This window comes from Leptolyngbya sp. PL-A3 (assembly GCF_039962325.1).
Taxonomy (GTDB): Bacteria; Cyanobacteriota; Cyanobacteriia; order Elainellales; family Elainellaceae; genus Vacuolonema.
The window spans coordinates 1-115,343 of sequence record NZ_JAMPLB010000011.1; the positions used below are offsets into that span (position 1 = coordinate 1).

Consider the following 115,343-nt stretch of genomic DNA (forward strand, 5'->3'; position numbering starts at 1 on the left):
ATCACGCAGGGGATGTTTTTGGCGACGGGTCATAGCAGGGCACCCAAGGGTTCCCTACTATCTTGACAGCCGCCTATAAAAAATGGCGATATTCGAGTCAAATGACCCACTAGTAGGCTGCGGCCTAAGTTCACAACCTATGTTTTGTGTGGGGTGCTTCGCACCCCACACAAAACATAGGTGATGGATTTCCGCCTCAGCGTACTAGTACTCGGCGGATTAAGGTTGCACTGAGTTGAGATACTTATCACTAAGATTGCGTGTTGTAAATCACTTTTCGAGCAGATAGGCTGATCATGGCGATAATGGGTCTGGAATCTTTTTGCATCGGTTGCTCCCGTCAGTAGCCCTAGAAAGTGATGAACAGCCTTTTCAACCGGCGATGGTTTTTGCAAATGTCGGGCTCAGCTCTGGCAGCATCAGCGCTATCAGGATGCCGCCGCGGCTTTGCAGATATTCAAGCCAGTCCCACCACATCTCCCGCCTCTAGTTCCGGTACCCTGCACGTCTATACCTGGTCGGGCTACACCGATGACCAGCTTTTGCAAAATTTTGAACAAGCAACGGGAATCCGCGTTATTGCCGACATCTTCGATTCCAATGAAACCATGCTGGCCAAAATGCAGGCCGGAGGCGGCAACACTTATAGTGTGATCTACCCTTCGGACTATATGGTGCAGCAGATGGTCGAGTTGAATATGCTGAGCGAGCTGGATAGAAGCAAGCTCGAGCATATAAATACCCTGCAAACCAAATTTCAGAATCCTGTTTATGACTCCAAAAATCAGCACAGTATCCCAGCGATTTGGGGTACAACGGGGCTGGTGTACAACACCAAGCAGGTGCAGCCAAGCATTACAGATTGGGATGATCTTTGGGAACGCAAGAATGATTGGAAGCGCCGTTTAACTCTATTCAACGACGTGCGAGAGGTGATGGGAGCTACCTTACGCTCTATGGGAAAATCCTACAATACGACGGATCCTCTGCTAATTGAGGCAGCCTATAACCAGTTGGTGCAACTGAAACCTGCGATCGTTAATTTCACCACAGATGGATGGCGTGATCAGGTGATGACGGGAGATGTGCTGGTAGCAATGGCTTACTCGTCAGATGCGATCGCCCTAATGGAAGAAAACCCCGATATTGCCTACACCATTCCTGCTAGTGGGTCATCTCTATGGGTAGATACGATGGCCATTCCTCGCACGGCTCCCAATCCTGAAGCCGCATACGCCTGGATTAACTATGTTCTCAACCCCCAAAACCTGACTGGAATTGTTGAGCGGCTCAAGTTTGCGACTAGCAGTAAAGCTGCGACAGAGCTGTTGCCCGCAGAACTCCGCAATAACAAAAATCTCTATCCACCCCAGAATCTTCTGGAGAAGTGCGAAGGCATTGCCCCAGTTGATGATAAAACTGCCGAGTTGTATGACCGGTATTGGACCCGCCTAACCAGCGTTTAAGCCATTTGGCTCTCATCCGCAGGTTGAGATGAGAGCCAAATGATCTGTCACTTCCCCTGGAATTACAGAATTTCCCAATTGAGGTATCAATGCCAAGAAGCTATGCCGCTCGCGCAGCGGACGGCATAGCTTCTTGGCATTTTTTAGTACGCTCACTTACCCTACTACCTTGGAAAAGCTTTTTAGCTCACGAAACCCAAGATCTGGTGTAACACGATGAGCAGCACTAAACTCCACTATCAAGAACCGACAAGTTAAAGCCCTTGATTTTGTATACCCTTTGCACACAAAATCAAAGGCTTTAGACGAATTATTTGAACCGATAGAACTTGTAAAGAAGCGCACGATGTACGGACCTCTTTACAGAACAGACTTGCTAGCTAGAACCTACATGGCTCCTGATTGTTTATTAAACAGGACGAGAATAGTTTTCAGGATCAGCTGGATGTCATAGGATAGGCTCCAGTTTTCCTGGTATTTCAGATCCAGACGAACGATATCTTCAAAGTCTTTGATAGAAGAACGACCATTGACCTGCCATTCCCCCGTCATTCCCGGCTTTACATCAAGCCGCTGCCATTGCGGAATCTCGTAGCGCTCCACCTCATCCGGTGTGGGCGGGCGAGTACCAACCAGGCTCATATCGCCCTGTAAAACATTCCAGAATTGAGGAAGTTCGTCCAGGCTAGTTTTCCGTAGAAAGCGCCCTACCTTGGTGATACGAGGGTCATTTTTGCTCTTGAAGATAGCGCCACTGGCCTCATTTTCGACCATGTGCTTTTTGGCTTCAGCATCAACCACCATGGAGCGGAACTTCCACATCTTAAAGCGGCGGCCCATCCGAGAGCAGCGAACTTGCCCAAAGAAAATAGGGCCAGGGCTATCCAGCTTAATCGCCACTACGATTGGAACAAAGAAAACCCCAACGATCGCCAGCCCCACTAAAGACCCAACAATGTCAATCGCGCGCTTGGGCACAGACCGTACTGACGGATGGGTGATAAAAAGTTCTGGGCTACGGCTGCTAGCTACTTTACGCTTACGTTTCTCTACCCCGTTCGTCACTTCCACAAGCACTGGAAGCGATACAGTTGGGCTGGTACTGGTTTCAGAATAAAGTTCAACTATAGGTTGTGTTGATTGTGGGTCTAAGATTTCAGGGCTTGTAGCAGCAGTTTCGTTGGGTTCTTCAACACCCTGTTCAATCACAAACAATTTATCCAGGTCTGCCAAAGACAGCACCATAAGAACTTGTTCTGAGAGATTTTGAAGAACCAGTTCGATACGTTGCTTTTGAGCCAATTTTTTAGCCGCTACCAGTGCTCCAATCCCGCTACTATCCATAAATTTGGTATTGCGAAAGTCAAGCACTGCCCGCGATAGCTCAGGATGTTTCTGACAAATTTCCTGAAACCCTTGCTTAAAGTTCACAGCTTGAGCAACCGTGAAAATAGCTGGGATAACAAAGCGGCAGGACGTTGCCTCAAGGGTTGGTTGGATAACAGTGCTATCAGATTCAACCACAGTTATTACACTCATGCAGAAAGTATTGAGCAGGTACTCAGCGTTGCTTACAGCGGGCTATAACTCCTTCAATTAGGATCGTAATTAGCCCGACGTTGGATGTCATCGGCTCACACCCAATCTTGACGCTTCCTTGATGCAATCTTGAGCGGAATTCAAGGGCTCCTTACATATCCCTCATCTACTCTTTATATTGCTTAGCCGTACCTCTAGCATTCCCGTTACAGTTCTTAGAAGCTACATTTTTGATAGCCATCTATACTATCTTTACAGAAAAAATTGTGGATTCCTAATTTATTCATCCTCTTCGCTACATCTATAGATTTGAGCCGTAGCCTTTCTGATAGCCGAAGTTTGGCTGAAGCGCTTACTCTTCATCCTGGGTTTATCACACTGAATTTGGGCTTATATCAAATCCGGTCAAAGAACCCAGCAATTCTTTGTATAGAATCAGGCCCGAAAACCGCTTGCCGATGGCAAGCGGTTTTCGGGCCTGAGAGCCAAGATTGCGCGCCCGATGGGCGCGCAATCTTGGCTTTGAAGCTCATAATGAGAACTGCTGTAAAGAACTACTGCAGCCTGCGGTTCTTTAACCGGGGCTCCTATGACACCATGCTCGTCATTTTTCTTAAGCCCTTGATTTTGCGTGCGCGTTGCACACGCAAAATCAAGGGCTTAAGAAAAATGACGAAGGAATTGCTATAAAGAATTCTTGTTGGATCAGGTCAGTGAACTCACCTTAGCCAACAAAGATGTGCTGGGCGAAAAGCGGAATAGTGTACAGTGCTACTCCGCTTCCCAACCTAATTTTCCTACCCCAACGCTCCAGGAAATCAGGATCTAGACAAGCCCCTAGGGAGACAGGTAGGTGTAGCGACTGAGGGAATGTTCATAGTTCTGAAGCAGCCGCTGAGCGTCTTGTAAGGAAATTTTTCCTTCTTGAAGTGCCTGCTCCGTCTGACGACGAATATTCTCGATCAGATCCTCTACATCATATTGGACATAGCCCAACACCTCTTTGATGGTGTCGCCCTTCACTACATACTCAATCTGATAGCCCTTGGGTGTCAGCTTGATGTGAACCGCATTGGTATCCCCAAATAGGTTGTGCAGATTCCCCATAATCTCCTGGTAAGCTCCACTCAGGAACATGCCCAGGTAGTAGGGTTCATAGGAAGGACTGGATGGCTCTTGCCCATTGCCATTAGGGATAGGACGTAAAGGATGCAATTCCAGCACCGATTTCACATCCCGCAGATCGATAAACTGATCGATCTTGCCGTCACTGTCACAGGTAAGATCTGCCAGAGTACCGCGTTCCGTCGGCTCCTCATCAAGCCGGTGGATCGGCATGATGGGGAAAAGTTGATCGATCGCCCATGTATCCGGTGCTGACTGGAACACCGATAGGTTGATGTAATAGATGGAGGCCATGATCTTTTCCAGATCCTCCAGATCATCGGGCACGTAGGCTTGCTGGCGGGCGATTTCAAGAATTCGCGCGCAGCAGGCCCAGTAAAGCCGCTCAGCCTTAGCTCGATCGGTGAGACTGAGGTAGCCAAAGCCAAACATGCTGATGGCTTCTTCTTTGAACTGGGTCGCGTCGTGAAACGCCTCCTGGTAGTTCTCAGCGGAGATCGAGCGGTAGGTTTCGTAGAGGTTATGGATGATCAGATGGTCAGTCTCGGCTGGCAGCGTGGGAATCTCAGCCCTCACATCGCTGGTGCTTAGGACATCGAACACCAGCACCGACTGGTGAGCCGCAACAGCACGGCCACTTTCGCTAACCAGCGTTGGCACAGATATATTGCGTTCTTCACAGGCTTCCTTCACTTCAGCCACGATGTCGTTGGCGTAGTTCTGGATGCTGTAATTTTTGGAGGCATAGAAATTGGTTTTGGAGCCGTCGTAGTCGACCCCCAAACCACCGCCCACATCCAGATACTTCATGTTGGCGCCAAGGCGAACCAACTCTACATAGACTTGGCTGGCTTCTCGGATGGCATCTTTGACAACGGCGATCGCCGATACCTGAGACCCAATGTGGTAGTGCAGCAATTGCAGACAGTCGAGCATCCCAGCGGCTTTCAGCTTATCAATTGCCTCCAGGATCTCGGGGATGGTCAAGCCAAATTTAGCGCGATCGCCCGCCGAGCTGCCCCAGCGACCAATGCCCTTGGCATTTAGTTTGGCACGAACCCCAACCACTGGCTGGATCCCTAGTTTGCGGCTCTCCTCAATGACGAGATCCACCTCCTCTACCTGTTCCAGCACAATGATCGAATTCTGCCCCAGGCGGCGGGCCAGGATGGCGGTCTGAATATACTCGCGGTCTTTGTAGCCGTTACAAATGAGCAACGCACCGGGCGTTTTCAGGGTAGCCAGAGCAATCATCAGCTCAGGTTTTGAGCCGGCCTCCAGACCATATTGATGAGGTTCCCCAAATTTCACTAGATCCTCGATCAAGTGGCGTTGTTGGTTGCACTTAACAGGAAACACGCCACGATAGGTGCCGGGGTAGTTGTAGCGAGCGATCGCCTTCGCAAAAACCGAGTTGAGACGCTCCAGGCGATCTTCCAGAATATCGGAGAAACGGATCAGTAACGGTAGCCCAAGGTTCCGTTGTTTAAGGGCATTGACCAATTCATACAAATCTAACGAGCCACCGCGATCGCCCTGGGGAGACACTGTTACATGCCCTGCCGCATTAATCGAAAAGTAAGGGTCTCCCCATCCTTTAATACGGTACAGTTCTTCGCTGTCTTCAATCGTCCACGAACGCCGAGCCGAAAAGCGATGAGCCTGAAGGTGAGATGCCATCTTGGCTGACCCTCCAGGCTCTTCTACCTCCACGCCCAAAGCATTGCGCTGTCCTACCATCTAAGATCTCCTTTGCGGTTAACTACCAAGAATCAAATGTAACGTATTTTAATCGTGCCCCCGGCCCATCCTGTGGCAGGAATTCCGAATGTTTTTGGCATAGCTTGTCTTAGGACGTGAAACTGTAGGTTTGACGCCCTAAGGAAAAATCAACTGCCCATTACTTTACAAACGCCCCCATATTCCTCAGCATAGAGAAGGCTTTCGACGCGTTAGGAGTGAACAGTCGTGGAACGTTCTTTTATTGCGATTAAACCCGATGGGGTTCAGCGTGGTCTGGTAGGCGAAATCATTCGCCGATTCGAGCAAAAAGGCTTTACCCTGGTGGGTTTGAAGCTGTTGAATGTGAGTAAAGAACTGGCAGAAAGCCACTATGGGGTTCACAAGGAAAAGCCATTTTTCGCAGGCCTGGTGGAATTCATCACCTCTGGCCCTGTAGTGGCAATGGTGTGGGAAGGAGACGGTGTTATTGCCTCTGCCCGCAAACTCATTGGGGCAACCAATCCGCTCAATGCCGAGCCGGGTACTATCCGTGGTGACTTCGGTGCTAACATCGGGCGCAACATCATCCACGGATCGGATGCTCCAGAAACTGCTGCTCAGGAAATCGCACTGTGGTTTAAGCCTGAAGAATTGGCCGCCTGGACACCAACCCTGATGCCCTGGATTCACGAATAGAGAGCTAGTTAGCTCTTTGAAGGGGATGTTTGAAACGTAGATTTTTCTCGCCCGTGTGTAGAAAAACGACCTTAATCGGGGCTTTTCAAACATCCCCTGGAGCGGCTTTAAGGAAAGCCAGATTCTGGATAGAGGTCATCTTCTGGCTTCAGCCAACAGAACTACGAGTAATTCACTATAAGGTTTTGACAGGCCACCCATTTCGATTGGGGATACAGGGCAGGCGATGCCTGTCCTGTATCCCCAATCGAAATGGGTGTGGCCAAGTACTCACATTTCACCAGCAGAATCAGACCAACCTTTAGACTGGAGTTGTTTGTACACGCAGCCTTTTCGACACTTATCAGAGGTTGTCTAAATAGCTCATTCAGTAAGGCTTGATTCCCGATAGATTAGTCTTTCTAAGACTCCTGAAGTATCTCTTTCTTAAGCAAGGAATCCTGTCATTTTTTCCACGCAAGGGGGTTAAGGCCTCTACCGTGTAAGGACTTTTGGTGTGCACCATAAAGTGAATTGATATAAACCCAGGTCCTCGGCCTTAAGGAACTTTTTCTTGTCTAAAAACAGCCTTACGATAGCGATGGATTAAACAGCTACAACCATTTAATTTGCCGTTCCACTCCCCGATCGCCCTGGCAGGAACATATCGCCTCTTAGTCGTTTCCTCCTAACGTCCAGAGCACTTTTCAGAAACGACAATAGCCTTAGCAGACTTTCTTCAAGCGTACTGCGCTATTAACTCACCCTTCTTTCAAAGGACGATTTTCTGTGTCTTCATCGGCTCCCCCCGGTTCATCTTCCGGCATGTCCTCCCCGGCAAAACAGACCGATCCCCGTCAGCTCGCGTTGCTGGGGCTTCAGTCTGTACAACGGGGAGCCTATGCCGATGCCGTCGTCCATCAGCTGCTGGAAAGCTCACGCCTCAACGGCCTCGATCGCGCTCTATTGACCGAGTTACTCTATGGCTGCGTGCGGCGGCAACGAACGCTAGATGCCCTGGTACATCAATTTGTTCGTAAATCTCCGCCGCCTTTATTGACCTGGATTCTCCACCTGGGCCTATATCAACTCCGCTACCTGACCCAAATCCCTGCCGCTGCCGCTGTCCACAGCACGGTTGATTTGACCAAACGTAATGGATTTGTAGGACTCGGAGGATTAGTGAATGGTGTGCTGCGGAATTACTTGAGACAAGCTGAAAGTGGTCAGGATCCCCTCCAACTGCCCTCAGACCCAGTAGCCCGGTTGGGCGTTCTGCATAGTTTTCCTGATTGGATAGTGTCGGTATGGATTCAGCAATTTGGGGAAGCGGAAACAGCCGACCTCTGCACCTGGATGAATCAGGCTCCCCAAATTGACCTGCGGATCAATCCCCTTATCACGACGCTGGAACAAGTGCAAACAGCCTTTCAAGGTGTGGGAGCCGTGGCAGAGCCCGTGCCGCCTCTACCGCAGACTCTGCGGTTGCAAAGCCATGTGGGCAACCTCACCGCCCTACCCGGCTTCGCGGAGGGCTGGTGGCTGGTTCAGGACAGTAGCGCTCAACTGGTAAGCCACCTCCTGGAGCCACAACCGGGTGAAACCATCATCGATGCCTGTGCCGCACCGGGGGGAAAGACAACCCATTTGGCAGAATTGATGGGCGATCGCGGTCTCGTATGGGCGTGCGATCGCAACCCTAAACGCCTCCAAAAAATCCAGGAAAATGCAGCACGGCTCCATCTTCAGAGCATTCAAACCCAGGCGGTAGATGTGCGTGAACTGCAACCCGAACAACCTGTAGACCGCGTTCTGCTAGATGTCCCTTGTTCAGGCCTGGGTACTCTGCATCGCCATGCCGATGCCCGCTGGCGGCAAACCCCCACAACCGTTGCTGAATTGGCACAACTTCAGCAGGAAATCCTGGAACGGGCCGTAACCTGGGTTAAGCCTGGTGGCTATCTGGTGTACTCCACCTGTACTCTTCATCCAGACGAGAACGAGGGGATCATCCGGCCCTTCCTTGAGCAGCACCCCCACTGGCAGATTGATCCCCCTGGCACCCGTTCCCCAACTGCTAGCTTTGTAAACGCGGAAGGCTGGCTCAAGGTTTTACCCCACCAGCACCAGATGGATGGTTTTTTCATGGTGCGCCTGCGCCATTGTGGAATCCAGTAGTATTCAACCCCAGTTTGGGATAAGCTGAAGTGCTCATTTTGGCGTGCGCAAAGCGCACGCCAAAATGAGCGTTTTCGAGTGCCGCGCGTTGCGCGGCACTCGAAAACGCCCTTAACCCGAACTCAGGTTATTCAAGTTGATTCAGTACAGAAGGTGGTGGGTGGCGCTGAATACACTTACTACCTTCTGTGCTGAATCGACCGGCTATCAAAGAGAGAAACGCCCTTTGAAAGGGCGTTTCTCTCTTTGATAGCCAAATTTGCAAAACAAAGTCAGGATGATTGGTCACCGGAAGATGGGGTATCGGCATCTACTTTAGGCACGACATCTGGACGTTGCTTGTCCTCCCAACCTGGAGGACGCTTAGAGTTATACCAGGCAATAGAGCCAATGGTAACCGCAGCAATGAAGCCAACCACATAGACAGCCGTGAATATCCAGGGATACCCCCCTGTTACCGCCAGCGTTAACATGTGTGTCATGTTCAAATCCCTCATGTTGTTCACAAAAATTATCATATACGGCTACAGACATTTAAGTTAGGGAAGGTATTTCGTACCTTCCCTAACTTAGGAGATTTCCAGATAAGAACTTCCCCATTATTTGGAAAAAAGGCGCGGCTTCGCCGCGCCTTTTTTCCAAATAATGGGGATATTGTTTCTCAGAAATCTCCTTAAATATCTGTAGCCGTGCAGAACTTACGCAACCTTACAAAATGCGCGGCACGCGAAAACGTCCTCAACCCAAACTTATTGCTATCGCCCGGTTGGTTAGAGTCAAGGCTATAGGCTATGAAAATACCCATTTCCACGTGCGCTTAGCGTCCGTAGAAATGGGCACTTCAGGGTAGAACCCTCTGTACAATGCACGTTCGAGTGTGTACGACTTACTCTGCTGGGGGAGAATCAGGTTCCGCAGGCGCCTGAGGCTCAGGCTGAGGTGGCGGTGCTGGAGCTTCAGCCGCAGGTGGTGGTGGAGCCGGATCCTGACGGCGAGGTGGTGGTGCTGGGGGCTCTGGAGGAGGAGCTTCAGGCCGGGACCTCGGTTCAGTCCGTGGAGCTTCCTGGAGGCGCTCGAAACGTGAGGGAGATGAAGGCGAAGCACTAGGTCTGGAAGTGCGAGACTCCCGGGAGCGCCGTGGTTCAGATGGGGCTTCTTCAGACTGTCGTCGGCTACGGGTGCGAGTACGCCGTGGTTCGTCGTCACTGCGTGATGAGCGCTCATTACGCTCGTTAGTGTCTGCCGCTTTCCCCTGAACCAATCGTCGAGGCCGAATGCGCTCTGCCTTCACCGTCGCTTCGCGCCCCCTCAGACGAGGTAGTTCTGGGAATTGCTCTACTTCCATCCCTTCGACCACGTCACCCATAAAGTTGCGCCACACTCGGGCAGCGGTGGAACTCGCCCCCCGAGTCGGGGTGTTATTGTCGTTACCCAGCCAGACCCCCGTTACCATTTGAGGGATATAGCCAATAAACCAGAGGTCACGACGTAGCTCAGAGGTCCCTGTCTTGCCGGCGACGGGGCGATCGCGCAACCCTGCATTGGCCCCGGTACCATTCATCACCACTCCCCGTAGCATCCAGGTCATGATGTCAGCGGACGCCTGATCGACGGCCTGCTCCGCTGTGTATTTCGCTTCGTAAATCACCTCACCTTTACGGTTGATGACCCGCCTAATACCGTGGGGCTCTACATGCTTACCTCGGTTTGCCAAGGTGCCGTAAGCTCCGGTCAACTCCAACAAATTCACTTCTACACTGCCCAGGGCCAGGGAGTAAGCAGGAATCATCTTGGACTGAATGCCCATTTTCTGGGCCATTTGAATGACCGGATCAAAACCCACATCCAGCAACACCTTAACGGCGATAATGTTGACCGAGCGGATCAACGCCTCCCGCATGGTTTGGGTACCACTGAAATTTTCGCCGTAGTTCTTGGGTTCGTACCCATCGACCATCAGCTTGGCGTCAACGTAAGTTTTGTAGGGGGAAAACCCAGCAGCGATCGCCGTGGTGTACACAAAGGTTTTAAAGGTCGAACCAGGCTGCCGTTGGGCCTGCACCACCCGGTTAAACTGACTTTCACTAAAGTCATTGCCCCCCACCATGGCTTTGATCTCGCCGCTGCGAGGGTCAATCGCCACCATTGACGCCTGGCTAAAACGCTGACCTCGCCCGTAGCGGGCGATCGCCTCATTCACGGTCTCCTGAGCATGCTCCTGCCACTTCGGGTTAAGAGTGGTCTCAATCGTCAGACCGCCGACCTCAATTTCCTCTGGGTCTACCAGTTTGGACAATTGTTGTTGAACATACTGCGTGAAATAGGGGAAACGGCTATCAAGATTGCGTGGTGTTTGGGGCTCCAGCGCAAGGGGGCTATTCTGTGCCTCTTCCCGTTCCTGAGCCGTAATAAACCCAGCCTCTTCCATACGTGCCAGCACGATATTACGCCGTTGCAGGGCCGCATCTTTGTTCACCAGCGGTGAATATTCACTGGGAGCTGGGGCAAGCCCCACAATCATGGCAATTTCAGGTAGAGTCAACTCGTTCGGCGACTTACTGAAATACACCCAGGCTGCGTCCGATACTCCATAGGCTCCACCCCCCAGGTACACCAGGTTGATGTAGCGCTCTAAAATCTGATCCTTGGTCAGCGATTGCTCCATCTTGTGGGCCAGCAACGCTTCCCGAATTTTGCGCTCCAGGGTTTGGTCCTGGTCGAGGAAGACAATTCGCGTGAGCTGCTGCGTGATGGTACTGGCCCCTTCGACGACCTCACCAGCGGATAAGTTTGCCAAAATGGCTCGAACAATGGCCTTATAGTCGACCCCGCCATGCTCGTAGAAGTCGCGGTCTTCAGACGCCAGAAACGCTTCTGCCACCTCAGGGGGCATCGCATCGACCTTCAGAGTTGAGCGGGTGGCGGGTCCCAACTGCTGCAATATAGAGCCATCGGAACCTTTAATGGTGAGGGTGCCGTCTCGCACAAAGGAGAGAGCCTCTTTGGGTTCAGGAAGGGAAGCCTGAATTTCACGGATGGCGTAGAAAGACGCACCAGCTAAACCACCCGTCCCCAGCAGCAAACTCATCAATACCCAGGCTGACCAACGGCTATAGAGGGGAGGAGAAGAGGCCGAGGGAGTCGAGGGAGGGGGAGGTGTTCCGTTCCCCGAAGTACGAGGAAAGGCTTCAGGTGGAAGGGATTCGGGTTCTGCAATAGAGTCCCTTAAAGGCGACGAGTCCGTTGACGGATTCGAGGCTTGGGTCGGAAATAGGGAAGCTCCCAGGGAGGACGGGGGGTTAGAAACGATATCGGAGGACGATTTAGTTGGATAGGGCGGAATCCCATTGCTGGGTTCGGCATCTTTCCCCCGAACAAACGACTGAAGCTTATCGAAGAAACCTGTCACTGCAACTCCTCACCTGTATTACCCGGATGAATCAACCATCGAGCTCTGGTTATGCCCAGAAGCTATCCGAGAGCCCGGAACTGACCCTTGCCAAAACTAGCCCGCACCCAGGGCGATCGCACGCATCAACCACAAACTGCAAAGCGCTATACGGCGGTTATCTCAGCCTGCATTGATTCAACGAACACCATCATAAAGACAGTTGCTGCACCAAATTCAGATAAGAGTCTACCCTAATTTGGCATACTGAATCAGGGATGAGAAGAAATACAGTCTTTTGTGATCCCGCCTGAGTCAATCTAGATTAAAACCCAGATTGCTAAAGGTCGATGGGTCATGCAATAGCCGTTTAATTCCCATTAGTTTTCCATCAGCAAAGCGCCTTACTAGCGGGATAGGCAACGTGTTCTGCAAAGGCAAAAATTCCTTTGTAAAAACTTGGTATTCAGGCCATTGCTTCCTCCTTAGGGGGGATGAAAAGGTATTGATTTTATCCACACGTCTGTTTGCTGAACCGCACTATCAATTACGATGATTTCTTATCAGCAACGGGGTTCTTAACCGGTCAGGCTACAGTAACCGATTCGGCATTTTGTAGCGACATTCCCTGACTGTCAATTCAAGCACGGTCAATTCACGCACTGTCACAAGCATTTTATGGAGCCTCAAATTCTTTTGCGGGAAGCAGAGCAAGCTTTACTTCCCCACTTTGCTCAGATCGATCGCCAGACTCAGCGCAATCTGCGTCGGGTGCTCGAAGCATTTCGGAATCATCAGGTTGGCGTACACCATTTCTCTACGGTGAGCGGCTATGGCCATGGAGACCTGGGGCGGCAAATACTTGACCAGGTATTTGCCGAGGTCATGGGAGCAGAAGCCGCAGCGGTACGAGTGCAATTTGTCTCAGGCACCCATGCCATTACCTGCGCCCTATTTGGAGTTTTACGACCCGGTGATGAGCTGTTAGCTGTCGCTGGAGCCCCCTATGACACGATGGAGGAGGTCATTGGGCTACGAGGCCAAGGCCAGGGCTCTCTCCAGGATTTTGGCATTACCTATCGGCAGTTAGAGTTATTGCCCAATGGCAGCATCGATTGGGCAGCGCTGGCCACTGCCATTCGTCCGGAGACTCGGATGGTGCTGATTCAGCGCTCCTGTGGCTACTCGTGGCGGGCGAGCCTGGCGATCGCCGACATCGAGCGCATCATTAGCCTGGTCAAGCAACAAAACCCTAACACTGTTTGCTTTGTAGACAACTGCTATGGGGAATTTGTAGCAGATTGCGAACCAACGGCGGTTGGGGCAGACCTGATGGCAGGATCTCTAATCAAAAATCCTGGGGGCACCATTGTAACGGCGGGGGGCTATGTAGCGGGTCGGACTGATTTGGTAGAGCAGGCTTGTTGCCGCCTCACCTCACCCGGCATTGGCTCGGAAGGTGGAGCTACCTTTGACCAGAATCGTTTGTTGTTCCAGGGGCTCTTTCTGGCACCTCAAATGGTGGGAGAAGCGCTGAAGGGCAATCACCTGGTGGCCTGGGTGTTTGACAAGTTGGGGTACCCCGTTAATCCGCTCCCCGAAACGCCTCGACGGGACGTGATCCAGGCCATCAAGCTGGGCAGCCCTGAAAAAATCATTGCTTTCTGCAAAGCCATTCAATCCTGGTCGCCCATTGGCTCTTATCTCAGCCCAGTGCCTGCCGAGCAACCCGGTTACGAGAGTGAATTGGTGATGGCAGGAGGAACCTTCATCGACGGCAGCACCTCGGAGTTTTCAGCCGATGGTCCCTTGCGAGAACCCTACGTTGTGTTCTGTCAGGGCGGCACCCACTGGACTCATGTAGCGATCGCCATGGAATCCGCTTTAGAGGCGATCGCAACTCTCTAGTTGCAGGAGCAGCACAGCCTGTTGTACGACAAGACGCCCTCTTCGAGGGCGTCTTGTCGTACAACAGGCTAAGAACCCTTATCGGCGGGAATCCACGACAGAACTTTCCGTCGACCACCAGGCTTCCTCTATTTCATCGCGAAGCATTGAGACGGATGTCAGAGAAGTATCCTGAGGCTGCCTTAAGGACAGTGCATTGAGATACTGGCGGGCAATAACACGGGGGGTGAAATGACGTTTCAGATATTGCCGTCCCGCTCGGCCCATCTCAGCAGACCGTTCCGGATGGGCCAGCAGGTCACGAATAAAGTCTGCCAGGCCAGCACTATCGCCATGGCGGAAGGTACGACCGCAGCGGGCAGACTCCACCAAGTCGTTCAGATAAGAGTTGGCGTCGCAAATAACAACAATGGGTCGTGCCGAGGCCAAAGCGCTGTAAACCTTACTGGGAGCGACGAGCCCCTCCATACCTGCCTTAATGCTAACCAATGCCAGATCGCAAGCCGTCAAAGAATAGGGCAAGGTCTCACGATCCTGATAGGGCAAGAAAATACAGTTAGTCAACTCTTTCTTGCGAACCTCTTCAACACACAGGGGTTGTTGAGCCCCACCCCCAATGAATACAAATTGCACGGGGGTTTGTTGCAGTGCTTCTACAGCTTCCAAGATTGTGGAAACATCGTGGCAACGACCCAAATTTCCAGAGTATAAAACTGTGAATTTCTGGTGCAGGTCATGCTTTTGAGCAAACCAATTGTCAGTTTTTTGAATTGGCACAATCCAACTCGGTTCTGCCCAGTTATGAATCACGGAAATGCGATCGCCAATCTCAGGGCAATGTTTGAGAATTCGCTCCTTCATCGTAGGGCTTAGTACAATGACACGATGGGCTTTTCTCCAAATCTTTTGATTAAGCCAATTCCATAATCGCGCTAAAACATGATGTTGCGGAATGACGTGTAATTCGACAGCGATATCTGGATACAAATCATAAATCAAACAGACATAAGGAATCCCCGTTAATCGGTTGATAATGTATCCCAAAAAATTCAAGTATGGGGGGGCCGTTGTAAACAACAAAATATTGTATTTACAGGCATGCATTAAGAGATAAAGAGCTGCTCTGAAACAAAATAGAATGCTATTAATGGCCTTACCACGAATACGACTGGGCCACAGACGGGCAACGCGCGATCGCCTGACCGTTACCCCTTCCTGCCGTTCCTGGGCCGGTGCAGAATCTTTTTGAAAGGCATAACCGGGCTGACCTGTAAAAACGGTAACGTCTAACCCCAGTAACCCTAGATGGTATGAGAGTTCTTCAATGAGTTGTCCTGTTGCGGCAAAGTCAGGGGGGAAAAACTGGGTAACAATCAGTAGCTTTTGAGCGTCTTGAGTGTCAGAGTCAGTTTGAAAGTAGGGGTTTGGCATAACAATCACGAACGTTCCAACAGGTAAGGAATGACACAGTGTTGGAAGATGCAACCCACTCAATCAAATCACTAGAATTCAAGAATTCTGACATTGAATTCCTTAATTTCTATCCACTGAGAGGATGTTTGAGAAGTTCTGGCAAGGCTTAATTCTTCACAAAATAAGAAGATGAAGAATTAACTTTTAAACACCCTCTAAGAGGTAAGTAAATTAATAACGAGAAGTAACAGCCTTACAGTTCCCAATTAACTTTCAAATTGGCACTCAGTAAAAAGTGGGATGCTACCTCTTGACGATGTACTCCCCTGGATAGACAAATCCCTTCGCTATTGTTTTCAGTGAATTCTCTAGCGGTCCGGACATTTTAATCGGTGTTTAAACCGTTGTTTTTCTCCCACAATCTAAGGAGAAAAAAACGCTTTTAGACGCATCAAAATACTTTTAGTTCCTCAGAAAATCGCTTTTATACAAAATTCGATGATGAATTAGCCATTTATTTTTAAGTGAGATGTTTACATAACGGACATCTCACTTAAAAATAAATGGTTGTATACCAAGCAGAGCCGGTATTAGTTTCCCGAAAAACCTAAATAACCCCGAGGCGTAATCATCCACTGGTGATGAAAGCGGGTTGTCTGGTTGCCAATCAATACCGTAGACAGCATATCTACTGGATGCTGTAGCAAATCCGCCAGGGTTGTCAGAGTAATGATTTCTGTGGGACGGTAGGCCGATTGCACAATAGCGACTGGGGTTTCGGGTGAGCGATGAGCCAGAAAAATGGATTGTGCGATCGCCAGTTGTTCCACCCGGCTACGTGAACGTGGATTATAGAGCGCTGTCACAAAATCTGCCTGGGCTGCAGCCGCTAACCGTTTTTCAATTTGCGGCCAGGGGGTCAGCAGATCACTGAGGCTGATGGCACAAAAGTCGTGCATCAGGGGCGCACCCACTCGCGAGGCCGCCGCTTGTAGAGCAGTAATACCAGGAAATACTTGAACATCTGGCGTTTTTCCATCCCATCCCTGGGTCTGGAGTTGCTCCAGCACCAACCCGGCCATACCATAAATACCGCAGTCTCCCGAGGAGATGACAGCGACGGTCAGCCCCCACTGAGCTAACTCAATGGCGCGTTCTGCCCGTTGTCGCTCCTGGGTAATGGGTAGGGCTTCCACAATTTGCCCCGGCCGCAGTAGTGGCTGGATGAGATCCACATAGAGGCTGTAGCCAATGACAACATCAGCCTGGGCGATCGCTCCCTGAGCCGCTGGCGTAATCTGGCTGAGATGACCTGGGCCTGTGCCTACCAGCCATATTTGCCCCTGTCGCCCCGTGAACTCTCGATGGGATTGGGCGATCGCAACCGTTACCGCCCCCTTCTCTCCGGGCACCCGCACAATTTGCTTTGTCACTCGCAGCCGCAATGCTGCATCTTCCAGGGCCGGTGCAGATTCAGAGGCCAGAGGGTTGATATCGGCTTGATAACTAGCCCATATAGCGGCAGCTTCGGCTACGCTCGGCGTTTCGACCTCTGCTGCAACGACCTCGGACGGATTGGGTACAGGAACCTGACGCAAGGTTTCTGCGGAAAAGCACTGGAGGGAGAGCCGGCGATCGCGACAAATCTGAAGTAAGCCTTCTTCATCGGCTTTGAGATCCAGGGTGGCGATTCCGGCGATCGCCTCTGCTGCAAATCCGCCCACAGCAAGAGCTTGTTGAAGTGCAGTCTCTATCACCCCTACAGTCGTACCCCGTTCACAACCCATTCCCACCCATAAAACTCGTGGGTGCCAGGCAACCGTGGCAGCCGTCAGAACAGGGGGAGATGTAGCGCCAATATGCAGGCAAGGACTCCCATCCTGCGGATCTGGCTGGGAGGCTAGCAGGGAGAAGGGATGTGGCTCTGGTAGGTGACGATGCCAGAGATCAGTACCTGCGCTTTGATACACCCGGATGGATTGGCCCTGGGCGATCGCTGCACTCACCTCTGTCCAATCCCCTCTACCCCTGCTCCAACCAAAGGGCACTCCCAGAGTGTCAATGGCAGGTAACTCCAGCGCATTCGCTCCCCCGGTCAGGACAGGCGTAGCCTGGAGCAGTTGAGCAATTGCTACCGCAAGGCGGTCAGCACCACCCTGATGCCCACCGCACAGGCTGATTACATGACGCCCCGGGCCGTCTACAACCACCACAGCCGGATCTATCGCTTTATTCTGTAAAAGCGGAGCAATGAGACGAACGACAGCCCCGGTAGCTAGCCCAAAGACCAGAGCCCGGTGCGATCGCCACAATTCTGGCAATTGCTCTTTCAGAGAACCCGTATAGATTTTGCAGTGAGCAGAAACACCTACCTCATTAGCCAGTTCTTGAGGCAGATAAAGGGTGACCGCTCCAATTTCCCAAAGGGGTTGAAGTGTATGAATGGCCAGTGGGGTAAGGGCGATCGCCGCAGCGGGTTGAAAATCTTGCAGTATCAAGCGAGGTTTAACTCAAAAACAGCCTCAAACGTATTCTGGCCATTTAAACCTGGCCAGAATACGGAATATCGCGATAGTCAAAGCGTTCCTGGAGGAACAAGGTTAGATGGGGGTGAAGGGACTTGAACCCTTACGACTTCATCAGTCAACGGATTTTAAGTCCGCAGCGTCTACCATTCCGCCACACCCCCACGAGTTTGCACTCAGTGCGACATCCTATTCCATCATTTTTAGACCATCTGTGCAACTATTCGCCCAACCTTTTTTGAAAAGCGTTACTTTTTCCGTGCTCTCATCCCGTCGAGGAAACCCTGTGCTATAGCCTTACAGGCTGAGAACCAGGAAGATTATTTTTTGAAAAGCCACATCGAGCGCGGCTTTTCAAAAAAATAACCTGGCCCAACCAGAATGAAGGCTACACGTACCTCAGACATCGGCACAGCCTTCCTTACGCAGACATGCCCCCTGGCGATAGTGATAAAGGTAGACTCAAGGTGATTTCACCCTTGTTCACCCTATCGGTTGTGCCATGACTTCGATCCAGAACCAGACGGTCCTGATTACCGGGGCCAGCAGCGGCATTGGGTTGGCCTGTGCCCAGGTCTTTGCCCAGGCTGGGGCCCGCTTGATTCTTTCAGCACGACGCATTGAGCGACTCACTCAATTAGCGAAACAACTTAAGGATGAGTTTGGCTGTGAGGCCTATCCACTGGAGTTGGATGTGTGCGATCGCACCCAGGTCGAAGCTACCGTCGCCGCCCTCCCCGAAGATTGGAGTGCCATCGATATCCTTGTCAACAACGCGGGTCTAAGTCGGGGCCTTTCCAAACTCCACGAAGGCAGCATTCAAGACTGGGAGGAAATGATTGACACCAACGTCAAAGGATTACTTTACGTGACTCGTGCCATTCTCCCCGGTATGGTGCAACGGCAGCGAGGCCATGTCATCAACATCGGTTCCATCGCGGGACGTCAGACCTACCCCAACGGCAACGTATACTGTGCCACCAAGGCCGCCGTCAAAGCCCTTACCGAAGGTCTCAAACTTGACTTGCTCGGGACCCCTGTGCGAGTCAGTACCGTCGATCCGGGGATGGTAGAAACGGAGTTTAGCGATGTTCGTTTTCGAGGCGATCGCGATCGCGCCAAGCAGGTTTACCAGGGCGTCACCCCCCTAACAGGGATGGATATTGCCGACGTCGTGCTGTTCTGTGCGACTCGCCCTGCCCACGTCAACATTAACGAAGTCGTCGTCATGCCGGTCGATCAAGCGAGTACAACGATGGTGAGCCGCCGCTCCTGATGGTTTGGGGGTGGTGAGAGAATCTCGCCATCCTCAACTTCAGGGTGCTGCTAAGAGCGATGAAATTACCCCCCAGGATGTTGGTGTTTTGCCCGCTTCGCGGGCAAAACACCAACATCCTGGGTAAATTCTTATGCAGAAACGTCCTTAGCAAGAGAGCCTCACCCTGGGGCGATCGCCAATAACAAGCGGCTCAAAATTCGCCCATCTTCTAACCGATACAAGTTGAACTCACCCCCCAATTGGGTCATCAGAGCCTGACAGATGGAAAGGTGCAGACCCGGGGGTTGATCCAGGATGGAAGGGGCTAGCCAATCGAGAGGCCGTCCGCTGTGAAGTTCCTCCAATAGCAACGGCTCTACGGTGCCATTGTCAGTGATAGAGATCTCGAGCCAGCGGGTGTCTACAGGGCGACACCAAACGTCAAGGCGGCCTTGCATGGGCGATCGCAAGCAGGATAGGGTGAGCAGTTCCGCTAGCACCAACTCAATCTTTTGGATGTCGCCACTGATATTCACATTGGCTTCGTTGTGAACCTGGGACCAGAGCTGACGCTGATGAATCAGGTGTTCAACCCGTTCGAGCGATCGCTTCAGCAAACTTGCCAGAGGAATAGCACCCGGCTCCTGTCGCAGTTGCCACTGTTCGTTCTTGAGCAACGGTGTCATGGAGCTCAGTAGGTTGCCCAACTGCCGTAGCACCTGGTGGTAGCGCATGCTGGCGAGGGCATCTTTTTGGTGGCTCAGTTCATTCAGCCGTTTCACGTTTACGTTGAGCGCCCGGTACAGTTCCTCCAGGCGACGATGCTTGTACCAGTTAATGCGCTCCAAATTTTGACGCTGTTCGCTGAGGTTGGACGTCATCTGCAGATGACGACGTGACCAGGCCAATTGAGCACCAAGCGCCGACAATGCGTTGAGCTGGCGCTCCGGCCAGTAGCGATTCATATCATCAGCTACCACAATAATGCCGGTAGGCTCATGGTCAGGAGCCGTTCGCAAAGCCATCACTAAAATTTGGCCAATATCTGAGCCATTTAGCCATTGACGGGTTTCAACATCGATTTCATCAATGGTAATGGGCTGCACACCTTCCGATTGCAACGCCCATTGAACCAGGCGATCGGAGTAAATAGCAACGGATGCATCTACATTCAAGCCGTACTTAGCATTACCAATGATCGCTGCCGTAACTTTGCCCGTTTTATGGCGAGGCTGCCAGGTAATGAGAGCTGCCAGGGGAGCCATCATCACCTGAGAGATTTGTTGCATTGCAGCCCGCTCCAAAGCATCCAGCACAGGTGTCTGCTGTAGGGAAGTGATACCCCACTGGATCATCTGAGTTACTTTATGTTGCTGCTCGGTCTGGTGTTGTAACTGCCACTGGTGCAGGGTAATGCCTAACTGCTGGCTCACCACTCGCAACACCTCTCGCTCTGAACGGTTCCAGGTACGGGCGTTCTCCTGGCCCACCAGAATGAGGGCTTCGATAGGGCGACCGGGAGCTGTGCTGCATACAAGGAGAGACTGCATGCCCACATTCAGCAAAGGCGTGCGCCAGGCCATCAGCTTCAGGTCATCCTCCAGGTTTTCGATGCCCACGGCCTCCATACTGCGCTCCAGCATTTGCCAGTCCACTGGATTGAGGCTATTGAGCTGCGATGGCAGCGTGTGGCGAGTCGAAGGGAGATGCTGAAACTTGATGTCAAACATCTCCTGGTCCGGGTCGTAAAGCAGCAGCAGAAAATAGCTAGCCCGCAATCGTTGGCATACCACCTGAGCTGCTCGCTTCAGAGTGGCTTCCCAATCGGTATCGCTAAAAACGGCCTGAGCAATCTCAGCGGTTAGAGCCTGATCCGTTTTGGCTTGCTGAACGGTTTCCTCCATACCCTCCAGGGGTGCTGTCAGGGCAAGCAGTTGGGCTACCCCCTGGACGTAGGTTTTCTCTTCGTCAGACCAGATGCGGGGTTCATTTCCCTCAACCGCCAAAAAGCCGTATAGCTCGTTCTGCAACAGGATCGGAGCAGCCAGGAGCGATCGCGCCTGAATCTGCTTCATCAAGCGGCCTGTCATCTCGGCCTTCAGGGAACTATGGGCTTCTCCAATCGACACGATCTGGTCAGCGGCCATAGCCTGATAAAAACTGTTGACCTCTTGGGCCGTGAAGCCATTGGCCATGGCATCGTCCGTTTTCTCTTTACGGCTGCCCACCCGCCGCCAGAAGTAGCGCCGCTCCCGCTCAAACCAGTAGATATTGGTGCGATCCGGAGCCAGAAACTTATGGGTCTCGTCCACTACAGCAGAGAGCCTCGCCTCTAGATTGGGGAGTGATCGCAATTTCCCCAACAACGTCATCAGCGGCTCAACCGGACGCTTCACCGCCCGACGGCTTTCTTCCTCCTCCAACTGAAATAGGGCAGCCGCCAGGGTACCAAGCAGGATGGCTAACCGGGCTTTTTCATCGGCGTGGGGAGAAACGCCCCATAGAGTTGAACCCAGAAGAATGACGCCAAGACAGCGATCGCGGTGGCGCACCGGAAAAATAACCGTGCCTTGAATGCCTAATTTCTTGGCGATTTTGCGCCAATCGCCAGCACGGGGTTCTTCCCGCAGGTCAGGCACCCCCATGGGGCGCTGCTGGATCACCACCTGCTCCATCAGATCGCCCGGTGACAGCATCATCTGCTGCTTTAGAGCCGCGATCTCTCCAGCGGTCGTGCTTCCCCCTTTGCCCTGTAAACTGTGGCGCACCCGGTCATAGCGACCAATCCAAACCAGCGCATAGTCCAGCTCGGCCCGCAAATACTCCAGCACCAAATTCAGCAGATCCTCCTCTTTCTCTGCTTCCCGCAGAGATTGGAGGGTTTGCTTCAAAGCAGCCAGATGTTTTTCGTGGTTTGGCGGTTGTTTGGGAGACCCCATTAACTTACTCCTGCTTCCCCTGATGAGTGGCTGCCAGTAGCCAGTGGGTGAGGTCGAGCCGGGCTATAAAGCACTACCCCGTCAGCCGCAAAGGACAGGGGGAGGCAATCTCCTAGACCAAAGCGTTGCTTTCTATTGGGAGAGCGCAGTTGGGCAGCATCCTCCAGGATCGTGTCCATTAATGCTAGTCCGGATCGGGGTGAGTACAAAAGAAACGGTTGGGTGGCGCGATGCATCCTGGGGAAAGCATCCTCTGGTGTTGAAACGCGGGATGCGATAGTGGCTCATCTAGCCTCGCAGAATGACGAGGGGATGAGGCCTTAGACTGAATCAAGTAAATGAGTTGTTTCGAGCCTATCCGAAAATACAGCAGACTCCAACATAGACGGCATGAAGAACATAGTGTCTAGTCTTCCCGGAGACAATCGTATCCGAGCTATCCAATAGGATGCCCACAGGATAGGTCAGGTCTATCGATCTGGCACAATCAATTCACAGTGCCTATAGATCTCAACGTTTAGGCTTAGAGTACCCATAGAAACACCTGTTCATACATAATCGACAAGGTGCCATCAGGAGACAGGCAGTGGATTTTTATCAGCTCGGTATTCGGCCTTTTTTGTTCTCTGCCCTTAAGGCTGATCCAGAATATCTACATCACCAGGCTATGCGAGCCGTAACCTGGCTGCATGATACGGGCGATCGCCCCCCTGTCTCCTGGCTTCAGACCCGTCTTCAACACACCCTGGCGCCTGACTTCCCCGCTCTACACCAAACCCTGTGGGGAGTTCCCTTTTCTAACCCGGTAGGGTTGGCCGCAGGATTTGACAAAAATGGTGAGGCAGGGCGCACCTGGAGCTGTTTTGGCTTTGGCTTCGCAGAAATGGGCACCGTTACCTTCCATGCCCAGCCAGGCAACCCTCGGCCCCGCATGTTTCGCCTGATTGAAGACCAGGCAGCGCTCAACCGCATGGGGTTTAACAATGAAGGAGCCGCAGCTCTGGCTCAGCGGCTTAAAGTCGAAGCGGAAAACCACTTCGGACAGAAGCAAGCACCCTTTCCCTTAGGGATTAACCTGGGCAAGTCTAAAATTACGCCCCTGGAAGAAGCCGCAGAGGACTACCGCAGCAGTTTTCACTTGTTGAAAGCTCTGGGCGATTATTTTGTAGTGAATGTGTCATCTCCCAATACTCCTGGGCTACGGGCCTTGCAGGATGCCGACCAACTGGATCGGATCTTGGGGGCATTGCAACAGGAAAATACGGAGAACCGTCCTTTGCTGGTTAAGATCGCGCCGGATCTGGAATGGGGGGCGATCGCAGACATCCTCAGCCTGGTAGAAACCCATCGTCTGGCCGGAATTATTGCCACTAATACCACCATCTCCCGGGAAGGGCTGAAGACCCAGGTTTTAGAAGCCACAGGCCAACTTGTCACAGAAGAAGCTGGCGGGATCAGTGGGGCTCCTGTACGCCAACGCTCCACTGAGATCATTCGCTATATTTACGAAAAAACAGAGGGCCGCGTTCCTATCATTGGCGTAGGCGGCATCTTTACGGCTGAGGATGCCTGGGAGAAAATCACGGTTGGGGCCAGCCTGGTGCAGCTCTATACCGGATGGATTTACGAAGGCCCCTACATGCTCCGCCGAATCTTAGAAGGTTTGGTGCGCCGTTTAGAAGACCATAATCTGAGCAGCATTCAAGAGGCGATCGGCCTGAGTCATCGCCAGTGAAGCATACTCAGCTTTAGGGAGGACCGCGTTGCTACCTTCTCTACAGAGGTTTTAAGCAATGCTCAAAAATCTATCCCATAATGGGGAGCGGGCAAGGTGCCAAAGCATTTAGGATGTGGCGATGAAAGTTGAATTTCGCGAGTGTGACTTTTTCGATCTGTGGATCTGGTTGGAGTTCAACACAGCGTTGTCAGAACTGGAGCGGCAATACATCGAAGAGATCTTTAACTCCTGGTTCTTTCTGGGCAAGCTGGGTGGCTTCAACGCCGAAAATCTCCAGATACAAGATACCGGCCTGGAAATCAGCTACATGAACTACGACGAAAGCGTTGCGGACAACAGCATGATGGCCGTCATGCACAATATGGCTGAGGTGGAATATCAGGGTTACTGGGCCCGATGCTGGTTTGATTTGGGCACGAGTGATGCGATCGCCCTCGACATCCTGATCAACAGCCTCAAGCAATTCAGCAAAGACTATGTCCCCATCGAACGGGTGGTCATTGGTGGCGAAAACGAGGATTGGCGCATACCCCAGCGACGCTCAACCTTTACTGAGAACCCTGACAGCAATTAACCCACTTATAACAAGTAAGTTAAATGCTGATGATAAGAAGTGGTGCGGCGCTTTGCGTCGCACCACTTCTTATCATCAGCATTTAACCCGACATGATACTAGCAACGGGGGTTATGGTTCAAAGTTTTGAAGGGAGTATGGCGGTAAGGGCACTGCGTCCCTGGCCTCCATACCCCATCTCAATGGGAGGGCAGATCTAGATATCTACGCACATCTAGATAGACTTACTCGTGAAAATCCTCCAGCACTTGTAGAAGCTGTCGTTGTGCCGCATCAGGAATCAGGTCCGCCAGAGGGAGTTCTCGCTTGCCGCCCCCCAGGGATACGGTCATGCTTTGAAGCAGAGATTTGACGCGATCGCTTGAAGGCACGCCCTGAGACAGCATGGGATAAAGTTGCTCTGCCAGAATGGTATGCAGGTGGGCTTCGCGCAAGTAAAGATGCCACTTGGCGACATCAATATAAACATTGTCTCCAATCTCAGCGGCTAGTTTTTCAATGGTTTCAGATGAAGTGGAGTAAGGCATAAAGAAGATATTAAAACTCAGCTTTACGCCTAGAATACTGCGCGTTCAAGCAGATGACGTCTCTCGTTATGTCGAATTACAACGCTTTGCAAGCGCTTAAAATCTGGTTATTTTTGTGAGAGTCGCGCGGAGTGCGGCTCTCACAAAAATAACTGTGGCTGATTCAAGCGCAAAGCGCTGTAATACTCCCAGACATTGTTATGGGCATCGTTATGGGTATCAGGAGTAAGTAGAAGTACTGCTCCCACTCACTCCTGATGCCCATAACCAACTCGACACTAGCCATAACCTCAGTTCGGGATAAGCTGAAGTGCTCATTTTGGCGTGCGCTTTGCGCACGCCAAAATGAGCGTTTTCGAGTGCCGCGTAACGCGCGGCACTCGAAAACGCCCTTAACCCGACCTCAGGTTAGCCATAGGAGGAATCAAGACTTCCGGAAGTGGGCACAACTTCATGAATTAGATACTCTAGACTTAGGCTCTATGATGGTTTAGTGATGAGCCTTCCCGGAGATTGATGCCAGAATCGTCTTCCAACCCATCCACATCTCTCATAACAACCCAGCAATTGCAGCTCGAATCTGAACGGATGCAAGAGGTTGTGCTGTTGGTCGATAACATGCTGCGGCAGGAGGAGACTACCCTCGGCTTGATTGTGGATTGCATGTACGATATTGGTTCTGTCCGACTAATTGACAAAAAGCTCAATCCACCGTTCTTGCGGGGCGCAACGGTGCGGGTAGCCCGAGTTTCAAAACCCCTCTTCCGGATGCTGGCGCTTCGGTGGATTAAGAAAAATTGTCCAGAACTTCTCGCTAAATGGCTCTATTCCAAAGTTCTGTTTCAGGACGAACCCAAGCCAGTTCCCCAACCTGCACCTGAACCGGATCCCAATACTCAACCAGCCCTTGACCATTCCAATCCTGCTGGGGCGATCGCCCCGCCCGTCGCGTCTCCCCCGCCTCTACCCGATGCGGTTGAAGCCGTTACTATTCCAGGGGAAGGGTCTCCTATTGCCCCACCTATCGACCATCAGGGCTTAGAGGCTGGGGACATCCCTACTATTGCCCCACCTATCGACAGTCCAGCGGCGGAAGCTATCAGCATCCCCGCTATTGCCGGATCTATCAACCATCAGGTGCAGGAAACCGGGGATATGTCCGCTGCGTCCCTCCCCAGCGACAGACAGGATTTGACGGAGAGCCTCCCTGCTATTTCCCCACCGGGCCGCCAGGCTCTTATGTCTGTGGAACCCACACCTCCTCTTCCACTACCGGCTATTACGCTGGAAGAGTACAATCGGGCGATCGCTCAAATAAAATTCCGCGACACTGAAATCGCTAAACTGCGCACCCGTTCCTACATCCTCGCGGGATTGCTCGTAGCCGCTTCAGTCGCTCTCGGTGGTACGCTGTTTCGGCCTGGATATGGCCCTGAAATGGGTGCTCCTAACGTGGAACCTGTACAGTCACGAGGCACTGCGACCCCTTAGATCGGGTACTGCCGCCAATCGCAATACAAAAATTGCAGGTTGTTTTATTTGTGATCCTTAGGATGAAGGAGCGGTTGGCTGAGCCAGCCGCTCCTTCAAAGATTAGGCTTTCACCTGAGCAACAACGGTCCGATGCCGGGGGCTATTGCGAGTAATAGTAGGTTCTGTAAAGCCAGCTTCCGCAAACGCTTTGGATAGATCCAACGCAAAGTAATCATCCAGATACGGTTCGGTGCTCTTCAGCAAGGTCAGAATATAGGGCGGCAACTTCGCATAAATCTCTGAGTGCGGATTCATGTCCATAATGGCCAGGGTGCCACCGGGCCGCAGCAGCCGACGGGCTTCCTGTAGGATGGCACGGGCTGCTGACTGGGGCAACTCATGGAACACGAGATGGGCCGATACGAGATCAAAACTGGCATCAGGTAAACCTGTCGCTTCTGCCGCCGCATGAAGCCAGGTAACAGGTGCATGCCCCTCAGTCGTACGTTGGCGAGAGCGGTAGTTGGCGATCGCCAAAAAGTATGGCGACAAATCCAAGCCTGTTACCCGCGCCCCCGGAAACTCGTCTTGTAGGGCAAAACTGCTCATCCCCACACTGCAACCTATATCCAAAATATCCTGGGGAACGGTGGTGATCTGCTGTTTCAGCACGTCGTGATAACTCTGACGCAAGCGCGGATCGCCCTGAGCTCCCGCATCCTCCCAGATGCGAGCGTGGACGGCATGGGCTGCTACTTCAACCTCCATCGCCGGTTCCCACCCCATATTGCCCTCTTCGTAGGCATGGAAGGACGTGAGGTAATAGTCGGGGTAAACCAACTTGGGGTTCGTAACCTGAGCCAGTTCTGACTCCCAGGCAGAAGAAAACTCGGCTTTTTCGTCGCGCGATCGCAGCCGAGCAACCTCATCCCGCCAATACACACCGATACTTTCAGCTCGCTGAATCATCATCTCGCGAGCCCGATTTTTAGCCAAATTAGCCAGAGGTTTGATCGCCAACAGACCATTGACCAGGCGCGTTGCCAGTCGAGATGAAAGGCTATTAGCAGATTTATCGAGGGGAGGGGTAGAAACGGTCATAGATTCAAAAAACAGTTATGAAAGCAGCGTCTAGAAACCGTTCAAAGAGCTTCTGCCGTTCAGATTAACGTATTTCCGGAGGCCAGATCTATCCCTGAACGTCGGACTGATAGAGCGCATGCGCGCAGAAACAGATGGTATTTCTTGAAAAGCTGTGCTCCGTGCAGCTTCTCAAAAAATACCTGTGAAACTCAGAAATCTCATCGAGCGGTAGCCATGCTCCGGAAGTACAGTGACCGCTCGATAGACAGGATTAGCTTTTAGCTCGGCCTAGCAAATACCTGAGTCCAGTAGGTATTGGGGTTGACGCTACCAGTATCGTTGGCCAGGAAGTAATACCCCAAACCGATCTCGGTGACATTGGGATCAAGCATATTAGCCCGATGCCCATCGCTACCAATCCATCCCTGGACCACGTCTTGTGGCGTGCGTTGTCCAGCAGCTATATTTTCAGCCACCGCCGACCATTGATAACCTGTTGCACTCACACGATCCTCTGGTTCTGAACCGTCTAACCCTACATGGTTAAAAAAGTCTTGCAGCGCCATTTTTTGGCTGTGCCCCTGGGCGGCAGAACCCAGACGAGCATTGTAGGTCAGTGCTGGTAAGCCATTCTGTTGGCGAAACTGATTCGTCAAATTCAGCACTTCGCTCAAAAAAGTACTCATAGCACGGGTGGTCAGACGATAGCTGGAATCACCGTTGGACCGTACTACCCGCAGAAAGTAGGTACCTGCTGACACAACCACTGGGAAATTTGTAGCCGTGTTGTTGAGCGATCGCGCCTGCCGCACGATTTCCCCAGCATCTAGACGACCATTGCCATTGCCGTCTCGGATGACCTGCACTAAAGCCCCTGCCCCGGATGCCCGGAGGCCAACCGTTAAGCGGCTTCGGCTATTAAAGCTCATCCGGTAATAATCGTTGGTATCTGTTGAGCCGACCCACTCATTCACAGCGGTGGCGGTTTGCCCAACCGTTAGACGGCGTGACTGCGCCATCGTGTTGCCAACGGTGTCGATTGCCATAGCGGTTCCTCCGGTGAAAGAGTATTACGCCTCCAGTAAAGGAAAGGCGATCGCCCCCTGTCACCCCAACGATTACCGAGGTAATCGCTGATTCTCTAATGCCTTAAATCAATTTCCTGAAAATCACCGAAGGCATTCGAGTCAACCACACACTGATCCGAAAAACTTCGCACATCTGAGAGCCTTTTTATTAAAGCAGCAACCATACATTTACATAGGAATTTAAGCCATCAAGATTTTGTACACGTATTTTCTTGGATAATCCACAACCCGAACTGAAGTGAAAAACCTGAGTTCGGGTTATGGGCGTTTTCGAGTACCGCGCGTTGCGCAGCACTCGAAAACGGGCACGTCAGATTATCCCGAACTGAGGTTAAAACATCTTGAGTTGCGAAACATCTTTACGGAAGTACTTCGCGGCCTAATAGGCCAGATTAACCCCGAAGCCCAGTGGCACAAGCTATCATCTGTATCCTGTGCAAGCCCTGCTGATCAAGTAACAGCTCCATACAGCGCTGCTGAAATGTCTATCCCGGCCTGTTGTTGCTGCCAAACCCAGAATTGATCTCCATAGGAAAAATGCCACCACTCATGGGGATGGGAGCAGAAACCCGCCTCAACCATCACCTTGCACAACCATTGGCGATATTGATGATACTGGGCCCCTTGAGCATCGTATTCCGGGCTATTTGGATCTGCCACGCCTGCAAAGTGATCTGGATAAGAACGCGGTGACATCTCGTCAATGGGGGAGCCCATATCTATTTCAGTGCCATTCTCGTCCGCTAGAGTGACGTCGATCGCAGCCCCGGTACTATGAGGCGGTGGTGTCGCTGGGTTCAGACTAGGAACTGCCCAAAATTGATGTACTTGCTCCCAGAACGCCTGCTGCTGAGCTTCGGTGAGGGTATCCGGGGTGAGGTTCTGGGAGCGGAGTAAGTCTGCAAACGTGTAATCCACCATGTACTGCTGAACAGCAATGGGGCGGTAGGCATCAAAAATAAGAATGCGCCATCCCGGCTTCATTCCTTGCAGCATCTCCTGTGCCTGCAACAGTCGTGTGAGCACGCCTTGGCGTAAGGAATAGGGCGATCGCTCCCCATAGGGTGCCCCCACAGCTGCATAGGGATGCTTGTCCGGTATGACAAAGCGATCAGGGAGAATGGGCACCAGGGGTTCGCCACATTCAGTAATAGGAATCGATTGATAAGGTTTCATAGAAATTCAGGCAAGCGAGCAGAAGTAGAGGTAACCGGGAGGAAAAGACTAAAACAGGAATGGGTGAGGCGTTTACCACCACATCTTCTACAAAACCGTTTCAAACACCTCAATCAACCGATCTACTTCTTCCAGAGTGTTGTAATGCACCATGCTGACCCGCACCACGCCATTCTGGGCCGTAAATCCCAAATCATCCATGAGGCGGCGAGCATAAAAATCGCCGTAGCGAATGCCAATGTGATGGGGATCGACTTGAGAAGGAATAGTGCTGCTGTCTACGCCATCCACCACAAAGGAAATCGTGGGAACGCGCAGTTCACGGTTAGCGGTAGGATGGCCGATGATACGAACATGCGGCTTTTGAGCCAGATAGCTGAGGAGGCGATCGCCCAACACCTCTTCATACTGAGCAATTCGCTCAAACGCCTGCACCATCTGCGTGCGCAAATCAGAAGCTGCTTTATCGCCTTCGTGGTGCTGGGCCACAGCACTCAGGTAATCGCAAAGGCCAAGCATACTGTAGCTCAGCTCAAAATTCACATTTCCTGGTTGAAACTTGTAGGGCGTCTGTTCACCATCAATAAAGAAATGGTTGATGCCGGGCATCTTCACCAGGTGTTCTCGCTTGCCATACATCACGGCATAGTGAGGCCCATAGACTTTGTAAAAGCTAAAGACGTAGAAATCTACATCAAGCGCCTGTACATCCACTAGGCGGTGAGGGGCATAGGCCACACCATCAACGCAAATTAGCGCTCCGTGGGCATGAACCAGGTCAGCGATCGCCCGCACTGGATTCAGCGTTCCCAAAATATTCGATGCATGAGTAACCGCGACCAGACGGGTACGAGGCGTCATTAAGGCTTCTAGATCCGCCAGGTCAAATTGCAGCGTATCCGGGCGAATCTTCCAAACGTTAATTTTGACACCCCGTTTCTGTAAATCCAACCAACAACCAATATTGGCTTCATGGTCGCAGTTGGTGACAACCACCTCATCCCCCGGCTCAAAGGTATGCCCTAAGCTCAGGGAAAGAATTCGCAGCAACAAGCTAGTGGAACTACCCATCACCACTTCGCTGGGATGGGTAGCATTTACCAGGGTCGCGATCCCCTGAGCGGCCTTAGCAACCCGTTCCGTTGCTTGTTGCGAGACAGCATAGGAGGCACCCAACTGCACATTCGAAGTCAGCAGGTATTCACTTAAGCGATCGACGACTCCCTGCAAAGTTTGGGAACCACCGGCGTTGTCAAAGAATATCCAATCCCCTGCCAAAGATGGGAAGTGGGAACGAACAAAATCCAGTTGTAGAGGGGCAGTCATGACTTGATGTCGGCACGGCAAGGTCAATCTAGCATGTCTGCTAAAACAATTGGATTAGCACTACAGCACCCGCTCCACATCAACCCAATGGACTCGCACAAAATGGACAGGTTGGCCCCAGCGATCGCTCTCGGCCACAATTTCATCCACCATCAAATTGAAGGGAATAGCCGTGGTCACAAACTGCTGAGCTAGCTTTCCGGCATCTGGAGCAAGGCTGGAAGCCGCGATCGCCGCCATGCCAAACCCCAGAACCTGACCAATTGGGTCTTTGGGCAGGAACAGGTTGATGCCAGCTCCCAATCCCAGGGTTAGCAGCATTGTCACAGAAAGATTTGTCCCACATCGGGGATGAACAGCCAGTTGCCAATCTCCACTCACCAGACGCTGTTGTGCCCGTAGCACTGCCTGCCGGAGTTCAGCCACATCGACGGGGCCATAGAGATGGAAACCGCGATCGCCTGACATACCACTTACCTGCTCAACCCGCCGTTTCGATTGAGGCGTCTGAGCCATTTCTTCAAGCATCCAGACTGTAGCGTGCTCTAGCGCATGAACCTGACGTACTATCAGTAATTCTTTCAATCCAGGTAGAAAACCGAATTGCTGTAGAGTTTCGGTATCTTGAGCCGCATGGGGAACAAAAGCAGGATACGGGATAGACGGTTGAAACAAGCGTTCAGAAGCAGCAGTCATAAGTGCCCATCCTGGGGACAAAAGAGATGTCCTCTCAATCTAAAAGAAACAGCCAAACAGTGTTTCTCGTTGACACAAAGCTTCAACTCTTCTAATCTGTCAATTTCTTTGTGGAGTCTTCGACCTAATATCCAGTCTGGTTGAATTCGCACAAATCAACTTTGTGAGATGAGCATTTTGCAACAGAATAGCCGTCGAGTACGAGTATTTCATTACAGCAGCTCTGAGTTTCAAGCCTGGTAGCTCGAGTCCTACGGGTGCAGGCTCCCAGGCATGAAGTTCCGAAACAGCCCACCTTTGGTGGGTTGTTTCGGAACTTCATGCCAAAAAAGAAGTGCTGATTTCACTACACCGATTTGACAGATCGGTAGCCGATTACAGCGCTTTGCGCTTGAATCAGCCACGGTTGTTTTTGTGAGAGCCGCGCTCCGCGCGGCTCTCACAAAAACAACTAAGTTTTAAGCGCTTGAAAAGCGCTGTAATAAAAAAAGCAGGCAGAGACAGCTCCACCCGCTTCTTTTACAAATCAACAATTTGAGGATGTGTTTTAAGGCTACCTGGAAGGTTTTTCTCGTACGTAAAGCGCACTCAAAACAACCTTTAAAGCAAGCCCTAGTTGATAGGTACTGAAGGCAATGGTAGTGAAGCGGTTGTATTTGCACCAGCTGCAGGCGCCGCACCGCCTCCTACAGCAGTTCGAACCTCTACACCAACCTGCTCCAATACAACAATGGGTTCTGTCCCCATCTCAATCCGTTTCACCAGAACCTCGCCATTAGAAAGGCGTTGGCCTACCCGTACATAGCGGCTGGTCGGCTCGTTGGGAGCTTGCACAATAGCGTGGGGAACATTCCCAACCTGCACAACCCCAAGCACCTGTACAGCCCGAGCCAACGTCGGCTGAGGGGGTGGCGGTGGCAAGTTAGGGGCGGCTCGTAACGAACCCGAACCTGAGCTTGAGCCCGCAGAGTTGCGACCCGATGATCCATTGCTGCCAACCAGATCAGGGATAGGAGCCAACTGGCGACGGTCTAAGGAACGAGATCCAGGCTGAGCAGCACGTCCTGGAGTTGGAGTTCCTCCTGAAGCCCTCTGAGGCGCTTGGCGAGTTAGAGGGGCAGGCGCATTATTGCTACTCAGAGGAGCAGGCGCACTATTGCCGCCCCCACTCCTACCGCCACCTCCAGGTTGCTCAATAGGCTGCACCCGAGCTTGTACCGTCACCGAGCGGAAGGGGTCGGCTCGGTTTGATTGAATCTGCTGTAACCGTTGGTTAGGGTTGGTCGATTCAATCAATTCTGAGGGTAGGGTACCAGGTGGCGGTGGCACGGGGATCGACTGCCCGTTAGCAGCAGCAGGGCTTGCCCCTCCGGGTGGCGGCGGCGTTGTTTGGCCCGCGGCTGGTGAGGCAGGCACATTAGCCGGTGCAATTGCGACATCTGGCGATGGGCTTTGGGCAACAGGCTCAGAGTCTCCTCCACAAGACGTTGTCCCAAACGTCAGTAAAGCTAGTAAGGTAATCCATGTAATTCGGCGCATAGCCCCTCTCCCACAAGAGTTGTTGAAAAAACGCAACACTCACCAAGAATCGGTCGTCTCTTAAAGATAATTCAGATTCTTGATTTCAATCCTAGCTCTGGACTCGGTTGATCAACGACTTGTTTCAGTTTTTGTCATGGCAATTCTCAAAAATCTTTAAACCTGCCCTCTACTGCTGCCCCACCGGCAGGGAGAAAGGAAATGTGGCCACGGGTTCACCATCACTCACAGTGCCTTCAAAGGTGCGCGTTGTACCTTGCACCAGTACTCGTAACGAGAATGAGATTGGCTCGGTCGAGGATTCACACCGGGTAAATAGGTTAACTGCCACCGTGTATTGCCCTTGAGGAGCTCCACCGGTCGGCCAGAAAATATTTTCAATCGGGCTCCCGTTTTGTTCACCACATCCAGCATTGGCATCTACGTCTAGTTGGCCACCCGACCCAATAGATGGATTGTAGTACGCTACAACGTCACCAGCCGGATCTGTCACAGCAAGGTCTAAATCATCCACCGTTGTCCAGCGCAACGTAACCTGAATATCGCCCGTCCCCAGGGGCTGCCCTGATGGTCCTGTCTCAGTCGACGCCGCAGTAACAGGGGGAGCAAACGGCGTGGCCGTAGGACAAAACTCCCCAAGGTCAATGAGACGTCCAGACTGATTGATCATGAAGCACCCTTGACGCTCTTGGGCGATCGCGGGTGCAATGCGATCGGATGCAAGGGGCAAAAGAACAGTTGCGGAGACAAGAGCAAGGCGAATGAATTTCCACATATAACAGGTTACCTGTGCGTTCAAGGTGCTTCGGCGGATGGGGAAGGCTGTGCGCCATCCTCTACATGAGTCTTCAGTCACTCAAACCGCTACTGCTTTAGTGTGCCCAGAAGAGGAAAGTGGACAAGCAGGAGAGAAGTTTTCTTGGAGCAATAAAGTGGTAGAAGAAGGCAGATTAAAAGATCGAGCCCATTAATCCCTGGAATGCAGGAATTTTAGCTAATTTTCCAGGATAATCTGGCTTTTTTTAACGCTGATGGGTTGGACTGAGCAGGGTGTTTTGGAGCGGTTTTTACCTCAAAACCCCCTCTTTGTCATACTGTTTTCATATAAAGCCGCGTCCAACCAAAGATAGTTAGCTTCTGTTGCTAGAGACTCGCGCAATCTACATGCCTAAGGGTACCTGGAACCAGTTCAGTACCGTGAAAGCCAACCCATTCGAGAACGATCACACCTACACACCCATAGCGTCGCAAGCAATATTTTCAGCAGAAAAATGATTCATTCAAGAGACATCAGTCTAAAATTTGAGAAATTCGAAGAATCTTATCCGTTTTTTGAATGATCAAGACGCTCCTATAATCGCCTTCCATTAGATTTTCTACTTATGTTTTGTGTTTATCGTGCGTGATCAGAAGTTGAGGAGTTTGAACAGCATGAAATGTCTTCGCCTGAGCGACATCAGATTCGATTCCTTGGGAGCGATCGCCCTGGGTGCCCTGGCCGCCTGCATCAGTTGGAATATCGCGACCCCTACGGCCCAAGCTCAGGCCGCCTATGGTAGCTACATTGGAATTGGGGGGTCTATCGGCCTGACCGGTGGGAACGAAAATGAAGACAGTTCATCGGGTGGCGTTGTTGCTGTTCGCTATCGCTTCCTGGAAGTCCCTATTTCAGTACGGGGGCAATTATTGATCAGTGACGGCACGACATTTGTGCCGACAGTTTCCTATGACATTCCTATTACCTGGGATATCGATGGCTATCTTGGAGCCGGAGTAGCCCTGCCGTTTAGCGGTGATGACGATTACTCACCTGTTGGCAACCAAACAGCCTTCGTTCTTCAACCGGGTGTAGATTGGACCCTTCCGGACAGCGACCTGGTTGTCTTTGGCAATGCCATCATTGCTTTCGATGCTTACGAAGAGTCAGGAGACACAGCTGCTTCCGTCCAGGCAGGCGTTGGTTTGCAATTCTAGCCCTTCAAAGGGGCAGGAATAGACGCTCTATCCTGTATGGAGAAGAGTATGCCTATCCCCTCGTATATAGAATGCGTAGCTTAGCTCTGCAAATGGTAAGCTACGCACTGTTTTAGTTCTGGGATTGCAAATGGTTTCGTGATGTAATCATTGCCCCCGCACCCCAAAGCCTTCATGCGAGCTCCATGTTGCGTTGAAGCCGTCACAAAAATAACTGGTGTGTTGCGCGTTTCAGGTTGCTTCTTAAGGTGTTGGCACACAACATACCCATTCAGCCCTGGCATACAAATATCCAGCAGAATCAAATCTGGAGAAGCCAGCTGAGCGATTTTCAAACCCGAAGCGCCATCTATTGCTTCATAGATGTCGTACTTCTCACGCCGCAGAATTTCAGCCAGGAGCTTACGGCTAATGGCTGTATCATCTACGATTAAAATTTTTGCATTTACTCTCTGCTCTTGCCCCTGATTCATGACCTCGTCCGTAGAGATGGCAAAGAGCGACGATTAACCCTACCCCATATGCTGAGATTCACTCTCAAACGATTGGGTAACAGCTTCAGGAATACAGCTTTCCCAGCAAGAAAATATACTTGTAAGCGTAAAAGTAGCAGACTCTAAATTAAATCTGTACCTGCTAGGCCATCTCCTTATATCCCTTAGCTTGGCAAAAAACTCTATCGAGAATTTACCGAACTCGGGCATCGGTCTTTTCTCGCTTTCCATGGAGTTCCACAGTGCGATCGCCGAAAGTATAGTCTCATACCCCTTCACAAGGGCATCAACCAGGCTTGCGCCGGGTTTCCCCCATATCCATCAAGCAAAAAAAGGAGCCTTCCGAAAAAGGCTCCTACTTATGCAAAGCACACAACTCAAGCTTGTGAGAATTAGCGGATGTATTCTTTCAGAACACTATTCCGGTTCGGATGACGGAGTTTCCGAAGTGCCTTCGCCTCGATTTGGCGAATACGCTCACGGGTTACATTGAAGATTTGACCAATCTCTTCGAGCGTTTTCATACGGCCATCATCCAGGCCGTAGCGCAGGCGCAGCACGTCACGCTCGCGAGGGCTCAAAGTGCTGAGTACGGTTTCTAAATCTTCCCGCAACAGATTCTTCGATACCTGATCTTCAGGGGTTTCACCATCGGATTCGATGAAGTCGCCCAAACGAGAATCTTCTTCTTTACCAATTGGGGTTTCAAGGGAGATGGGAAGTTGAGCCGATTTAGCAATGAATCGCAGCTTTTCGATGGTCATTTCCATACGAGTGGCGATTTCTTCCTCGGTCGGCTTCCGGCCCATTTCCTGAGACAGCAGTTTGGTCGTCTTCTTGATGCGGGAAATGGTCTCGTAAAGGTGAACCGGAAGGCGAATGGTACGAGACTGGTCAGCGATCGCCCGAGTAATAGCCTGACGAATCCACCAGGTAGCGTAAGTTGAAAACTTGTACCCTTTCTCGTGGTCAAACTTTTCGGCGGCGCGAATCAGGCCCAGACTCCCCTCCTGAATCAAATCCTGGAAAGACAAGCCACGGTTCATGTACTTCTTCGCGATGGATACCACCAGTCGCAAGTTAGACTGAACCATCTTGTCTTTTGCACGGCGACCTACAAACAAGCGACGACGGAAGGCCGGCAGCGCCATATCAACAGCCTCTGCCCACTCGGTGTCGTTTGGCTCCCGGTCGAGCTTGCCCATCAGTTTTTCGCGTACCCGCTCTAATTCCAGCAGGTCAGCAATTTTCCGAGCCAGTTCAATTTCTTCATCGGCTCGCAGAAGGCGAATTCGTCCAATCTCCTGGAGATAGAGGCGGATGGAATCTTCGGTGTAATGCTTTTTCTTGGTCTGCGCCCGCCGCCGTGAGGTACGACCTTTTACCGGCTTATCGTCGTCGTCTGCATCCGCTTGGAAGTCAAAACCATCGTCCCGATCCTCATCTGCATCCGCGAGGTCAAAATCTGCCTCTACAGGGTCAAGGGTCTCGAGTACGTCGTTTGCCTGGGTCATGCCGTGCTCCTCATGCTCCTTCAAATAACAGTGCAAGATTCAGCAATTCGTGGAATTACAGAATCTTTGGGGTGAATTTAGAGAACCAAGCCAGCCATTGTGATCCACAGCCCAGTGGGCATGGGACATCCGGTGCAGACGGGTGGCCTCGGAGACAAAAGTCTCCATTTAGGAAGGGGTCAGGTTTATGGGTTGTGTATGAAAATGTTCTCAGTTAAGTCTGAGATCAATCCTGATTGTAGCTTTTCCCTTTTGAATTGCATCTTCATTGCCCCAGCTGACTGACTGTTAAGAAATGAAAAAGCAATTGGGTATTTACAACCAGATCAATACTGTAGCCATACTTTTTCAAAATCGCCAATTGGTTTGCGAGAAATCCTTAAATCTTTTTCCTGAAATCAGGTAATGTCGCCGCTGAGATGCTTTAGGTGAGAAACTCAACCAGGCTGACCTGTGTTTGTTAGGGATTTCTTGTCCTTGGCTATCTATAAGGTAGCTGCTCTCCGGAATTATGGGGGGTCGATGGATGGCTGATACTCTATCCGCCATTATGCGGAACTTAACATTTTGTTTATAAATTTCCGTTACCTTGACCCTACCTTAAAGCTCTAGAACTCCCAGCAACACTGTATTTTCTGCTTACTCAGGATGAAGTATGGATGGCGCATGATGGGTGTTACCCATCATGCGCCATCCATGTCTCCGTAAATGGAGTAAAAAACCCCAAATACAGCTGGGGTGAGGCGCTTTGCACTAGCCAGCAAAGCATATTTATCTTTTCTACTTATCTAAGAGAATGTTGATATAACTCTTGGCTATCTAAAGTGAAGCTTTGCCCTTTCTTCCCAAGCTTCATGAAGAAGGCGATCGCTAACTTATCGGCAGAATTTGAATGGATTCTCCGGCTTTCACAGAAACTTGCCCTGCAGGAAGTACCGCCAAAGCATTCGTCTGAGCCAGGTTGATTAAATTCCCTGAACTATGACTACCTCCTGCTGGGATAAAGGTATAGCCAACCTCCGTTATTGTCAGGCGGCCCCATAAATAAGCTTCTCGTCTGCTGTCTCCATTGAGTTCTTGCTGCGATCGCCCCCACACAAAGCTAGGCCGGTACCCTTCAGCCTGTCCAGCCATTTTTGCTAAAGCTGGTCGCACAAATCGCCAGAAGGTTACCAGAGCCGATACAGGATTGCCAGGAAGCCCAAAGTATAAAGAAGCGGCTCGATCTTCCTCGAAGGTGGCGACAGTCAACGGTTTACCCGGTCGGATTGCTACCTGACGGATGTGAAGGGTACCACCCAGTTCTTGCAAAATTTGTTCGACATAGTCGTAGTCCCCCACGGAGACCCCCCCCGAGGAAATGACGACATCAGCCTGCATACAAGCATTTTTAATCGCCTGACGCAAAGCTTCGGGGTCGTCAGCCACAATGCCAAGAGGCAGGGGGATGGCTCCAGCTTGAGCGATCGCCGCGGCTAATGCATATTGATTAGAATCCACAATTTGCCCGGGCTGAAGAGGTTGGTTCGGCAGAACTAGTTCATCTCCAGTGGAGAGTATCGCGACTCGCAATCGCCGATAAACCGATAGCTGAGGGCATTGAGCAGCTGCCAGTACGGCAATTTCGGGTGGATTTAGCACCGTTCCTGGAGACAGCAACAGCTCACCTGCCCGATGAAACTCTGCTTTGTGGCGGACAAATTGCTGCGGTTTGGGGGCCGACAAGATATGAACATCATCCCCTTCTCGCCGGGTAACTTCTTGCATGACAACCGTATCAGCCCCAGCAGGCATCATCGCTCCGGTCAAAATGCGCGCCGCCTCACCCGGTTGAACCATTCTCTGGGGAGCCACTCCAGCAGGGATCTCCTCGACAACACGGAGAATTGCAGGCTGCTCAGAGCCACAGTCGGCAACATCAGCAAAACGTACAGCATACCCATCCATCGCTGAGTTATCCCAGTGGGGAAAGTCAAGGGGGCTGAGGATTGGTTGGCTGAGAATTCGTCCCAGCCCCTGAAGAAGATCTATCGATTCAGAATCTTGGGTCGCAGTGAGGGGACGAACGAGCTGCAGAATCAGGTCTTCAGCTTCAACAACAGGGAGCATAGGCAGGCCAGGAGATCAGCATTAACGTCTCAAATGCCTTCTTATAGTCGAACCAATTGAGTTAGGAAACAAGGGAGGAGCGTTCTCCTCAACATCAAGGTTGGTGACTCGGGTCTGTTTTCGGGATAGACGACCCATGTTCTAATTATCTGCAAACAAATCCTACTGGGCGATCGCTATATCATGGAAGCAGGCGATCGCCCGTAGCCTTACCCTTCAGCGCTACATTTTGGAGCCCGGCTATGACCCGACTTCCTCCTACCCAACGCCCTGTTCCGGTACCCCTATGGCGCCGGGGCGCAGCCCTGGGTATTGATGCCCTGGGAGTTGGCTTAATCAGCAGCTTTATGGGCGTGGGATGGGCTCAGCTATTCGTCTTTGGAGTGGGTTGGCTGGGGATGCGGGTGGTACTGGTATCACGTAACCGAGGCCAGAGCCTGGGACGATGGGCGATGGATATGCGGATTCTGGATGGTGGTCGAGGAGGAACTCCGACGCTGCAAGATCTGACAAAACGGGAGCTAGGATTGGGGATCGTCACATTCTGGGCCTTCTGGGGCATAACACACCTGAGCCCGACAACCGCTTGGGCCCTGCTATTACTGATTCCTCTAGGAGGTGATGCCATCTTTGCGCTGAATGGTTCCGAGTGGGGTTTAACACTCCATGACCGCTTCGCCCGCACTTTTATTGTTGAAAGCCGGCGCGGCTACTCTTTAGATATGAAAGTCCAAAAATTAGTTGCCGATCTGCGCAGTCGTATGAAAAAATAATAGTTTGTGTTTAATCTCAAGATGAGCCTTTAATTATGGCAGCCAAGGGCGTCCGTATCATCATTACGCTGGAATGCACCGAGTGTCGCACAAACCCCGATAAGCGATCGCCTGGGGTTTCGCGTTACACCACCACCAAGAACCGCCGGAATACTACCAACCGGCTGGAGTTAAACAAATTCTGCACCCACTGCAACAAGCACACGGTCCACAAGGAGATCAAGTAAATCTCCTGGTGAATCAATGTCCTGAGACGCCTTGTCGTCAAAGGGCCATTTTGTCCGTATTGATTCTTGAAGTCCTGACCGTACAGAGAAAAGCATCATGAGCTATTACCGTCGTCGAGTTTCCCCGATTAAGCCTTCTGAGCCCATCGATTACAAGGATGTGGATCTGCTGAAGAAGTTCATTACTGAGCGTGGCAAGATCCTTCCCCGCCGTATCACTGGGCTAACTGCTAAGCAGCAGCGTGATTTGACCCAATCCATCAAGCGGGCACGCCTTCTTGCGTTGCTACCCTTCGTCAACCGCGAAGGATAATTCAACACAGACGAATTCATCAGACCCAGATACCATAGAGAAATGTGTTGGCTGGGTCTGATTTTTTTGTTGCATTCCACTGGGGATCGCTACAAAGAACTTAGAAATTTCCATGCTCTTATCCCCTCAAGCAAGAGGCTGTAAAGGGATCAGTACGCATCAAATTGACAACTTACCTGAAAGAATTGGGATGGAGAAAGGGACGCTGGTTGAATTCCGAGTCAATGGCGATCGCCGCCTCGCGGTTATTGATCGGCCTGAAGGCAAGCGCGATTGGATTGCCATTGACCAGCGGGGCCAGGCTCACAAGCTTCATCCCCGAGAGATGACCTATACCGTTACGGGCAAGGGTTATGAACCTAAAGATATTCCAGGGTTCCTTGCCGAAATTGAGCCCTACTTAGACCCCTCGAGCCTGGAAGTAGCTTGGGAGCTCTTAGTAGAGGACGGTGAGGCAACAGACGCTACTGGAATGGCACTGTTGCTGTTTTCTGACCAAAGTGCGCCTCTATGTTATGCGGCGCATTGTCTGCTGTCAGACGACAAGTTGTTTTTTAAGCAGAAGGGCGATCGCTACGAACCCCGCCCGGTAACTCAGGTTGAAGAACTACGGCACCAAATAGCGGTGCAACAGCAGAAGCAGCACGAATGGCAAAGCTTCCTGGAACGGACTCAAGCTGCTCTGGCTGGGGAGTCTGTGGAATGGCAGAATAGCGATCGGTCGCGTTTGGAAACTCTGGAAAAATATGCCACCCTGGGAGAAGCAGCCAATAACCGAGCCGCGGCCATTGAAGTATTGACAGCTCTGGGACGAGGCGATACGGCACCAGCAGCCTTCCAGCTGCTGGTAGACCTGAAACTGTGGAAGCCTCATGAGAACCTCTTCCTCCGACGCAGCCAGATACCCACTCAATTTCCTAGCCGGGTTCTCGATACCGCTCAGAGCTACCTCACCATGCCTCCCCCTGATTCCTATCCCAATCGTCTGGATTTGACCCACCTGAAGGTCTATACCATTGACGATGCCAGCACCCGCGAAATCGATGACGGGCTTAGCCTGGAGTATCTGGAAGACGGTAAGCAACGGATTTGGATCCACATTGCTGACCCAACTCGATGGCTTACCCCTGGGGATGTACTGGATCAAGAAGCCCGCCGCCGCTGTACGACGCTGTACTTGCCGACGGGTATGATTTCGATGTTCCCCAGTGAGCTGGCGACAGGCCCCATGAGCCTGATTCAGGGAGAAGTTTGTTGCTCCCTTAGCTTTGCGGTGGTGCTGGAAGAAACGGGAGCTATCCACAGCTATGAAATCTATCCCACTCTGGTCAAGCCGACCTATCGCCTGACCTACGACGATGTGGATGAGATGATTGAGCTGGGTGTTATGGCTGAGCAGGAGTTACTGGGGCTGGATCAATGGGCACGAAAGCGGTATGAGTTTCGCCAAACTCAAGGGGCGATTACGATCCGGATGCCAGAGTCGTCCATTAAAGTTCTAGAAGACGAAGTTACGATTGATGTTCTGGAGGATTCTTCGGCCCGCCAACTGGTGGCAGAAATGATGATTCTGACCGGAGAAGTAGCAGGTCGCTACGGGCAGGAAAACCAGATCCCCTTACCGTTCCGAGGGCAACCTCAGCCAGAACTACCACCAGAGGAAGAGCTACTAGCACTGCCTTCTGGTCCTGTACGGGATTCTGCCATTCGCCGCTGCATGCCTCGTAGTGAAATGGGAATCACCCCCATTCGTCATGCCAGTTTGGGGTTGGATACCTATACTCAGGTAACGTCTCCCATTCGGCGTTATACAGATTTGCTGGCCCACTTCCAGATCAAGGCACATCTGCAGGGCAACAGCCTCCCCTTCTCCGAAGAGGAACTGAAAGAGACTCTCCAGTCGGTTAGCGCGGTGACCTACGAAGCAACAATGGTCGAGCGCCAGAGCAATCGGTATTGGGGCTTGGAATACCTGCGCCGCCATCAAGAGGAGATATGGCAATCGCTGATGCTCCGTTGGCTGCGGGAACACGAAGGGCTAGGGCTAATTTTGCTGGAGGACTTGGGGCTGGAATTAGCCATGCGGTTTGACCGAGCGATTTATCCAGGCGATCGCCTGGAAGTCAAAGTCAGCTACGTTGATCCTCGGCAGGATATCATTCACTTGACCGAAGTGCGGTCAGCCGTTACTCAAGGCGCTTAATCGCACAAAGGCTTTCCAAGCAAAAGGGATGGTGAGTCAGACTCACCATCCCTTTTGCTTGGAAAACCACACTCAAGCTATATCGTGACGTGCAACCGCGTTAAGTACAAAAACAGGGGTATAGGGCGCTTCACGGCCTACACCACTGTATTGAATCAACGGGCAAAGCGCTATAGAGACTGCCGATGAAGTGCCAGGAATGCTTCCTGAGCAGCAGCCTGTTCAGCCATTTTCTTCGACGAGCCAGTGCCACGTCCTCGGCATTGACCCGCAATCCACACTTCCGCAATGAAACGTTCAGCCTGAGTAGCTGAGTGAAAAACTTCAGTAATGTGGTAGTCCGGTAGGACTTGAAAATCTCGCTGGGTAAGTTCCTGGAGTGCCCCCTTGTAATTCATCAGAGCTGGATCGTTTTGAATGACTGAAACCATTTTTTGGAGATGAGGATCCAGCCAGATTGAAATTAGGCTTAACTTTGGCTCTGCTAAGTATAAAACCCCTAAAACAGCCTCTAACGCTTGAGCAATGCGGCTATCTCGTCCACTAACATCACCGAGAATGGCATTTCCCAGGAGCAGGTAGCGATCCAGGCCATAACGACCGCCAATCTGAGCAAGCATGCGATCGCTCACCAACACATCCCGCAAGACCGACATCTCTCCCTCGGTCGCAGTCGGCAGATGGTCATATAGAAAGCGGGAGACTGTGAGCTTCAGGGCTGCATCTCCCAAAAACTCTAAGCGTTCGTAATTACGGGCAGGATCAGCACTGGGGTGAGTCAGTGCTTGATCCAGCAAAAGCCAGTCAATTTTGGGTTGGGCGGTAAAGCCCAATTTGCGAATGAACTGTTGAAGTTGTGCTTCTCGATAGGGCGAACTGAACGCCATACCCCTTTATTCATCCTCAGCCATGATTTTTAGGCGAATGGTTCGGCAAAAACTACTGCCTGGTTCGCCCAATTGTATCTCCAGGGTATCGCCAGTCAGCGGTTCCAGGTAGGCAAGGAGCGATCGTAATTGAGGGGTACTGGAGCCACTGTCTAAATAAACCCGTTCGGAAAGGCTGTTGATTCGCTTCCAGGTGGTGAATAAGCGAGCGATCATCTGCTCCAACTGCGATGCCTGACTTACAAGATCGGCCGTCGCACTCAAGCAGCCAACCCGCAGCGCTTCCTCCAGGGCTTGCTCCAGGTCCATTCCCTCCCGATTGAGGGCTTGTACCTCCGTGGCAGCATTGATGTATTTCGCCAGGAATTTCGCCTCAGCGGTGGCTTGCTTAATAGTATCTACATCGGGATTTTCGGCAACCTCTCCCTTAAGTTGCTCCTGGTGGCTTTCGGGCAGCTTTTCGAGTTCTCGTACCAGAGGAGCCAGATAGCGGGTAGGAATGGTGTTGTTAGCGGCTTTCTCGCGAACCTCCTCGGGCAGCAGCTCAGAAGTCATGGCAGTCCACTCATCCGCTAGCTGGCGGACTTCGCGGCGGGTGATGCGATCGCCCTTTTGAGCCGCATCCCCGATCATTTTTTGCACCTCCGGGGCTGCCTGAGCCGTCTCGACAAAAGCCCGTTTGGTGAACTGATTCACGTCCTCCGGTTCCAGCACGCCTTCTGACAGCAACAAATCGGCACTTCCTGCCAGATCCATCAAGTTGTACGCGTGGCTCTTGCTAATTTCTCGTTCTTGCAGCCACTTGAGAAATCCTTGACCATTGCCTTCACCGCCCCGCTTTTCGCGATCGCGCACGGCCCGCAAAATTCGCCCGCGCCAGATGTCAGTTTGCAAGTCGAAGCGATCGCACACTTGCCAGGCCGTTTCGATCAACCGTTCAAACTCGGCTTGAGAAATATCTTCGTCTTCGGGGTCGGGCAACTGAAACGTTAAATCGACCAGTGTTCCGCTATTCATCACATCGGTGGTGAACCGCGTCGCTTCTACCATGCCACTAACCCAAGGAAACAGCCGAACTATTATCCCACGACCAGTAGAGCTGTTTATTTCTGTGTAGGAGGTTGGTTCTTTCCTGATCGGCAGCTATCAACCCACAGATGGGGTGAGTAGGAGACCCAGGAGAAACTTGAAAACGAGGCCCACTAGAATCGCAAACCCCACAACAATCCCGATGACGACTAACGTCATAAGGATAATAAACCAGCGATCGGCAGGGCGAGCACCTGTCGGATTCGCCAGATGTTTTTCTAGCAAAGCAACGTTACGGCTATTGGCTTTCCAGCCAAAATCAAACAAATCTCCAACAAAGGGAATCACACCGAGCACACTATCTGTTAATAAATTTGTGACCATCCGGATGAGAGTTTCACGGGGCAGCCGTAACTGTAATGCCTCCAGGACGATGTAAGCAGACAGAACGGCTCCAATGGTGTCACCACCACCGGGGATCAATCCGAGAAAAGGATCGAGACCAACCCGATAACGGGTACCAGGGACAGGAAGGGCATTGTCAAGCAGGTGGCTGATCGTACGAACCCGTTGAAGCGTCGAAGCGGATTTTGCTTCTCTAAGGTCGTGGTTGTCGCTCATGGCGGGAAATTGTCCTCAGTTTAATGACAGGTCGGTAACTCGTGACCTGAACTTGATAACATCTTTTAAGGTTTGTTAAACGCGGTTTATGGAAAACGTTCGGATCGACACGCTGCCAGATGACCTGTTTCTGGTGTCTTATCCTAAATCAGGAAACACCTGGCTCCGATACCTCTTTGGGCATTACCTCTCTGGTGAGGAAACTCCTAATATTTCCGAGATCATTCCAGACATTTATAAAAATCCGGCTGAACTGGCGGCATTGAAGGCCCCCCGATACATTAAAAGTCACGAACCCTACCGCCCAGAGTACCCCCGCGTCATCTATATTGTGCGAGACGGTCGGGATGTAGCCGTTTCCTACTACTTTCATATGCAGAGCCGGAAACGCATCCCCGACGGGATGTCTTTTAGAGACTACGTCAAAGCGTTTAATGCTGATCAGCTAGATCCGTTCTCTACGTGGAGCGACCATGTTCATTCCTGGCTGGACAACGCTCCCGAAAAATTCTTGCTGTTACGCTACGAAGATATGAAGGCAGATACGCAGACACAATTTCTGCGCTGTTTAGAATTTGCAGGGCTTCCTATCGATATGGAGCGGGTGAATTTCACGATCGAAGCCTGTGATTTTCAAAATTTGAAGAAGCGGGAGGAGGCCTGGTACAAGCAACAGGGAAAAACACCTTTACATCCCTTCTTCCGCAAAGGTACTTCTGGGCAGTGGCAAGACCGCTTTACCGATGAGATGCTAGAGACTTTTCTGGCTCGCCACGGTTCTGCTCTGGAGCGAATGGGTTACATTGAAGCGGCTCCTGCTCTTGAGAAGACCTATGAGCCCATGCGGCGGAATTTGGAGAAGGCGATCGGTCAACAGGACGGCAAATATCTGGCTCTCAAGCAAGAACTTGCACAGGAACTCGCTCAGGTACGTCAACAACTGGATCAGGCCCACAAAACGATCGCGGAGATGGAAGCCAGCAAGTTCTGGTCTATGCGTCAGGCATGGGTTCAATTAAAACATCGTCTGAGTAGCACGGCTGAGTAAAGCTACCGCAGAGGAAACACGCTTTATCAAAGCCATTTACGAGATTTCTCGGTTTGGTGAGGTACGAGAGATGATGTGGAACAAACTTCCACAACCATCTCTCGTACCTCACCAGATTGGGAAAGGCTATAAGCAATGCATACAGCAGAAAAAAGCACCCGATTGGGTGCTTTTTACAACTTAGATGAGATATTCGAGAGATACAAAATTACATGAGACCCAGTTGGGACAGAATGCCTTGCCCGGTAAGCAATTCGGTGGCAATTCCAATTACAAAGCCAAGCATAGCCAGACGACCGTTCCAGGTTTCAGCGAACTGAGTGAAACCAAACTTTGTTCCTTGATTTTCCATGGCTCAATAACCTCAGTACTTAGGTATCGGTTCTGTAATAGAACTTAACATAACTTTGGAGAAGGTGACAATGCCTTGGGCCTATACATCAGGGCTTACTCACATCCTGTACCTTACTGTCCTAAAAGCAGAACTCTGGGATTGCTTCCGCTTTGTACTGGCACTGCCGAGTTCTAGCTTTTAGGGCAAGATATGAAGTTAATGACCAGGATTGATGGATATGCAAGATAAGCAGGGGTTAGAAGCTGACCAGAGTCATCCATTGTTGTGCGATCGCATTGCTCAACACATCGCTGCACAGCCCCAAGGAAGAATTCCCTTTACAGAGTTTATGAATCTGGCCCTCTATGACCCAGAGTACGGATACTACGCTACCAACCGGGTCAACATTGGCAAAGAAGGAGATTTCTATACCGCTCCTCACCTAGGGTCCGACTTTGGTGAGTTGTTAGCCGAACAGTTTGCCGAGATGTGGCGGTTACTCGGTTTCCCCCAACCCTTCACCCTGGTAGAAATGGGAGCCGGACAAGGATTACTGGTGCGGGATGTGTTGCGGTATCTGCACCGCCACCATGATGCCTGCTTCGATGCGCTGGAGTACATTGTGGTGGAGGCTTCTCCTGCCCTGCGTCAACTCCAACAGCAACAAATGAGCAATCTGTTAGAGTTTGACCGCCTGCACTGGCGTACTTGGGATGAAATTCCACTTGACTCAGTCGTAGGATGTTTCTTCTCCAACGAGCTGGTCGATGCGTTTCCGGTGCATCGGATCATCCTGAAAGACGGAGCGTTGCAGGAAATTTTTGTCGTGAAGTCGGAGAAAGCTGAGGAGGGTGTTTTTGGAGAGGCGATCGCCCCCCTCTCCACCCCCGAGGTAGAAACTTATCTTCAGCTGAGTGGCATCTCCTTAACAACGCCCCCCTACCCCGATGGCTACAGCACTGAAGTTAACTTAGCTTCACTAGATTGGCTTACAACTGTAGCTCAAAGGCTGCGGCAAGGCTATGTGCTCACTATTGACTATGGGTATCCGGCTCAGCGTTTCTACCTTCCCAGCCGTCGTGCAGGAACACTTCAGTGCTATTTTCAGCATCACCACCACGACAATCCCTTCATCCACGTTGGTAGCCAGGATATTACAGCCCACGTCAACTTCACAGCTTTGGAAAAGCAAGGAGAGAAGTGTGGGCTAGAATCTCTTGGGTTTACACAACAGGGGCTATTTTTGATGGCATTAGGCATGGGCGATCGCATTGCCGAGTTATCCAACCGCAGTTTTAGTGAATCGTTTACCCTATCTGACCTTCTGGCACGGCGAGAAGCACTCCACGGATTAATTGACCCAATGGGATTGGGGAACTTCGGAGTTCTCTTACAAGGCAAAGGGCTGCAGGAGGAACAGCGAAAACTGCGCGGATTCCAAATCCCTTAAATGCATTCGCAGACTTGCACTTATTGCTGGTGTTACGTTAGTTAGGGCAGTCTGTTTTTGAAAAGCTTTGCGGAGCGCGGCTTTTCAAAAACAGACTGCCCGGTTCTGAGCGCTGTATCAATTCATAGAAAACGCGTTTCATGCGCAAGGCTATCGCCAGGTGCCCTATTGCAAATTTCGATTACACTCCTCGTTACGGGCTGTACGTAGAGCACCCAGAAGGCTAGATGAGAATACACAGCGTCTGGAGGTGCGATCGCCTCGCCGCAGCGTCATCCGGCCCATCTGGCCACTCACTCCACCTTGCGCAGTAAAGCGGATCTGGTAAGTTCCAGCGGTTTGCAAAAGGGTCGTCATTGCAGCATCGATTTGGGCACCGGAACTGAGAGTTTCCCAGGGGATTTGGGTCGGTTCTGCATTGACGGGGTGAGCTGCTGCTTGGATGCCCTGAGGAGTATCTCGAAAGCTGGCTTGCCACGCTGCATGGTTAGTTTTGGCTTGTACCTGAGCAGCTCGCATTGTCTGAAATACACCATCTTGAGCATGATTTAGGGTCTGCCCCGTCATCAACCCCAACCACGAGGGAACAAGTATAGAAACTAGCAGAGTCATTACTGCCAGCGTTACAAGTAGCTCTACTTGAGAGAAACCATAGGAATTGAAATTCGCACAGAAAAACTTCCGAGACCGGCGATATCGTCGCTCTAATTGTAGGGTCATGATGCAGCCTGAAAAATAAATTAAGCACCAAAGAGGGGTATATCAAGGCAGTATGTCTGGCCGTGAAACTCATATGTCACGGCCAAACATAGTGTCAGGAGCAGCATTATTGATGCGTTTTGCCTGCTTTTAGCACTATGCCGTTTTCTAAACCTTTTCGGAATAAGTATGACTACGAGATTTTATTGTTGAGGGCGAAAGCTCAACTTTGAAACCCCGTAATTTTGCCCCTCCCTCTTGTTATTCCTCAGGATCACAAATAAGCAACCTGTCATTCTTTTTATGGGAGTGGCGGCGAAGCCACCACTCCCATAAAAAGAATGACAGGTATTGTCTAAACGCGTAGCGCGATAGAAGCTGAGAACATGCAAGACGCAATAAAAAAGGCACCCTAATGGAGTGCCTTTTTCTTAAAGAGAACCTTTTGTCCAGAGATGACTATGACTTAGGGTTCAAAGATGCGTTGGTCTGTGGATGCATGAATCAGCTGCTTGCTGCGTGGCTGCGATCATAGGTTGCCCAGAAACTGGGGTGAACCTTGCCTTGAATATGGTTCCAGTACTTCGCCGTTTCGCTACCATCTAGCCCAATGCTAGTAGCCAGACGGGACAGCATAACTTGCTGACGTTGCTTGACCTGACGGTGGTGGTTCATCATCAGTGAGCGGGCGCGATCGCCAGAAACAGCTGCAACAGGAGCAGGATCAGCTTCCACCACAGAGCTTGCTACAGATTCTGCGCTAGGTTGAGCAATGGTCGGTAGAGCTGCGTTGTAAGTATTGCCACGATACTGAAGAGTAGCATCTGCTGCTTCTACTTTAGCTTGAGCAACAACAGGCAAATTCGTGTCGTAAGCGTTGCCACGATATCGCAGAGTAGCATCTGCTGGATTGCTGTTATTCAGATTAACGACAGGAGAATTGGCTTCGTACTTGATACCACGATAATTGAGTTGCATAACGTCCGCCTCGCTTCAGTCTTGAAGAGTAGTTTGGAGGCGCGTTCCTTCGGGGCTTCCCTACTTCCGTCTCTTCTGCCAAGTTGTTTGGCAAAGAGATGAACGATTTATTTCTGTATCTATTGTTACAGTTTTGCCTCTTTTTTGTCAAGGGGTAATTTTAAAACTCAGTAGTTCTCGCTTTGGACTAACTTCAGTGCGGGATAAGCAAAAATGGGCCTTTTGAGTGCCATGCATTGCGCACAGCACTCGAAAACGCCCTTAACCTGAATCCAGTTTAGGCTTTACCTGAGGAGTGCAGCCTCCCCAATCTAGATTTCCAAATGCGAACTGTTGCTCAAAAACCGTGCTCAGCCAAAGAAAAGTCTTGCTGGTTCTCCCAACGGTGGCCTTGATGAATGAGTAGAGTGAGGCGATCGCTCGTAAACTCAAAGTTCGCTTCCCGTTTCTGTAAATCCATCCAGGCTTCCTCGAACGTGTGTGGGTTCAAGTTGCGAGAAGCCAAAGTCATGTGGGGCGAATAACCACGTCGCTTGTTCTTGAGATCAACAATCCCTAACGTGTCTTCCAGATGTTGCATGAGCGAGGCCTGAAGCTGAAGCAATTCAGGCGTTTTGAGCACCTTAATGTAAAGCACACGGGGAGAAAATGCGCCAAACCCAGACAGGCTGATAGGAACTGGGGATTGAGTCTGCACAAACGCTCGGAGGCTGCTCTCTAAAGCTGGAAGGGCGTTCACGGGCCACTCGAAGGGCGGTTGTAGCGTAATGTGGGGGGGAGCTTTGGCCGTGCGGGTTTGATAGCGACTACCGAGTTCCTGAATAATGGTCGTTGCAAAGGTATCGATCTCCGCAGGAGGCAGGAATGCGATAAAAAATCGGGGATTTGGGTTGTGGCTTGTGGTCATGAAGTCCTGTGATGGGCATCGATACGATTGAAGCAAGCAACGCACTGTCTTGTTAGAAGCACAAACCTGACGGCTCTTTCCATGAAGCTTACTGAAGAGCGATCGACGACAGCAAAACTTCTGGCTAAGGTATCCTTAGAGGATGTTTGAGAAGCCAGCCCTGAAAAGGGTTGATTTGGTTGTCTGCTGGTGCAGAGAAATGAATCTTTCAACACCCTCTTAGCCATCCGATAATACCCATTCCACGAAAGAACGCAACCAATGCCCTGGTTTGTCAAGATTGAAAAAGGCCTCGTCGATAAACCCACTTTTGACCAGTATGTGCCAGCCCATCTGGACTTTGTAAAAGATCTGATTGCCTCGGGGCATCAAGCCAAGACTGGGTACTGGCAGGAACGGGGCGGCGGTATGTTATTGTTCTGGGCGAATTCTCTCGAAGAAGCGAAGGATATTGTGGCACGTGATCCCCTGATTTGTAATGGCTGCGTCACCTACGAACTGCATGAGTGGCACGTTGTAGTGGAGTAAGCCATACTCACAAAGCCAGCACACCGCAAGGCTTTTCCGACTTCCCCAATCCCAGGGAACTGTTAGTAAGGTAACGAAGAACTACGATGGCAGATAACGGAGACGGCATCAAAATCGTGGCGGACAACCGACAGGCCCGCTACCTCTACGAAATTTTGGAAACCTACGAGGCTGGCATTGAGCTGCGGGGAACGGAGGTGAAGTCTGTGCGACAGGGCAAAGCCAACTTGAAGGATGGCTTTGCATCGGTTCGTGATGAAGAGGTGTGGCTCTACAACGTTCACATTTCGCCCCATGACACCGCCAGCCAGGTGTTCAATCATGATCCTCGCCGTACTCGGAAGCTCCTGCTTCATAAGGATGAAATTCGCCGCTTAATTGGCAAGGTGGAGCAAAAGGGACTGACGTTGATTCCGCTGCGGCTGTATATGAAGAAGGGGCGAGTGAAAGTAGCGATCGCCCTAGCCCGAGGCAAGAAGACCTACGACAAGCGCGAAGATCTGAAGAAGAAACAGGATAAGCGCGAAATGGAACGGGCAATGAAGTCACAATAGCTTTTCATGAAATGAATGTGGGGCAAAGCTCCACATTCATCTCTCATACCTCATCAGATCGGAAAGGGGTTGCCATAGCCTTCATAAAAGAGAGGGGCGACGTCATACGTCGCCCCTCTCTTTTATGAAGGCACTTATGAGCCTATTACTGGCTTTTGAAAATGCCCCGTTGTTGAAGCTGTTGGATAAAAAACTCCTCCAAACTTGGGCGAGCCAAACTCATTGAGATTAATTGAGCTTTCATCAGCCGCAGACTAGAGAAAAAGTCTTGAGGTTGGCCTTTGAGGTGCCCCTGCCAAAAACCATCCTTAAATTCCAAATCGGGCATCCACTGTCGCAGCACCTCAGGATTGGCATTTTGAACTCTTACTCGGTACAGATCCGTGGTGCCCAGCAGCTCATGGATTGAACCGAGGCAAATGAGTTCTCCTTGAGCCAGAATACCGACGCGATCGCAAATTGCCTCGACATCGGACAGCACATGGCTATTAAAAAAAATCGTCTTACCCTGGGTCTTCAGGGATTGAATAATTTCTCGAATCTGGAAGCGACCTAAAGGATCCAACCCTGACATCGGTTCGTCCAAAAACACCACATCCGGATCATTAATTAAGGCCTGGGCAACCCCAATGCGCTGCAACATCCCCTTAGAGTATTGCCGAAGCTGTTTCTTTTGAGCGGCAGAACGAGCTAAGCCGACCAGATCAAGCAGTTCAGGGATGCGTTGACGTTGTACAGCAGATGGCAACTGAAACAGACCAGCCGCGTACTCCAGTAATTCCCAACCCGTGAGGTAGTCATAGAAGTAAGGGTTTTCTGGTAAGTAGCCGACCCGGTGCTTGACTGTGCGATCGCCCAGCGGTCTGCCCAGCAGCATGCCGTTACCGCTAGAGGGCCGCACAATACCCAGCAGGATCTTCAGGAGGGTCGTCTTTCCTGCCCCATTCTGCCCCAGCAGCCCAAAGGTTTCCCCTTCATAAATGTCCAGGGAGCAGTTGTTAAGGGTCTGGTTCTTTTGATTGAACCAGAAGCCAGAACGGTAAACCTTGCGGAGTTCACGGGTGTGAATCACCACCGACTGCCCAGGTAAAAGAGGAGTCATTGACGCTTGGGTTTCAGTATCCATGCCAATCAAAATGGAGCGAACACACTTTACTTGTTCCCGATCTTGCCAATTTTTATGTCACTCTAGATCAAGATTCCCATCTAAAAGCCAATTATGAACCGTTCGAAATGGGTTGCGATTGTCACCGGGGCGATCGCCTTACTCCTCAGCTTTGGCTATCTGCTGCTGGTACAACTGCTCGACTTCCGGGGCGAAATGCTTCCGGCCCCGATTGATCTATCGCTTTTACAGAATCTTTTCATAGTCTAGGGCTAATTTCAGCCGAGTTTTCTGACAATTGTCTGGGCAGTCTTGCTGAGGTCCTGAATTCTGTGCGCTTTATGCTGCAGAATTCAGGACCTCAGTATGTAGAAGGGTGAATTTTGCCGGTGCGATGCACCGGCAAAATTCCAGCAATTCTCAGTATGGGCATCAAAGCCAAGAGTTCACGCCCGTAGGGCGTGAACTCTTGGCTTTGATGCCCGAAACCGCGCGCCTTTGGCGCGCGATTTTCGGGTCTGATTTCAAAATGAGAATTGCTGGCAAAATTCACCCTTCTACAAAAACTAGCGCCTTATTGTTTAAGATGAAAACCGTTCTGTTGGTATTCTTTCCCTCTTGCTGAGTTCGCAACATCCTACCCCTCAACCCTTGACAATTCTAGGAGCCGGAGCCTGGGGTTCTGTCCTTTATGAGCTAGCCAGACGGGCCGGAAACTCGCCTAAACTCTGGTCGCGACGGGGTTCCCTACCTATGGAAATGGCTCTGGAAGATGCAGGCGTTATCCTGTCAGCAGTCTCTATCAAAGGAGTTCCGCAGGTAGCGAAACAGATACAGACACTGGGTCTGGACCGAGAAGTCATTCTCGTAACGGCCACAAAAGGACTGGATGCGGAAACCACTTGTGCCGCGTCACAAATTTGGCAGGAGCATTTTCCCGATAACCCGGTTGTGGTGTTTTCTGGACCAAACCTTTCAAAGGAAATCTACCAGGGGCTTCCAGCAGCCACGGTCGTCTCCAGCCAAAATCCAGAAGCCGCACAAACGGTACAAAAAATGTTTGCGTCGGATCGCTTTCGGGTCTACACCAATCAGGACCCAGTTGGGACAGAGTTGGGGGGAACGCTGAAGAATGTGATTGCGATCGCCGTTGGGGTCTGTGATGGCCTGCAACTGGGCACGAATGCAAAATCTGCTCTGATCACCCGTGCTCTGGCCGAGATCATTCGCATTGGGACTTACCTGGGTGGTGAGGTCGAAACCTTCTTTGGCCTTTCAGGGTTGGGAGATTTACTGGCAACCTGCAACAGCCCCCTCAGCCGCAATTATCAAGTGGGCTTTCGGATGGCGCAGGGAGCGACATTAGAGCAAGCTCTTGCGGCCATTGGCGAAACCGCCGAAGGAGTTAATACGGCCAATGTTCTGTTTGCCATTGCCAATCGAGAGGGGATTTCTATGCCCATCTCTCATCAGGTCTATCTGCTACTGAATCAGCAGATTACGCCCCAGCAGGCGGTAGAAGCCTTAATGGAACGTGACCTGAAACCCGAGGCTTAGTAAAACTGAGTGCAGATTTGTCTATGGTAGGGAGAAGTGGATGTGAAGTGCCCACTTCCTCCTACCATAGACAAACTGAGCCCCATGGAATTGAAGGAATTGTGATGGCTATTTCTAAAACAGAAGCCCGCCAGTTACTGGAACGGATGATTTTCGAGAGCGATCGCCCTCAGGATTGGGTGCAGGATGTTTGGGGCCTCAGCCCCACCCTTGGAGAAACTGCCGCTCGCCTGATCGATATTTTCGATGCCCTGTTCGACTGCTGCCCTGACGAGAATTTGGAAAATTTAGTACACAATCTCTATGAGCAGTATTTGGACAGCCCATCTGTGCATGACAACAACTGACCGTGAATCAAGAGAGCCCACGATTGTAAGTGCGGTTGTACCTACAATCGTGGGCTTCTTTTAAATTGGCATGCGGCATTTACCTTAGGGTATAGGTGAGCGGCGATTTACTGTAATTTAACCTGAGTTTGGGTTAAGGGCTTTTTCGAGGGGCGCGCAAAGCGCGCCCCTCGAAAAAGCCCATTTTGTAGTGCGCTTCACGCACTACAAAATGGGCTTTTGAGCTTATCCCGAATTGAGGTTAATTTAATATCTTTGTAAAAATGTGTGCGATCGCCTACGAAAAAGGTGGAAGCTACGCTCCCACCTTTTCGCTGAATTACCGTTAGACTGCAAACTTTTCAGTGATACGGTTCATCGCCTCTTCGACGTTGGCTCGGCTGTTGAAGGCAGAAATTCGGAAGTAGCCTTCTCCTGCAGCACCAAAACCTGCTCCTGGGGTGCCGACCACGTTGCAGGTATGAAGTAACTTATCAAAGAAGTCCCAGCTGCCCAAACCGTGGGGGGTCTTCAACCAGATGTAGGGAGCGTTGACGCCACCATACACAGAGAACCCGGCTGCTGTCAGCTTTTCACGGATGATGCGGGCATTTTCCATGTAGAAGCCGATTAGCGTGTTGACCTGCCGTTGGCCGGCTTCCGAGTAGACCGCTTCGGCACCACGCTGAACAATGTAGGATACACCATTGAACTTGGTAGATTGGCGGCGGTTCCACAGAGCCCAAAGCTGCACATCAGAGCCATCTGAGGCCTTCGCCATTAGGGATTTAGGTACTACGGTGAGGGCACAACGGGTTCCAGTAAACCCAGCATTCTTCGAGAAGGAACGAAACTCAATCGCGCATTCCCGTGCCCCTTCAATCTCATAGATAGAGTGAGGGATGGTGGGATCAGAAATGAAAGCTTCGTAAGCTGCATCAAAGAAAATGATGGAGCCATGGGTACGGGCATACTCGACCCAGGCTTGCAGATGTTCACGGGTTGCTACCGCTCCGGTTGGGTTGTTCGGGAAGCAGAGGTAGATTAAATCAACCTTTTGCTGAGGAATTTCAGCTGTAAAGTTGTTATCTGCTGAGATAGGTAGGTAAACCAGACCGCCATACTCACCTTTATCATTGGCTGGGCCCGTGTGCCCTGCCATGACGTTGGTATCCACATAAACGGGATAGACGGGATCCGTTACAGCAATGGTGTTGTTGTCACCAAAAATATCGAGGATGTTGCCCGTGTCACACTTCGAGCCATCGGAGATGAAGATTTCGGAGGCATCGATGTCGCAACCCCGAGCTTGGAAGTCGTGGGCAGCAATTTTTTCACGCAGCCAAAGGTATCCCTGCTCGGGACCATAGCCTTTGAACTGGGCGCGATCCCCCATCTCTTCGACCGCTTGAATCATCGCATCGCGGCAAGCCTGGGGCAGCGGCTCAGTCACGTCACCAATGCCCAGGCGAATAATACTGGCATTCGGGTTCGCTTCGGAAAATGCATTGACGCGTCGGCCAATTTCGGGGAACAGGTAGCCTGCCTTCAGTTTGAGGTAGTTATCGTTGATGGTTGCCATGGATGGATGTTTCGAACGCCAATACATTAGTGTATAGCGAAGGGATGGTCACAATTCCAATCTAAAGGTAGTTGTGGTCGGAGGAGCGCTGTGAATCCCTCCAGCCACAATCTATTGATCGGCATGATTAGCCATCAGATCAGAAAGGCCATATTACTTACTCTGCGGTCAATACAGCCTTTTTGGCCTAATGTTTTGTAGATTTGAAACATAACCAGAATGATCAGGGGATAATAGAACAAAAGAGGGATTGAAAAATGCACCGGCTCTGCTACTTATAGCCACGGTCCTTCGCTCAGACTCTCTGATTGACGAATTTTTAGCGAGTATCTATGACGATTGCAACCGATTCATTGATAGCGGTAGGCGTCTCTGCGGATGCAGTCGCCGTTGCCCTTTGTAGCGGGCTTCTCATCAAACATCTCAAGCTCAATAAAGCTCTGAAAATCGCGCTCTTTTTCGGTGGATTTCAGGCACTGATGACTCTGCTGGGTTGGTTCATATCGCTGGGTGTCCAGTCACTGGTCGAGAATATCGATCACTGGATTGTCTTTGCGTTGTTAAGTGGCATCGGCGGCAAGATGATTTATGAGGCGATCAATGAAGAGGACGGTTGCGAGCGGTTTGATCCGACTAATAATCACACATTGATGGTACTGGCCTTTGCTACAAGCATTGATGCTCTGGCTGTGGGCATTAGCTTTGGGGCATTGCAAACTGACATCTCAAAATCTACCAGCATCATCGGATGCATTACGTTTCTGCTATCCCTGGTTGCGGTTTTTATTGGGCATCGATTCGGTAATTTTCTAGGTCGTAGGATCGAAATTGTTGGGGGTTTAGTCCTGATTGGAATTGGTGCCAAAATTCTTTTCGAGCACCTAACGACCCAGGGGATTTAGATTACTCAAAAAATATTGGAAAGAGATACAAAGTACAACTATGGGCCTGCAAGCCGGCCCGACATTAGAGTTTCATCTTGGCTAAAACCGTCCCTAAATACACACAAGGAAGCGCTAATATTGCACTCCCCAACCAATAGGCTAGCCCTATCCAAAGGCGGGATTGTAGAAATAGAGAAAGAGACTCTAAACCATAGGTCGAAAAAGTCGTGTAAGACCCAAGAAATCCAGTAATTAGTAATAACTTGAGCTCTGGTGCAAGAGATGGAATGCGATCGCCCAACCAAACACTTAAAAAACCAATTCCTACACATCCAGTCAGGTTAATCAAGAACGTACCGTAGGGAAACGGCGCATCCAGCAGAGATTTGAACAATAGAGTGAAGTAGTAGCGGCTCAGAGCACCCGCGATCGCCCCCAAGCTAATAGCGATCGCGGCTCGAATCCCTGTTTCTCCCATGGTTGTGCACCAGTTAATTATCTTTAATCTCAGATTGTGCCCTATAGCGTTGCGTGATTAGAAGCAGGACAGTTTACTTTTGAAAAGTCGTGATCCACACGACTTTTCAAAAGTAAACTGTCCGGATCAAATGCCAATATCCTCAAGACTTACACATTCACGTTAGGAGATTTCCAGTAATGAAATTACCCCCAGAATGTTGGTGCTTTGCCCGCTTCGCGGGCAAAGCACCAACATTCTGGGTAAATTCTTATGCATAAACCTCCTTATGTGTAGTTGCAGAGTACACACAACATGAATGCGTAAGTCCTAATTCTAAAAACCAAAACTCCTATTCCGTTGTTACCAGGTAACGACAAAATAAGAGTTTTGGCTTTTAGAGCATTGGAGCTGCGTTAGAAATCGACACCACGCTTTAGATCAACACCTTTCTCTGCATAGTGTTTGTGGCAGAAGACCTCAGAGTGAATACTGGCTAGGTCAAAGTAGGCTGGGGTGTTTTTGCAGCGGCCTGTGATAATAATTTCGGTGTCACGGGGTTTGCGTAGGAGCGCCTGTACGATGGGCTCCTGGGGTAGCAGTTCTAGATCAACCGTCGGGTTGAGCTCGTCCAGCATAATGGTTTTGTAGAGGCCAGAGGCGATCGCAGCTCGCGCAATTTCCCAGCCCCGCTCGGCTTCTACGTAATCCAGCTCTTGCTGCTGGCCGCGCCAGACAATAGCATCTCGACCACAGCGCAAATGATCGACCAGATTGGGATAGCTTTGTTGCAGAGCGGAGATTGCAGCGTCCTCGGTGTACCCGCTTCCTCCCTTCAGCCATTGCATAATCAGCACCCGGTGCGACTTGTCCTGGCTAATCCCCTTACCAATAGCCTGGAGTGCTTTCCCCAAGGCACTGGTAGACTTACCCTTGCCGGCCCCTGTGTAAATTTCAATTCCCTCAATACCGTTTTTGGCAGCGGTCGGATGGAAGTGAGGTTTCATCTCAGAGTGCAGATCCGCGATTTCCAGTAAAGCGGCTGGGGCACCCCGACCGGTTGCAATCACTTCCAGTTCTGGCGACTTATTCTTGAGGGTCTTAACGACTTCATCAACCGGCAGCAACCCCAGATCGAGGACGGGGTTAATTTCATCGAGCACTACAACGGAGTAAAGGTCAGAGGCGATCGCCCCTTTCGCTACATCCCAACCTCGCTGGGCCTCCAGGCGATCGAATCGAGTAATATCATCGGGGCCAAAAAACTCGCCGCGCCCGGTGCGTACCTGATCGATGAGGTGGGGAAACCCCTGCTGAAGCGCTTCAATGGCGGCATCTTCGTCATAAGTACGGCCAGGTCCTTTGAGAAACCTCAACAGGAGAACCCGTGTCTGACTGGAGCTCTTAATCCCAAGACCAATGGAACGCAAAACGACACCCAGAGCCGCCTGAGACTTCCCCTTCCCGGCCCCATCATAAACATGGATCTGCCCTTCTAAACGCTCCGACATATTCTGTGCGGTGCGAATGCCGATGCCGTTTCTGGTCATGGTTCTAAGATGATTCATGAGGCATTGATCCTATCAAAGGCGACGGTGGGTTGAGAGTATTTTTGAAAGGTCCTGGGGAGGCCCAATTCAATGACCCTGATGCATGAGCAAGTAACGCCTGCCCGCTCATTATGCCGCCAAGAGGATAAGGGGTCAACACCATTAGTGGGGTTATCTGTGGAGATTCACTCTATAAATGCACCACAAATAGTAGCTAGGCTCACTTCTTGAGCTGGAGGCTAAGAAACAATCCCTGGTTGGCTAGAGCCCTTACGGTAGCGCTTTTCCATAGAATGCCCCTACCCAAGTGGCTCTAGTACTGCACCATGAACATCCAACTTATATCTGGTGATGTTGAAGTGCTTCGTATCCTACACCACCCAAATATAGGCAAACTTAAGCCCCTGAATACTAGCCTGCAAATTCTTTCACTGGATTTGAGATAAGTTGGAAGTCAGAACGGAATTTGGGGAGCTATGGTTTTTCCGGTTTTGGCCCTGCGGATGATCGCCTTTCAGTTCATGTTCTTGCTGCTGGCGATCGCCATCGAAGGGGTTGTACTGAAGCGGGAGTTGGCGATGATTCCCCGTAAGGCCATGTTGTATGCCACCATTCTAAATTTGACCACGACGGTGGTCGGTTGGTTTATCTTTTTTGCCGTGGAGGCGGTGCTACCCCAATTTTTGCGGAACGAGCTAATCGAGTTTATTTTGTTTAATCGATGGACGCGGGAAACTGCTTTCTGGGGCATTCTGGTAGGATTTTTGACCTTTTTTGCCAGTTTTGTCATGAAAACCTTTGGCTTTACGCAATTGGAGCAGTTGTTACTCACCCAGCAGGAGTGGGAAGCGCAACTGCAAAAACGAATGAGTGAACGCCGCTTGGGAAGACGGTTTCGACGTGGAAGCGGGGGCTGGGTCGACAGCAACAACCAGGCTCGGGCAATGCTCACCGCTAATGCCTGTAGCTACTCCGCTATAACCGTTATTTTGTTTACCCGGTATCTCCTGTTGAATCCTCAATTCTCCGGTTTTGGTTATTTCCGGTGAACCACCTGTGAAAGAACTTCGCGCAGCCTTTGAAGCCCTTTGGAAACAGCTCAAACCACCCCAGGCCTACTCCTGGCAAACGCTCATCTGGCTGAGCGTATTTGCCTGGCTGTTGTCTATCCTCACCGTGACCGAAGTCGTCGAGGAAATTCTGTCATGGTTGGGCTGGTTGTTCCTCACCATTGGAGTAGGGTGGGCCTCCTGGGGAATCAAACTGAACTTTTTTGGTTGGATGTTTCGGCCTGGCCCCTGGTTTACGGGGGCATTGGCCTGTACCCTACTATTTTGGCGGGAGGGCGCAGACCCGTTTCCCCTGGCTGTAACGCTCTGGCCTGTCGTGTCAGCGGCGATCGCCATCGTCCCCCGATTTTTCCCCCGGCTCACCTTCACGCTGCCTGACCCAATTACCCGGCAGGATATGTTGGTGCTGCTGCTGGTGAGTCTGGTTATGAGCTGCTGGTTTCGTTTTCACTTCCTGGTGCAAGATTGGCTGACGGCCTACCCCAGCCTGCTAGCGGATGACTTCAGCAATAGTGGATTTGTCGTATCCATATCCGATGAGTTACCAGCGGAGGACGAACAGGGTACCCTTCTTCTGGGAACCGTTGCCACTTCCGTGGAGCAACAACTGGATGGCCGCCCCTGGCGCGATGCCGAGCGCTGGCTGTTTGAGCGAGATCAACGTATTGTTGACTTGCAACAACAGGCGCTTAACAGACTACAAGCCGCAGGCGAAGGTCAATTCTGGAACTTTCAGGCTCTGGTGCCTCCGCAAACCCGGCCCGATGAGTACACCTTATTACTGCGAGCACGGTGGTTAGGCCCAAGTTCCCGATTGGGGGGATATTACCTTGAAAAGACTTGTTGGGTACGGCAAGTCAACAATCCTGTCCTGCTTCAACCAGGAGGGAGTGGCTCCGAACCTGTGACGGAAGTACAGTGTGCGCCTGGAGTCAGTGAGAAGAAGTGGTTAGTGCCCGAAACGACAGCAACAGGAGGTTTGGGGTGAGTTTGGGTCGTGTATTGGTCATTGCTACCAATGTGTTCCGGGAAGTGATTCGCGATCGCATTCTGTATCTGATTGGGGTGTATGCGATCGCCCTTTTCGCCATTGGTCGCCTACTGCCAGATGTGGCAGCCAGCGCTGAAAGTAAGATTTTGTTGGATGTAGGCCTGGGAGCTATCAGCCTGCTGGGGCTGATCATTGCCACCTTTATTGGCACAGGTTTGGTGAACAAGGAGATCGACAAGCGCACTGTTTATGTGTTGATTGCCAAGCCCGTCAGCCGACTGGAATTTATCGTTGGTAAGCATATTGGGTTATCGGCAGTACTGGCCGTTCTGGTGGCAGCAATGACTGCAATTTACCTGCTGGTACTCACGGTTTACCAAACACCCTTTCCCTTGAGCAGCATTCTAGTTACAGCCGTTTTCCAGTTTTTGGAACTGTCGCTGATTACAGCAGTCGCTATTCTATTTGGGGTTTTTACCAGTCCTCTACTGGCGACGCTCCTGACCTTCGGGGTGTATCTCATGGGCCAGTCCAGCCGTGATTTGCTGAAGCTGGGTGCTCTTAGCGAAAACCCTGGCTTTCAGCGCACGACCGAAATTTTTTATTTGCTCCTACCTGACCTGGCCCGTCTCAATCTAAAAAATCAGGCTGTATATGGTTTAGAGTTAATACCCGAACCCCTGCAACTGCTGAGCAGTGCATTTTATGCCGTGGTTTACATTGGGTTGGTATTAACGATCGCCACTTTGATCTTCTCGCGTCGCCAATTCTAAATTGATCGCTACAACCATTGGAGTGACGAGAGAGTGGGGATGAAACGCCTACTCTCTCGTCACTTTTTTACACCCATTAGCGTAGCGATCGCCGTGCCGTGCCGCTGACCCAATCCACGACAAAGGTCAGCACCACAAAGCATCCCAGGGTCACTATCACACTACGGTAATCAAAACTGGTGAGCTGTTCTGTCAATAGGCGACCCAGACCACCCGCTCCTACGAGCCCGACAATCACAGTTTCTCGCATACACACTTCCCAGCGGTAGAGGGTGTAGGCTAAAAACCGGGTAAACGTCAGTGGCAATACGCCATAGAGAAACACCAGTGGCCCCGGAGCACCTAACGACTTTAGTGCTATCAGAGGTCGCTGGTCCAGGTTTTCATTGACCTCCGCCATCAAGCGACCCAAAATTCCAAGATTGTGGATGCTGAGGGCGATCGCCCCTGGCAACATGCCCGGAAACAAGACAAAAAGCGCGACCAGTGCCCAAATCGGTGCAGGGATGGCCCGAGCAATCAGCAGAAGGGAACGGGTCAGCAAGAGCGATACCCAGGCGAGAATGCGGCCACCCCGACTTTGCCCGACTGTCGCCAGCAAGCCTCCGGGCAGAAAGAAGTTATAGGCCGCAGGAAATGAGAGGAGAATGCCACCAAAACCTGCCAGGGCGATCGCCAAAATCGACATGGCCAGGGTCTGCAATGATAGGCCAAGCAGTTGCTGCCACTGCTCCACCTCAAACCGTGGAGGCAGGGCTGATTGCCCAATGTCCACTAACAGCTCAAAAGTACGAGCAGACCAGAGCTTGCTAAAGTCTGCCTGGACGAAGTTGAAGCAAAACGGAATCAGCAGCACAATGGCGACACCCGCCAATAGCAAAATCGGATCAAGTTTCACGCGTTGATCGGACTCTGAATGCAGCGAAAAAGCTGCGGGCGTAATTTGAGCCGCAGCTTGGGATTCAGCACGATGGGATAACTTGCGAAAATTCAAATCGAGGCGACTGGGCGACCCCAGGCGGCGACGTACCCAGGCGCTGCTCAAATCTACCAATCCGTTCAGCAGGAAGAGGGCATAAAACAGCGTCCACAATTGGTTGTACCGAAGTGATTGCAGGCTGAGCAGGATTTCATATCCCAGGCCCCCAGCCCCAATAATCCCAAGCACTGCCGCCGAACGAATAGAACACTCAAAGCGGTAGAAGGTATAGGAAAGGAGATTCAGCCCCGCTTGTGGAATCAGGCTGTAGGTAAAAGCGGTCAGTGGGGCAACACCGCTACTGAGCAAAGCCAGCAAGGGTTGGCGCGGTGTTTCGTCAAGAATTTCGGAGAATACTTTGGCGACGATCGCTCCGTAGGGAATTGCGATCGCCAAGATCGCCACCAGCGGGTCGAGCCCAAAAATATTGATGAAGAACAATCCCCAAATCAGCTCATGAATAGCGCGGGGAATGGCGAGTAGAAAGCGGATACCGGCCCGGACACGCCCCCCACGTTGAGGAAACACCGTTTTCCACCAGACTTCCGAGACCCATACACCACCTATCAACCCCAGAGCGATGCTGAAAACAGTACCGCAGACTGCATAGGCCAGTGTGATGATCGCCGCATTCAAGGCTAATGCCAGGAATTCTGGGCTGAAGTCAGGTTGCAGACTGGCTGCCAAAAACTGCCCCAGTTGCGGCAGCCCACCGGGATTGAGGATGTCTTGACGAAACAGGCCAGTGGGGTAAAGGGAGAAGGCGATCGCCCCCAATGCTACCAACCCCCAGGCAATACGAGGGTTCGCCAATGCAGGCCACCATGACCTGACAGCAGAAGGGTGGGCCATACTACCTCAAACGATACAGGTCTTCGAGCAAGGCAGAGGAGACGTTGCTCGAAGGCACGTCAAATTGCACAGTGCCATGACGAAGACCAATAATGCGATCGCAATACCGCTGCGCCAACTCCACCGAGTGCAGGCTCACCACCAGGGTCTTGTTCGCCTCCACCAGTTTGCAGAGCAGATCCATCACCTCACGGCTCAACTCACGGTCAAGGCTTGCAACAGGCTCATCCGCCAAAATCGCCTGTGGATTTTGTACCAATACTCGTGCCAGGGCAACCCGCTGCTGTTGCCCCCCAGAGAGGCGATCGGTGCGAGCATAGAGTTTCTCAGGAATACCCACTCGTTCCAGGGCATCCGCTGCGGTCTTTACCTCCAAGGGATACACCAATGACACCAGAGCCTTGAACAGGGGCCAACGTCCCAAGTGGCCTGCGTTGACATTGTGGATCACCGCCAAATTATCCACCAGGTGAAACTGTTGATAAACCGTTCCAATTTGCCGTTGTACTTGACGCAGTTGTCGAGCAGACAAGCCACTCAAGTTCCGCCCCAGCGCCCAAACCTCTCCCTCCGTTGGCCGAAGGGTGCCATTCAGCAGGCGAATCAGTGTACTCTTCCCGGCCCCACTGGAGCCGACGAGGGCAACACGCTCCCCTTCATAAATTTGCAGGGTGACGTCATGCAGGGCCGAGAAGCGATCGAAACGCTGGCTCACCTGCCGAAGTTCGAACAGGGGTTGGACAAAAGACATTGGGGTTACTGAATCTTGCCAATCTGCCGCCCGATTTCCTCGATCTGGCTGTAATTGGAGTTCTGGGTTGAGATGAACTTACCTGCCCCAAACAGCTCCAAAATTTCTTTCTGTTCAGGCACGTTGGGGTCAAGTTTCAGCAGGGCTGCTTGTAAGCGCTCGATGAAATCATCACCGTAACGCTTCTCAACTTCGGGGTTCACAACCCAATGGTAGTCATAGTAAGCAGGGGTGCGCCAAATGACCTGTACTTTGTCCACATCAACCTCACCGGCTGCAAGTCGGCTCTTCCAAACCTGCTCGTTCATCACACCGGCATCGTAGGTACCCGCTTCCACCAGCTTCAGAGTCGCATCGTGGGATTGGGAGAACCCGGCCGCACCTTTGAAATCTTCCAGTTTGACGTTGGCCTGCTCCAGGAAGTACTGCGGCATCAAGCGGCCCGAAGTGGAAGACTCGCTACCAAAGGTAAAACTGCGCCCTTTCAGGGATTGCAGCCCATTGACATCGTTGATGGGAGCAATGCCACTGTTTTTATTTGCAATGAAAACACTGTGGAAATCGGCATCAATGTCCCGCTGGGCGATCGCCTCGGCTCCAGGCACTTGCAGTCGGGCCTGCACCCCTGTCAGCCCACCAAACCAAACCAGATCCAAATCTTCCACCTTAAAAGCCGTGACAGCCGCCGCGTAGTCGGTAACAGGCTTGTACTCAACAGGCACCCCTAATTCAGACTCCAGGTACTTCGCCAACTCACCATACAACCGCTGTAGTTTTTCGGGATCCTGGTCAGGAATGGCCCCCACTTCCAGAGGTTGGCTTGCTTCAGTTTGGGAACCGGTATTCTGACCAGCATCCTGGGTAGGTGCACAAGCGGCAATGGGCAGTAGTAGCGCTAATGCAGCGGATAGCAGAATTTTTTTCATTTCCCAACTCAATTTTTACGACGTAGGTGCCAGGAAATATTACCCCAGCGGCGATCGCCCTTGCTATCAAGCAGCTAATTTTCGCCATTTCCCTGGATCAACAGAAAGGGAAGCTTCTTAGAGAAGCTCCCCTCTTCAAAATCGCCTGATCAAAGAAGCGCCAGGTGCAAAGCCCATCCCACTGCTACTGGTCGTTCATGATCTGGGGCACGCGGAAGTACTCGCCATCCCGCTCTGGCGCACTATCAAGGATAGTTTCGCGATCGCTATAGGGCTTGAGCTGATCTTGACGAACAACATTAGCCACATCGATCGCCCGAGTCGTTGGCTCCACCTGACTCGTATCTAACTCACTCAACTGCTCAAAATATTCCAGAATGCTACTGAGCTGAGTACTAAACTGAGCTTCCTCCTCAGGAGTCAAAGCCAGTCGGGCAAGGTTAGCAACTTTGTGGACTTGTTCGCGATCGAGGGACATACGTAATGAGTAATAGGTAACAGGTAATGGGGATAAGACCGGAAGGACAAGGCAGAGGGCAAACAGAGCGAGATGAACGGCTCAAGCAATGAGAAGGCTCGGGTGTTCGCTCCTTCTGTCCTCCGCCTTACTCCTGTCATTGCCTTTAAAAGAAAATATCTGCCTTAGACCGCCCAGTTGTCTTCAGCCAGTTCTGAGCTTCGATGTAGTTGTTGGGAGCGAGGCGAATAGCGCGTTGCCAGTACTCCGCCGCTCTGTCGAAGTAGGCATCAGCATCGTCGTTGTTTCCAGCTTCCTGAGCTTGTTCGCCAAGGTAGTGATAGATGACCGCGACATTATTAAGGGCTTGGGGCATGCGAGGATTGAGTTCCAACGCTTCGTGATAGCGCTCAAGGGCTTTGTCGTGTTCGCCATTGCTGGCGTGGATGAGGCCCATGTTATAGATGATGAAGCTGCGATCGTACTCGTCTTCTTCCAGGGTCAGAGCTTCTTCGTAGTTGGCCATGGCTTCGGCGTATTCACCCTCAGCCTGAGCAGACATGCCATCTCGATAGTAAGCAAAGGCTTGCTTAGCAGTTCTTTTCGTCGGCATGGCCTTGAGGATGATGTCGGCCATGACCGTAAAGGATTTATCGATGAAGTTGTCGTTGCGTTGCGATCGCGGCATAGCTTAACCCGGTTTACCATCCAAGAATTTTATAGGCCCATACTAGCGAATGAAGCCGTTAGCTAACCAACGTCAGCCCATAGCGAGAGCCAATATACAGCCTATGGATACTTTAACGTGAATTGGGTTTTGTACTGGGCTACTCCTACTGAGATCTTGCAACTGTGATTTACCTCACACAGAACTTCAATCTGGATCAGGAGGGATGATGGACGGCCATCACCTCTACGTCGCCCGTGAGATCACGGGTTTATGAGGAATTGCATCACCAGAGAAGGCGGGGAGAGGGGAGATACTTAATAGCATCAAGAGAATTAACCCTGAGGGCTCAACAAATTATGACCAGAACATTACGTTCGTCTCAGGCATCTACGGGTTCCCAGTTCGTGAAGACCCTCCAACCAAATGTAGTAGTGTTCCCAGATGGTTCCGTGGTGTGGGAAGAACCCGAAGCGGTGGAGCCCTTACCCCTGCCCTATGCTGGATACGAATTACCGCCCCTCAAAGCTCACCAGCTATCAGGCATTCAACCCCAGACAAGCGCAAGGGAAACAGCATTGGAAATGAACACCCGCACCCGCTGGTTCATCGTTGGGGGAGCGATCGCCCTTCTCACCGCTGGCCTTGGAGTAACCCTCAACCACCTGGCGACCCTATCGACAGCAAACGCTGACGATTCCAATCACTCACCTTTGGGGCCGATTGAGATGCAATGGTACTCGACCAGCCCTACCCCGGCAGTGCTTCCCGGCCTGTAATCTTACTCCCAAGTAGCGATCAGGGTGTGTTTTTGGAGCGATCGATTTCTGTCCAGATCGGGGATCTCTATCAAATCCCCAAAAACTTTAACAGAGCCAAGTTGTCGAATTCCTGAAAAAATTCCTAGAGTGAAGGTAGCTCTACACTTAGGAATAGAACAAATGGTGCCCAACCGCGACATTATGCGGGCGGTGGAACAGCTTCATTATCGCGTCACCGCAGGCGACGTGGCCGCCCAGGCAGGAATGGATTTGCAACTGGCCGAGCAGGGATTGCTGACCCTGGCCTCCGAAGTCGGCGGGCATATGCAGGTGTCCGAAACCGGAGAGCTGGCCTATGTGTTTCCCCGAGGAATGCAGGGAATTCTGCAGGGCAAGTATTTTCGCCTGCGGCTGCAAAAGTGGTGGAGCCAAATTTGGCGGGTTTTGTTTTACCTGATCCGTGTCTCCTTTGGGGTGGTACTGATTGCCTCCCTGGTGCTGATTGTGCTGACGCTGATTATTATTGCGATCGCCCTCTCAGCCGCCAGTTCTCAAAATCGGGACAATGACCGAGGAGGGGGAGGGGGTTTCGGCCCAGTTTTCTTACCGCGTCTATGGATTGGCCCAGATTGGTTCTATCTATTCTCCCCCGGCTATGGACGGCGCAGTTACGAACGCCGTCAATTTAGAGGCCGAGATGGCCAGATGAGCTTTCTGGAATCCATCTTCTCGTTCCTGTTTGGGGACGGAAACCCCAATACCAACTTAGAGGAACGACGCTGGCAGGCGATCGCCACTACCATTCGCAATAACGGGGGCTCCGTCGTAGCCGAGCAAATTTCTCCGTATTTAGATAACCTCGGCAATGGCTCCAGCCGTGACCTGGAAGACTACATGTTACCGGTGCTAAGCCGCTTCAACGGCCGTCCTGAGGTAAGCCCAGAAGGAGATTTAATCTACCGCTTCCCAGAATTACAGGTCATGGCCGAGGAGCACCAGGCCACTCCAGTTCCCGCCTATTTGAAAGAAACTCCCTGGCAGTTTAGTGCAGCCAGTTCTACTCAAAAGATGTGGGCCATTAGCCTGGGGGGCATTAATTTAGTGGCGGCTTTAGCCCTGTGGCGGGCTTTGCAAGATAGAGAAGTCGTTAGCATTCTTGCCCAAATTATGGCTGAAGCAGGGTTTGCTGGCAGCGTCGTTAGCTTTACTACGGGGATCTTTGGCTTTTTGCTGGCCTATGGCGTTGCATTTTTGGGAATTCCTTTAGCTCGCTACTTCTGGATTCAGTGGCGCAACAAGCGCATTGAGGCCCGGAATGAGGAGCGGCAGGAGCGGGCGATCGCCCTCAATGAAGCCGATAATACCGTGCAACGCAAACTCACCTATGCCAGCGAGTTTGCCACTCGCACCATCGTTAGTGCCCGCGACCTGGCCTACACGACCGAAGAGGATCTCACCGAACAGGAGTTGGCCCAAAAAGACAAAATTGATGAGGATTGGCGACGACGATTGGAGAGCCATTAGATTGGGCACTGAGCTCATGACATCGTGGGTTGAAAGTGCGAGCGAGAATTGAAGGGCTTTCAACGTCAGGTGAGCATCATGTTGAACTGGCTGCTGATTTCGTAATTTGAATTGCACGAGAGAATTAGGAGTCGTGTTTGACTCCTCCACCTGTTTTCGCATATCGGAAGGGGGCGATCGCTCCACCACTTCCAACTTTTTTCTACCTCAATGACGGCCCACATCTACCCCCTTCCTCCCGATCTGGTGCAACGTATGGCCGCCGGAGAAGTCATCGACTCTCTGGCTGCTGTGGTACGCGAACTGGCAGAAAATGCCCTGGATGCCGGAGCCACTCGCATTACCATTGCCCTGTGGCCGGAGCAATGGCGGCTTCAGCTCGCCGATAACGGCAACGGCATGTTCCTCGAAGACTTGCAGCAAGCTGCCCTATCTCACCGCACCAGCAAATTAGCGCAAGACTGCGATCTCTGGGACATCCATAGCCTGGGCTTTCGTGGCGAAGCACTGCACAGCATCGCCCAACTCGCAGACTTACAAATTGGCAGCCGCGCCGCTGACTCGCCCGACGGATGGTGGGTTACTTATGACCATCAGGGCGATGTTGTAGAAACCGAAGTGGCCGCGATCGCTCCCGGTACCATTGTCCGTGTTGGCAACCTCTTCGCCGACTGGCTCCCCCGTCGCCAGAGCCTCCCCAGCCCCGCGCAACAACTCCGCACCATTCAGCTCACCCTGCACTACCTGGCCCTCTGTCACCCGACCGTCACCTGGCAGGTTTACCAGGGCGATCGCAGTTGGTTCTCCCTCTGGGGCACCCCTACTCCCCGCCAACTCATCCCTCAACTTCTCCCCACCCTCACTCCCCAAGACCTCCACGAAATCCGCTACGCTCCACCCACCCATCCACGCACTGCCTCTTCTAACCCTCGGCCCATCAGCCCCCCTTCCACTTCCATCCACCTCACCCTCGGCCTCCCCGATCGCTGCCACCGCCACAGGCCCGACTGGGTTAAGGTCGCGATCAATGGCCGTATGGTTCGCATTCCAGAGCTTGAGCAAACCATTCTGGCTGCATTTCGCCGCACTCTACCGCGCGATCGCCATCCCGTTTGCTTTGCCCATCTTCATCTACCCCCCGATCAAATTGATTGGAACCGTCACCCCGCCAAGGCCGAGATTTACATCAAGGCCCTGGATGAATGGCGATCGCACCTGCACAACGCCATCCAGCAAGCCCTTAGCGAAAGCACCGCTGAGCTAAAGGAAACGTTTTACACCGGGCGCATTAGTCAACTGGTGCATGCATCTGAAGAATCCGGTAGCTACCCCAGTCGTCAAGTTATGCCGCCGGTTGAAGGGGAAGATACGGTTCCAGCATCGGAGTTGCGGGCGATCGCCCAGTTGCATCAGATGTATATCGTTGCAGAGCACCCCACTGGCATCTGGCTGGTGGAGCAGCATATCGCCCATGAACGCGTGCTGTATGAGCGGTTGTGCGATCGCTGGAATCTCATGCCACTCGATCCCCCCCTCATCCTGGGTCAACTGAATCCATCACAGATTGCCCAACTTCAACGCCTTGGACTGGATGTGGATACCTTTGGCGAGGATCTGTGGGCCGTGCGTCAAATTCCAGAACCACTGCATCAGCGGAAGGACTGCGCCGACGCCATCCTGGAACTGAGTTTAGGAGGCGATCTGGATACGGCCTTGGTCGCAACCGCCTGCCGCACTGCTATTCGCAACGGGGCTCCCCTCACCCTTCCCGAAATGCAAACTCTGCTCAATCAGTGGCAAGCTACCCAAAATCCCCGTACTTGTCCGCACGGCCGCCCGATCGCCCTTCAACTTCAAGAATCCAGCCTTTCCCGCTTCTTCCGCCGCCACTGGGTGATTGGCAAAAGCCACGGTATTTAAGGCAGGAGGCAGAAGGTAGTTATCTAGCTACTCGCGGTTCCTGGATTTTCGCTGCATCCATAACTTCTGCCCTCTGCCCTCTACCGCCCCCAAGCCAATTCCCAAAACGCCCATAACTGGCATCCCTTAGTGTGGATTTTATCAATTGGCGGTAAAGTAATGAAAAATTCCATGCAGAGGGTAGGCTTTCATGCGAGTTCTCCTGGTGTATCCGCTTTTCCCGACCAGCTTCTGGTCTTTTGAACGAGCGCTGTCCCTGGTGGATCGGAAGGCACTGCTTCCTCCTCTGGGGCTGGTTACAGTAGCAGCACTCTTACCTCAAGATTGGGAATTTCGGCTGGTGGATCGCAATGTGCGAGACATCACCGAGGCTGAATGGGAGTGGGCTGACTTGGTCATGCTCTCTGCCATGATTGTGCAACGCGAGGATTTTGCTGCCCAGATTAAAGAAGCCAAACGGCGTGGAAAACCCGTTGCCGTAGGTGGCCCCTACCCCACCTCCATGCCCGAAGAGGCCGCAGCAACAGGAGCCGACTTCTTAATTCTGGATGAAGGCGAAATCACCCTACCCATGTTTGTAGAAGCATGGGAGCGAGGAGATACCAGCGGGACCTTCCGTACAGACGGGAAACCCGATGTGACGGCAACCCCAATTCCTCGCTTCGATCTCCTGGAAATGGATGCCTACGACAATATGTCGGTGCAGTTCTCGCGGGGATGCCCGTTTCAGTGCGAATTCTGCGACATTATTGTGCTGTATGGCCGCAAATCCCGTACCAAAACACCAGAGCAATTCCTGGCCGAACTTCAGCGGCTCTACGAGTTGGGCTGGCGGCGCAGCATTTTCCTGGTGGATGATAACTTTATCGGCAACAAGCGTAATGTAAAGCTGCTGTTGCGAGCACTTAAGGATTGGATGCAGGAGCACGAGTATCCCTTCTACTTGAACACAGAAGCCTCGGTAGACTTGGCCCAAGACGAAGAGATGCTGGAGTTAATGCAGGAATGCAACTTTAATGCCGTCTTTCTGGGCATTGAAACCCCCGACTCAGACAGTCTCTCTCTCACTCGAAAATTCCAGAACACCCGTGACCCCCTCTCGGAATCGGTTCAGAAAATCATGAGCTACGGTCTGCGAGTGACAGCCGGGTTCATTATTGGGTTTGATGGCGAGAAGCCTGGGGCGGGCGATCGCATCATCCAATTTGTTACAAACACATCTATTGCGATGGCCATGTTCAGCATGCTTCAGGCGTTGCCCAACACCGCTCTATGGGAACGGCTACAGAAGGAGGGACGGCTGTTAAAGGAAGGGGCCAACATTAACCAGACGACCCTGATGAACTTCGTGCCAACCCGGTCGATTGAGGCGATCGCTCGCGAATACATGCAAGCATTTTGGGTACTTTACGACCCACAAAACTATTTAGATCGGGTCTACAATCAGTTTCTTCTGATGGGTGAACCCAAGCATAAAACAGCATTGCGTACCCCCAGTTGGGCAGCTATTCGGGCTCTATTGACTATCTGCTGGCGACAAGGTATTCAGCGTAAAACCCGCTGGACTTTCTGGCGCTACCTGTTTCACATCATGCAGACCAAACCACGTCTGTGGCAACATTACTTATCAATCTGTGCTTTAGGCGAGCATTTCATTGCCTACCGTCAAGTTGTCTGCGATGAAATTGAAACCCAACTCCGCGATCATGTAGAAAGCCGCGAAACAGTTGCAGCTTAACTTTTATCGACCTAAATGTACACTACACTACTGCATTACAGAGCCAGTGTAGCGCTAAGCGCTACACTGGCTTTTCTTAACATTTAGGATACGACTTTATAGCGCTGTGCGGGTTGATTAAGTACGGTGGTGTGGGGCACTTCGTGCCCCACACCACCGTTGCTGTACTTAACGCACTTGCACATTGCTATAAGCTTGTAGAACTTCTACATGAATCGTTTTTTAAGAACATGAATCATTTGCGGCAAAACCTGGCAACAATTCATGCAGGAAGCCTGAGGGATAGAGTGCGATGGAAAGGCGATACAGTACGCCTGTGCCATACCCCATCTGCAAATTTGAAGCATCATTATTGCCTAATAAAACTTTATTTTTCCTAATACTTTAGGTCTCACACAAGTCCACCAGGTTTGGTGCATTGTTTTACATAGTGCGGTGTACAGAGCCCGCCACGCCACATACGCTGCGTCAGCCCTGTACTTATATCGTGCCTCGGAAGTCAAAAATCTTGGTTTTCGCTACTTCACAGCAAAAACCAAGATTTTTGGGTTTCTACTTTTTATGAAATACGGATGTAAGTATGGGTATACCTGCGTCTTTTCGCCCTATGGAAAAGGTAGTTAACAGACACATAGGCTCTTTCCGACAATTAGAAGATGTCTCCTAAAAATACGCCTAAAGATAGATAGAAGATCTATCCAGAGCATGGTGCTAGACACTCTAGATATTGAATTTCGGCCGTTTGGGACATCCTTAAAGCTTCGATGAATGCTGGAAAGAAAGGTTAACTTCTAATTAAGTATCGATTAATTTAAAGGCAGAGAACCTTAAAGAGGAATTAATCCAATTTAAGGCAGGGTTAGTACTAACCATCCTGACGACTCGTAAGCTTACTTCCCATCAGCTGGTAGACCCACCAGAAACGGTTGTCAAAGTAGCGAGGCGTTTATATGAGTTGACTTTCATTCACTGTTTTTGAGAGCTAAAAAAAATGGTCAGTTTCATTCCTTCCAAGCAATTAACTAATCCACAGACTGTCTTACCTGAGCAGCTCGTGGAAGCCTTGGCCCATGAAACCCCCTTAGCCTTTCAAAATGTTGAGCCCTTTCGCCGAAAATCTGCTTTGGCTGATGGCTCTCAAAAGTTCCTCCTCCGAAATCAGGAAGGTAAACCTGTTGCTGTTGCCCACTGGGCTTCGCCCTATGCTCCTCATTCCGTACGGGAGGCGATCGCGCGTGTCAATTCCGCAAAACAGGCCGTCGGAGCATCCCTGGCTCCCCACATTCTTGGTCCCGTCGGGCATGGCAACGTACAAGGTTCTAGTTTCGGAGTTTTTCAGTATCAATATCCGCTCTCAGAGAATAAGTTTTTCTGGCCAGTACAGCGAGCTCAAATCACGCCTCATCTGTTGCAATTCCTTCAGGAAGTTGCCCGTGTAACTCAGGTACCTGTTCCAACCTCTGAAATTGAAACCAAATTTGCAGCGCCATTACAGCACCTGAGCTTAATGGAAGAAGTGCCAGGAGAAATCCGTACGGCAGCGGCACAAGCCTTGTGCCGTCTAGAACGGGGTCTATGGGCTCCCCGGTATGTACTAATGCATGGGGATTTTTGGAAAGGAAATGTGTTGTTGACCCAAAAACAACCTCCAGAACCCAAGTTTGTTCTAATCGATTGGGCTGGTTCAAAGGTGCAAGGCTACGCTATCTTCGACCTGATTCGCATGGCTGCATCCTTTAAAGTAAAACCCAAACGCTTGGGCGAAAATGTAGCAGCTCACTGTCAGATCTTAGGTTGTGACATTCGTGATGCTAAGTCCTATCTGCTTGCAGCCGGAGGTCATTTTGCTCTCAACTTGGGATGCTTTCCTTTAGAAAGATTTGTCTGCATGATGCAAGCATCTGTAAAAGACTTGGATAAAGCGCTCGCAGCTACAGAAGTAAACTAGACTTCCTGCGTAAATTGTTGCGCGGCTTCGCTGGGCAACAATTTACGCCCTCAAAAACTAATTTATGCAGGAGATCTACTAGGTATAGTGAACTTGCGTAAATCCTATTGCGCTGGAATTAGATATTCTACCTCTAGACACCAAACTTGCTGTAATAGCTTGAGGCAAGCGAATAGTCACTCAACCAGGTATAGTCTTCCGGAGAATCCGATAACCACCGTTCAAGTAACTCACCTGCTTTAACTGGAATTTGAAGCTCTTTCCAAGCTGTGGCTGAGTTAAACGACAGCTTCTGGTAAAGCAGTGGATCTGAAAGAGTCTGCTTAATCTTTGCAGCTAAATCATCCGAATTACCGGATGAGAAAATGGTGGCGTTAACACCATGAATCAAACGGCTTTGGAACATAGGATGATCAGAAGCAACAATTGGAGTACGGGAACATAGCCCTTCATAAATGGTCATCGGTAACCCTTCAGGATAATCATGACGGCTAGGGACCAAAACTAGATCGGCTTGCCGCATCAGATTCAGTACCTCCTTGTTAGGAACTGTCCCCAAAAAATTCACCCATTCCTCGATTTCTAGTTCTTTAATCCGATCTTTGAATTGCTCAGTACCACAGCCACTTCCTACAAGTTGAAGCGATACCGGTAGTCCAGACAATCTCAGTTTTTTTAGTGCGTTCAGAACATCTCCTACTCCTTTAGCTTCAGAGATTTGCCCAACAAAGATAAGTGTGTAGGGATTCCTATGATCAGGTAATTCTTTTGGAGAGAAGTCTTCTGGAGTCGTCTGATGAGGCCAGTCCCAAGGGATGACTTTTTGGGGATTGACGCCTATTTGCTTCAACATAATCGAAGAATTCAGGCCATGGTTTCCTACCCACTCAACCCAACGATTATTTAACAGACGAGCTAAACGGAAATTTCGAATGCGATCGCGAAACCCATTCATTGTGAAAGAGTCTGCCAGCACAGCCATTGTTTTAACCTGATTTTTAATCGCCCACTTCAACAACCATCGGTCAGGCAGACAAACAACTAAATGTGTTGGATTTTGTTGCTCAATTAGAGTCTTCAACAGAGCTCGATCAAACTTATTTTCAGGCTTTAATCCAGCTCCGATCGCTCGTACACCGTTGTCTAATAACTCGCTATAGGGCTCATCAGTCATATAACAAAGATGAGCAATTGATTCTACACGACGGCTTAGCTCAGCAAATGTATCGACGGAGTAACGTTGGGCATAATAAGTCTCTTCACCACCCAAAGCGAACCGTTCTACCGCTTCGCGATAATCCCCTGCGTAAGAAATTTTAAGGAGACGAATTTTAGAGTTAGGCATTAGTGATAGACCCTATAGAGGAGAGTTCATAATTGAAAGAATTCGAACACCCTGACGTAGCTACATCTCCAAGTAAGGAGTTTACCCACGAAGTAACCTATTCAATAAGGGCAATCCTATATTTGATAGAAATAGGGCTCAGTCTAAAATTTCAATGCTTAAAAAGCCCCGACGAAGGGAATATCAGAACATTCTTCCTAAACATATTAAAAAGCTACAATAGCAGACAGATTACTTATTTCCAGGTCTCAATTAACACCTCAACTCCTTACAGAAGGGATATACCTTCCGTCTGAGTCATTTTTTCCTGTTTACTATTTAAAGAATTGCATTTTCAGCCCATTATATAGCGCTGTGAACGTTGATTCAGTACGGTGACAAGGAGCGCCCTGTGCATCGCTCGCTCTGTTTCCGTGCCTAACGCACTATATCGCAGCCAAATTATATCGAGTCTCGTTGAACAACCGTAACATGGAGTGGCACAGCATAAAGTGCCACTCCATGTTATAAATGGCTTACCCATTAGTGTTATGGATGGCCGTTTCAGTTGCCACTTATACCACTAATACAGCACTTTCCAAACTGGTGAGATACGAGAAATGGATGCGGGACAAAGTCCTACATCCATTTCTCGTATCTCACCAGTTTGGGAGACATCTAACCTTGCTACGGTTGTTCAGCCGCGTGTCTTGTCCCCAACGGAGCACTGTATATCTAAATAGCCCTTCCCATTTGAAGGGAGGGCTATTTAGATGGAAGGCAGTTTTAAGCTGTCATCAAAATAGAGGCAGCGGCAGCAACGCCAGCTCCTTTCTCAAACTGCTCGTAACCAAGCTCTAACAGGGTTGCTTCCAGGGCGCTAACAGCCGTGAGAATGTCGCGATCGCACACAAAACCCAAATGCCCTACCCGGAAAATCTGTCCCTTCAAGTGGTCCTGACCACCGGCCAGTAGAATGGCATAGCGCTTTTTCATGATGCTGCGAATTTGCTCAGCATCAACCCCAGCAGGAGCTACAGCAGTGATCGCCGGACTGGCCGCTGTATCCGCTGCAAAGAGAGGCAGCCCGATAGCACGCATAGCCGCACGGGTAGCATCCTTCTGGCGATGGTGACGAGCAAAGATATTCTCCAGGCCCTCTTTCTGCATCATGTCTAGAGCCACCTTCAGGCCATAGAACAGGTTCACCGGAGGAGTAAAAGGAGTCGTATTCTTGAGCTGATTTTTGTGGTACTTGCCCAGATCCAGGTAGAACTTCGGCAGAGTAGCTGTTTTGTAGGCTTCCCATGCTTTGTCACTCACCGCAACAAAGCCTAAGCCAGGAGGCAGCATATAGCCCTTTTGAGAACCCGAAGCAACAACATCCAAGCCCCACTCATCCATCGGAACACTGGTAGCACCCAGGCTGGTGACAGAGTCCACCATCATGAGTGCACCATGAGCTTTGACATAGCCGCTGATGGTTTGCAGGTCGTTCAATACTCCAGTAGACGTTTCGCTGTGAGTAACAACAACCGCTTTAATCTGCTTGTCGGTATCCGCTTCCAGACGGGTGCGGAATTCCTCAGGATTCAGAGGTTTGCCCCATTCAGCAGTCACTTGCTCTGCGGCCAGACCGTAGGCTTGGGCAACTTTGGCCCAGCGATCGCCAAACTTCCCGTTGTTACCAACGAGAATGCGATCGCCTGCGCTCAGAAAGTTGATGATTCCAGCTTCCATCGCGCCAGTACCACTGGAAGCCAACACCAAAACCTCGTTCTGAGTCTGGTGCAGCCACTTGAGTTGGTCACGCACCTCCGCTATTAGCGCTTCAAAATCTTTGCTGCGATGGCCGATGGGGTGCTTTGCCATGGCCAGTAGCACGGGTTCCGGTACCGGAGTGGGACCGGGAATCATCAGCATCAACTTACTATCCATTCGCTTTATCCTGCCTTCCGTCAAATGAGGGGTGTGTAAGCTTCGTCCGTGGGATTTTGTAGCGCTTGCAACACATCCTCCAGAATGCCATAAGAGGGGAGGCATTGCCGAAGGATGACGAACCGAAAGTCATCGGATCACAAAAATCAAATACAACCGAAATCGAACGAATGTGGGGAACTAGCCTGGTGGGCCAGTTCCCCACACTCGTCTGACCCGAGTTTCCTTTCATGATGAGTATGTTTTTTCCAGCGCAAAACCATCGGTTTCACACTCAAGAACATACCCTTTATTGGGTGTGGAGTGCGTACAAAACAGAATCGTTTTATTCTTTGATGAAGATCCCCTGACAAAAGGCATCACAATGAGATTTCCACGCATTTAGATTAGGGCGGATTACTTTGACAAGCCGTGTCCCGAGTGAATAGGCTCAGATCTTGCACTAAGGAGGTTTCTGCATAAGAATTTACCCAGGATGTTGGTGTTTTGCCCGCGAAGCGGCCAAAACACCAACATCCTGGGGGGTAATTTCATTGCTGGAAATCTCCTAAAACCCAGAAGGGAAATTTTTCTGCCACTTAGTCATAAAAAATCACCCTTCTCAGTTTTGGTTTTGAAGCCGTACAGGATGTGAGTAGGGCTATGAATATAGCGTCACTCTACCTTTGGAGGAGTACGGTAACTGCGGCGACGCAACAAAAAATCAGGCAACTCTAGTGCATTCAGCCGGGGCATGGGATAGGTCGTAAGGGCTTGGGAACCGTCTTCCCCGGGAAGCGCTGCAAACTCCACTACAGCTAACAACTCAGAGAACAGGGCACTCAAAGTTGGGGTATCCCGATCATTGGCTAAAAATTGCAGTTGCAATTCTTCGAGCAATTCTTGTAGGCGCAGAATTTGATGCTGGCTGGTCAGGTATTGGTCTTTCCAATGCTGAATGGTTGCTTCGTATTCCCCGATCTGACGAGCCTGGTAAAAGACCTGTTCCTGCAACTCGGCAGTCTGGCGTTCCAGGGAAGCTACCCGATGTTGATGGCGATCGCTCTCCCGTTCCACCTCCCGATGTCGCTGTTGCGACAAAGCCAGTTGTCGTAGTTGACGAGCCAGTTCAATTTCCAGTTCTTCGACTTTAATTTGGGCGCGGGCTAAGTCTTGCCCGAGGGTAGCGATCGCCCGATTCTGACGCATTAACGCTCGCTGCGAATTGGTACGGTTCGGACGCTCAGGCTGGATACTGTAAGCTTCCTTGAGCTGCCCCTGCAAGTCGACGATTACCGCCTCGTGCTGGTCAAAGGCAACAGAAAGTTCTTGAATCCGTTCATGAGCCAGCAGCAGTTGCTCCTGTAATCGATGGGCCAGTTCCCGGCTTTGCTCCGCCTGCTGCTGCACATCGGCCAGTCGACGGGGAAGATCATCAGGCTCAGTGGCCGTAATCCCCAAGATCCGGTCTTCCCGCAAACGTCGAGTACTGGCCTGAGCTTCACTCAGAGGTGGAATGGGGGAGGAGGGCGATGGTAAAGCCGTATGGGGTGAGGAGATGTCACGAGCAGCAGCCAGGTGACTCTCAATAAGACATTGCTGTTGTTGAACACGAAGCCGAAGGCGGGCGATCGCCTGCTGTTGCACACAGGCAAACTTTTCGGTGGCGGCTAACTGGGCCTCCAAAAATGTCTGCTCCTCCAGCTTCAGGCGCATCTCGCTAATGGAGGCCAAAGCTTGGTCCAAGGCTTGTTCTAATTCCTGGATCCGGGTGGTGCGATCGCGTTGTTGCCGCCGAGCCAGCTGCACTTCCCGCAAAAGCGCACGATACTCTGCCGCATCTACCGTCAGTTCCGAAGTACTGACACGATGGGTTTCCTCAGCTAAACCAGGGATGATCGCTGAAGTTAGAGGGGATGAATCGGGTTGCACCGCCAAGGTCTCCCGTATTTCAACTTTTACTCAGTCTATCGGATGTCTCTGATGGATGCTAAGCCCTAGAATCGAAGCTTCCCGGAGGAAATTCGCGGGAAATGGTTTTAATCTCCCTATTATGGATGCTGAAGCCAAAATTTAGATTACGTAAGGCTTACTCAAATTTGCTGTATCGAATGCATTCTTGTTGAGTGTGCCATGTTTCATACGGTTTGCTCAACAATATGGCGTCAGGCGTATTTGAGAAATTGCCTTTTTCATCGGAAATTACTGTATAGATTTTGAGATGTAATGAACGCAGCGCATCTTTCAAATCTATTTCAGAAATTATGCTAAGAACGCTTTATATCGTGAATGCTTCTGGGCCTCGCTTAAACCTTGAGAGGGGCCAGAGACCCCTCCTAAAGCGCTTGATAAAACCTTAAGCGGAGTGAGGCATATCTGTTGGGGCAGCAGGCAAACCACTCTCGTTTATAGACCAGCGGAAATCAATCGGAATGTGGGCCTGCTGACACGATTGTTCTAGGTACTTCTGTTGGCTGAGGGCCTTACGTAGCGTCACAATGAGTTCGTGTAACTGATCTTGTTGCCGGGGATGCTGGCGCACGGCCTGGCTCGTCTGACGTTCGAGTAATTGAAGCAACAACTCGTAATGGATGTGGGACGGAAGAGGGATGGGTTCCATTAAACCAGGTGACAACGGTATAGGGGGACGCAAGTGGGGGCCATTGACCAAGACAAACCCCAAAAAAGCATGTCCGACAATAGCCCCTTCTATTATTGTTCAGGAAGCTATGAAAAGCGTAGCGATCGCCGCACCTGGATCGGCCTGCTTCACCAAAGATTCACCAATCAACACGGCAGTGGCCCCAGCCTGTTGTACCCGCTGAAGATCAGCAGGGCTATGGAGTCCTGATTCGCTGACCGCGAGGATCTGGCGATCGCGTAACGTCTCCCCATACTGGTCCAGCAGGTCTTCAGTCGTTTTCAAGTCCACCGAAAAGTCTTCCAGATTGCGGTTGTTGATCCCCAATAGAGCAACCCCATCGAGGTGCAATACCCGCTCCAGTTCGGCAGCGGTATGCACCTCGATTAAGGCAGTCATACCCAGAGCTGCAGTGATTTTGAGGAAATATTGCAGGTCTTTGTCTGACAAAATAGCGGCAATCAACAGCACGGCATCTGCGCCATGCACCCGAGCCCGGTAGAGCTGGTAAGGATAGATGATGAAATCTTTACAGAGCAGGGGCACATCTGTGGCCTGACGGATTTGCAGCAAGTAATCCATGCTGCCCTGGAAAAACTCGCTGTCCGTTAGCACAGAGATACAGCTCGCACCACCAGCCTGGTAAGACTGGGCGATCGCCACCGGATCAAAGTTTTCACAGATGATCCCTTTGCTTGGGGAAGCTTTTTTCACCTCAGCAATCAAGGCGGGCTGAGTTTTACCTGCCTTCAGGGCAGCGGCAAAATCTCTTACCGGGGGAGCACTCGCCAGTTGCCCCTGAAGCTGTTGTAGAGGTTGGCGCTCCCGCAGTTGATCGACTTCCGCTTCCTTGTGCCAAACAATCTTCTCTAGAATGTGGCGCGGCTCAGCATCGGGCACTTTCACCTGATATCGCAACGTTTCTACCGCGACAGCGGGATTAGGAGGACGACGACGAATTTCCATAGATCGGGGATAAAGGGTGGATGAATAAGGGTGTAGCAAGGTAGATGCGTAAGGGAGTAGCTGGACAGAAGGGGAGAGAGGTAAGAATGCCAACGGTTGGTCGGCACTCATCCACTGCCCCACTCATTTATCCATCTACTCCCCCACCTACTCTGCTACTTAATGCACACCGGCTGCTTTCTTGAAGGCCTCATCCAGCACTTCAGAGAGAGTGGGATGGGTATGAACCATAAAGGATAGGTCGTGAACAGAGCGGCGTTGAGCGATCGCATTCGCCGCTTCCTGAATCAGATCCGAAGCGTGCAGGCCCAGGATATGAACCCCTAACACTTCCCCCGTATCCTCCCGGAAGATCACCTTCGCCAAACCTTCCGTCTCCCCTTCCGCCAGAGCCTTGGAGTTACCCTTGAAGTAAGAGCGGGAGCTGGCTACGGTAAAGCCTTCCTGCTTGCCCACCTCTTGAGCGGCGGGCTCCGTCATCCCTACAAAGCTCACCTCGGGATGGGTAAAGGCGGCAGCCGGGATGCTGCGATAATCAACTTCGCGCGATCGCCCACAGATGTTTTCTACAGCCACAATTCCCTGAGCCGATGCGGCATGGGCCAGCATCATCTTGCCGGTAGCATCCCCAATGGCCCACAGATGCGGCACGGGTTCTCCAGCAGCCAGCACGGCCATCTGGTCATTCACAGGAATGAAGCCACGGCGATCCAGTTCTGCACCGACCGTCTCCAAGCCCAAGTCTTTTGTGGCAGGAATGCGCCCAGTCGCGACTAAGCAGGCATCCACCTCAATAACGTCCACCACTTCCTTCGTCTTGGCATCGGCCAGCTCAATCCGTACGGGAGAACCCGGGATAACCTTCTTGGCCAACACACCCACACGAGTTTCCATATCTCGTGGTGCGATCAGAACCCGCTGGGCAATCTTGGCGATGTCAGGGTCAAATCCGGGCATCAGTTGGTCGAGAGCCTCGATCATCGTGACTTCGGATCCTAAAGCGGTGTAGACATCAGCAAACTCCAGGCCGATGTAGCCACTACCAATGACAGCCACCCAGTTGGGCACCCAGTCTAGCCGTACAGCATCATCGCTGGTAAATACAGTCCGTCCATCCAACTCAATACCCGGGGGCACAAAGGGAACAGACCCCGGAGACAGCATGATGTCTCTACCCGTAATAACCTTCTCACCCTCAGGAGTGGTAATGCTGACCTTTTGGGGAGCCGCCAGTTTCGCCCGCCCCTGAATCGTATCGACCCCCAGGCGTTTCAGACTATTGGTTAGGTCAGAACGAATTTTGCTCACCAAATTGAGAGCGTGGTTCGCGATCGCCTCCCGGTCATAGGACAAGTTCTGAAGCTGAATTCCCATCGCTTTCAGATGATGGGCATCCCGCAGTTCTCGTACGCGCCCGGAGGCAGCCAGTAGTGCCTTCGAGGGGATACAACCCCGATTCACACAGGTACCACCCATGTCACCTGCTTCAATGATGGCGGTCTTCAGCCCACAGCTAACCGCGTGGAGAGCGGCCCCATGGCCTCCCACTCCGGCCCCGATAATGATCAGATCGTAATCAAATCCTTCACTCACTTCCCCGCTCCCTCGACGTGTCGTTCACTCAAACAGTCAAAATTTCAGTCTAGTTACAATTTTCGGTGTTGAGGGGCTTTCAGACAACTGCACTGTTGAATTGCCGGTAGCCGATGGCATCCTACAGCACTTTTCAAGGGCTTAAAATCTGGTTGTTTTTACGAGAGCCGCGCTCCACACAGCTCTCACAAAAACAACCATGGCTGATTCAAGCGCAAAGCGCTATGAGTGGAGCAGGGTTACCTTGCCGAAGTAGCAGATTCCCCTCCTCATTTTTTTTAGAATAGTAAATCTTCCATACAAAAAGGCCCGAGAAAATTAATTACCGTCCCGATAGCGGCGACGGCAACCACTCAAAATGCCTGAATTTTGCGTAGAAACACTGGGATTGATCTGGCCAATTTGGCCGCCTATCACCTCTTACAGATGGGCTTTTGAAGAGGAGTTATTAAACTGTTAAAAAATCTCCGGGGTTTTGCCCTGTTTGATTAGAGAATAAGTTCCCTTTAATAAGGAATAGGAAGCGATCGGAAGATTTCTTTTTCTCTGGAATCAGTTGTTTCAAGAACGTTTCCCTTTTTAGGTTTTAGGTTCTATCCCCTCAGGCAAACCCAGGAGTTGCAGTTATGAAGCAAGCCCCAAGAGAGATACGGCGGGAAGCAGCACGCGCCTTTATGGAGTCGCTAAATGCCCTGGAAAACCGTCTGAGTAGTGAGCCCGGGGAAAGTACTCGTCCAGCTTCGACCAAGCCTGTTCAGCCAACATCATCTCCTCAGGTAAATGACATCCCAATCCTTGCAAAAGAGTTTGAGGAAGCTGTCGCTGATATTGAACAAAACAGCCAAAGCTGAGAGTCTTCTAAGCGTTTCACTTGAGGGAAACTTGGCCATTCGACCAGCACCTGAAGCCCAGGGAGTAAGACTATTTTTTAGTACCCATACGTACTAAAAAATATCACTTCCGCTACTTCTAGGATGAGAGATTCATAATTTTTGGAGTGGGGTTAAGTGTGGCAGATGACACTTATCACACCTAACATCACTCCAAAAATCCTGCTCCACCAGGATGTTGTGAGATGAAAAGCTGGTAGTCAGCCCTTAGATCCCGATAAACCTAGTAGGCTACGGCCTAAGTTCGTTGCCTATTTTTTGTGGTGGGGTGCGAAGCACCCCACCACAAAAAATAGGTTATACCCTTCTGACCCAGCCTACTAGTGAGACTTCAGCGATCGCTGACGCTGTGCTTCATATACGAGAAGGGCAGCGGCGATCGCCACATTCAGTGACTCTACCCCTGCTGCCAGAGGTATTTTGACCCCAACATCGGCCAGGGCGACTACGTCTGCTGACAATCCTGCCCCTTCATTGCCCAGCAGAAACAGAGAAGGTCGTGTCAGATCCACGTCCCAGTAAGTTGCGGTAGCTGTGGGTAGCGTTGCGATTACCTGCATCCCCAACGCTTGACATTGCCGCAATTGCCCTGGCAAATCCGCCGTTACAGCCATCGGCAGGCGGAACCACTGCCCTGCTGTGGATCGCAGCACCTTTGGGTTTTCCAGATCGACGCTGTCCTGGGTCAGCCACAGACTATCAACACCAGCCGCCGCAGCCGTACGAATGATGGTGCCCAGGTTTCCAGGGTCTTGCAAAGTTTCCAGGGCAAGCCCCAGGGTTGGGGCCGGTGGAATGGATTGGGGAGCCTGACGGGGCGCTGTGGCAACAATCCCATCGGGACTAACGGTCGTAGCGATCGCCTCCAGCACAGCCTCACTCACCAGTTCAAGGCGCTGAGCCTGGTGTTCCAGATAGGCCCAGAGGTCGGGATGGCGATCGCGCCACTCTGGGGTGCAGCATACCGTCTCTACAGAAAACCCTGCCGCCCGTGCTTCCTCCAACAGGTGTGTCCCCTCCAGCAAAAACAAACCCGTTTCCCGACGGGCTTTACTGCGATGCAGTTTCCGCATCTGCTTAACTAAGGGGTTTTGCAGGCTGGTTAACATGATCGATTGACAAAAGCGCAAGTCTACGCGACAGCAACACTAAAATTACTTTATCTAGAGAAAAGCTCAGACCAGGCGAGTTGATAATTCTGCTCTCGAAGCAATATCTCAGGTCAAGCACAAGCCTTACAACAATTTCAGCTAGCTAGAACAGTAAATATTAAGAAATTTGATATTTCTTTCAAAACTACCCAAAATGATAAGAGATTTCTCTACTTCGGCTTGTCGCAAAGTTCCGACTAGTACCCAGGCTGGAGAGAAACCTGCCAAAAAGAAATCCCCTAGACCATCAACTCGAAAGTTAAAGCCGGGGATTCTTTAAGGCAATGATTTATGCGGAACCCGGGACTTGAACCCGGAAGTCTTTGCAGACACTAGAACCTGAATCTAGCGCGTCTACCAATTCCGCCAGTTCCGCATGTGTTTTGCAGCACCGTTTGGCTTTGCATCACGATTTACCATTGTGCGGCATGAGCCCCTGCCTGTCAACAGGCAGTCGAAAGTTTTTTTTCCAGAATCGCCTGAGTCGCGCTAACCTGGCCTTGCAAGAGGCACAACTAAGCCTGGACAACCCAGGGGTTTCCGGTAGAATCAAAACCGTCGTGGGCGATAGCAGACGGCGTCATCCGGGATTACTTAGCCCTAGAGCCTGTTTACGCGAGTTTTGGAGGACAAACCTATCATTCGGCCTAACACTTCACTCAACCATTCTTCATCTGCCGAGGGTGCGGATGTCCTGCGAATCTGGGGGCAGCACCCCCTCTCCGGCGAAGTTCGTATTAGTGGTGCCAAAAACTCTGCGCTGGTTGTGATGGCCGGGGCTGTGCTGTGTCCTCAAGACTGTCGAATTCGCAATGTTCCGAATCTGATGGATGTAGCCCGGATGGGCGAGATTCTGGAATCTCTTGGAGTCAAGGTCAAGCGAACTGGCGACACTTTAGATATCGACGCCCGTCACATTGGTCAATCAAAAGCGCCTTATGAGCTGGTCAGCCAGCTGCGGGCCAGTTTCTTCGTGATTGGTCCATTGCTGGCGCGGCTCGGGGTTGCCCGAGTCCCCCTGCCAGGCGGCTGTGCAATCGGGGCACGGCCTGTGGACTTGCATGTGCGCGGCTTACAAAGCATGGGTGCCGAAATCCAGATCGATCAGGGCACGGTTTACGCCTGCATACCCGGATCTGGTGCCCGGCTGAAAGGAGCACGAATCTACATGGATTACCCCAGTGTAGGTGCTACAGAAACGCTGATGATGGCGGCTACCCTGGCTGATGGGGAAACTATCCTCGAAAATGCTGCCCAGGAACCTGAAGTCGTCGACCTGGCAAACTTCTGCCGAGCCATGGGGGCAAAAATTCGGGGTGCTGGCACCAACACCATCGTCATCTCAGGCGTCCCTAACCTACATTCGGTTGATTACTCCATCATTCCCGACCGGATTGAAGCCGGGACGTTTTTGGTTGCCGGTGCGATTACGCGATCGCCCATTACCATTACCCCCGTAGTACCCGACCATATTGCAGCGGTTGTCGCCAAACTACAGGCGATTGGTACCGAAGTCGTTGCCGAAGCTCCTAACCGCCTGCGGCTGGTGCCCGGAAATGAGCGTCGAGCTACGGATATCGAAACCCTACCCTATCCGGGTTTTCCGACCGATATGCAGGCCCAATTTACGGCACTCCTCGCGGTAAGCGAAGGCAACAGCGTGATCACCGAGACCGTATTTGAGAACCGTCTGCGTCATGTGGCAGAACTCAATCGTATGGGAGCTGACATTCGGGTGAAGGGCAGCAATGCCATCATCCGGGGTGTACCCTTCCTGACGGGTGTACCTGTGGATGCGAGTGACCTGCGAGCTTCCGCAGCCCTCGTCATTGCAGGCTTAGCAGCGCAGGGAATGACCACCATTCGCGGTCTGCACCATCTTGACCGGGGCTATGACAATCTGGAGGAAAAACTCCGCCGACTAGGAGCTAGAGTCCAACGGGTGCGGGATGATGTTCCGGTAGAAGAAGTGGTTTCCAACGCCTAGTTGCGCTATTCAGACTAGAAGTAGTGCGGTGCAAAGTACCGCACTGCTTTGTCATAGATCTACCCAGTTTGCGAATTATCCAAGGGGGGATAGGGCGCGATCGCCTCAAATGCAGGACAGTAGCCTTCAGGACTGACGCGGAAGCCATGGAGCGGTGATGCCTGGTTCCAACAGCGTTGGCCTCGGCAGTATTGGCAATTTTGGCAACACTCTGTGTCTGTGGGAAGCAGGCGATCGCGGTTGCGGTTCAGAACTTCTCGCTGGAGGACAGTGCGAATGACTAGTTCTTCGCCTTGCCAACGGGCTTCAACAACCCCTGTATCAGCGAACTGGGCCCAACGCGGATCAGCCATCAGGGTTTCGGGAAGCTGGATTTGTACACCGGTTTCCGTTTCCAGAAGTTCACCCTGGTAGTGGTTATCTGGCGGGGCCGGTTGGATAAAGGTTTCACCAACCGGCAGGTCTACGAGCGTGCCGACCGAAGGCGTATGGAGTTGGTAACGGTTTTGTAGTTCTTCTAGACTGGTGAGATCGGCCAGATACGTCGGCGGGCCATGGAAGAAGACAACGTGCTGAGGCCGCAGATTGTGAATGAGCTGGGTTGTGCTGGGGCCATCGCAGTGTTCGCTAAGCAGGTAGGTCTCCAGAGTAAGCTGACCACTCTGGAGAGCGGTTGGAAGGGAAGGCGATCGCGCCGTCCCAGTGGAGAGGATAGACTGAGTCGGGTCGAACTCTCCGGGCTGATGTGATAGCAGGAGCAACCAGGGAAAGGCACTCGCTTCCAGGTATGGTTCTAAAGCAGCCTCACGATGGCTTAAGACAATGCAGGGTTTCGACGATGAGAGGGCCTTGGACAAATTGGTATTGGGGAGTAGGCGACGTACGTGAGGCCGCACACGCTCGTCCCAAAATAAGGGTTGATGACGGGCAAAGTTTTGGACAGAGCTGGGCAGGTGGGGAAGCAGCGACAGGTACGCATCACACCCGGCAGCAATCATGGGATCGACCCAAATATCGATGTCGCGCCCAGTGAAATGGTGGTGGCTCCGCAGCAACATGAGCAACTCTTGGCCCAAGCCTAAAGTTGCCGTTGGCAGCAGGACAGAATGCTGGTGGGCGATCGCTCGATCAATCAACTCCGCCAGGTGGTTTTCCTGCTGACGGCGACGCGGGTGTCGGGCCGTGCCATAGGTCCCTTCAACAATCAGCACATCAGGACGTAAGCCCCGTAGTTCTTCTAAGGGCAAACCATTAACCAGACGTGCATTGGAAAGCAGAAAATCGCCTGAGTAGAAAACGGTATAGGAGCGGTCACGCCCCTCATAGGTCAGTTGCAATGCCGCGGCTCCTGGCAGATGGCCAGCAGGAAAAAGCTCGACGGTAAAGCCGGGCAGGAATTCGACAGGCGATCGCCACGGCAATGCCTGCCCCATAGATGCCCCAACCTCCGAATCATCCAACCAATTCAGCGGCAGGAGTTGAGTCGTGGCCTCGCTGGCGTAGATAGGTAGTTTTGGAAAAAGCCGATGTAACTCCAGCAGACCTCGGGCGTGATCTGCATGGGCATGGGAACAGAACACCGCATCCACTGGGGGCATCCCCCTGGCTGATGCCAGGAGCGGTGTCAGGTCGGTAAGGCCACAATCCAGCAAAATGCGATAGTTGCCCATCCGAACCATGAGGCAGACCCCCTCATGAAGGGAGTCGACCCCGTAGGGTAAACAGGCCAGTTCAGTCACTGTTCTCGGTGATGCGATCGCCTACAACTTGTAGCTCTGTTACAACATGGTGTCTTTCGCAGGTTGACCCGTGAAAAACGCACGGCTAAACCGAAGGCTTAGTGGGCTGAGCCGTTGCCATGGTAGTTGTCAGTGTCGTAGAACCCATTGCGGGTGCCGAAGAACAGGCAGGCCAGAATAAAGATAGGCGTCAGACCGAGCAAAATAACTTTAACGTCCATGTATTAACCTCGTTGTCTCGCCCGGAAGCGAGAGGGAAAACGGCTCATTTTGAAGGAGACTTTGATGTAACACGAAGGGAACATACTGTACCCTCCGTCATTACTATACAATCCCTTTTTTAGACCGCAGGAGCGTCAATACGCCAACTTCCGGTAAGTTTTGTGAAAGGATGACGCCGCTGGGCTTTTATACAATCTACCGATTGTTATTGCCTACAGACATCGTTCTATGGCTGCATTCATGTTGACAAATATCTCTACCCCGCTAGATCCAAACTCTCCCATCGACACGGAATGGTTGTCGCGCTGTGCGACTGACGTTGCTCCAGACCTGCTGGGGTGTGTCCTCGTACGGCAGTGGTCGGATGGTAGTTGCATCCGTGGATTGATTGTCGAAACCGAAGCTTATATCCCTGGAGACCCTGCTTGCCATGCTTACCGTCGTCGCACCACTCGAAACGCTGTCATGTTCGGCCCACCAGGCTTTTCCTACGTTTATCTAATTTATGGAATATACCATTGCCTCAATGTGGTGACTGACCAGGATGGCGTTCCAAGTGCCGTACTCATTCGCGCTCTTCAGTTTGATAGCCTCCCCCCAGAGGCTCCTGTCCGTCAGGAAAAACTGAGCCGAGTAGGAGCCGGACCGGGCAAGCTCTGCCGCGCCCTTGGCATTAATCTCAGCCTGACCGCTCAACCCCTCAAACCCGGCGAACCCCTCTGGCTAGAGCATCGATCGCCCCAATGGCAACAGGCTCAGGAGGCGGGGGCGATCGCCATCACCCAAACAACCCGCATCGGGCTCACCCAGGGCACGGATCTCCCCTGGCGTTGGTACGTTACCGATTCTCCCGCAGTCTCACGCCGCTAAAAAAGCATGGTTGCCGGGTTGTGTGAGCAAAGCTCACACAACCCGGCAACCATGGAATTATGAAAATGTGTTTAGAGCATCTTCGGCTTCATATAGACAATAGCCGTGCGCCAAACAATGGTGGGTTGGTCGTAATGATCCACCACACAGATGCAGTTAGTATCCTGCCAGCGCATTTTTCCTGTAATGAGATCATTCGTAATCAGCTTCAGCTCAACTTCCTGCCCATCACGAATCAAGGTTTGAATTTGCCGGATGCTTGGTAAGCCAGTTTCCAGTTCCGTAGCCATAGGGGCGATCGCTCAACAACGAAATGTTACTCGTTCAAACTATAGCCATTTCTGGAAAGAGTGGCATCTTTTGGGGGAGAGAGGGTAGAGGGCAGAGGGCAGGAGATTACGAGTAGGCAAGGAATTAGTTGCTCTGGCAAGCTTCTGTCTCTGCTCCCCATCTTCAGCCTAAATTTCCCTTCTGCCTCCTGCCTTCTGCCCTCTGCCTTCATTAGATAATAAGCAAAGTGACTTTCTGGAGTAGCTGGGAATGGAGTTCAAAAAGTACCACGGGCTGGGCAATGATTTTGTTTTGTTGGATAACCGCCATCAACCTGAGCCATTAATTACGCCGGAGGAAGCGGTGAAGTGGTGCGATCGCCACTTCGGCATCGGTGCCGATGGCGTCATTTTTGCCCTTCCCGGCCAGGATGGGACGGACTACACCATGCGAATTTTCAATTCCGATGGGTCAGAGCCAGAGATGTGCGGCAACGGTATTCGCTGTCTGGCCCGCTTCCTGGCAGATTTAGAAACCGCGGAGACAGGAACTTCGCGCCCGGTCTACAACGTGCATACTCTGGCAGGAACGATGGTGCTGCGGATGCAGGCCGATGGACAGGTGACAGTGGATATGGGTCTACCTCGATTACTGGCAGAGGAAATCCCTACAACACTGGGAGAGCCTGGTACCAAGGTGATTGACCAAACTCTGGAGGTCGCCGGGCAGAACTGGCAGGTTACCTGCGTCAGCATGGGTAATCCTCACTGCATCACGTTTGTAGATGATGTAGCCGCCATTCCTCTGGAGCAGATTGGACCTCAGTTTGAAAATCACTCTGTGTTCCCCAAACGCATCAATACAGAATTTATCGAAGTAGTGCGCCCAGATTACCTGAAGATGCGGGTGTGGGAGCGGGGCGCTGGTATTACCCTGGCTTGTGGCACAGGGGCCTGTGCATCCTTGGTAGCGGCTGTGTTGAATGGGAAGAGCGATCGCCGCGCCACCGTCGAACTCCCCGGCGGCCCTCTGCAAATTGAGTGGAATGAAACCGATCAGCATCTGTACATGACAGGGCCAGCAACCCTCGCATTTGCTGGACAGGTTGCATAGCTGCATTCCAAACACTGAGGGCAAAAGGCGCGTGGAGCATTACCCCACGCGCCTTTTGCCTTAGATAGCTTGAATCCACTCCATCACGGTGTATTCCGTCCAGATGCCATTTTTCCAGTAGGGATCGCCTTCTACGAGCGATCGCACGGTCGCTTCATCTGGTGCATCATAAATGGCAAAAACCTTTGTCACATCTTTAGTTGGGCCAATGGTCACTAACACCCCAGACTCTTTCTGCTGGGCTAGACCATCCAGATGAGCTTGCCGAAACGGTGCCCGCTTTTCTAACACATCCTCGCAATAGCTGCCCCACATTACATACTTTGGCATTGTCATCACTCCAGACCACTTCGACTCTTCACTATGCCATCAATCCTGGCCATCAATCCTAGTACTCTGCTCAGGAATTTTTGAGGGGTCTACAACCCCTCAAAAATTCCTTAAATTTAATTTTTAAGTGTGGGGTTACCCCATGCTTAAAAACTGACAGACCGCTAATACGCTGAGGCAGAAATCCATCACCTATGTTTTGTGTGGGGTGCTTCGCACTCCACACAAAACATAAGTTGCGAACTTAGGCCGCAGCCTACTAGTCATCACCCCTGGATTGTGTTGCAAATATGTGGATGATTGGGAGGGGCGGCCGTGCCTCCCCTCCCAATCATCCACAGAAATTTACACCTGGACAAAATTTTGATATTCAAGCGATTCAGTAGAAACATCCTGCTGAGCAACACATTCTTTGATAGATATAAATGTCTGTGACCTAAGATTGAGGCGAGATTTCCCACCGTTGGTTTTGCAGTGTTGGAGCCTATGAGATCGCAATTTTGTGCAGGATGGCAGTTCGGCCATAGACGTTCTGTCTGGAAGAAGCTTAAATACAGCGTTCTAATTCTATTAGCCGTGCTGACTACGTACCTGACGGGGTTGGGGGGAGCGATCGCCCAGCAAGTTCCCATTACCAATTTTCCAGAAGTTCCTGGTGCTGACTCAGTTCTGCCAGCCCCTACACCTATACCCACTCGCTCCTTTCAGGAAATTCGAGGGGTTTGGGTGACGACGAATGACATGGATATTTTGCGCGACTCCTTCCAGTTGCAGCAAGCCATGGCTCAGCTCTCGGCCCTTAACTTCAACACGGTCTACTCCGTCGTGTGGAATTCAGGTTACGTGTTGTATCCCAGCCCTGTCGCCCAGCGAGAAGGTATCCAACCCTTTGTATGGCGTGGCGTTGATGGGCAGGATATGTTGGCCGATTTGGTCAACCATGCCCATCGGCAGGGATTACTGGCCATCCCCTGGTTCGAGTTTGGCTTTATGGCTCCGCCCCTCTCGGAGCTGACCATGAACCATCCCAACTGGCTCACCCAGCGGCAGAATGGCACCAATACTTCCGTCAGCGGTGCCGGAGAAGTGAACTGGCTCAATCCCTTCAATCCGGAAGTGCAGCAATTCATTACCGACCTGGTACTGGAGGTCGTGACCCGCTACAATGTCGATGGGATTCAGTTTGACGACCACACCAGCCTGCCTGTGGAATTTGGCTATGACTCCTATACCATGGGCCTCTACGAGCAAGAAACCGGACAACCGCCCCCAGCCAATGCCCGCGATGCCGCCTGGATGCGCTGGCGTGCCGACAAGCTCACAGCTTTTATGACGCGGCTGCATGATGCCGTGAAAGCCCGCAAACCCAACATTATTTTCTCAGTGTCACCCAACCCCTACGACACAGCCTATAACAGCTACTTACAGGATTGGCTGACCTGGGTGCGTCAGGGTATTGTTGATGAGTTGCTGGTGCAGGTGTATCGCCCAGATATTGGCAGCTTTACGGACCAAATTAGCCGCCCAGAAATTCAAGAGGCGCGACAACTCATCCCTACGGCAGCCGGAATTCTCACGGGCTTACGGAATCAGCCTGTACCCATGCGGTTGATTCAGTCGAAGATTCAGGCCGCGCGATCGCGCGGATTAGGTGTCGCTTTCTTCTTCTACGAAAGCCTTTGGGACGAAGCCCCAGAGCCTCCAGCAGAACGGCAGTCTAGCTTCCAGGTGATGTTCCGGGCTCCGGCGGTACGAACACGGCTGGCGGCGGCTCCTGCACCGATGCCAGAGCCGACGTTGGATTGGTAATCGGTAAACCTCCTGCATGAATCGGTTTTTGAGGGTGTCAATTGTTGCGCGGCAAAGCTACGCAACAATTGACACAGGAAGTCTCGTAATCGGTCATCATTTATGGCGTGTGGGAAGGTGAGCACCTAATTTTGCAGCCGATGAGCTTAGATATCCAGATTCCTGGAGAATTTAGGGATCTGAGTAGCTTTGGTTCGAATAGTTTTTCTGAGACCCTTGATTTTGTGTACACGACACGCAAAATCAAGGGTTTTTAAGAAGAATGGTCCAGCCTATTGTCGGTGCCTGGAGGGAGTATGACTCGATTTTTGGATACGGGAAAATCTCTCGATGCTTTTCAGGATGAGGTTTTAGTGCGTTGTCCTAATTGCCAGGGCTGTGCAATGATCCGACTGGTTACCCCCAACGATACGAGTGGTTGGTTTGCGCCTCGTCGCCTAACGTGTTCAGCCTGCGGTACTGCCCAGGATTGGACGGACACGATGGTTCAGTTTAAAGCCAGTGAGCCGACGGATGCCTTTTTTCGGTATCCGTTGTGGCTGCAAACGCCCTGCTGTAATCAGATTTTATGGGCCAACAATCAAGAGCATCTGGATTTCCTGGAAAACTTTGTTCGGGCAACATTACGGGAGCGGCAACCGGACGATCGCTATGGCTGGTTCAATCAGAGCCTCGCATCACGCTTACCCAAGTGGATGCAGTCGCGCAAGCATCGTGATGAAGTATTGAGGGCGATCGCTAAACTCCGCACTAAGCTTCCTTCCTAAGGATCTGGATTTGGTAACCTGTAATGGTCCTTAGGTAAATGAGGAGGATGGGATGGGTACAGGTTGGTTGATTCCAGAACAGGGTTTCTTAAGTTTGGTAAGCTACCGCAGCATCCTCAGCATCGGTAGTGCCGGAAGTATTTTGAGTATTGGCAGCGTCGGTAGCATTCTGAGTATTGGCAGCGTCGGGAGTATTTTAAGTTTTGGAAGCGCCGGAAGCATCTTAAGCGCATTTAGTGCCGGAAGCATTTTATCTGTATTGAGCGTTAGCACAATTCTCAAAACCCTTCGCTTTACGATGGGAATTCCGATGGAGTAATACTGTTAGGCCTTACACATCTTTGTTGTGTGTTGTGCGGCGCACACCACACACAACAAAGTTTTTGTATTAGCTGTAACGTTTGTACAGCACTTTTCAAGCCTATGAGGTACAAGTTATTTTTGTGAGAGCCTCGCTCCGCGAGGCTCTCACAAAAATAGCTGCATTTTATTCAAGCGCAAAGCGCTGTATCTTTGCTTTCAGTTGCAAAACTTTGAAGATTTGTTCGAAGCCAAAACATTAGAAAAACTATAGAAATTCAAGGCATTATCCTACTTTAGAGTGGATTAAAGTGACATGCCTCACAAGAAGCCGGATCTCGCTATGAACCCTAAAAAGCTTGATGAGTTCGTAACATCCACCAACGGCAGCTCATTAATGGCTTCCCAAAAGAAGAAAAAATCTAAAAAGAAGAAATCTAAAGAGAAACAACTCAAAGAAAAACATTTAGAAGAAGCCAGTCCTCTACATTTAGAGAAACAAACAACCGAGGATGAAGGAAGTTCCAAACTCACCAATAAATACTACGAGAAAGAACTGGCGAAGCTACAGCTAGAGCTGGTCAAAATGCAGTATTGGGTAAAGTTTACCGGAGCCCGGATCATCATTGTGTTTGAAGGGCGGGATGCCGCCGGAAAAGGGGGCACCATCAAGCGCATTACTGAGCCAATGAATCCACGGGGATGTCAGATTGTGGCTTTGGGAACGCCGAGCGATCGCGAAAAGACCCAATGGTACTTCCAACGCTATGTGGCGCACCTGCCTGCTGCGGGCGAAATTGTCTGCTTCGATCGCAGTTGGTACAACCGGGCCGGGGTTGAATATGTGATGGGCTTTTGCTCTGCCGATGAGCATCGGGAGTTTCTACAAACCTGCCCTGAGTTTGAGCGGATGCTGGTGCGATCGGGCATCATCCTACTGAAATATTGGTTCTCCGTCAGTGATGAAGAACAGGAGCGCCGCTTCCAGGCTCGCATGACTGACCCCGCCCGCCGCTGGAAACTGAGCCCAATGGATTTAGAGTCGCGCGATCGCTGGGTCGAATACTCCAAAGCAAAAGACGTGATGTTTGCCCATACCAACATCCCTGAAGCTCCCTGGTTTACCGTCGAGGCCGATGATAAAAAGCGGGCTCGGCTCAACTGCATTCACCATATTCTGAGCAAAGTTCCCTATGTCGATATGACACCAGATCCTCTAGAACTGCCGCCACGAAAATCTGGTGGAGGGTATGTGCGACCTCCGCGAAACGAACAGTTTTTTGTACCAGAAGTTTACTAAACCTGAATTCAGGTTAAGGGCGTTTTCGAGTGCCGCGCGACGCGCGGCACTCGAAAACGCTCATTTTGGCGTAACTTCCGTTTAGCAACACAAAACAGATGCTGGCATCACTACTTTGCGATGTCAAAAGTTGAGGGGTTCTATATGGGGGGATTACAAGGAGCGTGTGTAGGCTTTGCCTCTATACGCTCCTTCAAGGAAAGGCTCACAGTCGCCCTACCCCGCAACAGCAAGTTCCCGTTCCTGGGAAGCGGGAGCTTCCCCAAGGGGATCGAAGCCAATTTGTTGGGTGATGCGTTCACGGGCTAAGGTGCGGTACTCCAGGAAGTGTTCCCCTGCGGCACAGAGGCCAATGTAGAGATTGAGGAATTGGGGTTTCTGGGTGGCGATCGCCCAAAACTGTTGCCAGAACTGCCGTCGGGCACCTTCTTGATAGATGCCTCGAATCCAAAAGAGCCGGGCCGTTAGATTCAGGCTTTTACCCAGGGGGAAGTGCACATTCTGGTGCAACCGAGGGTTGGCAGTAATGTTGAGACATTGCTCGAAGCAACGCCGCAGGTAATTTTTAGGTTCATAGAGGTACCACAGGGTGTGGGCATATTCTTGGGCAATTTCTACAAGGGGACGAGTAGGTACAAAGTTCATCAAGCAGTTTTGGTCCCCAACCTCTGTAATGCCTTGACTTTGCAACAGTCGCTCTTCCTTCTCTAGCCGCTGCCACAACGCAGTGTTTGGCAACGCCTGGAGAACGCCGAGCATGGGTTGAGGGATGCTCGTCGCTTCAACAAAGGCACGAATGCGATCGCCCGCCCCTGCCCGCTCGCCATCAAACCCAAGAATAAATCCGGCATAAATGAGCAAGCCCGCCTCGTTAATGGTGCGGCACGCTTCAATTAAAGGATTGCGAGTGTTCTGCTGCTTGCGGGTGACTTGCAGACTATCCTGATCCGGCGTTTCAATTCCCAAGAACACCCCGTAGAACCCTGCCTGAGCCATTAGATCCAGAAGTTCTGTATCCTCCGCCAGGTTTACCGACGCCTCGGTGAGGAAGGTAAATGGGTAATTGCGGGCTTCCATCCAGGGAATTAACTCTCGCAGCAACCGTTTGACATTGCGCTGATTACCGATGAAGTTGTCATCCACGATAAAGATTGAACCTCGCCAACCCAAATCGTAGAGGGATTGCAGTTCTGCCAGGGTCTGGCCAGGTTCTTTGGTGCGAGACTTACGCCCATAAAGGCTGATAATGTCGCAAAACTCGCAGTTGAACGGGCACCCCCGCGAAAACTGAATAGCCATCATCAAGTACTGGTCACGCTGAAGTAACTCAAAGCGTGGAATAGGACTGGTGGTAACGTCAGGTTTTTCACTCGTACGGAAAGTTCCCTGTTCCTGCCCCTGGGCGATCGCCTCCAAAAACATTGGAATCGTAATCTCCCCCTCATCCAAAATCAAATAATCTGCTCCGTTCTGTAGAGCAGGTTCAGGGACAGAGGTCGGGTAAGGACCACCCACAGCAACCTTTTTGCCAAAGCGATCGCCCTTCCGAATCAACTCATGAAAATCTTCTTTTTGGGCTAGCATTGCCGAGAGAATGACAATATCACACCATTCCCAATCTGCATCAGTTTCGGGGCTAACATTGCGGTCATAAAACCGAATTTCCCATTCTTTTGGAAGCAATGCAGCGACAGTCAGAATACCTAAGGGTGGAATGGTTGCCTTCAGCCCAGCCAGCTCCATGAAGCGATCGTAAGACCAAAATGTTTTTGGAAATTGAGGATAGAGCAATAATGCTTTCATAATCTTTCCTCTAATCAGCTTAAATTAAATCTGATTGATCCTCCCACAGGCAATCACGGCCTCCATTACCCCAAAGGGGTAGATTTAGAAAACCTATTTTGTGCGTTTGAACAAACGAATTAAAGCATTGTTATTAGATATACCGAACTCTACAAGGCAATCCCAATTCTATTTTATGCAGCATTGCTTTAAGAACATAAGTTTTTGACAGATATAGCGCCCAAAATCTGTGTAGCAAAACAGCTCCAGCAAACACGCAGATTGCATACATTTCAGAAAAAGTATACTTTCTTTAAGCAAGATTAACGTGTAACTCTTCCTGCTAGGGGGAGTGAGAGCCCTCATCATGTGATCCTTTTTTCAAACCCGTACCTTTATATAAATAACGTTAAGACTATTGAGTATTTCAGTTCGCCATAGCGTTTCTATATGATTTATGGAATACCTATTAAAAGATGAGTACATTCCATCTTTCAAAGGGTAGTTAGAACCTGCTTAAATCGGTTGATGTTTCGCACCGTTTAAAAACGGAGTATAAATCTCTTCAAAATTTTTTCACTTGCCGTTTTCTAAGTCGGCTTCAACGATGTAGAAATGGCACTTTCAGCCATTCCCTGAGATGTTATTTCTTATGCTGCAACATTATTTCAAATATCGTTCAGCAATACTCTGGACAGTTTTTCTGAAACCTTTGATTTTGCGTGCGCTTCGCGCACGCAAAATCAAAGGTTTCAGAAAAACTGTCCGAACTAATGTTCAGGAAACGTCTGAAAGTTGATGGTTTCAAAAACTTCAACAACCCACGGAAGCTTAGCAGGATTTGCTATGGTTTGGGCATCGCCAGGTAGGAGGGCGATCGCCAACCCCGTCCTGTAATCGATTGAATCAGCCTGGAATAGCTGACCGTTTCCCTGTAGTGGATCGGAGGCTTTGCTCACTTACTTAAGGCGATCGCCCCGTCATAAGCCCCTAACTGCAACGGTTTCCACCCATTTCACGACTCCCATTACGCCCCAAAAGGAGAAGGATTTCGATGGTTTTACGTCAACATACCTGCTTTGGTAAATGTACGTGTCAGTTCATTCCTCCCATTGTCACCAGCAACCTGTCCAAATCGGGAGTTGAAGCAGCACGGACAAGTTCTCTGGAAAGCCAACGGCAACGCGCCCGCCGCACCCAGAAGGACATTAGTGTAACCTTATTGGCTATGGCTCAGACCGGTCAAAGCCTACGGCAAGTGTATGACTGTCAAAGTAAGTGGGTACAACGGGTTAAACTCATTCGCGAAGAAGGGGCTGCTGCCATCACAGATCCCGTTGCCAACCAGGTTTATGACAGTGTTGGTATTGTTCGCGAATTCTTCAAAACAGTTTTAGGCCGAAATTCCATCGACAACTTGGGCCTAAATCTCGTCCTCAACGTCCATTTCGGCAAAAAGTATATGAATGCTTTTTGGGATGGGGATGAAATGACCTTTGGCGACGGTGATGGCAAAATCTTTACCAATTTTGCTCAATCCCTGGATGTCATTGCCCACGAATTAGCCCATGGCGTGACTCAGTACACAGCCAATTTGGAATACAAGAACCAATCGGGAGCCCTCAACGAAAGTTTCTCGGATGTATTTGGCAGTGCCATCACTCAATACGCTAAGGGTGAAACAGCCGATACAGCGGACTGGCTGATTGGAGACGAAATTATGGGGCCAGAGTTGTATGGCGAAGCACTGCGTTCCATGAAAGACCCTGGCACCGCCTATGACAACGCCCTCATGGGCAAAGATCCTCAGCCCGCCCATATGAAGGACTACTATACAGGAGCTGAAGATAATGGCGGGGTTCACATTAACAGCGGTATCCCCAACAAAGCCTTTTATTTAACAGCCATGGACATTGGCACCGACAAAGCGGTGCAAATTTGGTATGCCGGTCTATTACGCCTTACGGCTACTGCTGATTTCAATATGGCGGCCAGTGCTTTAGTGGAAGCAGCCCGGGTACTCGTCCGGGATGGCAAAGTTCCTGTCGGTTCCCCTCAAGTCGTGCGCAGTGCATTTCGAGCGGTGGGCATTCCAATCGTTTAAGAAGAGGATTGATTTTGCAGGGATGTCCCTGCAAAATCAGCCTCAAATCACCATGAAATATGATTTTGCACATCCAGACCGGATCTGACGCTGGTTCATGAAGTCATTGCTGCGCCAATATATCAGGGGTTTGCTCTTTCTGTTGGAGGAATGATGCTGATTCACTACAGCAGCTCAGGAGGCTTTGCCAATCTCCGCCTGACGTACTCTGTTGACACCACCAAATTACCCCAGGAACTCGCCCAAGAACTGGAGCGTCTGGTCAATCAAACAAAGTTTTTTACGTTACAAGCGGCACCTGCGATTTCCGCTGCAGGAGGGCTGCCGGACATGATGCAATACGAGATTTCAATCCAGCAGGGTGAGGAGCGGCGATCGCTCCACTACAACGATATGACCATGCCAGAACAACTGCGATCGCTCCAGGAGCGTCTTCAGGAATTGGCTCTGGAGCAGCGGTCCCAATCATAGCTCCACTCAATTCAGGCTCAAATACGAGCCAGGTTCTTTGATATGAAACATCCAAAATACGGATTATGGTTCCAGAGAACAGGTTTGATCGTCTCTCTGGCAGCACTGCTATTGGTGGGAGCCCAGCCCAATGCTGCATTTTCTTGCCAGCGGGTTCCAGGAAATCAGATTTCTGCTCGTCTGGATCAACCTTTTCAATTGGGGGTTCAACAACAGATCGTTATTGATGGGCTCACGATTCAATTCCTTGGTGTATCCGACGACTCCCGCTGCCCTAGCAATGTCCAGTGCATATGGGCCGGGCAGGTGAGTGCCCGGTTCCGGGTCAGCGCCAACGATGCCCCTGCTGAAGAGGTTGTGCTAACCAAAGGTGCAGGTGCCGATGCGCAATCCAGCACAACGGTGGGCCGCTATCACATTCAATTGAGTGAAGTAGCCCCTTATCCCAACACGCAACAACCCATTGAAGCAGGTGACTACACCGTAACGCTCACCATTACCTCCAATCCTCAGTAAAAGAGGGTGCATCTCAGTTTTGTGAATGTGGCAGACTTCGCCACATTCACAAAACCTGAGTTCGGGTTAAGGGTGTTTTCGAGTGCCGCGCGACGCACGGCACTCGAAAACGCTCATTTTGACGTGCGCAAAGCGCACGTCAAAATGAGCACTTCAGCTTATCCCGAACTGAGGTTGAATAGATAGCGATTATGAAGTTTGGGAAAACGCGATCGCATAACCATTCCCTCAACCGTTTTGACCCCAACTCATCGTACCCAGCCAGAGAGTATTACGGCGATGTCCAGCCTGACGCAATTTGGTTCGAAGAGTTATTTTTGAGAAGCCTTAGAACGCAAAAGAGGGGGCGATCGCCCCCTCTTTCTTCAAAAGCAAGCTCTCAGCCGATTAACCCAGCAAAGCTTTGGCTTTAGCAACCACGTTATCGACGGTGAAGCCAAACTTCTCCATACAAACGTTGCCAGGAGCCGATGCACCGAAGCGATCGATGCTCACAGTGTCGCCATCAGAGGTGACATACTTGTGCCAACCCATGCTGATACCGGCTTCCACCGCTAGACGCTTGGTCACAGCCTTAGGCAGTACGGACTCTTTGTAAGCTTCATCTTGCGCTTCAAACAGATCCCACGCAGGCATGGACACAACACGCACTTTCTTGCCTTCAGCAGTCAGCTGAGCAGCCGCATCCACGCAGAGGCTCACTTCGGAACCAGTCCCAATCAGAATCAGGTCAGGAGTACCGTCGCATTCCACAACGGTGTAAGCACCCTTCGCAACACCTTCAATGGAAGAACCAGCCAGGTTGGGCAGGTTTTGACGGGTCAATGCCAACAGGGTCGGCTTCTTCGCAACAGCATTCTCAATCGCCACCTTGTAGGCACCGGAGGTTTCGGTGCCATCAGCGGGACGCAGAACGGTCAGGTTGGGAATAGCACGTAGGGAAGCGATGGTTTCCACAGGCTGGTGAGTGGGGCCATCTTCACCCAGAGCAATGGAGTCGTGGGTCATCACCCAGATCACGCCTACCTGAGCCAGAGCCGACAGACGGATGGAAGCCCGCATGTAGTCGGTGAATACCAGGAAGGTCGCACCGTAGGGAATCAGGCCGGAGTTATGCAGGGAAATCCCATTACAGATAGCGCCCATACCATGCTCACGCACACCGAAGCGCAGGTTGCGATTCTCGTAAGCGCCCTTCTGGAAGCTGCCGCTGATCTTCAACTCCGTCAGGTTGGAGTGGGTCAGGTCAGCAGAACCACCAATCAGTTCAGGCAGGACGGGAGCCAGAGCATTCAAGCAGATCTCGGAGTGCTTCCGGCTGGCTAGAGCTTTGTCTTCGGGGGTATAAACGGGCAGAGCCTTATCCCAACCCTCGGGCAGTTTGCCACTCAGGAAGCGCTCGAACAGAGCCGCCTCTTCAGCGTACTTCGTCTTGTACTGAGCCCAGGTTTCGTTCCACTCAGCCTCCAGGCTGGCACCGCGATCAATCGCCTGGCGCATGTGGCTGAGAGCGTCATCGGGAATCACAAAGGGATCGTAAGTCCAACCCAGGTTATCGCGGGTCAGCTTGTTCTCATCAGCGCCCAAAGGTGAACCGTGAACACCGGCGGTGTTGTTCTTGTTGGGGGAACCGTAGCCGATGGTGGTGGTGACCTTAATCATGGTCGGCTTGTCGGTAACCGCTTTGGCTTCTGCGATCGCCTTCGCAATACCTTCCAGGTCGTTGTTTCCATCTTCGACGTGCAGCACGTGCCAGCCATAAGCTTCGAAACGCTTGCTGACATCTTCGGTGAAGGAGATTTCGGTGTTGCCGTCGATAGAAATGTGGTTGTCGTCATACAGAGCAATCAGCTTGCCCAGACCCAGGTGACCCGCCAGGGAGCAGGCTTCACCGGAAACCCCTTCCATGTTGCAGCCATCACCCAGGATGACGTAGGTGTAATGATCAACCAGCTTCAGATCATCTTTGTTGAAGCGGGCCGCCAGGTGGGCTTCAGCCATAGCCAAACCAACCGCGTTGGCAATCCCCTGACCCAGAGGGCCGGTAGTAACTTCTACACCAGGGGTCTCGAAGTTTTCGGGGTGACCGGGGGTTTTAGAGCCCCACTGACGGAAATTTTTGACATCATCCAGTGTCACGCTGTCGAAGCCAGCCAGGTACATCAGGGCATACTGCAACATGCACCCGTGACCCGCAGACAATACGAAGCGATCGCGATTGAACCACTGCGGATTTTTGGGATTGATCCGCAGAAATTGATCCCACAGCACAAAGGCCATCGGCGCTGCACCCATGGGCAGACCGGGGTGACCAGATTTGGCTTTTTCGACGGCATCAATCGCGAGAAAACGAATCGAATTTACGCAAAGCGCTTCAAGGGTTTGGGTGGTTGCAACAGCCATGACTTCCTCTATTCAAGTGGCGTGGACAGGGGTATGACGGGCAAATTTGGGCGATCGCACCAAACACTGCTTTTGGAAACAGTAAGCAACTATACCTATTGCCCTTTACTTGTAGTGTATACCACTGTGCTCCTAATCTATCCTGCCATCAAATGGCAGGAAGCAACGTTTCTGGAAAAGGAAGTTTGGGGAGAATTTATCACTCCTGTAGAGCTAGCTAACATTGCTTCAGGGCCAATACTTGGGTGGGATGGAAGGAGAACAATTCAGCTCACTCAACACTGGGCATTGCTCAATAAAGCTATGAAATGGGGTGTGGAATCGTAGTTCCACACCCCATTTCATAGCTTTATTGAGTAACGGGCAACAAGGAGCCTAGCGATCGAACCAGGCATCGTTGTCCTCCTCATCCCAGTCATCCCAATTGTCGACTGGAGGGGTAACGTCGTCGTCGGTAATAGCGATCGCCTTAACATCAACCACCACCCGATCCTCAGGTGTCAAAGTACGGTTGGCAGCGGCGACCATGTCGGCGAAGGTCAGCTCCTCAGGCTCAATAATAGGCTGCACAGGGGGCGGTTGGATGGGAGTTGGCAGATCGGGCGGTTCGTTCCAGTCCATATCCCAGTCTTCTGCTGAGCCGTTAGATACGGATTCTTCTGTGTCTTCTTCACCCCAATCCTCCTCCTGTAAGGATTCTGAGACATTTGGCATAGACAGATCGAGACCCTTTGCAGTGGCGATCGGCACGGGTGAGGGGAGTGCACCATCATCAACGACAGATTGGCGATCGGTTGGGCTGTCCTCCAGAACATCGTCCTCACGTTCGTCCTCCACAGACGCTGTTTCTCCAGCAGGCACAGCTCCGCCCCAGAGATCCTGGGTCATCGCCTCCCATTCGGTCTCTGGCTCATCGGTAGGAGACGTCGCGGGTGGAGCCATCAGCGCTTCGGATTCCTGCTCTATACCCGATAGATCGCCTGATGTAGACTCCGTCGGAAAAGCAATGCTATCGGACGTCCCTGATATTGTCTCAGCGAGTTCAGAGGTTTCATCGGCCTGATTTGTGGCTGTTTCCACTGGCTCTATTGAGGTCGGAATTGGGCTCTCTGGTGGAATATCGCTGATATCCTGTGGACCCGTTGGGAGTTCCAGGGCTGGAACCATCGTCTCTGTATTGACAATGTAAGATGGCTCGTCTGCAACGGTCGGGCTGGGTGACGGAGGAGCAATCTCCATGGGCGTCGTCGCGTCGAAAGACTCTTTGGGAGGAGCCGGAGTCACCTCTACGACATGAGCGACAGCGGTGGGCTCCGTGCCAGGGGGAGGGGTAAAGGGAATATCCGCTGCTGTTTCGGGCTCAGAACCTGTTTGGGGAGTGGAGGCGTCGCTGGGTGCGGGTGTCAGTTCCGAGGACGGAGTATCCACAACAGAAACAGACTCTGGCGTGAAATCCCTTTCGGGCGCGGGGGCCAGACGTTCAGCAGGAGGTTCTGAAACTGGGGCCGCACTTGTATAAGCCTGAGCCGTTTCTACCGGTGGCTCTGGATTTTGAGCCGACTCAGATGTGGGTTGAGGCGAGGCGATCGCCCTCTCCAGATCTGATGCTTCTATTGCTGAAGCTGATTTAGTACTTGAAGCATTCTCATTGTTCGACTCGGGCGTTGCGGTCGGTTCGTTGAGTGGTGGGGTTGAGGCGATCGCCACTTTCGTTTCAGGGGCAACTTCCGTTTGCGGAGCCTCTGTTTTACTGAGAGCTGCGTCAGGAGAGGTGGCAGATTGGGAAGCAGGAGTTTCTTGAGTTGTTTTCGGCTTTTTACGAACCTTACGCGGTTCAGCTTCCGCCCCCTCGGCTGTTTTCACGGGTGCTTGAGGAGCCATTTTGGGCTGGGGTTTTGCTTGTAAGTTGCCCACTGTACGGCCTACCTGGTCGGGTAAGCCTTTTAGAGGTGCAGGTAAGGGCAACTGCTCCCAGCGCTGTTTAAATTGGCTCCCAAGTTGAGTGGCATTCAGAAACAACACATCACCGATGGATTTACCAGAACTGGATACCCAAGTCTGTTGGTCGTAGGGGGTAAGTTGCCGCCGCATAGCAAGGGTTTGCCAGCCCAACCAGCCCAATACCACGACGCTGGCTACTTGGCCTAATAAGACGCCACCTGTAATCCGGCCAGAGTAAACCCACAGTGCCAGTGCATAGAAGAAAATGACGCCACTCCAGATGAAGTCGTTCTTGCGATGCACTTCTGGGAAGAAGAAGGCTGCCATGTAGAGAATGAAGCCGCTCAAGCCAACTAAAATCGCCAGAAGATGAGCCATTGTGCGTGCGTCCTGCCGTCAGGATTCCATAACCATTGTGCGTGATCACCATTGTGCGTGAGATTTTCACGTTTCAGCTAGGGAATTCCAGCACTCACGTAAAATTGCCGGGTGCATCCCACTTTTGTAGGTGAAGTGGGATGCACCCGCTTCACCTACAAAAGTGGGATGCACCCAAATTGACTGAATGTCGTTATCCATTGGGTACGAAATCATTTATTGAATGTCAAATCCGCTTAGTCCAGCCAGTACTTCTCATGGCGGAATCCAGCCCGAACGATCGCTTGAGGTGATTGTTCGGCTTTGAAGCTCACCATGAGAATTGCTGTATTCAAGCGGATCCCATATATGAGGGACGGAGTAGTGATACTATTCCAACCAGCCTGGTTCCACTGGGCTAAAATTTTCATCTCAAGATAAAGTCCAGGAAATTTTCCCTATGACTTCGGCCTTTAATGCCGTTTGGCAACAACTCACCTTTGCGAATGGGGCTCCCCAGGACTGGGTGAAGTACAGTTATCTGCACCGTTTGGTGGGAAGCTTGGCTTCCTGGCGGCAGGGAAGTTGGCTGATGCAGTGGGGCGATACCCTGGGCATGGGACTGGCGGCGATTCTGTTCTGTCTGGCCCCGTTCGTCTCGACGGCGCTGATTGGCGTCATGATGCTGGCCTGTGGTCTGTATTGGGCCATCCTGACCCTGTCAGATGAGGATGGAGCCGGGGTAACGCCCATTCACATGCTGGTGTTGCTGTACTGGTTCATTTCGCTGATTGCAACGGCGGCGTCTCCTGTTAAGGCCGGGGCGGCGGCGGTGGGGTTGATGAAGCTGACCCTGAATGTGCTGCTGTTTCTGTTGTTAGCACGGGTGTTGCGATCGCCCCGTCTCCGGTCTACCCTGATCACCCTTTACCTGATGACGGTTTCCATTGTCAGCGTTGTTGGAATGCGGCAATGGTTCTTTGGAGCCAATGCTCTCGCCACCTGGGTTGATACTGAATCCACTCTGGCGGGAACGACTCGGGTTTATAGCTTTTTAGGCAACCCAAACCTGTTAGCGAGTTATCTCATTCCGGCTTGCATTATGAGTGCAGCGGCGGTGTTTGCATGGCAGCGCTGGGTACCCAAGGCGCTCGCCGTTGGGTTGTGGGTCTTGAATTCGGCTTGCCTAGTGCTGACCTTTAGCCGGGGGGGTTGGATTGGCTTTGTCCTGTCGGGCTTTGCCCTTCTATTGCTGCTGGTGCATTGGTTTAGCGTTTATCTGCCCAGGTTCTGGCGGAAGTGGGCGTTACCGATTGTGCTTGGAGTGACTGCTGCTGTCGTTGTGGCGGCCGTGATTGCCGTTGATCCCTTACGCGATCGCGTTCTTAGTATGTTTGCCGGACGAGAAGACAGCAGTAACAACTACCGCATCAACGTGTGGGCCGCTGTCCGCCGCATGATTCGCGATCGCCCCATCCTGGGCATTGGCCCCGGTAATACGGCCTTTAACAAGGTTTATCCTAGCTATCAGCAGACGGGTTACACCGCTCTAAGTGCCTATTCCATCTACCTGGAAATCCTGGTGGAAACGGGCATCATCGGCTTTACCTGCTTCCTGTGGTTGCTCACCGTCACCTTCACGATGGGTTGGGAGCGCATTCAAACCTTGCGGGCAGCCGGCGATCGCAATGGTTTCTGGTTGATGGGGGCGATCGCGACGATGATTGGAGTCCTCAGCCACGGTCTTGTTGATACTGTTTGGTATCGGCCCCAGATCAGTAGCCTTTGGTGGCTGATGCTGGCTCTTGTGGCCAGTTATTACCTGCCCATTACCAACAGAAAGCCGACAGAAGCGAGTACGCCAAGCGAACTTTGACGAGTACTACGCAACTTCAGTTTTTCTAGTGAAGGTGGGGGGTGCTTCGCACCCCCCACCTTCTAGCTAAGTATATCTATGGTGGGGCGTAAAGCACTCCCATCCTCAAACATAGGTTGATTTCCGCCGCTTAGATTAAGGAGCACGATACAGAATATAGGGAAAGACTTCGTGGGCGATCGCCAAATCCAATCGATGCCAGGAGCGCGTCAGGAAATAGGGCGCGTCGTATTTCTCCATCAGGGCGATCGCCTCCTCTGTATCCAGGCTGGCAAATCTCTGCCGCAATTGTTGTCGAATCTCACGCCCGACGTTTGGGGTTCCCCGGAGCCATTCAATATTCTGGGACAACCGGGTGAAGGTGCCTGCGGTTAAATCATCTAGCCGGTGGTACCACTCCACAATTTCGTTGGGGGTCTGAGGCATGAACTTGTAGCCTGCCACAATGGGTCGCTCGGCCAGCCAGGTGAAGCTATCGCGATCCAACGGCATGATAATGAATTGTGCGTTTTGAGGCGTGTTTTGCCGCACCCAAGCGCACAGTTCAGACCAGGCCGGATTGACAACCTGGGGTTCGCTGGGAAAGTGGGCGATCGCCCCCAGTTGCGAGCTAAAGATGACTGTTTGCCCAACCGCAAAAATAACCAGTAACCCTGTGCTCACTCGTTCCCACAATCGGGGATGGTGACATAGCGCCTGCTCCAGCAAGCACGCTAACAGAAAGCAGGCACCCAACGGCAGCATCACGTCTCCCAGACGAAAAGGATAGTATTGCAACCATCGCCCCTCCGCATCGAGGAGAGCCAGCACCAGGCCCAACCCATAGGGCACCAGGCTACACAGCACCAGAGCTACCCAATCCCAACAAACCGCATACTGCTTTGCGGGAAAGAGGGAACGGTGCCGCCTCAACAGCACTACCAGAACGGCGAACACTGCCACAAATGCGGCCAACCGGGTCCAACACCAGAGCGGCCACGCGTAAGGATTTAAGTGGTGGGACAATCGCAAAAACACATAGACAAATGATGGGGAAATGTCTCCCAGGCTGGGAGAACTGAACACCTGTTTCAGAATTGCCGGAATGGCCAGGGCAGCTCCAGCAACGTACAACCCACCCCACAGCAATAGGTTGAGCCAGCGATCGCCCATCCTCTTAAAATCAGAAGCGCCGCCAATAGAACTAACCAGAGCCGGGTGCAATCGTAGCCTGGAACGCCAACCTAGACCCCATAACACGGTTGTCACCATGGCCCATCCACCCACCAGCACATGGAAGGACGTTGCCAGCCCCAGCAATAGCGCAACCTGCCAATAACAACCACTCAGAAGGGAGGCGATCGCCAACAACACGAATCCATACGCCACCGCCTTCGCCTCCAGGGACCCAACAATCCACTCTTCTGCCGCGACCCCCTGGTCAGAGGAGTTGTAAAGGAAGAGGGCGATCGCCAGTAACAAAAAGGGCAAGCTCAAATTCAACCGCCGCCCAATGCCCACCAACCCTAAAGACACCAGGGCATAGCACACCAGACGGCCGATAATAGAAGTCGCTAAAAATCCCCAGGCCGCCGCCATCCGGCCCACTACCTCTGAAAAAAGAAATCGATACCCAGCAGGCTGATTCAGATACCAGTCGCCGGGAATCCAATCAGGTTGAGCCAGTTGCCGAGCTAGCGGCAGGACATCGATCTCATTATTGAGCCCCATGTTTTCCTGTAACAACAACCCAAACGTGATGAATAGCATCACGGCCAGCCACTGCACCCAGAGGCGGTTAAGTTTTAAGTGGGAGAGTTGCTTCATAGAAAAATCTAATCGTGCCCTGTTGCATGGTGAGATTCACCCCCCCTAACAAAATACGATGGTAGGGTTCTAGAAACGTGGATGGGATGTGGTGAAAGGGTTACGAGATGCTCCTTTCACCACATCCCATCCACGTATTTGAAACATGACCAATCCGACTAACGGATATTCCACCGTCGCCGCCAACTAGACGTGGATTCCAGTGACGAGGCCGCTTGCTCTTGCTGATGGCGTTGGGCGATCGCCTCCGGACTCTCCTGCAACGTCAAATCTCGATAGGGAATCGCAGCACGAGTCTGCAAATGCTCCTGTTCCATTGGGGAAAGGGGAGGGAGGTCTACGACATCCAGGCTGGCAACAGTTCCCTGCGACCATTCATGGGGCAGTCCATCTCCCACAGGCAACGGCATGGAGCCAATGTGCAATCCAGCCAACTGCATGGCTCGCCGCACCGAAGCTGCACGAGAATAGGTGGCAAGAATGCCACCGGGGGCTAGACACTGGGCGACCTGAGCAAAAAACTCCACCGTCCACAATTGTGGACAGCGACGCGGAGAAAAGGGGTCGAAGAAAATGGCATCTGCTTGAAAGCCAGATTGGGCCAGTGGCTGGATCGTTTGCCGGGCATCCCCAATCAGCAAATGGGCCTCTAGCTCAGGGCGTTGGGATTGTTGAGCGTGGGCCAATTCCTGCAGGATGGAACGGAGGGGCGGTGTCCACACGTCAACCAGAGGTGGTTGAGTTGCTGCTTCAGGCACCGTGGGGTCGAGTTCTAGCCCATATACCGTGACACAACATTGGGGGTTTGTCGCCCAGACGGTTTCCAGAGCTGCCGCTGTGTTGTATCCCAACCCGTAGCAGACATCCAGCAATTGGAGGCGATCGCCCTTTGCTCGCTCCACCAGCTTTGTAGCCTCTGCGAACTTATCGAACGCCTCAGCTCTGGCTCCCCGAGAGCTATGGAACGCTTCGCCAAACTCTTCAGAAAAAAAAGTAAAAGAACCGTCATCGGTACGCTGAGGCGTCCAGCTTAAAGCCATAGAAATCACAAATAACAAAACAACCTGTCATTCTTTTTGTGGGAGTGCTGGCAAAACTACTACTCCCACAAAAAGAATGACAGGTTACTGGAGGCACGATCCATAGGATATTAGGGCGAGTTTTGAAACGAACGGGCAAAACTTATCCGCGCTTCGCATACAAAAAGAACTGGCAACAGAACCTAATCCACAACCATCTGAGACTCTGCCCGGCTTTCGAGGAGGGGTTCCGGCTGGCGAGCAACGATGGGAGTTGCCAGGGGAGCAGCCCCTTTCCCCAATTGTGGAGGTGGGGTGAGCAGATTCAAGTGCCGGGCCAGGGCCTGCTGAACGGTGGGGTCTGGTTCGTGGGCCAGCATAATGCGAAAGCAGTCTGCCAAGTCAGCCCGGATCTCGGCAGGCGTCTCAGAGGAACGGGCCAGGCGTGTGGTCTGACGAATGGCAAGCAACCGCTTCAGAGGGCTGGGATCTGCCAATTGCTCCAGGTAATGCTCCACGCCATCGGCCGCTACCGTTTCCGATGCCTCTGAACGCGTGTCAGGACGGCTGCTCAGCCAAAGCAAAAAGCCCAGCAGAAGAGAGCCTTCCAGCACCAACCCGATCGCCATTGCCGGATCAACAAACGGTTTGTTGAGGCTGAGGCCAGCATAGGTACTGAGAGTAGCAACAGATCCAGCCGCGATCGCCATCCCCCGGCTGCGAGTCAGCATCCCCACCATTTCTCGCCAGAAAGGCGGCAAGACCCACTGCTTCTGTGCCAGATAAAATACGGTTAAAGCGGCCCCAACTCCGGCCCCCGAGGCCAGCACAAAGCGGGTGTTGACCGATAACAGCACCAGAGCCAGCGTCGCACTCATCAACCAGGCTGGACGGGTATAGCGACGAATATAGCGCCGCCACACCTTATATTTCGGCTTCTCGGCAGCCTCTTCTAGCCAGCTCACGAGTTGCCAGAGCTGGTGCCAGAGTTGCGATGGATTGGAGTGGGGAGACATCTGGGATGACATGGTGTTCAACCTGAAATGCTTAACCTGAATGCTCAGACGGGAAATCAACCCATACTACCTGCATGGTACAGCAGGTTTTGCTGGGGAATTGAGGATTATCGTCCTTGCCAGCTGGGTAGAAAAGAGGCGTCGTTGAAGTTTAGCCATAGGATCGTGCATTTAGTGGGGGAGTGACAGGTCCGCTGCCACTCCCACAAAAAGAAGTTCCTCTTTTTCCTACAGGCCGGCGACAGTTTTCGTGAAAGCAAGCCAGTTCTGGATGTGGATGCGCTAGGCTAAAAATTGAACTCCATTTAATGGATCACCCATATTACACGGGAACTTGGCATGAGTCAGACGGTTACTCCACCCCCCGGAAACCTGGAATCGGCCCTGAAGCCTGCGGGCCGGGCAGCGGCGATCGCCCCTCAATCCCCCGGGTTAAATGAGTTTATCCAGGAAACCGCCGCCCTCACGCGACGGCTCTTTATCCAGTTGCAGCGACGCCCTTCAACGCTAATTGCTGGGTTAATCCAGCCCATCATGTGGTTAATTCTTTTTGGCGCTCTGTTTCAGAACGTCCCCCCTGGTCTGTTCGGGGATAGTGCCAATTACGGTCAGTTTTTGGGAGCCGGGGTGATGGTCTTCACCGCTTTTGGTGGAGCACTGAATGCCGGTTTACCGGTGATGTTTGACCGGGAATTCGGCTTTCTGAATCGGTTATTGGTCGCGCCGCTGGTATCGCGGTTCTCCATCGTACTGGCTTCAGCCTTGTTCATTGCTACCCTCAGCCTCTTGCAAACCATCGCCATCATCGTCATGGGTGCAGTTTTGGGGACGGGCATTCCCGATGCGGCCGGCTTGGCTTTAGTCATTGGCATCGTGATGACGCTTGTACTGGGTGTGACCGCCCTCAGCCTGGGCCTGGCCTTTGCCCTACCCGGTCATATTGAACTGATTGCCGTCATTTTCGTCACTAACCTACCTCTGCTGTTTGCGAGCACAGCTCTCGCGCCCCTCAGCTTCATGCCAAGTTGGCTACAGGTTGTTGCGAGCCTCAACCCCCTGAGCTACGCTATCGAGCCCATCCGTTATGTGTATCTGCATAGCAGCTGGTCCCTCAGCAGCGTTGTCATGCAGACTCCCTTTGGGGCTGTCACTCTGGGAGTTGCGTTGCTGGTGCTGTTAGGGTTCGATGCGATCGCCCTCTTGGGAGTGCGTGGATTGCTCCGACGCAACTTTGCTTAAGCTCATACAGGAAAATCTGGTGGGATCGCACGGCTTCCCATCAGATTTTGCGCAACATCGACCGGAGAAATTGCGTCTATGATAGGGGGATTGGTTTCGAGCCCCCTTTATTTTTTGGGAGACCCTTACCATGGTGGAAAAAATGTCGCATTCGTTTGTGCGCCTGGGTTTGATTGGTGGTGGAATGGCGATCGCCCTCTCCACGCTGGCCTGGCTGAGCCCATCGGCATCAGCCCAGGTTACTGCCAATCCCGATGATGGATTCAGCAATCCTGAAGAAGCCCGTGATGTCTTTTCTGATAACGCCGATATGGGAGACGTGATGGATATGATCCATCGCGCTAACTTCAGCAACTCTCGCACCAATGCAGAAATCCAGCTCGATCGGCGCAACAACATCCAAAATGCGGCAGAGCTTTTCCGTCAACAACAGCGCAATCGCTTGCAACAGCCACAACAGCAGCAACCCCAGCCTGAACCTCCTACAACCTCCGTACCTGATGGTCTGTGAGCGGGGTCGAGGCTGTTCTGAATTTCTGGTTTGGCACTCCAGGCTCTGAGGATACATCCTATGCTGGGCGTCGCAAGCTTTGGTTTGGCAAAAGCTCAGAAGTGGATGAATACATCCGCACCGCATTCTATACGCTGTATACCCAGGCCGCGTTAGGGGAACTGGATGGATGGCAAGCCCAGCCAGAGTCATGTTTGGCCCTGATTCTGCTGTTAGATCAGTTTCCGCGTAACCTCTTCCGTCAGAAGCCCCAAGCCTTTGCTACTGATGAGCAGGCGCTAAGAGTGGCAAAATGGGCGATCGCCCATGGTTTTGACCAACAATTAAACCCACTGCAACGGCTATTTATTTACCTGCCGCTAGAACATAGCGAAGTTCTGGAAGACCAGCACAAAGCCGTTGCGCTCATTGAGGCACTCGTGCAGGAAGACCCCGCCCTGGCAGACCCCTACGACTATGCCTTACGCCATCGTGATGTTATTGCACGGTTTAGCCGATTTCCTCATCGCAATGAGATTTTAGGCCGGATATCCACTCCCGAAGAGGAAGTGTTTCTCAAGCAACCTGGCTCACGATTTTAAGTCACAGTCACAGTTATGGAGGAACGGTGGGTGCGTTGCACCCACCGTTCCTCCATAACTGTGACTGTAAACCCTGCTCTTACAAACGAAAGAGGAGGGTGGGCACTTTGAGCCCACCCTCCTCTTCAATTTGACGGGTACTTCAGGCCATTTCTTTAGAATTACGCAGGCGAATTAGTTGACGGCGCATTTTAGGAGAGGCCAGAACCTCAGAAATTTCCTGGGCGTTCACTTCAACCTGAATGTGTTCCAGGTATTCGTCAGCGCCGCAGGCAAAGGCATCCAGGAGGGTTTCGAGGAGTTGCTCGCGATCGCCCAAAACTGCTTTTTCTTCAATTAAACGAAACTTGAGATGAATTTCGCAATCGTAAACACCGATTTCTGAGGCATCTGAGGCAGACTGTTGCTTTGCAGGTTTAGGGTTCATCGTCTGAAAAATCTGTAGCGTATGGGACCAGAAGAGGTTCAACGAAACTTCGAAAATTACCCAGCCTATTACTGAACTTGCCAGTGCCTATCGGCCCAAAATGACGCCAAGAAAAACTGTTTTCAATTTAGTTTTCCCTGAACCATGAAGGGTGATACATAGCACTCATCAAAAGTCTTTATCTTTCTTAATTGAAACGAATTTAACGTTTGGTCAAAACAATAATGATGGCAGTTGATATTCTGAACATAACATTTCCACCTTGACTCTAATAGACTGAAACAGTGAAGTATCTGTGAGGAATTTGATCCTCCTTTACGACGGCTTCAAGAAACCTTGAATAATTCTCAATTCAGTACTTACACGGAATCCTCAATCACTTCAAAAGGCAATTTTTGTTCTCATTCCGGATAGTTCTTAAGAAGCTGGAAATCCTTGCGAGGCAACCAACAGAGAAGTTTTAACCCAAAATCATTCAATCGTAATAGGGGTTATGTACTGTGTTTCGAAAGGCACATAATCAGCATTTAAACTGTCTAAGGAAATTTACTAATCCCTCTAAAATAAAATTATTTCTTGCGAGCTTTAAATAGCACATAGTTACTTCAAGGTCTTCATACACATCAGGTTAGAAAACTTGAAATTCTTGTAAAGTACTGACAGTCTTTTTATAAAGTTTGAAAAATAGCCCAGTAAAACTACTTTTAAGCCTGCGGGTAGTAATACTGGTTTTAATGCACTTCAGACTCATTCTTCAGTGTTAAATAGCTCCGTACAATTCAATAGCAAGAGTAGCTTTTATACCCTCAAGAATACTGAAGCAAGAAAACAACATACTTTAATAGAAAACCTGTAGTGCTGTTCTTGTGGGCACTACAGGCTACCAGGTTTTATTGGTATTAATTTATGCTAGTGCTCGAAGTAAGGCCTGTAATTTTAAGTTGACCTCGGCCTGTTCCCGCTGGGGGTCAGATCCTGAAACAATTCCTGCTCCCGCGAACAGGCGAGCATGGTGCCCTGTTAGCAGGGCTGAGCGAATCCCTACAATAAATTCTGCATTACCAGCCGCATCCACCCAGCCGATAGGAGCCGCATAGAGCGATCGCCCAAAGGACTCATGCTTCTGGATCAACTCCATCGCTGTCTGCGGAGGAATTCCCGCAACTGCCGGAGTTGGATGCAGGGTTGCCAGGATATCCATGGCATGTAGATCAGCAGGCATGGAGCCATAAAGGGGGGTATGTAGGTGCTGGATATTAGAGAGTTTTAGTAATTCAGGCGTAGGGCGG

General features: G+C 51.5%; 103 protein-coding genes, 2 tRNA genes and 1 riboswitch (1 of these 106 running past the window's edge). Of the genes, 47 read left to right on the forward strand and 58 right to left on the reverse strand.

Going from position 1 to position 115,343, the window contains the following annotated elements; all coding sequences use genetic code 11:
* Positions 1-359 precede the first annotated feature (359 nt).
* Complete coding sequence (locus tag NDI52_RS10700; protein ID WP_190774022.1) at positions 360-1,466, forward strand: spermidine/putrescine ABC transporter substrate-binding protein; 1,107 nt, start codon at positions 360-362, stop codon at positions 1,464-1,466.
* Between the two features lie 387 nt (positions 1,467-1,853).
* Here the strand turns inward: NDI52_RS10700 and NDI52_RS10705 are convergent, their stop codons facing one another.
* Together NDI52_RS10705 and speA are read right to left on the reverse strand one after the other, a co-directional pair.
* Positions 1,854-2,990: a sugar transferase gene (locus NDI52_RS10705; RefSeq protein WP_347280018.1), complete on the reverse strand. Its 1,137-nt coding sequence runs from the start codon at positions 2,988-2,990 to the stop codon at positions 1,854-1,856.
* Positions 2,991-3,842: 852 nt separating this feature from the next.
* Positions 3,843-5,810 carry a biosynthetic arginine decarboxylase gene (gene speA, locus NDI52_RS10710; protein ID WP_242035700.1) on the reverse strand — a complete coding sequence of 656 codons (1,968 nt, stop codon included), beginning with the start codon at positions 5,808-5,810 and terminating at the stop codon, positions 3,843-3,845.
* A 288-nt stretch (positions 5,811-6,098) separates the two neighbouring features.
* Here speA and ndk point away from each other — a divergent pair, with 288 nt between their 5' ends.
* Together ndk and NDI52_RS10720 are read left to right on the forward strand one after the other, a co-directional pair.
* Positions 6,099-6,548, forward strand: a complete 450-nt coding sequence (ndk, locus tag NDI52_RS10715; RefSeq protein WP_190774019.1) for a nucleoside-diphosphate kinase — start codon at positions 6,099-6,101, stop codon at positions 6,546-6,548.
* Between the two features lie 804 nt (positions 6,549-7,352).
* Entirely contained in the window at positions 7,353-8,705 is a 1,353-nt protein-coding gene (locus tag NDI52_RS10720; RefSeq protein WP_190774024.1) for a 16S rRNA (cytosine(967)-C(5))-methyltransferase, read from the forward strand.
* 272 nt (positions 8,706-8,977) lie between these two features.
* Here NDI52_RS10720 and NDI52_RS10725 read toward each other — a convergent pair whose 3' ends face one another.
* Both NDI52_RS10725 and NDI52_RS10730 read right to left on the reverse strand, forming a co-directional pair.
* On the reverse strand, positions 8,978-9,187 hold the full coding sequence (locus tag NDI52_RS10725; RefSeq protein ID WP_190789294.1) for a hypothetical protein: 210 nt from the start codon (positions 9,185-9,187) through the stop codon (positions 8,978-8,980).
* Positions 9,188-9,591: 404 nt separating this feature from the next.
* A complete protein-coding gene (locus tag NDI52_RS10730) occupies positions 9,592-12,114 on the reverse strand; it encodes a penicillin-binding protein 1A (protein ID WP_199307708.1) in 2,523 nt (840 codons plus the stop codon).
* 26 nt (positions 12,115-12,140) lie between these two features.
* On the opposite strand from NDI52_RS10730, the gene NDI52_RS10735 reads away from it, so the two are divergent.
* Both NDI52_RS10735 and NDI52_RS10740 read left to right on the forward strand, forming a co-directional pair.
* Positions 12,141-12,290 (forward strand): hypothetical protein, encoded by a 150-nt coding sequence (locus NDI52_RS10735; RefSeq protein ID WP_190771447.1) that lies wholly within the window; start codon positions 12,141-12,143, stop codon positions 12,288-12,290.
* Positions 12,291-12,771: 481 nt separating this feature from the next.
* On the forward strand, positions 12,772-14,001 hold the full coding sequence (locus NDI52_RS10740; RefSeq protein ID WP_190771446.1) for a methionine gamma-lyase family protein: 1,230 nt from the start codon (positions 12,772-12,774) through the stop codon (positions 13,999-14,001).
* 78 nt (positions 14,002-14,079) lie between these two features.
* Here NDI52_RS10740 and NDI52_RS10745 read toward each other — a convergent pair whose 3' ends face one another.
* The 3 genes from NDI52_RS10745 to NDI52_RS10755 all read right to left on the reverse strand — a co-directional run bounded on the left by NDI52_RS10745 (position 14,080) and on the right by NDI52_RS10755 (position 18,103).
* Positions 14,080-15,432 (reverse strand): glycosyltransferase family 4 protein, encoded by a 1,353-nt coding sequence (locus NDI52_RS10745; RefSeq protein WP_190771445.1) that lies wholly within the window; start codon positions 15,430-15,432, stop codon positions 14,080-14,082.
* 572 nt (positions 15,433-16,004) lie between these two features.
* Positions 16,005-17,912: a precorrin-3B C(17)-methyltransferase gene (gene cobJ, locus NDI52_RS10750; protein ID WP_190771444.1), complete on the reverse strand. Its 1,908-nt coding sequence runs from the start codon at positions 17,910-17,912 to the stop codon at positions 16,005-16,007.
* Positions 17,913-18,019: 107 nt separating this feature from the next.
* Positions 18,020-18,103, reverse strand: a tRNA-Leu gene (locus tag NDI52_RS10755).
* A 338-nt stretch (positions 18,104-18,441) separates the two neighbouring features.
* Between NDI52_RS10755 and NDI52_RS10760 the strand changes: the two genes are divergently transcribed.
* Positions 18,442-19,215 (forward strand): SDR family oxidoreductase, encoded by a 774-nt coding sequence (locus tag NDI52_RS10760; protein WP_190771443.1) that lies wholly within the window; start codon positions 18,442-18,444, stop codon positions 19,213-19,215.
* Positions 19,216-19,376: 161 nt separating this feature from the next.
* Here NDI52_RS10760 and NDI52_RS10765 read toward each other — a convergent pair whose 3' ends face one another.
* Both NDI52_RS10765 and NDI52_RS10770 read right to left on the reverse strand, forming a co-directional pair.
* Entirely contained in the window at positions 19,377-22,136 is a 2,760-nt protein-coding gene (locus tag NDI52_RS10765) for a GAF domain-containing protein (protein WP_190771442.1), read from the reverse strand.
* Complete coding sequence (locus NDI52_RS10770) at positions 22,136-22,315, reverse strand: hypothetical protein (protein WP_190771441.1); 180 nt, start codon at positions 22,313-22,315, stop codon at positions 22,136-22,138. Before NDI52_RS10770 ends, NDI52_RS10765 begins: the two co-directional genes overlap by 1 nt.
* Before the next feature lie 407 nt (positions 22,316-22,722).
* Here NDI52_RS10770 and NDI52_RS10775 point away from each other — a divergent pair, with 407 nt between their 5' ends.
* Together NDI52_RS10775 and NDI52_RS10780 are read left to right on the forward strand one after the other, a co-directional pair.
* Positions 22,723-23,871 carry a quinone-dependent dihydroorotate dehydrogenase gene (locus NDI52_RS10775; protein WP_190771440.1) on the forward strand — a complete coding sequence of 383 codons (1,149 nt, stop codon included), beginning with the start codon at positions 22,723-22,725 and terminating at the stop codon, positions 23,869-23,871.
* Positions 23,872-23,992: 121 nt separating this feature from the next.
* Positions 23,993-24,448: a DUF3531 family protein gene (locus NDI52_RS10780; RefSeq protein WP_190771439.1), complete on the forward strand. Its 456-nt coding sequence runs from the start codon at positions 23,993-23,995 to the stop codon at positions 24,446-24,448.
* A gap of 224 nt (positions 24,449-24,672) precedes the next feature.
* Here the strand turns inward: NDI52_RS10780 and NDI52_RS10785 are convergent, their stop codons facing one another.
* Positions 24,673-24,975 (reverse strand): DUF3181 family protein, encoded by a 303-nt coding sequence (locus tag NDI52_RS10785; RefSeq protein ID WP_190771438.1) that lies wholly within the window; start codon positions 24,973-24,975, stop codon positions 24,673-24,675.
* A 516-nt stretch (positions 24,976-25,491) separates the two neighbouring features.
* Between NDI52_RS10785 and NDI52_RS10790 the strand changes: the two genes are divergently transcribed.
* Positions 25,492-26,466 carry a hypothetical protein gene (locus tag NDI52_RS10790; protein WP_190771437.1) on the forward strand — a complete coding sequence of 325 codons (975 nt, stop codon included), beginning with the start codon at positions 25,492-25,494 and terminating at the stop codon, positions 26,464-26,466.
* 102 nt (positions 26,467-26,568) lie between these two features.
* Here the strand turns inward: NDI52_RS10790 and NDI52_RS10795 are convergent, their stop codons facing one another.
* The 7 genes from NDI52_RS10795 to NDI52_RS10825 all read right to left on the reverse strand — a co-directional run bounded on the left by NDI52_RS10795 (position 26,569) and on the right by NDI52_RS10825 (position 34,131).
* Positions 26,569-27,549, reverse strand: a complete 981-nt coding sequence (locus NDI52_RS10795; protein ID WP_190771436.1) for a class I SAM-dependent methyltransferase — start codon at positions 27,547-27,549, stop codon at positions 26,569-26,571.
* 260 nt (positions 27,550-27,809) lie between these two features.
* Positions 27,810-28,577 (reverse strand): CAP domain-containing protein, encoded by a 768-nt coding sequence (locus NDI52_RS10800; RefSeq protein ID WP_242035696.1) that lies wholly within the window; start codon positions 28,575-28,577, stop codon positions 27,810-27,812.
* Between the two features lie 492 nt (positions 28,578-29,069).
* Complete coding sequence (locus NDI52_RS10805) at positions 29,070-29,795, reverse strand: M15 family metallopeptidase (RefSeq protein ID WP_190789293.1); 726 nt, start codon at positions 29,793-29,795, stop codon at positions 29,070-29,072.
* Between the two features lie 87 nt (positions 29,796-29,882).
* Positions 29,883-31,121 carry a cysteine desulfurase-like protein gene (locus NDI52_RS10810; RefSeq protein ID WP_190771434.1) on the reverse strand — a complete coding sequence of 413 codons (1,239 nt, stop codon included), beginning with the start codon at positions 31,119-31,121 and terminating at the stop codon, positions 29,883-29,885.
* A 60-nt stretch (positions 31,122-31,181) separates the two neighbouring features.
* Positions 31,182-31,817: a DUF6391 domain-containing protein gene (locus tag NDI52_RS10815; protein ID WP_190771433.1), complete on the reverse strand. Its 636-nt coding sequence runs from the start codon at positions 31,815-31,817 to the stop codon at positions 31,182-31,184.
* Between the two features lie 612 nt (positions 31,818-32,429).
* Positions 32,430-33,356, reverse strand: coding sequence for a hypothetical protein (locus NDI52_RS10820; protein ID WP_190771432.1), 927 nt, complete (start codon positions 33,354-33,356; stop codon positions 32,430-32,432).
* A 169-nt stretch (positions 33,357-33,525) separates the two neighbouring features.
* Entirely contained in the window at positions 33,526-34,131 is a 606-nt protein-coding gene (locus NDI52_RS10825; protein WP_190771431.1) for a hypothetical protein, read from the reverse strand.
* 656 nt (positions 34,132-34,787) lie between these two features.
* Between NDI52_RS10825 and NDI52_RS10830 the strand changes: the two genes are divergently transcribed.
* A complete protein-coding gene (locus NDI52_RS10830; protein WP_190771430.1) occupies positions 34,788-35,330 on the forward strand; it encodes a hypothetical protein in 543 nt (180 codons plus the stop codon).
* Positions 35,331-35,410: 80 nt separating this feature from the next.
* Here NDI52_RS10830 and NDI52_RS10835 read toward each other — a convergent pair whose 3' ends face one another.
* The 3 genes from NDI52_RS10835 to glp all read right to left on the reverse strand — a co-directional run bounded on the left by NDI52_RS10835 (position 35,411) and on the right by glp (position 39,447).
* Positions 35,411-35,803, reverse strand: coding sequence for a response regulator (locus NDI52_RS10835; RefSeq protein ID WP_190771429.1), 393 nt, complete (start codon positions 35,801-35,803; stop codon positions 35,411-35,413).
* Positions 35,804-36,216: 413 nt separating this feature from the next.
* Complete coding sequence (gene rpoD, locus NDI52_RS10840) at positions 36,217-37,338, reverse strand: RNA polymerase sigma factor RpoD (protein WP_190771428.1); 1,122 nt, start codon at positions 37,336-37,338, stop codon at positions 36,217-36,219.
* 870 nt (positions 37,339-38,208) lie between these two features.
* Positions 38,209-39,447, reverse strand: coding sequence for a gephyrin-like molybdotransferase Glp (gene glp / locus NDI52_RS10845; RefSeq protein ID WP_190771427.1), 1,239 nt, complete (start codon positions 39,445-39,447; stop codon positions 38,209-38,211).
* A gap of 242 nt (positions 39,448-39,689) precedes the next feature.
* On the opposite strand from glp, the gene NDI52_RS10850 reads away from it, so the two are divergent.
* The 4 genes from NDI52_RS10850 to NDI52_RS10865 all read left to right on the forward strand — a co-directional run bounded on the left by NDI52_RS10850 (position 39,690) and on the right by NDI52_RS10865 (position 42,963).
* Positions 39,690-40,220: an RDD family protein gene (locus NDI52_RS10850; RefSeq protein WP_190771426.1), complete on the forward strand. Its 531-nt coding sequence runs from the start codon at positions 39,690-39,692 to the stop codon at positions 40,218-40,220.
* A 32-nt stretch (positions 40,221-40,252) separates the two neighbouring features.
* Positions 40,253-40,447 (forward strand): 50S ribosomal protein L33, encoded by a 195-nt coding sequence (gene rpmG / locus NDI52_RS10855; RefSeq protein WP_190771453.1) that lies wholly within the window; start codon positions 40,253-40,255, stop codon positions 40,445-40,447.
* A gap of 97 nt (positions 40,448-40,544) precedes the next feature.
* Positions 40,545-40,760, forward strand: a complete 216-nt coding sequence (gene rpsR / locus NDI52_RS10860) for a 30S ribosomal protein S18 (RefSeq protein ID WP_190771425.1) — start codon at positions 40,545-40,547, stop codon at positions 40,758-40,760.
* A 190-nt stretch (positions 40,761-40,950) separates the two neighbouring features.
* Positions 40,951-42,963, forward strand: a complete 2,013-nt coding sequence (locus NDI52_RS10865; protein ID WP_190771424.1) for a ribonuclease R family protein — start codon at positions 40,951-40,953, stop codon at positions 42,961-42,963.
* A gap of 170 nt (positions 42,964-43,133) precedes the next feature.
* Here the strand turns inward: NDI52_RS10865 and rnc are convergent, their stop codons facing one another.
* From rnc to NDI52_RS10880, 3 genes are all read right to left on the reverse strand, one after another.
* Positions 43,134-43,850 carry a ribonuclease III gene (rnc, locus tag NDI52_RS10870; protein ID WP_190771423.1) on the reverse strand — a complete coding sequence of 239 codons (717 nt, stop codon included), beginning with the start codon at positions 43,848-43,850 and terminating at the stop codon, positions 43,134-43,136.
* Positions 43,851-43,856: 6 nt separating this feature from the next.
* Complete coding sequence (locus NDI52_RS10875; protein ID WP_199307706.1) at positions 43,857-44,900, reverse strand: hypothetical protein; 1,044 nt, start codon at positions 44,898-44,900, stop codon at positions 43,857-43,859.
* Between the two features lie 96 nt (positions 44,901-44,996).
* Entirely contained in the window at positions 44,997-45,500 is a 504-nt protein-coding gene (locus NDI52_RS10880; protein WP_190771422.1) for a DUF4112 domain-containing protein, read from the reverse strand.
* 88 nt (positions 45,501-45,588) lie between these two features.
* Between NDI52_RS10880 and NDI52_RS10885 the strand changes: the two genes are divergently transcribed.
* A complete protein-coding gene (locus tag NDI52_RS10885; protein ID WP_190771421.1) occupies positions 45,589-46,548 on the forward strand; it encodes a sulfotransferase domain-containing protein in 960 nt (319 codons plus the stop codon).
* Positions 46,549-46,756: 208 nt separating this feature from the next.
* On the opposite strand, the gene NDI52_RS10890 is transcribed toward NDI52_RS10885, so the two are convergent.
* Positions 46,757-46,900 carry a chlorophyll a/b-binding protein gene (locus NDI52_RS10890; protein WP_190771420.1) on the reverse strand — a complete coding sequence of 48 codons (144 nt, stop codon included), beginning with the start codon at positions 46,898-46,900 and terminating at the stop codon, positions 46,757-46,759.
* A gap of 220 nt (positions 46,901-47,120) precedes the next feature.
* Between NDI52_RS10890 and NDI52_RS10895 the strand changes: the two genes are divergently transcribed.
* Entirely contained in the window at positions 47,121-48,332 is a 1,212-nt protein-coding gene (locus tag NDI52_RS10895) for a class I SAM-dependent methyltransferase (protein WP_190771419.1), read from the forward strand.
* 165 nt (positions 48,333-48,497) lie between these two features.
* Here NDI52_RS10895 and NDI52_RS10900 read toward each other — a convergent pair whose 3' ends face one another.
* From NDI52_RS10900 to NDI52_RS10910, 3 genes are all read right to left on the reverse strand, one after another.
* Entirely contained in the window at positions 48,498-49,052 is a 555-nt protein-coding gene (locus tag NDI52_RS10900; protein ID WP_190771418.1) for a prepilin-type cleavage/methylation domain-containing protein, read from the reverse strand.
* A gap of 483 nt (positions 49,053-49,535) precedes the next feature.
* Positions 49,536-50,009 (reverse strand): DUF4278 domain-containing protein, encoded by a 474-nt coding sequence (locus tag NDI52_RS10905; RefSeq protein ID WP_190771417.1) that lies wholly within the window; start codon positions 50,007-50,009, stop codon positions 49,536-49,538.
* A 38-nt stretch (positions 50,010-50,047) separates the two neighbouring features.
* A riboswitch (Glutamine riboswitch) is annotated at positions 50,048-50,116 on the reverse strand.
* Between the two features lie 230 nt (positions 50,117-50,346).
* Positions 50,347-50,916: a 2'-5' RNA ligase family protein gene (locus tag NDI52_RS10910; protein WP_190771416.1), complete on the reverse strand. Its 570-nt coding sequence runs from the start codon at positions 50,914-50,916 to the stop codon at positions 50,347-50,349.
* A gap of 261 nt (positions 50,917-51,177) precedes the next feature.
* Here NDI52_RS10910 and NDI52_RS10915 point away from each other — a divergent pair, with 261 nt between their 5' ends.
* Both NDI52_RS10915 and smpB read left to right on the forward strand, forming a co-directional pair.
* Positions 51,178-51,444, forward strand: coding sequence for a YciI family protein (locus tag NDI52_RS10915; protein ID WP_190771415.1), 267 nt, complete (start codon positions 51,178-51,180; stop codon positions 51,442-51,444).
* A gap of 86 nt (positions 51,445-51,530) precedes the next feature.
* Positions 51,531-51,998 (forward strand): SsrA-binding protein SmpB, encoded by a 468-nt coding sequence (gene smpB / locus NDI52_RS10920; protein ID WP_190771414.1) that lies wholly within the window; start codon positions 51,531-51,533, stop codon positions 51,996-51,998.
* Positions 51,999-52,143: 145 nt separating this feature from the next.
* Here the strand turns inward: smpB and NDI52_RS10925 are convergent, their stop codons facing one another.
* A complete protein-coding gene (locus tag NDI52_RS10925; protein WP_190771413.1) occupies positions 52,144-53,124 on the reverse strand; it encodes an ABC transporter ATP-binding protein in 981 nt (326 codons plus the stop codon).
* Positions 53,125-53,217: 93 nt separating this feature from the next.
* On the opposite strand from NDI52_RS10925, the gene NDI52_RS10930 reads away from it, so the two are divergent.
* From NDI52_RS10930 to NDI52_RS10940, 3 genes are all read left to right on the forward strand, one after another.
* Complete coding sequence (locus NDI52_RS10930) at positions 53,218-53,373, forward strand: hypothetical protein (protein WP_190771412.1); 156 nt, start codon at positions 53,218-53,220, stop codon at positions 53,371-53,373.
* Positions 53,374-53,754: 381 nt separating this feature from the next.
* Positions 53,755-54,660 (forward strand): NAD(P)H-dependent glycerol-3-phosphate dehydrogenase, encoded by a 906-nt coding sequence (locus tag NDI52_RS10935; RefSeq protein ID WP_348254097.1) that lies wholly within the window; start codon positions 53,755-53,757, stop codon positions 54,658-54,660.
* 104 nt (positions 54,661-54,764) lie between these two features.
* Positions 54,765-55,007 (forward strand): hypothetical protein, encoded by a 243-nt coding sequence (locus NDI52_RS10940; RefSeq protein WP_190771450.1) that lies wholly within the window; start codon positions 54,765-54,767, stop codon positions 55,005-55,007.
* 325 nt (positions 55,008-55,332) lie between these two features.
* On the opposite strand, the gene NDI52_RS10945 is transcribed toward NDI52_RS10940, so the two are convergent.
* Positions 55,333-56,568, reverse strand: a complete 1,236-nt coding sequence (locus tag NDI52_RS10945) for an LL-diaminopimelate aminotransferase (RefSeq protein ID WP_190771411.1) — start codon at positions 56,566-56,568, stop codon at positions 55,333-55,335.
* A 332-nt stretch (positions 56,569-56,900) separates the two neighbouring features.
* Between NDI52_RS10945 and NDI52_RS10950 the strand changes: the two genes are divergently transcribed.
* Entirely contained in the window at positions 56,901-57,470 is a 570-nt protein-coding gene (locus NDI52_RS10950) for a manganese efflux pump MntP family protein (RefSeq protein WP_190771410.1), read from the forward strand.
* Between the two features lie 64 nt (positions 57,471-57,534).
* Here NDI52_RS10950 and crcB read toward each other — a convergent pair whose 3' ends face one another.
* On the reverse strand, positions 57,535-57,930 hold the full coding sequence (crcB, locus tag NDI52_RS10955) for a fluoride efflux transporter CrcB (protein ID WP_190771409.1): 396 nt from the start codon (positions 57,928-57,930) through the stop codon (positions 57,535-57,537).
* Between the two features lie 395 nt (positions 57,931-58,325).
* Positions 58,326-59,459, reverse strand: a complete 1,134-nt coding sequence (locus NDI52_RS10960) for a cob(I)yrinic acid a,c-diamide adenosyltransferase (protein ID WP_190771449.1) — start codon at positions 59,457-59,459, stop codon at positions 58,326-58,328.
* Positions 59,460-59,935: 476 nt separating this feature from the next.
* Here NDI52_RS10960 and fraC point away from each other — a divergent pair, with 476 nt between their 5' ends.
* From fraC to NDI52_RS10975, 3 genes are read left to right on the forward strand one after another with little or no spacing between them, the layout of a single operon-like run.
* Positions 59,936-60,508, forward strand: coding sequence for a filament integrity protein FraC (gene fraC / locus NDI52_RS10965; RefSeq protein ID WP_190771408.1), 573 nt, complete (start codon positions 59,936-59,938; stop codon positions 60,506-60,508).
* Between the two features lie 7 nt (positions 60,509-60,515).
* Complete coding sequence (locus tag NDI52_RS10970; RefSeq protein WP_190771407.1) at positions 60,516-61,517, forward strand: DUF5357 family protein; 1,002 nt, start codon at positions 60,516-60,518, stop codon at positions 61,515-61,517.
* The gene (locus tag NDI52_RS10975; protein WP_190771406.1) at positions 61,514-62,293 is read left to right on the forward strand and encodes an ABC transporter permease subunit; all 780 of its coding nucleotides are present in this window, start codon (positions 61,514-61,516) and stop codon (positions 62,291-62,293) included. The genes NDI52_RS10970 and NDI52_RS10975 overlap by 4 nt, the downstream gene beginning before the upstream one ends.
* A gap of 76 nt (positions 62,294-62,369) precedes the next feature.
* On the opposite strand, the gene NDI52_RS10980 is transcribed toward NDI52_RS10975, so the two are convergent.
* The 3 genes from NDI52_RS10980 to NDI52_RS10990 are packed head-to-tail and all read right to left on the reverse strand — an operon-like array spanning position 62,370 to position 65,801.
* The gene (locus NDI52_RS10980) at positions 62,370-64,124 is read right to left on the reverse strand and encodes an ABC transporter permease subunit (RefSeq protein WP_190771405.1); all 1,755 of its coding nucleotides are present in this window, start codon (positions 64,122-64,124) and stop codon (positions 62,370-62,372) included.
* Position 64,125: 1 nt separating this feature from the next.
* Positions 64,126-64,875: a phosphonate ABC transporter ATP-binding protein gene (locus NDI52_RS10985; RefSeq protein ID WP_190771404.1), complete on the reverse strand. Its 750-nt coding sequence runs from the start codon at positions 64,873-64,875 to the stop codon at positions 64,126-64,128.
* A gap of 5 nt (positions 64,876-64,880) precedes the next feature.
* Positions 64,881-65,801 carry a putative selenate ABC transporter substrate-binding protein gene (locus NDI52_RS10990; RefSeq protein WP_190771403.1) on the reverse strand — a complete coding sequence of 307 codons (921 nt, stop codon included), beginning with the start codon at positions 65,799-65,801 and terminating at the stop codon, positions 64,881-64,883.
* A 26-nt stretch (positions 65,802-65,827) separates the two neighbouring features.
* Between NDI52_RS10990 and NDI52_RS10995 the strand changes: the two genes are divergently transcribed.
* Positions 65,828-65,950 (forward strand): hypothetical protein, encoded by a 123-nt coding sequence (locus tag NDI52_RS10995; RefSeq protein WP_277874837.1) that lies wholly within the window; start codon positions 65,828-65,830, stop codon positions 65,948-65,950.
* Positions 65,951-65,985: 35 nt separating this feature from the next.
* Here NDI52_RS10995 and gatC read toward each other — a convergent pair whose 3' ends face one another.
* Positions 65,986-66,279 carry an Asp-tRNA(Asn)/Glu-tRNA(Gln) amidotransferase subunit GatC gene (gene gatC / locus NDI52_RS11000; RefSeq protein WP_190771402.1) on the reverse strand — a complete coding sequence of 98 codons (294 nt, stop codon included), beginning with the start codon at positions 66,277-66,279 and terminating at the stop codon, positions 65,986-65,988.
* Between the two features lie 145 nt (positions 66,280-66,424).
* Positions 66,425-66,946 (reverse strand): photosystem I assembly protein Ycf3, encoded by a 522-nt coding sequence (locus tag NDI52_RS11005; RefSeq protein ID WP_190771401.1) that lies wholly within the window; start codon positions 66,944-66,946, stop codon positions 66,425-66,427.
* A gap of 338 nt (positions 66,947-67,284) precedes the next feature.
* Between NDI52_RS11005 and NDI52_RS11010 the strand changes: the two genes are divergently transcribed.
* The 5 genes from NDI52_RS11010 to NDI52_RS11030 all read left to right on the forward strand — a co-directional run bounded on the left by NDI52_RS11010 (position 67,285) and on the right by NDI52_RS11030 (position 74,816).
* Positions 67,285-67,704, forward strand: coding sequence for a hypothetical protein (locus tag NDI52_RS11010; RefSeq protein ID WP_190771400.1), 420 nt, complete (start codon positions 67,285-67,287; stop codon positions 67,702-67,704).
* 162 nt (positions 67,705-67,866) lie between these two features.
* Positions 67,867-69,210, forward strand: coding sequence for a hypothetical protein (locus tag NDI52_RS11015; RefSeq protein WP_190771399.1), 1,344 nt, complete (start codon positions 67,867-67,869; stop codon positions 69,208-69,210).
* Between the two features lie 210 nt (positions 69,211-69,420).
* Positions 69,421-71,130 carry a DNA mismatch repair endonuclease MutL gene (mutL, locus tag NDI52_RS11020; protein ID WP_190771398.1) on the forward strand — a complete coding sequence of 570 codons (1,710 nt, stop codon included), beginning with the start codon at positions 69,421-69,423 and terminating at the stop codon, positions 71,128-71,130.
* Between the two features lie 190 nt (positions 71,131-71,320).
* A complete protein-coding gene (locus tag NDI52_RS11025; protein WP_190771397.1) occupies positions 71,321-72,868 on the forward strand; it encodes a B12-binding domain-containing radical SAM protein in 1,548 nt (515 codons plus the stop codon).
* A 991-nt stretch (positions 72,869-73,859) separates the two neighbouring features.
* Positions 73,860-74,816: a phosphotransferase gene (locus NDI52_RS11030; RefSeq protein ID WP_190771396.1), complete on the forward strand. Its 957-nt coding sequence runs from the start codon at positions 73,860-73,862 to the stop codon at positions 74,814-74,816.
* 133 nt (positions 74,817-74,949) lie between these two features.
* Here the strand turns inward: NDI52_RS11030 and NDI52_RS11035 are convergent, their stop codons facing one another.
* The 6 genes from NDI52_RS11035 to lpdA all read right to left on the reverse strand — a co-directional run bounded on the left by NDI52_RS11035 (position 74,950) and on the right by lpdA (position 83,257).
* On the reverse strand, positions 74,950-76,161 hold the full coding sequence (locus NDI52_RS11035; protein WP_199307705.1) for a glycosyltransferase: 1,212 nt from the start codon (positions 76,159-76,161) through the stop codon (positions 74,950-74,952).
* 765 nt (positions 76,162-76,926) lie between these two features.
* Positions 76,927-78,078: an alanine--glyoxylate aminotransferase family protein gene (locus NDI52_RS11040; protein WP_190771395.1), complete on the reverse strand. Its 1,152-nt coding sequence runs from the start codon at positions 78,076-78,078 to the stop codon at positions 76,927-76,929.
* A 654-nt stretch (positions 78,079-78,732) separates the two neighbouring features.
* Positions 78,733-79,989, reverse strand: a complete 1,257-nt coding sequence (locus NDI52_RS11045) for a hypothetical protein (protein ID WP_190772051.1) — start codon at positions 79,987-79,989, stop codon at positions 78,733-78,735.
* A gap of 424 nt (positions 79,990-80,413) precedes the next feature.
* Positions 80,414-80,677: a DUF5340 domain-containing protein gene (locus tag NDI52_RS11050; RefSeq protein WP_190772050.1), complete on the reverse strand. Its 264-nt coding sequence runs from the start codon at positions 80,675-80,677 to the stop codon at positions 80,414-80,416.
* Positions 80,678-80,776: 99 nt separating this feature from the next.
* Positions 80,777-81,664, reverse strand: a complete 888-nt coding sequence (gene trpC, locus NDI52_RS11055; RefSeq protein WP_190772049.1) for an indole-3-glycerol phosphate synthase TrpC — start codon at positions 81,662-81,664, stop codon at positions 80,777-80,779.
* Between the two features lie 159 nt (positions 81,665-81,823).
* Positions 81,824-83,257, reverse strand: coding sequence for a dihydrolipoyl dehydrogenase (gene lpdA / locus NDI52_RS11060; RefSeq protein ID WP_190772048.1), 1,434 nt, complete (start codon positions 83,255-83,257; stop codon positions 81,824-81,826).
* 626 nt (positions 83,258-83,883) lie between these two features.
* On the opposite strand from lpdA, the gene NDI52_RS11065 reads away from it, so the two are divergent.
* Positions 83,884-84,108 carry a hypothetical protein gene (locus tag NDI52_RS11065; RefSeq protein WP_190772047.1) on the forward strand — a complete coding sequence of 75 codons (225 nt, stop codon included), beginning with the start codon at positions 83,884-83,886 and terminating at the stop codon, positions 84,106-84,108.
* A gap of 359 nt (positions 84,109-84,467) precedes the next feature.
* Here NDI52_RS11065 and NDI52_RS11070 read toward each other — a convergent pair whose 3' ends face one another.
* Entirely contained in the window at positions 84,468-85,256 is a 789-nt protein-coding gene (locus NDI52_RS11070) for an RNA methyltransferase (RefSeq protein WP_190772046.1), read from the reverse strand.
* 334 nt (positions 85,257-85,590) lie between these two features.
* Positions 85,591-85,674: transfer RNA gene (locus NDI52_RS11075), tRNA-Leu, on the reverse strand.
* A 246-nt stretch (positions 85,675-85,920) separates the two neighbouring features.
* Here NDI52_RS11075 and murA point away from each other — a divergent pair.
* Entirely contained in the window at positions 85,921-87,285 is a 1,365-nt protein-coding gene (gene murA, locus NDI52_RS11080) for a UDP-N-acetylglucosamine 1-carboxyvinyltransferase (RefSeq protein ID WP_190772045.1), read from the forward strand.
* 59 nt (positions 87,286-87,344) lie between these two features.
* Here murA and NDI52_RS11085 read toward each other — a convergent pair whose 3' ends face one another.
* Both NDI52_RS11085 and NDI52_RS11090 read right to left on the reverse strand, forming a co-directional pair.
* A complete protein-coding gene (locus NDI52_RS11085) occupies positions 87,345-88,964 on the reverse strand; it encodes an MBL fold metallo-hydrolase (protein ID WP_190772059.1) in 1,620 nt (539 codons plus the stop codon).
* A gap of 158 nt (positions 88,965-89,122) precedes the next feature.
* Positions 89,123-89,245, reverse strand: a complete 123-nt coding sequence (locus NDI52_RS11090) for a hypothetical protein (protein ID WP_277874385.1) — start codon at positions 89,243-89,245, stop codon at positions 89,123-89,125.
* Positions 89,246-89,474: 229 nt separating this feature from the next.
* Between NDI52_RS11090 and NDI52_RS11095 the strand changes: the two genes are divergently transcribed.
* A complete protein-coding gene (locus NDI52_RS11095; protein WP_242035761.1) occupies positions 89,475-90,116 on the forward strand; it encodes a DNA-3-methyladenine glycosylase in 642 nt (213 codons plus the stop codon).
* A gap of 71 nt (positions 90,117-90,187) precedes the next feature.
* On the opposite strand, the gene NDI52_RS11100 is transcribed toward NDI52_RS11095, so the two are convergent.
* On the reverse strand, positions 90,188-90,406 hold the full coding sequence (locus tag NDI52_RS11100; protein WP_190772044.1) for an RNA-binding protein hfq: 219 nt from the start codon (positions 90,404-90,406) through the stop codon (positions 90,188-90,190).
* 244 nt (positions 90,407-90,650) lie between these two features.
* On the opposite strand from NDI52_RS11100, the gene dapF reads away from it, so the two are divergent.
* Positions 90,651-91,499 (forward strand): diaminopimelate epimerase, encoded by an 849-nt coding sequence (dapF, locus tag NDI52_RS11105; RefSeq protein WP_190772057.1) that lies wholly within the window; start codon positions 90,651-90,653, stop codon positions 91,497-91,499.
* A 60-nt stretch (positions 91,500-91,559) separates the two neighbouring features.
* Here the strand turns inward: dapF and NDI52_RS11110 are convergent, their stop codons facing one another.
* On the reverse strand, positions 91,560-91,829 hold the full coding sequence (locus tag NDI52_RS11110; RefSeq protein ID WP_190772043.1) for a YciI family protein: 270 nt from the start codon (positions 91,827-91,829) through the stop codon (positions 91,560-91,562).
* Between the two features lie 486 nt (positions 91,830-92,315).
* Here NDI52_RS11110 and NDI52_RS11115 point away from each other — a divergent pair, with 486 nt between their 5' ends.
* The 4 genes from NDI52_RS11115 to ppk2 all read left to right on the forward strand — a co-directional run bounded on the left by NDI52_RS11115 (position 92,316) and on the right by ppk2 (position 96,005).
* The gene (locus tag NDI52_RS11115; protein WP_190772042.1) at positions 92,316-93,638 is read left to right on the forward strand and encodes a glycoside hydrolase family 10 protein; all 1,323 of its coding nucleotides are present in this window, start codon (positions 92,316-92,318) and stop codon (positions 93,636-93,638) included.
* Between the two features lie 296 nt (positions 93,639-93,934).
* Positions 93,935-94,405, forward strand: a complete 471-nt coding sequence (locus NDI52_RS11120) for a TFIIB-type zinc ribbon-containing protein (protein ID WP_190772041.1) — start codon at positions 93,935-93,937, stop codon at positions 94,403-94,405.
* Positions 94,406-94,457: 52 nt separating this feature from the next.
* Positions 94,458-94,724 carry a hypothetical protein gene (locus NDI52_RS11125; RefSeq protein WP_190772040.1) on the forward strand — a complete coding sequence of 89 codons (267 nt, stop codon included), beginning with the start codon at positions 94,458-94,460 and terminating at the stop codon, positions 94,722-94,724.
* A 378-nt stretch (positions 94,725-95,102) separates the two neighbouring features.
* A complete protein-coding gene (gene ppk2, locus NDI52_RS11130; protein ID WP_199307794.1) occupies positions 95,103-96,005 on the forward strand; it encodes a polyphosphate kinase 2 in 903 nt (300 codons plus the stop codon).
* A gap of 216 nt (positions 96,006-96,221) precedes the next feature.
* Here the strand turns inward: ppk2 and NDI52_RS11135 are convergent, their stop codons facing one another.
* Positions 96,222-97,808 carry a B12-binding domain-containing radical SAM protein gene (locus NDI52_RS11135; protein WP_190772039.1) on the reverse strand — a complete coding sequence of 529 codons (1,587 nt, stop codon included), beginning with the start codon at positions 97,806-97,808 and terminating at the stop codon, positions 96,222-96,224.
* A 749-nt stretch (positions 97,809-98,557) separates the two neighbouring features.
* Entirely contained in the window at positions 98,558-98,746 is a 189-nt protein-coding gene (locus tag NDI52_RS11140; RefSeq protein ID WP_190775869.1) for a hypothetical protein, read from the reverse strand.
* Positions 98,747-98,841: 95 nt separating this feature from the next.
* Between NDI52_RS11140 and NDI52_RS11145 the strand changes: the two genes are divergently transcribed.
* The 3 genes from NDI52_RS11145 to NDI52_RS11155 all read left to right on the forward strand — a co-directional run bounded on the left by NDI52_RS11145 (position 98,842) and on the right by NDI52_RS11155 (position 100,878).
* Positions 98,842-99,891 carry a M4 family metallopeptidase gene (locus NDI52_RS11145; protein WP_190775870.1) on the forward strand — a complete coding sequence of 350 codons (1,050 nt, stop codon included), beginning with the start codon at positions 98,842-98,844 and terminating at the stop codon, positions 99,889-99,891.
* A 150-nt stretch (positions 99,892-100,041) separates the two neighbouring features.
* Complete coding sequence (locus NDI52_RS11150) at positions 100,042-100,362, forward strand: protealysin inhibitor emfourin (protein ID WP_190775871.1); 321 nt, start codon at positions 100,042-100,044, stop codon at positions 100,360-100,362.
* Between the two features lie 42 nt (positions 100,363-100,404).
* Positions 100,405-100,878: a hypothetical protein gene (locus NDI52_RS11155; protein WP_190775872.1), complete on the forward strand. Its 474-nt coding sequence runs from the start codon at positions 100,405-100,407 to the stop codon at positions 100,876-100,878.
* Positions 100,879-101,265: 387 nt separating this feature from the next.
* On the opposite strand, the gene tkt is transcribed toward NDI52_RS11155, so the two are convergent.
* A complete protein-coding gene (tkt, locus tag NDI52_RS11160) occupies positions 101,266-103,281 on the reverse strand; it encodes a transketolase (protein WP_190775873.1) in 2,016 nt (671 codons plus the stop codon).
* A 33-nt stretch (positions 103,282-103,314) separates the two neighbouring features.
* On the opposite strand from tkt, the gene NDI52_RS11165 reads away from it, so the two are divergent.
* Entirely contained in the window at positions 103,315-103,608 is a 294-nt protein-coding gene (locus NDI52_RS11165; protein WP_190775874.1) for a hypothetical protein, read from the forward strand.
* 48 nt (positions 103,609-103,656) lie between these two features.
* Here the strand turns inward: NDI52_RS11165 and NDI52_RS11170 are convergent, their stop codons facing one another.
* Together NDI52_RS11170 and NDI52_RS11175 are read right to left on the reverse strand one after the other, a co-directional pair.
* Entirely contained in the window at positions 103,657-105,600 is a 1,944-nt protein-coding gene (locus tag NDI52_RS11170) for a Ycf66 family protein (protein WP_190775875.1), read from the reverse strand.
* 236 nt (positions 105,601-105,836) lie between these two features.
* A complete protein-coding gene (locus tag NDI52_RS11175; protein ID WP_190775876.1) occupies positions 105,837-106,010 on the reverse strand; it encodes a hypothetical protein in 174 nt (57 codons plus the stop codon).
* Positions 106,011-106,039: 29 nt separating this feature from the next.
* On the opposite strand from NDI52_RS11175, the gene NDI52_RS11180 reads away from it, so the two are divergent.
* On the forward strand, positions 106,040-107,455 hold the full coding sequence (locus tag NDI52_RS11180) for an IctB family putative bicarbonate transporter (RefSeq protein WP_190775877.1): 1,416 nt from the start codon (positions 106,040-106,042) through the stop codon (positions 107,453-107,455).
* Between the two features lie 135 nt (positions 107,456-107,590).
* Here NDI52_RS11180 and NDI52_RS11185 read toward each other — a convergent pair whose 3' ends face one another.
* The 3 genes from NDI52_RS11185 to NDI52_RS11195 all read right to left on the reverse strand — a co-directional run bounded on the left by NDI52_RS11185 (position 107,591) and on the right by NDI52_RS11195 (position 111,308).
* Positions 107,591-109,261: a DUF6798 domain-containing protein gene (locus NDI52_RS11185; RefSeq protein ID WP_190775878.1), complete on the reverse strand. Its 1,671-nt coding sequence runs from the start codon at positions 109,259-109,261 to the stop codon at positions 107,591-107,593.
* A 158-nt stretch (positions 109,262-109,419) separates the two neighbouring features.
* A complete protein-coding gene (locus NDI52_RS11190; RefSeq protein ID WP_190775879.1) occupies positions 109,420-110,301 on the reverse strand; it encodes an MnmC family methyltransferase in 882 nt (293 codons plus the stop codon).
* Between the two features lie 182 nt (positions 110,302-110,483).
* Entirely contained in the window at positions 110,484-111,308 is an 825-nt protein-coding gene (locus NDI52_RS11195; protein ID WP_190775880.1) for a hypothetical protein, read from the reverse strand.
* Positions 111,309-111,635: 327 nt separating this feature from the next.
* Here NDI52_RS11195 and NDI52_RS11200 point away from each other — a divergent pair, with 327 nt between their 5' ends.
* The 3 genes from NDI52_RS11200 (at position 111,636) to NDI52_RS11210 (ending at position 113,627) form a co-directional block, all read left to right on the forward strand.
* Complete coding sequence (locus NDI52_RS11200; RefSeq protein ID WP_190775881.1) at positions 111,636-112,535, forward strand: ABC transporter permease; 900 nt, start codon at positions 111,636-111,638, stop codon at positions 112,533-112,535.
* Between the two features lie 142 nt (positions 112,536-112,677).
* Positions 112,678-113,046: a hypothetical protein gene (locus tag NDI52_RS11205; RefSeq protein ID WP_190775882.1), complete on the forward strand. Its 369-nt coding sequence runs from the start codon at positions 112,678-112,680 to the stop codon at positions 113,044-113,046.
* Positions 113,043-113,627, forward strand: a complete 585-nt coding sequence (locus tag NDI52_RS11210; protein WP_190775883.1) for a DUF924 family protein — start codon at positions 113,043-113,045, stop codon at positions 113,625-113,627. Before NDI52_RS11205 ends, NDI52_RS11210 begins: the two co-directional genes overlap by 4 nt.
* Positions 113,628-113,769: 142 nt before the next feature.
* Here NDI52_RS11210 and NDI52_RS11215 read toward each other — a convergent pair whose 3' ends face one another.
* Together NDI52_RS11215 and NDI52_RS11220 are read right to left on the reverse strand one after the other, a co-directional pair.
* Complete coding sequence (locus NDI52_RS11215) at positions 113,770-114,054, reverse strand: Npun_R1517 family heterocyst differentiation transcriptional regulator (RefSeq protein WP_190775884.1); 285 nt, start codon at positions 114,052-114,054, stop codon at positions 113,770-113,772.
* 904 nt (positions 114,055-114,958) lie between these two features.
* A protein-coding gene (locus NDI52_RS11220; protein ID WP_190775885.1) for an isochorismate synthase crosses the window boundary here: on the reverse strand, positions 114,959-115,343 show its final stretch. Its footprint extends 1,022 nt past the window's final position; the window shows 385 of its 1,407 coding nt (coding positions 1,023-1,407); its start codon lies beyond the right edge, outside the window — the gene reads right to left on this strand; it ends in the stop codon at positions 114,959-114,961.

Coding starts and splice junctions, on each gene's coding strand:
- tkt (WP_190775873.1), bottom strand. CDS start 103,281: ATGGCTGTTGCAACCACCCAAACCCTTGAAGCGCTTTGCGTAAATTCG.
- NDI52_RS11195 (WP_190775880.1), bottom strand. CDS start 111,308: ATGTCATCCCAGATGTCTCCCCACTCCAATCCATCGCAACTCTGGCAC.
- NDI52_RS11035 (WP_199307705.1), bottom strand. CDS start 76,161: ATGCCTAACTCTAAAATTCGTCTCCTTAAAATTTCTTACGCAGGGGAT.
- rpoD (WP_190771428.1), bottom strand. CDS start 37,338: ATGACCCAGGCAAACGACGTACTCGAGACCCTTGACCCTGTAGAGGCA.
- trpC (WP_190772049.1), bottom strand. CDS start 81,664: ATGGAAATTCGTCGTCGTCCTCCTAATCCCGCTGTCGCGGTAGAAACG.
- NDI52_RS10850 (WP_190771426.1), top strand. CDS start 39,690: ATGACCCGACTTCCTCCTACCCAACGCCCTGTTCCGGTACCCCTATGG.
- NDI52_RS10900 (WP_190771418.1), bottom strand. CDS start 49,052: ATGACCCTACAATTAGAGCGACGATATCGCCGGTCTCGGAAGTTTTTC.
- NDI52_RS11015 (WP_190771399.1), top strand. CDS start 67,867: ATGGTGCCCAACCGCGACATTATGCGGGCGGTGGAACAGCTTCATTAT.
- NDI52_RS11115 (WP_190772042.1), top strand. CDS start 92,316: ATGAGATCGCAATTTTGTGCAGGATGGCAGTTCGGCCATAGACGTTCT.
- NDI52_RS10835 (WP_190771429.1), bottom strand. CDS start 35,803: ATGAATCAGGGGCAAGAGCAGAGAGTAAATGCAAAAATTTTAATCGTA.
- NDI52_RS10880 (WP_190771422.1), bottom strand. CDS start 45,500: ATGAGCGACAACCACGACCTTAGAGAAGCAAAATCCGCTTCGACGCTT.
- NDI52_RS11085 (WP_190772059.1), bottom strand. CDS start 88,964: ATGGTTCGGATGGGCAACTATCGCATTTTGCTGGATTGTGGCCTTACC.
- NDI52_RS11005 (WP_190771401.1), bottom strand. CDS start 66,946: ATGCCGCGATCGCAACGCAACGACAACTTCATCGATAAATCCTTTACG.
- NDI52_RS10735 (WP_190771447.1), top strand. CDS start 12,141: ATGAATCAACCATCGAGCTCTGGTTATGCCCAGAAGCTATCCGAGAGC.
- NDI52_RS10915 (WP_190771415.1), top strand. CDS start 51,178: ATGCCCTGGTTTGTCAAGATTGAAAAAGGCCTCGTCGATAAACCCACT.
- NDI52_RS11190 (WP_190775879.1), bottom strand. CDS start 110,301: ATGGCTTTAAGCTGGACGCCTCAGCGTACCGATGACGGTTCTTTTACT.
- smpB (WP_190771414.1), top strand. CDS start 51,531: ATGGCAGATAACGGAGACGGCATCAAAATCGTGGCGGACAACCGACAG.
- fraC (WP_190771408.1), top strand. CDS start 59,936: ATGGTTTTTCCGGTTTTGGCCCTGCGGATGATCGCCTTTCAGTTCATG.
- glp (WP_190771427.1), bottom strand. CDS start 39,447: ATGCTCCCTGTTGTTGAAGCTGAAGACCTGATTCTGCAGCTCGTTCGT.
- NDI52_RS11025 (WP_190771397.1), top strand. CDS start 71,321: ATGCGAGTTCTCCTGGTGTATCCGCTTTTCCCGACCAGCTTCTGGTCT.
- NDI52_RS10875 (WP_199307706.1), bottom strand. CDS start 44,900: ATGGTAGAAGCGACGCGGTTCACCACCGATGTGATGAATAGCGGAACA.
- NDI52_RS11110 (WP_190772043.1), bottom strand. CDS start 91,829: ATGCCAAAGTATGTAATGTGGGGCAGCTATTGCGAGGATGTGTTAGAA.
- NDI52_RS11170 (WP_190775875.1), bottom strand. CDS start 105,600: ATGGCTCATCTTCTGGCGATTTTAGTTGGCTTGAGCGGCTTCATTCTC.
- NDI52_RS11205 (WP_190775882.1), top strand. CDS start 112,678: ATGTCGCATTCGTTTGTGCGCCTGGGTTTGATTGGTGGTGGAATGGCG.
- NDI52_RS11215 (WP_190775884.1), bottom strand. CDS start 114,054: ATGAACCCTAAACCTGCAAAGCAACAGTCTGCCTCAGATGCCTCAGAA.
- NDI52_RS11100 (WP_190772044.1), bottom strand. CDS start 90,406: ATGGCTACGGAACTGGAAACTGGCTTACCAAGCATCCGGCAAATTCAA.
- NDI52_RS11200 (WP_190775881.1), top strand. CDS start 111,636: ATGAGTCAGACGGTTACTCCACCCCCCGGAAACCTGGAATCGGCCCTG.
- NDI52_RS11050 (WP_190772050.1), bottom strand. CDS start 80,677: ATGGAACCCATCCCTCTTCCGTCCCACATCCATTACGAGTTGTTGCTT.
- NDI52_RS10985 (WP_190771404.1), bottom strand. CDS start 64,875: ATGTCTTTTGTCCAACCCCTGTTCGAACTTCGGCAGGTGAGCCAGCGT.
- rpsR (WP_190771425.1), top strand. CDS start 40,545: ATGAGCTATTACCGTCGTCGAGTTTCCCCGATTAAGCCTTCTGAGCCC.
- NDI52_RS10785 (WP_190771438.1), bottom strand. CDS start 24,975: ATGCCTTACTCCACTTCATCTGAAACCATTGAAAAACTAGCCGCTGAG.
- NDI52_RS10950 (WP_190771410.1), top strand. CDS start 56,901: ATGACGATTGCAACCGATTCATTGATAGCGGTAGGCGTCTCTGCGGAT.
- NDI52_RS10770 (WP_190771441.1), bottom strand. CDS start 22,315: ATGGACACGATCCTGGAGGATGCTGCCCAACTGCGCTCTCCCAATAGA.
- NDI52_RS11010 (WP_190771400.1), top strand. CDS start 67,285: ATGACCAGAACATTACGTTCGTCTCAGGCATCTACGGGTTCCCAGTTC.
- NDI52_RS10930 (WP_190771412.1), top strand. CDS start 53,218: ATGAACCGTTCGAAATGGGTTGCGATTGTCACCGGGGCGATCGCCTTA.
- NDI52_RS10795 (WP_190771436.1), bottom strand. CDS start 27,549: ATGACCGTTTCTACCCCTCCCCTCGATAAATCTGCTAATAGCCTTTCA.
- NDI52_RS11175 (WP_190775876.1), bottom strand. CDS start 106,010: ATGAAAATTTTAGCCCAGTGGAACCAGGCTGGTTGGAATAGTATCACT.
- NDI52_RS10760 (WP_190771443.1), top strand. CDS start 18,442: ATGACTTCGATCCAGAACCAGACGGTCCTGATTACCGGGGCCAGCAGC.
- NDI52_RS10890 (WP_190771420.1), bottom strand. CDS start 46,900: ATGGAAAATCAAGGAACAAAGTTTGGTTTCACTCAGTTCGCTGAAACC.
- NDI52_RS11095 (WP_242035761.1), top strand. CDS start 89,475: ATGGCTGCATTCATGTTGACAAATATCTCTACCCCGCTAGATCCAAAC.
- NDI52_RS11040 (WP_190771395.1), bottom strand. CDS start 78,078: ATGGATAGTAAGTTGATGCTGATGATTCCCGGTCCCACTCCGGTACCG.
- NDI52_RS11125 (WP_190772040.1), top strand. CDS start 94,458: ATGGGTACAGGTTGGTTGATTCCAGAACAGGGTTTCTTAAGTTTGGTA.
- NDI52_RS10865 (WP_190771424.1), top strand. CDS start 40,951: ATGGAGAAAGGGACGCTGGTTGAATTCCGAGTCAATGGCGATCGCCGC.
- NDI52_RS11090 (WP_277874385.1), bottom strand. CDS start 89,245: ATGGACGTTAAAGTTATTTTGCTCGGTCTGACGCCTATCTTTATTCTG.
- NDI52_RS10815 (WP_190771433.1), bottom strand. CDS start 31,817: ATGACTGCTGCTTCTGAACGCTTGTTTCAACCGTCTATCCCGTATCCT.
- NDI52_RS10945 (WP_190771411.1), bottom strand. CDS start 56,568: ATGGCAACCATCAACGATAACTACCTCAAACTGAAGGCAGGCTACCTG.
- NDI52_RS10820 (WP_190771432.1), bottom strand. CDS start 33,356: ATGCGCCGAATTACATGGATTACCTTACTAGCTTTACTGACGTTTGGG.
- NDI52_RS10745 (WP_190771445.1), bottom strand. CDS start 15,432: ATGCCAAACCCCTACTTTCAAACTGACTCTGACACTCAAGACGCTCAA.
- NDI52_RS11145 (WP_190775870.1), top strand. CDS start 98,842: ATGGTTTTACGTCAACATACCTGCTTTGGTAAATGTACGTGTCAGTTC.
- NDI52_RS10720 (WP_190774024.1), top strand. CDS start 7,353: ATGTCCTCCCCGGCAAAACAGACCGATCCCCGTCAGCTCGCGTTGCTG.
- speA (WP_242035700.1), bottom strand. CDS start 5,810: ATGGCATCTCACCTTCAGGCTCATCGCTTTTCGGCTCGGCGTTCGTGG.
- ppk2 (WP_199307794.1), top strand. CDS start 95,103: ATGGCTTCCCAAAAGAAGAAAAAATCTAAAAAGAAGAAATCTAAAGAG.
- NDI52_RS10905 (WP_190771417.1), bottom strand. CDS start 50,009: ATGCAACTCAATTATCGTGGTATCAAGTACGAAGCCAATTCTCCTGTC.
- NDI52_RS10700 (WP_190774022.1), top strand. CDS start 360: ATGAACAGCCTTTTCAACCGGCGATGGTTTTTGCAAATGTCGGGCTCA.
- gatC (WP_190771402.1), bottom strand. CDS start 66,279: ATGTCCCTCGATCGCGAACAAGTCCACAAAGTTGCTAACCTTGCCCGA.
- NDI52_RS11180 (WP_190775877.1), top strand. CDS start 106,040: ATGACTTCGGCCTTTAATGCCGTTTGGCAACAACTCACCTTTGCGAAT.
- NDI52_RS10725 (WP_190789294.1), bottom strand. CDS start 9,187: ATGACACACATGTTAACGCTGGCGGTAACAGGGGGGTATCCCTGGATA.
- NDI52_RS10925 (WP_190771413.1), bottom strand. CDS start 53,124: ATGGATACTGAAACCCAAGCGTCAATGACTCCTCTTTTACCTGGGCAG.
- NDI52_RS11165 (WP_190775874.1), top strand. CDS start 103,315: ATGACGGGCAAATTTGGGCGATCGCACCAAACACTGCTTTTGGAAACA.
- NDI52_RS10805 (WP_190789293.1), bottom strand. CDS start 29,795: ATGAAACCTTATCAATCGATTCCTATTACTGAATGTGGCGAACCCCTG.
- NDI52_RS10990 (WP_190771403.1), bottom strand. CDS start 65,801: ATGAAAAAAATTCTGCTATCCGCTGCATTAGCGCTACTACTGCCCATT.
- NDI52_RS10980 (WP_190771405.1), bottom strand. CDS start 64,124: ATGGCCCACCCTTCTGCTGTCAGGTCATGGTGGCCTGCATTGGCGAAC.
- NDI52_RS10825 (WP_190771431.1), bottom strand. CDS start 34,131: ATGTGGAAATTCATTCGCCTTGCTCTTGTCTCCGCAACTGTTCTTTTG.
- NDI52_RS10765 (WP_190771442.1), bottom strand. CDS start 22,136: ATGGGGTCTCCCAAACAACCGCCAAACCACGAAAAACATCTGGCTGCT.
- NDI52_RS11120 (WP_190772041.1), top strand. CDS start 93,935: ATGACTCGATTTTTGGATACGGGAAAATCTCTCGATGCTTTTCAGGAT.
- NDI52_RS10780 (WP_190771439.1), top strand. CDS start 23,993: ATGAAAGTTGAATTTCGCGAGTGTGACTTTTTCGATCTGTGGATCTGG.
- NDI52_RS10800 (WP_242035696.1), bottom strand. CDS start 28,577: ATGGCAATCGACACCGTTGGCAACACGATGGCGCAGTCACGCCGTCTA.
- NDI52_RS11070 (WP_190772046.1), bottom strand. CDS start 85,256: ATGTTAACCAGCCTGCAAAACCCCTTAGTTAAGCAGATGCGGAAACTG.
- mutL (WP_190771398.1), top strand. CDS start 69,421: ATGACGGCCCACATCTACCCCCTTCCTCCCGATCTGGTGCAACGTATG.
- NDI52_RS11065 (WP_190772047.1), top strand. CDS start 83,884: ATGAAGCAAGCCCCAAGAGAGATACGGCGGGAAGCAGCACGCGCCTTT.
- NDI52_RS10910 (WP_190771416.1), bottom strand. CDS start 50,916: ATGACCACAAGCCACAACCCAAATCCCCGATTTTTTATCGCATTCCTG.
- NDI52_RS10830 (WP_190771430.1), top strand. CDS start 34,788: ATGAAATGTCTTCGCCTGAGCGACATCAGATTCGATTCCTTGGGAGCG.
- NDI52_RS11185 (WP_190775878.1), bottom strand. CDS start 109,261: ATGAAGCAACTCTCCCACTTAAAACTTAACCGCCTCTGGGTGCAGTGG.
- NDI52_RS10940 (WP_190771450.1), top strand. CDS start 54,765: ATGGCTATTTCTAAAACAGAAGCCCGCCAGTTACTGGAACGGATGATT.
- NDI52_RS10790 (WP_190771437.1), top strand. CDS start 25,492: ATGCCAGAATCGTCTTCCAACCCATCCACATCTCTCATAACAACCCAG.
- NDI52_RS10885 (WP_190771421.1), top strand. CDS start 45,589: ATGGAAAACGTTCGGATCGACACGCTGCCAGATGACCTGTTTCTGGTG.
- NDI52_RS11150 (WP_190775871.1), top strand. CDS start 100,042: ATGATGCTGATTCACTACAGCAGCTCAGGAGGCTTTGCCAATCTCCGC.
- NDI52_RS10960 (WP_190771449.1), bottom strand. CDS start 59,459: ATGACCAGAAACGGCATCGGCATTCGCACCGCACAGAATATGTCGGAG.
- NDI52_RS10810 (WP_190771434.1), bottom strand. CDS start 31,121: ATGACTGCCCCTCTACAACTGGATTTTGTTCGTTCCCACTTCCCATCT.
- crcB (WP_190771409.1), bottom strand. CDS start 57,930: ATGGGAGAAACAGGGATTCGAGCCGCGATCGCTATTAGCTTGGGGGCG.
- NDI52_RS11030 (WP_190771396.1), top strand. CDS start 73,860: ATGGTCAGTTTCATTCCTTCCAAGCAATTAACTAATCCACAGACTGTC.
- NDI52_RS10895 (WP_190771419.1), top strand. CDS start 47,121: ATGCAAGATAAGCAGGGGTTAGAAGCTGACCAGAGTCATCCATTGTTG.
- NDI52_RS11135 (WP_190772039.1), bottom strand. CDS start 97,808: ATGAAAGCATTATTGCTCTATCCTCAATTTCCAAAAACATTTTGGTCT.
- NDI52_RS11155 (WP_190775872.1), top strand. CDS start 100,405: ATGAAACATCCAAAATACGGATTATGGTTCCAGAGAACAGGTTTGATC.
- NDI52_RS10740 (WP_190771446.1), top strand. CDS start 12,772: ATGGAGCCTCAAATTCTTTTGCGGGAAGCAGAGCAAGCTTTACTTCCC.
- rnc (WP_190771423.1), bottom strand. CDS start 43,850: ATGGCGTTCAGTTCGCCCTATCGAGAAGCACAACTTCAACAGTTCATT.